This is a genomic window from Sphingomonas sp. CFBP 13603 (genome assembly GCF_014892665.1).
GTDB lineage: Bacteria > Pseudomonadota > Alphaproteobacteria > Sphingomonadales > Sphingomonadaceae > Sphingomonas.
The window spans coordinates 281915-394187 of the sequence record NZ_JADBIA010000001.1; the positions used below are offsets into that span (position 1 = coordinate 281915).

Sequence of the window (112273 nt, forward strand, 5' to 3'; positions counted from 1 at the left end):
TCCCGAGCATCTCGATCATTACGGCTCGTTCGATGCGGTGAAGGATGCCTTCGTCGAGTTCGTCGAGAACGTGCCCTTCTACGGCGCGGCGTTGCTGTGCCTCGACCATCCGGAGGTGCAGGGGATCCTGCCGCGGGTGCGTGATCGACGGGTCGTGACGTACGGTTTCTCGGCGCAGGCTGACGTGCGCGGGGTGGAGGTTACGCCGATCCCGGGCGGTAACCGCTTCGATTGCGTGGTGCGCGAGCGTGATGGCGCGACGCGGACGATCTCGGGAATCGAGATGCCGATGCCGGGGCGGCACAACGTGCAGAATGCGCTGGCGGCGATCGGCGTGGCGCTGGAGCTGGGGATCGCGGATGCGACGATCCAGCAGGGGTTCGCCAAGTTCGGGGGCGTGAAGCGGCGGTTTACCAAGGTCGGCGAAGTGGCTGGCGTCACGATCATCGACGATTACGGCCACCACCCGGTCGAAATCCGCGCCGTGCTGGCGGCGGCGCGCGAGGGCGTGAAGGGGCGCGTAATCGCGGTCGTCCAGCCGCATCGGTATTCGCGACTTGGCAATCTGATGGAGGATTTCCAGACTGCGTTCAACGACGCGGACCGGGTGCTGGTGACGCCGGTCTATGCTGCGGGCGAGGCGCCTGTGGAGGGCGTCGATGCGGCGGCTCTGGTCGAGGGGTTGAAGCGGCGTGGGCACCGGTTTGCGGGTGTGGTTGCTGACGCTGACGCGCTGGCGGTGGAGTTGGCGGCGACGATCGAGGCGGATGACATGGTCGTGTGCCTCGGCGCTGGCGACATTACGAAATGGGCGGCCGGGTTGGCGGATGCGATCGCCGCCGAGCGCGCGAAGGTGCTGGCGTGAGTGGCGCGTCGCAAATCCTCCCCGGTACGGGGAGGGGGACCATGCAGGGCATGGTGGAGGGGGGCGTCCACGAGCGTAACGCTTTGGGCGGGCCCCCCTCCACCACCTTCGGCGGTTCCCCTCCCCGTGCCGGGGAGGATCTGCGGGGTACTCTGACGGCTAATGGAAGTCTGGCGGACTTTATCTGGTTTCGTACCGGTGGCCCGGCGGAGTGGCTGGTGCGGCCTTCGGATGTCGATGATCTGGCCGGCTTGCTTAAAACGCTCGACCCATCAACTCCAGTGCTTCCCGTCGGCGTAGGCTCGAACCTGATCGTGCGCGATGGCGGCGTGCCGGGGGTCGTCGTGCGATTGCCTAAGGCGATGGCCAAGGTTTCGGTGCAGGACGGCCGCGCTCGTGCGGGCGCGGGGGCGATGGGGATTACCGTTGCCAGTGCCGCGCGGGATGCTGGTATTGCCGGGCTTGAGTTTCTGCGTGGGATTCCGGGTACTGTCGGCGGAGCGGTTCGGATGAACGCGGGGGCTTATGGTCGCGATGTCAGCGATATTCTCGTCGAGGCTACCGTGGTTACGCGAGAGGGTTCGGTCGAAGTCTGGTCCGCTGATAAACTTGGTTTCACCTATCGTCATTCGGACCTGCCCGCGGGAGCCGTCGTGGTCGAAGCCGTGTTCTCCGGGACGCCCGGCGAGCCGGCCGTGATCGGTGCGGAGATGGACCGGATCGCGGCCGAGCGCGAGGCTTCGCAGCCGCTGCGTTCGCGCACCGGGGGGTCGACATTCAAGAATCCCGAGGGGCACAAGGCTTGGGCGTTGATCGACGCGGCCGGGTGTCGGGGGCTGACTCGCGGTGATGCGCAGGTCAGCGAGAAGCATTGTAATTTCCTGCTGAACCTCGGGTCCGCGTCGAGCGCGGAGATCGAGGCGTTGGGTGAAGAGGTACGCGACAAGGTGAAAGCGCATTCGGGGGTGACGTTGGAATGGGAAATCCAGCGGGTTGGGATCGCGAAGTGAGCGCGCCGCTTCACATAGCGGTCCTGATGGGCGGCTGGTCGGCGGAGCGTGAGGTTTCGCTGATGTCGGGTAATGGCTGTGCGGATGCGCTGGAGTCGCTCGGGCACCGGGTTACGCGGATCGATATGGGGCGGGATGTTGCCGCCAAGCTCGCCGAGGCCGAGCCTGATCTCGTGTTCAATGCGCTGCATGGGACGCCTGGTGAGGATGGCTCGGTGCAGGGGCTGCTCGACCTGATGGGTCTGCGCTACACGCATTCCAGCCTCGCGACGTCGGTGATCGCGATCGACAAGGTGCTGACCAAGCTGTTGCTGGTCCCCGCGGGCGTGCCGATGCCGGGCGGGCGGATCGTCAAGTCGGCGGATCTGTTCGAGAGCGATCCGATGGCGCGGCCGTACGTGCTGAAGCCGGTCAACGAGGGTTCCTCGGTCGGCGTGGCGATCGTCACCGATAGCGGCAATTACGGCAATCCGATCGCGCGCGATAGCGTGGGCCCGTGGGGCGAGTTCGAGGAACTCCTTGCCGAGCCGTATATCCGTGGGCGCGAGCTGACGACCGCGGTGCTCGGCGGCAAGGCACTTGGCGTGACCGAGTTGAAGCCCAAGAGCGGCTGGTATGATTACGACGCGAAATACACCGATGGGATGACGGTGCACGTCTGCCCGGCGGAGATTCCCGACGAGATTACCGATGCTTGCAAGAGCCTCGCGCTCGAAGCGCATCGGTTGCTCGGCTGCAAGGGCGCGTCGCGGTCGGATTTCCGGTGGGACGACGAGCGCGGCGTCGACGGGCTTTTCCTTCTCGAGGTGAATACGCAGCCGGGGATGACGCCGCTGAGTCTCGTCCCCGAACAGGCGCGGCATATCGGCATGAGCTATGCCGAGCTGGTCCAGGCGATCGTCGACGAGGCGCTTCAGGACCATCCTTCTCCATGAGCCGCACGATCAAGCGCGGTCCGCCGCCCAAGCGGCCCGCCCCGCGCCGGAAGGTCGCGGTCAAGAAGGTTTCGGTGATGGACCGGCTGGTCGGGATGCTCCCGGTCAGCGAGGACACGCTCCGGAAAATCGCGACGTGGTCGATTCTCGGCGCGGGTGGTGCGGTGGCGATCGCGGCGGCGACGTGGGTCGGCATCCCCGGGATGATCGGCGCGGCGGTGGCCGAGGGTGCCGGGCGCGCGGGCTTCAAGGTCGAGCAGATCGAGGTGACGGGTCTCAAGCGGATGGACCGGATGTCGGTCTATGCGGTCGCGCTGGAGGACAAGCAGAACCAGACGTCGATGCTGTCGGTCGACCTGGAGGCGGTGCGGCAGAAGCTGCTGCGCTATGGCTGGATCGCGGACGCGCATGTCTCGCGGCGGCTGCCCAACACGATGCTCGTCGATATCGTCGAGCGCACGCCGGCTGCGGTGTGGCAGGACAATGGGCAGTTGACGCTGATCGACTCGTCGGGCGTGCTGCTGGAGCCGGTCCAGCCGGATGCGATCCCGAACCTGCCGCTGGTGATCGGGCCGGGCGCGGATCGGCAGGAGGCGTCGTACCAGACGCTGCTCGCCGCCGCGCCTGCGCTCAAGCCGCGCGTGAAGGCGGCGACCTGGGTCGGCAATCGGCGCTGGGACCTGACGTTCGAGAGCGGCGAGACGTTGGCGCTGCCGGAAGACGGTGCGCCGCGCGCGCTGGTGAAGTTCGCCGAACTGGATGGGGCGAGGCCGCTGCTGGGGCGCGGCTGGATCCGGTTCGACATGCGCGATCCGACCAAGCTGGTAGCGCGCAAACCGGGCGCGAGCCTGGCGCACAGCGTCGACGTGCCGGCACCTGCCAGCGCGGGGGCAAGCACTTCGGCAACGGGCGAAACTACGAATACTCCGTCGCAAACGGCGGGCGCGAACGTAACGGGCGGGGAGGGATGACATGGCAAAGGTGGCACCGGAAGGGCTGATCACGGCGCTCGATATCGGGTCGTCGAAGGTATCGGCGATGATCGCGCAGAAGGGGGACGGGGGCGAACTGATCGTGCTCGGCACCGGCCAGCGCGAGAGCCGTGGCGTTAAGCGCGGCTATATCGCCGACATGGCGACGACCGAGGCGGCGGTGCGCGAGGCGGTCGAGCAAGCCGAGCGGATCGCGGGCATCAACATCGAGAATGTCTGGGTCGGGTTCTCGGCCGGCGGACTCGTGTCCGACGTCGCCGAGGTCGAGTTCGAGCTGGGCGGCCACCGGGTCGAGCAGCAGGATATCGATGCTTTGCTCGCCGCCGGGCGCAACTCGATCGATCCGCAGGGCCGCATGGTGCTCCACGCGCAACCCGCTCTCTATACGCTCGACGGGCTGACGGGCGTGAAGACCCCGCTCGGTCTGCATGCCGACCGGCTCGGCGTGCATATCCATGTCGTCGCCGCGGACGGTTCGCCGGTGCGCAACCTCGATCTGTGCGTGCGGTCGGCGCATCTCGAAGTGAAGTCGATCATCGCCTCGCCGGTCGCGACGGGCTTGGCGTGCCTGAGCGACGAGGAGCGCGAGCTTGGCGTCGCGCTCGTCGAGATGGGGGCGGGGATCACCAACGTGTCGCTGTTCGCCGGCGGCATGCTGGTCGGGCTGACCTCGATCCCGATCGGCGCGCAGGACATTACCGACGACATCGCCAGCGCGTTCGGCACGCGGCGCCAGAATGCCGAGCGGATGAAGTGCTTCCACGGCTCGGCCAATGCGAGCCCTCGCGATAATCACGACATGATCCCGGTCATGCCGATCTCCGCGGAGGACGGCGCGGGCGAGGGGGCTCAGATCACCAAGGCGCAGCTGATCGGCGTGATCCGCCAGCGGCTCGAGCATCAGATGGGCGAAGTGCGCAACGCGCTCACCAAGCTGAAGTTCGAGGGGCCGGTCGGGCGTCAGGTCGTGCTGACCGGCGGTGGTGCCGAGCTGAAGGGCATCGCCGACTATGCGCAACAGGCGCTCGGGCGGTCGGTGCGGATCGGTCGACCGCGCGGGTTGACCGCATTGCCCGAAGCGCATGGCGGTCCGGCATTCGCAACGCTAGCGGGGTTGGCCTTCTACGCGGCGACCAACCCGATCGACCTTCGCGGGCTCGCGCCACAGCGGACGACGGTGCATCGGCCAAAGGGTATGGGCATGATGCGCAAGTTGATTCAGGCGGCACGCGCGAATTATTAAGAGTTTCGAGGGCGCTGGCGTTATTTCGGCTGGAACAGGCCGTGACGTTGGTGCACACAGATTAATCAGGGGCCCGGCCGTAGCGTATCTACCGGGTTGTGCGGAGAACGGCGATGAGCATCGAATTCCTTAGTCCCGAAGTGGACGATCTGGCCCCCCGCATCGCGGTGATCGGCGTCGGCGGCGCGGGCGGCAACGCGATCGCCAACATGATGCGGGCCGACGTCCAGGGCGTCGACTTCCTCGTGGCAAACACCGACGCGCAGGCGTTGAAGCAGTCGACCGCACCGCAGCGGATCCAGCTCGGCACCAAGATCACGCAGGGTCTCGGCGCGGGCTCGCGTCCCGAGATCGGTCGCGCCGCCGCCGAAGAGACGATCGACCAGCTCGCCAAGATGCTCGAAGGCGCGCACATGTGCTTCATCACCGCCGGCATGGGCGGCGGCACGGGTACGGGCGCGGCGCCGGTCATCGCCAAGGCGGCGCGTGACATGGGCATCCTGACGGTGGGCGTCGTGACCAAGCCGTTCGCGTTCGAGGGCAATCGTCGCGCAAAGTCGGCCGAAGGCGGCATCGACGAGCTGCAGAAGTATGTCGACACGCTGATCGTCATCCCGAACCAGAATCTGTTCCTCATCGCCAACGCGAACACGACCTTCAAGGAAGCGTTCACGATGGCGGACGAGGTGCTCCAGCAGGGCGTCCGCAGCATCACCGACCTGATGGTGATGCCGGGCCTCATCAACCTCGATTTCGCCGACGTCCGCTCGGTGATGCAGGAGATGGGCAAGGCGATGATGGGCACTGGCGAGGCTAGCGGCGACAACCGCGCGCTCGAGGCCGCGCAGAAGGCGATCTCGAACCCCCTGCTCGAAGGCGTCAGCATGCGCGGTGCGAAGGGCGTCATCATCTCGATCACCGGCGGCGACGACATGCGCCTGCTCGAGGTCGACGAGGCCGCGAATCACATCCGCGATCTGGTCGATCCCGATGCGAACATCATCTGGGGCTCGGCGTTCAACCAGGAGCTCGAGGGCAAGATCCGCGTCTCGGTCGTCGCGACCGGGATCGACGCCGATGCGCGTCCGCCGGAAGTTGCGCCCGAGCCGACCCGCTCGTTCAGCTTCGGATCGCGCAAGACCGACGAGAATACGTCGTTCCGTCCGAGCGAGCCTGCCGCTTCGTCGGTCGCGCCTGCTGCTTCGTCTGCTGACGAAGAGCCGCTCGACCTAAACGCGTCGTCGGAAGTCGAGCCGTCGGCATCGAAGTCGGATGACGAGCTGGTGCTCGGTGCCGAGACGATGGTGCCGCAGGCCGCGCCTGCGCCGGTTGCTCCTGCACCGCAGCCTGCTCCCGCGCCGCGCACGTATGGCGAAGAGCCTTACGGCCGCGGTCCGATCGCGCGTCCGGCTTCGGCATCGTCGGTGCCGCCGGCTCGCGCGCCGGCCGTTCCGGTGCCGACGCCGGCAGCGGACGAGGGTGGTGCACGTCGCCGCTGGCTCGCCCCGGGTGCCGAGGCTGCCCCTGAGGCGGTGCCGGCAGCACCGCGCGTGAAGCTCGGCGGTACGCTGTTCGAGCGCATGTCGAATGCGGCACGCGGCGCAGCGAAGGAAGACGGCGAGGCGGCTCCCCAGGATCCGCTCGACATCCCCCGTTTCCTGCATCGTCAGAACAACCAGTAAGCCGGGAACATCCCGACTTATCAATATCTTGCACGATCCAGCCCTGACCTCCCCTCTCCCATCGGGAGAGGGGGATACGCCAGAGGCGGCGACGAGTGAGGGCATGTCGAGCAGGGCTTTCGCGCTTGCGTACGCAAAACCCTGCATTCGTCGCCGCCCCAGCCCAGTTCGCCGCGCGCATGCGTGCGAGACATTGCCGGTTCGGTCGGGCTGGCGTCTAGACAGTTGAACCTCATGACCCGGTCCTCCCATCATCTCCTGACCGCCGCGCTGGCTCTCGTGCTCGCGGCCGTGCCAGCCGCCGCGTCTGCGCAAGCCGTCGTGCAGGCGATCCCCGGTACCACCGACGCGGACAAGCTCGGCGACGTGATGCGCCAGCTCGCGAGCAACCCGCGCAACATCGACGCGCTGATCAAGGCGGGCGATCTGTCGATGGGCCTCGGCGATCTTAGCGGTGCCGCGGCATTGTTTGCGCGCGCGGAAAAGGTGAACCCGCGCGATGGTCGGGCGAAGGCGGGGATGGCGTCGATCCTCGTCCGGTCCGAGCGTCCGGGCGAAGCGCTCCGCTATTATGCGCAGGCGGAGGGCCTCGGCCTCGACCCGCGCAACTTCGCCGCCGATCGCGGGCTCGCCTACGACCTGATCGGCCAGCAGGATCGGGCGCAGCGCGACTACCGCGTGGCACTTCGCGATGCGCCCGACGACGAGACGACGCGGCGCTATGCGCTGTCGCTCGGTATCTCGGGCAAGCCTGAGCTCGCGGTTCAGCAGCTCAATCCGCTTCTGCTCAAGAGCGATCGTGGCGCATGGCGATCCCGCGCCTTTATCCTCGCGATGAACGGCGATGTCGCCGGCGCGGAGAAGATCGCCACCACGATGATGCCCGCAGGCACCGCGCAAGGCTTGCAACCCTTCTTCCAGCGCCTGCCCAACCTGCCGGCAAGCGACCGCGCCTTCGCGGTGCATTTCGGCGAAGTCCACGCGACGCCGGCACGCCTCGCTGATGCGCGCATGGCCCCGCCACTGGGCGTGCTTGCTGCAGACCCGACCGCGCCGGTCATGATGGCAGCCGTCACACCACAGCCTGCGGTCACGGCAAAGACCGGCAAGAAGGACAAGCGCGATCGTCGCTCGAACCGCGACCGTGTCCAGATGGCCGCGGTGACGCGACCGTCCTCAACACCAGTACCCGTGACAACGTCGGCACCGGTCCCGCCGGTCGCCACTCCATCGCGTACGCTGACGACGGTCCCCGCGCCCAGCACCTACGCCGCCCCCGTCCAGCTCGCGGCGACGCCGATGCAGATGGTCCAGCCATTGCCGGCCCGCACGGTGCAGCCTGTTCCGCAGCCAAGCTATTCCGCGCCGACCGTGACGCTTCCGGGCGCGCGTACCAACCCGGCCGCGGAAACGAACTCCGTCGTCTCAGCGACCCTTCAGCCGAGCGCGTCGCCGGTTGCCCGTACGGTCCCGGCGCCGTCGCCAGCGGGAACTCTCCCCCCACGCGTGGCTACGCAGATGGCGGCGATCTCGGTAGGGCAAACACGCGCCGATCCGACCCGTACGGCGAATACGCTCGCAGCATCGGCAGCGGCGGCGCCGTCGGTTTCGCCCCTACCGACTCCGATACAGCAGGCGCCCGTTCAGCAGGTCGCCCCAACGCAGAGTGCCAGCGCCGAGACGCCGACACCTGGCTTCACCAGTTCGTCCATGCCCGCACCGGTAGCCGCGACCTTGCCACCACGGACTCACGCAGTCGCCGCTAGTGAGGACTCTATCCTCGCGCGGATCGTCGCGGGTCTGTCGATTCCCGCGTCCGAGCTCGACGTCGCGCCGATGCATCCCGCGCCGGTCGTGACGCCCGCTACCATTCCGGTCTCGGACGATTCCGAACGCGTGCTCGCCGAAGCAAAGGCCAAGACCGAGCGCGACGCTGCGGCGAAGGCGATCGCGGCGAAGACGCTGGCTGCGGACAAGCTCGCCGCCGACAAGAAGGCCGCGCTCGACAAGAAGGCCGCAGCGAAAAAAGCCATCGCCGACAAGAAGGCGCTCGCCGAGAAGAAGGCAGCCGCCGCCGAGAAGCTCGCCGCCGACAAGGCTGCGGCCGAGGAAAAGCGGATCGCGCGTGCCAATCCCGCGCGGACCTGGGTTCAGGTGTCGACCGGCGCGACCGAGGGCGACCTGCCCAAGGCGTGGAAGAAGGCGAAGGCCAAGGCACCGACCGTGTTCGGCGCTCGCGGCGGCTGGACCGCACCGTGGAAGGCGACCAACCGCGTGCTCGCCGGCCCGTTCAAGACCGATGCCGAGGCGCGGACTTTCGTCAATCAGCTTGCCAAGGAAGGCGTCTCGACGTTCACCTTCACCAGCGATCCGGGCGAGATCATCACGAAGTTGCCGGCCAAGTGAGTTACCGCGCGCCCTGGGCATCGGACCCGGCGCGCAGCAAAGGACGGCTTCACGAGGAACAGAACGGGTCCGTCCGTGGTCCACGCGATGCCTTCCAACGCGACCGCGACCGGATCATCCACTCGATCAGCTTCCGTCGCCTGCGCCACAAGACGCAGGTGTTCATGGCGCCAGACGGCGACCATTTCCGCGTTCGTCTGACGCACAGCCTGGAAGTCGCGCAGATCGGCCGGACGATCGCGCGGACGCTGGCGCTGAACGAGGACCTGACCGAGGCGCTTTGTCTCGCGCACGATATCGGTCATCCTCCGTTCGGCCATGCCGGCGAGGATGCGCTGAAGGCGGCGCTGAAGGCGCAGGTCGGGTTCGATCACAACGGCCACACGCTACGCACGCTGATGACGATCGAGCGGCCCTATCCGTTATGGAACGGGCTGAACCTGACATGGGAAACGCTCGAAGGTCTCGCCAAGCATAATGGACCGGTCCGGCATCCGGGATGGGCTCTGGCCGCGGCGGATGCCGAGTTCGGCCTCGCGCTGACCAGCTTTTCGTCGCTGGAGGCACAGGTCGCGGCGATCGCCGACGATATCGCCTACGACAATCACGACATCGACGATGGTCTTCGCGCCGGGCTGCTGACGCTCGACCAGATGCTCGCGGTGCCGCTGGTCGCGCGTGGCTGGGACGACGTGCGTCGGCGCTTTCCCGATATCGAGCCGAAGCGTCTGGTCGGCGAACTGGTTCGCACGCAGATCGGGACGATGGTCAACGACCTCATCGCCGAGACGCGCCAGCGAATCGCGGCGAGCGGCGTCACCAGCGTCGACGATGTCCGGGCCGCAGGGCAGTGTCTCGTCGGATTCTCTCCCGACATGCGCGAGGCGGAGCGCGACCTGAAGCGCTTCATGTACGCCAATCTTTATCACCACCCGCGCCAGCTTGCCGCGGCGGATGCGGCACACGGAATCGTCTCAGGCCTGTTCGCGGTCTATCGCGACGATCCGATGACCATGCCCGAGGAATGGCGCGACCGCCTGCCTGCGGACGATCCCGATCGCAGCCGGCATATCGCCGACTTCATCGCCGGCATGACCGACCGCTACGCCGTGTCGCGCTACCGCGAACTGGTCGGCCCGATAGACTTGCCTGAGGGGTTTTAGGTCGTGGCGTCCGGATGACGGACGTCGAGACTAACCCGAGACGAACGAAAAACGGCGGCCGGACCGAGGTCCGACCGCCGTTTTCGTTATCCTTGCAGTCGCAGTTTAGCGCGCGACGGCAGCGACCCCGCCTGCCGCACCGGTAGCTTCGGCGGTCTTGAACGCGACCGGGACGCCGGCCGACACGCCCGACACACGGTCGCCGCGAACGATCAGATGGAAAGCCTGGCCCGACGGATAGCGGCGACCGTCGATCACCTGACGACCACCCTGCTGGGTCGAGGTGTAGACGTAGGTGCTGCCCTCATGAACGAAGCTCTGCTTGCTCTCGGCGGCCATGCCGATGGTCGACGTGAGGGCGGCCGCTGCTGCTGCGATGATCTTGATGGTGTTGCGCATGATCGTGTCTCCCGCGTGTTGCGTTGAGCCGGATCAGGTCCTGTCCCAACTCTCGATACGAGAAATATTGCAGTGCAGCATAAACGGCAATTGCAAAGCAGACTGTCGCGATTGCAGCTTATGCAACGGCGGATCATCGGACGCCCGAGCAGGCGGATCAGCGCGATGCGGGATAAAAATTGAGCGTCGCGCTGCGATGGGCTAAAGCGCCCGCTTCCTTACGATACCGGAATTACCATGACGCTCTACGCCCGTTTCGCCGCGCATATCGATGCGGCGCTCGACACCCTGACCGAAGCGGGAACGCTGCCGGCTGGGCTCGACCGCAAGAACGTCACGGTCGAGCCGCCGCGCGACACCAGCCACGGCGATCTAGCGACCAACGCCGCGATGGTCCTAGCCAAGCCCGCCAAGACCAATCCTCGCGTGCTGGCCGATGCGCTGGTCGTCGAACTGTCGAAGCTCGAGGACGTCGCCTCGGCGAGCGTCGCGGGACCCGGCTTCATCAACATGAAGCTCACGGACGACGCCTGGCGCGCCGAACTGGCCGCGATCCCCGAGGCGGGCGCCGACTACGGCCGGTCGAAGCAGGGTGACGGGATCACGGTCAACATCGAGTATGTCTCGGCCAACCCTACCGGTCCAATGCACATGGGCCATTGCCGTGGCGCAGTGGTTGGCGACGCACTCGCCAGCCTGCTCGAATTTGCCGGTCACAAGGTGATCCGCGAGTATTACGTGAACGATGCCGGCGGTCAGGTCGACGTGCTCGCGCGCTCCGTCCACCTCCGCTACCGCGAGGCGCTCGGCGAGACCGTCGAGATCCCCGAGGGCCTGTATCCCGGCGACTATCTCGTCCCCGTCGGCCAGTCGCTCTCGAAGGAGTTCGGCGACCGCTATGTCGGCGCGCCCGAGAGCGAATGGCTCGCGATCTTCCGCACGCAGGCAGTCGCCGCGATGATGGTGATGATCCGCGCCGATCTGGCCTTGCTCGGGATCGAGCACGAGGTGTTCGCGTCGGAGGCAGAACTCCAGGCCGCAAAGAAGCCCGAGGCGGCCGAGGCGGAACTGCGTGCGCGCGATCTCGTCTATGACGGCGTGCTCGAAGCGCCGAAGGGCGAGACGCCTGACGATTGGGAGCCGGTCGAGCTGCCGCTGTTCCGCTCGTCCCAGTTCGGCGACGACCAGGATCGCCCGATCAAGAAGTCGAACGGGTCGTGGACCTATTTCGGCGCCGATCTCGCCTATCATTTCCAGAAGAGCCAGAGCGCCGATCAGCTGATCGACATCTGGGGTGCGGATCATGGCGGCACGGTCAAGCGGATCGTCGCGGCGGTGGCGGCGCTGACGGGCGGCAAGACGCGGTTCGACGTGAAGCTCGTCCAGATGGTCCGGCTCCTGCGCAACGGCGAACCGGTCAAGATGTCGAAGCGGTCGGGCAATTTCGTCACGCTGGCCGATGTCGTGCGCGAGGTCGGCAAGGACGTCGTGCGCTTCACGATGCTGACGCGGCGGTCGGATGCGCAGATGGATTTCGACTTCGCCAAGGTGGTCGAGGCGTCGAAGGACAACCCGGTTTTCTACGTCCAGTACGCGCACGCCCGCATCGCATCGCTGCATCGGCGTGCGGAAGAGGCGGGAATCACGCCTATTTCTGCGGATTTGTCCCGGCTTGATACGGACGAACTGGCGCTCGTACAGCTTGCGGCGCAGTTCCCCCGGCTCGTCGAGATCGCCTCGACCGCGCGCGAACCACACAGAATTGCGTTCTATCTCTACGACTTGGCGGCAGCGTTCCACGCGCTATGGAATGTCGGAAACGACCGTCCCGACCGTCGTTTCCTGGTGATCGAGGATCCACAGGCGACCGCGGCACGGCTTTTCTTGGCGTCCGCTATAGGGCAGATTATTCATAACGGCCTCGCCATCATGGGTGTCGAAGCGGTTTCGGAGATGAAGTGATGGCCGAAGATATGGATCTGCGCGAGGAAGACCGGCTCCCCTGGCTCGAAACCGTCGAGCCGGACGAGCAGGAAACCGTTGGCATCGGCCGCGTCATTGCGCTCGTCGTGCTCGGTCTCGCGGTGCTCGCGGCGATCATCTTCGGCATCTACAAGCTGCAACAGCGCGCGCCGACGGGCGACGGCCAGATGATCGCCGCACAGGAAGGCGACTACAAGGTCAAGCCCGACGACGCCGGCGGCCTGAAGGTCAAGGGCGAGGGCGATTCGGCGATCGCGACCAGTGCAGGCAAGTCGGGCAACGGCGCGATCGATCTTCGCGGCGTGCCGGAAGCGCCGGTCGACGGCAAACGTGCGGTCGCGGCCAAGGCTGATGACGCAGCGGGTCGCAACGCGGTCGCACAGGTTCCTGCATCGGGGGGGCGGCTGGTCGCCACGGCACCGCTGTCAGCGTCGAAGCCGAATGGTGCTGGCGCGGCTACTGGCGGTTCGTTGGTCCAGCTCGGTGCGTATCCGAGCGAAGCAGTCGCCAACGCGGCCTGGACGAACTTCTCGAAGCGGTTCGCGTATGTCGGTGCGCTCGGCAAGTCGGTCCAGCCGGTCGCGACGGGTGGCCGGACCCTGTATCGTCTGCGCGTGAACGCGGGCAGCGCGAACCAGGCGGCGGATATCTGTGGCCGGTTGCGGGTCGCGGGCGAGACTTGCTTCGTCGCCAGCTAAGAGCTGTGCCAATCGGCGGGAGCTTACTGTTTGCCGCAGACCCTGGCTGAACGCCGGTTGTCATAGATCTATTTGTGGCGCGCGGTTTCGGTGGCGTGATGACACCGCCAAGGTGCGACCGGCCTCGCGCACGGCGCTCTACTTGAGGTTGTGCGCGTCGCGCTACGGTCGCGCGACGCTATCGCACAGTCGATCGTCTTTGCCGGGCTTGGCGACCCGCTAGGGCATCACACCACGCGACGATGCTTTCCACCGTATTTGCGCCCGATATAATCGCCGATCTGTGCGACCTCGGTGGCTGCGGCGAGCGCGCCGTTCATCTGGCAAGGGAGCGGATCGCTATCGTGATTGGCGACCCGGGCCTGAACCTTGTCGCACAACTCCTCGATATCCGCGCGAGAGAGAACGTTCTTCTCTCGCAGCAGGCAGATGAGGCTTTGCAGGATGACGAGGTTTTTGTCCTCGGGGTCCGCTTCGAGCTTTAGGGGCGTTGCCATCATGCCTCTCCTTCAATGTTTTCAGTAGACTATGCCGATCTGGACCCGTTGCAAGCCCTAAAGCCAAAAACGGCGTACCGATTGCTCGAAACTGGAGGACTATCCTTCTGATCTTCAGGCGTTTCGAGCGTCAATCCCGTACCGCATAAGTTATCTGCCATTCCTTCCGGATGCTGTCGGTCCGGGTGAAGCCGGGGTGACGGAACGGGTTGGCGTGCTTATCTGTGTGCCATGTACAAACCAAAAGCCGGTCTTCCGACGCGCGAGCAGATCCTCGACTTCATCGCCACGTCCGACGTGCCCGCGGGCAAACGCGAGATCGCCAAGGGCTTCGGGCTCAGCGCGCAGGACAAGATCGGGCTGAAGGCTTTGCTCAAGGACATGGCCGATGAGGGCCTGATCGACAGCGCGCCCGGCCGCGCGTTCCACAAGATGGGCGGCATCCCGAAGGTGACGGTGCTGCGGATCGCCGATGTCGATGACGGCGGCAACGTCTGGGCGGTCCCGGAGCGCTGGGAGGCGGAAGGCGTGCCGCCGCCGCGTCTGCGCGTGCGCGAACGGAAACGCGGGGCGCTGGGCGTTGGCGAGCGGATCCTCGCGCGCACCGAGGAGGCCGGGAATGGCTGGATAGCGCATCCGATGAAGGTGCTCGCGCCGGCGTCCGAGCAGGTGCTCGGCGTGTTGCGCGAAGAGGCGGGGCGGCTCTGGCTGACGGGGGTCGACAAGCGCGAGCGGCGTGAGTTCGCGGTCGCGGACGCGGGCGGCGCGGCACCGGGCGACCTCGTGCTTGCGGAACTCGCGGGCAAGCCGCCCAAGATCGCGGCACGCGTCTCGTCGAAGTTGGGCGATCCCTTTGCGGCGCGCAGTTTCTCGCTGATCGCGATCCACAAGCTCGGCATTCCGGACGTGTTCTCGCAGGAGGCGCTCGACGAAGCGGAGCGGGTCTCGAAGCTGCCGCTTGGGGAGGGGCGTGAAGATCTGCGTGACCTGCCGATCGTCGCGATCGATCCCGAGGATGCGCGCGATCACGACGATGCGGTGTGGGCGGAAGCGGACGACGATCCTGCGAATGCTGGCGGCTGGAAGGCGATCGTCGCAATCGCGGACGTCAGTTTCTATGTGCGGCCGAAGTCCGAGGTCGATCGCGAGGCGCGGCGGCGCGGGAACTCGGTGTATTTCCCCGACCGGGTCGTGCCGATGCTGCCCGAAATTCTCTCGGCCGAGGTGTGCTCGCTGAAGGAAGGCGCGGACCGTGCAGCGCTCGCGTGCCATCTGCGGATCGGCAAGGATGGTTCGCTCAAGTCTTGGCGCTTTACGCGCGCGGTGGTGCGGATCGCGGCGAACCTCGCCTACGAAGAGGCGCAGGCGATCATCGACGCCTCCTCCCCTCCCGCCTTGCGGGAGGGGTCGGGGGAGGGCGGTGCCGCACTCGATCCGACTATGAGTCAGGAAGCCCCTCCCCCGACCCCTCCCGAAGACGGGAGGGGAGATATGTTGGGCGTGCTACAGCCGCTCTGGGCCTGCTGGCATGCGCTGGCCAAGGCGCGGGATGCGCGGGCGCCGCTCGATCTCGATTTGCCGGAGCGTCGCGTGGTGCTCGACGAGCAGGGGCGGATCATGTCGGTGTCGCCGCGCGAACGGCTCGATGCGCACCGGCTGATCGAGGACTACATGATCGCCGCCAATGTCGCCGCCGCCAAGGCGCTGGAGGCGAAGAAGGCGCCAGTCATGTACCGCATCCACGAGCCACCTAGCCGCGAGAAGCTGGCGGCGCTCAAGGAGTATCTCGAGACGTTCGACGTGCCGTTCGCGCTCGGGCAGGTCGTCCGTCCCGCCACGTTCAACCACATCATCGAGCGGATCGGCGATGCGGATTTCCGCCCTCAGGTCATGGAGCAAATCCTCCGCACGCAGACCCAGGCCTATTACGCGCCCGGCAATCACGGGCATTTCGGCCTCAGCCTCGGCAGTTACGCGCACTTCACCTCGCCGATCCGGCGCTATGCCGATCTGCTCGTCCATCGCTCGTTGGTCTCTGCCTACGGCCTTGGCGAGGGTGGGTTGCCGGCGGACGATGCGGCGAACATGGAGTCGGTCGGCGAGATCATCAGCCGGCTGGAGCGCCGCGCGATGGAGGCCGAGCGCGATACCACCGATCGCTACGTCGCGGCGTTCCTGTCCGAGCGCGTCGGCCAGGTGATGGACGTCCGGATCACCGGCGTGACGAATTTCGGCTTCTTCGCAACGGTCGAGGGGATCGGTGGCGACGGCCTGATGCCGGTGCGCGACCTGGGCGGCGAATATTTCCGCTTCGACGAGGGCGCGCGGACGCTGACCGGCGAGCATAGCGGTGACGTCTTCGCGCAGGGCCAGACGATGGAATTGCGGCTTGCGGAGGCAAACCCGGTGTCGGGTGCCCTCCGCTTCGAGATGCCCGAGGGGAAGGGCGCGGCCCAGCCTCCACGGGGTGGGCGCAAGCCGGTGCGCGAGATCAAGCGGCGTGGTCGTCCGGCCAACATTCGCCATCAGGGTAAGCGGCGTTAGGAATTGCACAAACCCCCCGCGTTATGCGAGATCGGTGCGGGGGGAAGAGTATGCGGGGACTTATTCTAGGCCGATCGCGCCGACGGATCGTCAAGGATTTTGTTGCGGCACGGGCCACGTCGGCTGATCGTGCGATCCCCTATGTCGCGAACGACGCGCGGATATTTCGCCAACTTCGAGTCTATGGCGCGATCGTCGACGACGGGGCTGGGCGTTATCATCTCGACGCCCGCAAACTAGGTGCATTTCGTGCTTCGGTGCGACTACGAGCAGCAGCGATCGTTGGCGTATCGGGCGTGGCTGCAAGCGTTGCGGCGGCGGCGACGGTCTTCGCGCTTGCCGAATAAGATCTCGCCGGAAAATCCGAGCCCATCGGGCATGCCGATGGCGTTGCGTCCGCATCGGATCCGTGGAGTGATCCCGGCGCTTTTTCTGGCGCGCCACGCGATCGGACCCGACGATGCGATCGCCTTCCTACCGCGTGATGCTCGGGAGCAGGCGGCGTTCGATCGACTGCGCGCCAACGGCATCGTCCGCGAAACCGCACCAGGCCGCTTTTATTTCGATCTCGACGCGCATCATGCTGCTGTCGAGCGACGCCGACGTCTCGCCGTGCCGATCGCCATCATCGTGTCGATGCTGATCGCCTGGATCGCCACGCGGTTCTTCCGGGGTTGATCACCCGACCGTGAAGGTAAGCCCCGCCTTCGCCACCAGCCGATCGCGCAGTTTCGCCCCCATTAGTGCCCCCGGTGTCCAGATCCCGCCATCGCCTTCGACGTCCTGGACGAGGCACAAGGCGGCCTCGGCGATCATCTTGCTGGTCGAGCCGTAGCCGGGGTCGCGGTCGCCGGTGACGACCGCGTCGATCCGCTCGCCGTCGGGCATGATGCCCGCGAACAGCAGGTCGTAATGCCCCGCATCGCGCTCCTCCTTCGACGGGCCCTCGCCGGGTTTCGGGCCCTTGTCGCCCGAGAACGGATTGAACTTGGCGATCGCCTCGGCCGCGACCTTGCCGATATCGCCGAGGCCGGCGACCATCATCTCGTCATAAACGAAGTCCGCGCCATAGGCCTCGCCGAGCAGGAAGTTCGTGCGGTGGACGTTCTTGGTGTTGATCGGCGCCATCACGAACGGCGCGACCCAGGCCGAGAGGGTCGTGTCGTATTCGGGGAGCAACCCGGTCGGCTGGTGCGGTCCGCTGAAGCCCGGCGTGAGCGCGAACGGGCTGGTCAGCAGCTTGACGATGCCGGGATCGCGCGCGACGGCGGCAAGCGTCGCCTTGAGGCTGGCCGCGGTGCCGCCCGAGAACGTGCCCTGCATTTTCCGCACGCGGCCTTTCACGCGGGGGGCGGGGGCGCCGTACTTGGCCTTTGCCGCCTCCTGCAGCGTCAGCACGCCCAGATCGAACGGGATGGAATCGAACCCGCAGGAGAACACGATCCGTGCGCCGGTCCGCGTCGCTTCGCCTTCATGCGCGTCGATCATGTGGCGCATCCAGGCGGGCTCGCCGCACAGGTCGACATAGCCGGTGCCGGTCCCGGCGCAGGCGGCGACGAGGTTGGAGCCGTACAGCTGGTACGGTCCGACCGTCGAGATAACTACGGTGGCGCGTTCGGCCAACGCGCGGAGGCTGGCGGGATCGTCGGAGTCGGCAGCGATCAGTGCGGTTTCTGCGGGGGCACCGATCAGGTCGCGGACCTCTTGCAGCTTCGTAAGCGAGCGCCCCGCCATCGCCCATCGAACCCCGGTGGGATAGGTCTGGACGAGATACTCCGCCACGAGCCGGCCGGTGAACCCGGTCGCGCCGTAGATGACGATGTCGAAGTCGCGCATATCCATCTCCTGTTTTGCCGAGTTTGCGCGCGCGGTCTTGGCATCGCAAGTGAAACGCCGTCGTCGGCGTGGCTCGCCAAGGCCGCGACGATCTGCGAGGATCGCCCGATGGCATCCGATCCCAAGACCGTCGCGTTCATCGTCGATCAGCTCGCTGCGGCGGGGGAGGTCTCCGCAAAGCCGATGTTCGGCGAATACGGCGTCTATTGCGATGGCAGGATGGTCGCGCTGATCTGCGACGACCAGCTGTTCGTGAAGCCGACCCCGGGTGGCCGCGCGTTCGCGGGGGCGATCGACGAGGCGCCGCCTTATCCGGGCGCGAAACCTTCCCTGCTGGTCGACGCGAATCGCGGGGACGATGCGGAGTGGCTGGCCGAACTCGTCCGCATCTCGACCGCGGAATTGCCGATGCCGAAACCGAAAAAGCCCAAGCCCAAGAAGGTCTAGGCTGCCTCGTTGAACTGCAGGCTGGCGAGCCGCGCGTAGAGCCCGCTGTTGGTCATCAGCGACGCGTGCGAGCCTTCCTCGACGATCTGACCATCGCTCATCACGATGATCCGCTCGGCCGCGCGTACGGTCGCTAGGCGGTGCGCGATGACCAGTGTGGTACGGTTCGCCATGAGCCGCTCTAGCGCTTCCTGCACGAGCCGCTCGCTTTCGGCATCGAGCGCACTGGTGGCCTCGTCGAGCAGCAGGATCGGCGCATCGCGGAGGAGCGCGCGGGCGATCGTAACGCGCTGGCGCTGGCCACCGGACAGCCGCGCGCCGCCTTCGCCGAGGAACGTGTCGAGGCCCTCGGGTAGTTTGCGCAGGAATTCGGCGGCGTTGGCGGCTTCGGCGGCGGCCCAGAGCTGGTCGTCGGTCGCGGACCAGTCGCCGTAGCGGAGGTTGTCGCGGGCCGAGGCGCCGAAGATGATCGTCTCCTGTGGGACCATCGCGATGCGGGCGCGGACTTCCGCGGGGTCGGCGTCGCGGAGGTCGATGCCGTCGAGCGTCACGCGCCCGGCGTCGGGGTCGTAGAAGCGCTGGACCAGCTGGAAGAGGGTCGTCTTGCCCGCGCCCGAGGGGCCGACGACGGCGACCGTCTCGCCCGGCTTCACATCGAGCGAGAAGCCGTTGAGCGCGGCGACGTCGCGGCGCGTCGGGTAGTGGAACTGCACGCCTTCGAACGCGAGCGCGCCGCGTGGCGGCTGGGGCAGGGCGACCGGGTTGGCGGGCGCGGCGATCTCGGGCTTTTCGCGGAGCAACTCGGACAGGCGTCCGGCCGCACCGGCGCCGCGCAACAGGTCGCCATAGACTTCGGTCAGCGCGCCGAACGCGCCTGCGACGATGCCTCCGGTCAGGACGAACGCGGCGATCGCGCCACCGCTGATGCGGCCCGCCGCGACGTCGATCGCGCCTTCCCATAGGACCAATGTGATCGACCCGAAGACGAGGCCGATGACGATTGCCGTCATCACCGCGCGGAGCATGATCCGGGCGCGAGCCGCAGCAAACGTCGCGCCGACCGCGTCCGCGAACCGCGCGGCCTCGCGGTCTTCCTGGCCGAATGCCTGCACGACCTTCATCGCGCCAAGCGTCTCGGTGGCGATCGAGCCGACGTCGGCGACGCGGTCCTGCGAGGTGCGCGAGTAATTGCGGACGCGCTTGCCGAGCAGCGCGATCGGCAGGATGATCAGCGGGATGCCGATCATCAGCATGCCGGCGAGCTTTGGCGAGATCGCGAAGAGGTAGATCAGCCCGCCGATGCCGGTGAAGGTGTTGCGCAGCGCGATCGACACAGTGCTACCGACGACCTGTTCGATCAGCGCAGTATCCGAGGTCAGGCGCGAGGCGATTTCGGACGGGCGGTTCTCCTCGAAGAAGCGGGGCGTCAGGCGGAGCAGGTGGCGCTGCACGTTGGTGCGGATGTCCGCGACGACGCGCTCGCCGAGCCACGACACGTAATAGAAGCGCACCGCGGTCGCGAGCGCAAGCACGACGACGATCATCAGCAAATAGTGGAACGAGTTGGCGACCGACCCGCCCGCGCCGGGGCCGAAGCCGCGGTCGATCACTCGCTTGAACCCGTAGGGAATGCCGATCGTCGCGGCCGAGGTCATCATCAGCGCGAGCCCCGCGAACGCGATCTGGCGGGGGTATTGGGAGGCGTGACGCCACACCATCGCGAGATCGCCGATCCGGCGGGACGTCTTCTCTTCGGGTATCGGCTTGGCCATGCGCGGTGCCTAGCAGTGGCGGGGGTGGCGCTCAACGAGAACCGGGCGTCGCAGAGAGCGGTGATCCGGTCGCGCGGGACGGAGCGGCGGTCGATCGCGCGTTGCACTGCGGCAAAATTGCGTTACCACCGTGCAAAGCCCGATGAGGCGAGAGGATACCGCATGCTCTACGATGCCTATGAATTCCAGCGTTCGATGATGGCCGGCGCCAGCAAGATGGCGAGCTTCGGCGCGGATATGCTCAACAATCCGGCAAACCCGTTTGCCTATTTGGGCGGCGGCACGGTGGTCGCATCGGCGCTCGAAGTGTTCGCACACGCGAATGCGACGCGGGGAAAACCTGCCTTTGGTCTCGACACGACGACGATCGACGGCCGCGAGGTCGCGGTGCGCGAGGAGATCGTGCTGCGGAAGGACTTCGGGCAGCTGAAGCGCTTCGTGCGCGAGGGCGTCGAGGGCGGTCCGAAGCTGCTGATCGTCGCGCCGATGTCGGGCCATTACGCGACCTTGCTGCGCGGGACGGTCGAGCGGATGCTGCCGTTTGCGGACGTCCACATCACCGACTGGCGCGACGCGCGCAGCGTGCCGCTCTCGGCGGGGCGGTTCGATCTCGACGATTACATCGATTATCTGATCGAATATCTGGAGACGATCGGCGCGAATGAGGGGCAGGGGGGCACGCACATGCTGGCCGTCTGCCAACCCTCGGTGCCGTGTTATGCGGCCGTCGCGCTGATGAGCGCGGACAAGAACCCGTGCCGTCCGAAAACGCTGACGATGATGGGTGGTCCCGTCGATACGCGCGAGGCACCGACCGCGGTCAACACGCTGGCGACCGAGCGGCCGCATGCATGGTTCGAGCAGAACGTCATCGCGACCGTGCCAGGCAATTATCCGGGTGCGGGGCGGAAGGTGTATCCCGGCTTCCTCCAGCTTGCCGGATTCATGTCGATGAATCTGGGCAACCACATGGTCTCGCATTGGGAGATGTATAAGCATCTCGTCCAGGGCGATGGCGAAAGCGCGTCGCAGAGCCAGGATTTCTACGAGGAATATCGCTCGGTCTGCGACATGACCGCGGAATTCTATCTCCAGACGATCGACGTCGTGTTCCAGAACCATGCGCTGCCGCGTGGGATCATGACGCATCGGGGTCGGCTGGTAGATCCGGCGGCGATCACCGATATCGGTCTGCTCGCGGTCGAGGGTGAGCGCGACGATATTTCGGGGTTGGGGCAGACCAAGGCAGCGCTGACGCTGGCAACCGCGCTACCCGACGAGAAGAAGCGCTACCTTATGGCGGAAGGTGCTGGCCATTACGGCATCTTCAACGGTACGCGCTGGCGAGAGAAGATCGCGCCGGTAGTGGAAGAGTTTATCACCGCGAACGGGTAAGAAAAATGGGCAGCCCAGTACGGGCTGCCCATAACTGGCTCAGGCGATCGAGTTGACCACCGCGTGGCTGCTCGACTCGTCCGAATGGATCGTGCCGCCGAATAGCATCTTGAGGCGGCCGCCGATCGAGATGTCGGTCTCCCAAAGCTCGGCGCTGTCGATGTCGAAGCGCAGTAGCGTGAGGTTGGGGTCTTCCTTGCCACCCGGAAACCAGGCCTCGACCTGGTTGTTCCAGAGCTTGTCGATCTGCGTGCGGTCGTTGGACGTCGAGACGTCGCCGGCCATGCACGCGAAGAAATCATGCCCCTTGCCGACGAACTGCGCCATCGCCGCGCCGCCCTTGGCGATACGGTTGTCGCGGCCGGCGAAGAAGAACAACGTGTTGGGCTGATCGTCGTCGATCTGCGCGGTCATCGGCTCGGAATGCTCACCGTCGTTGAGGCCGATCATCACGAACGGGCTGGCCTTCAGCTTCTCGATGAACTTCGCTGCGACTTCCTGCGGGGTATCCTTGTCGGCCATCGTCATTCTCCTATTGGCTTGGATTGCCACTGAGAACGGGCGGGGCGTGGGTTGGTTGCGCGCGGCCGGCCGAACGGCGCATGCGATGCTGCTTGGTGAATGCGTGCGCGACGCGCCATGGTGTCGGCGGCAGCAGTTCTGCTGTCGACCAGAAAGGATCGAGAATGTCTCTCACCGATCTGTGTCTGATACTAGGCGTGCTCTTCGCCTTTGCGACCTTGGTCGTGAAGATCATCGAAGTGGCACGTCGAGGATAAGCACACGGGCGGGGTTTGGCCTGCAAGCCAAGCCCCAAACGTATTAGAGCCCCGACCGCTGCAACGGTCGAGGCTCCCAGAAAGGCGAGAATGTCCTTCGCCGAACTCTAAATATCCCTTTGCCGGATACCTTGCAAGGTCACAGCACTTCGAACAGCCCGGCTGCGCCCATGCCGCCGCCGACGCACATCGTGACCACGACATACTTGGCACCGCGACGCTTGCCTTCGATCAGCGCATGGCCCGTCGCGCGGGCGCCGGTCATGCCGTAGGGGTGGCCGATCGAGATCGCGCCGCCGCTGACGTTGAGCAGTTCGTCGGGTATGCCGAGGTTGTCGCGGCAATAGAGCACCTGCACCGCGAACGCCTCGTTCAGTTCCCACAGGCCGATATCGTCCATCTTGAGGCCGAAGCGGTTGAGCAGCTTGGGGATCGCCACGACCGGGCCGATACCCATCTCGTCGGGCTCGGTGCCGCCGACTGCCATGCCGACATAGCGACCGAGCGGCTGGAGACCGCGCTGCGAGGCGATCTTCTCTTCCATCAGTACCGACGACGACGAGCCGTCCGACAGCTGTGATGCGTTCCCGGCGGTGATCGTGAAGTCGGGGCCCATGACGGGCTTCAGCGACTGGAGGCCTTCGAGCGTGGTGTCGGCGCGGTTGCCCTCGTCCTTGGTGATCGTCACGTCCTTGTACGTGACTTCCTTCGTCTCCTTGTTGACGATGGCCATGTTGGCGTCGACGGGGACGATTTCGGCATCGAAATAGCCGGCGGCCTGCGCGGCGGCGGTGCGCTGCTGCGACTGGAGTGCGTAGGCATCCATCGCGTCGCGACTGATGCCGTAGCGCTTGGCGACGACCTCGGCGGTCTGCAGCATCGGCATGTAGACGTCCTTGTGCATCGCGATCAGCTGGGGATCGGGGGCGACGCGCATCTGCGGGGTCTGGACGAGGCTGATGCTTTCGACGCCGCCGCCGATCGTGATGTCCATGTTGTCGGTGATGATCTGCTTGGCCGCGGTGGCGATCGCCATGAGGCCGGACGCGCACTGGCGGTCGACCGACATGCCCGAGACGGTGACCGGGAGCCCGGCGCGCAGCAACGACGTGCGGGCGATGTTGCCGGCTTGGTGGCCCTGCTGGAGCGCGCAGCCGAAGACGACGTCGTCGACTTCCGCGCCGTCGATGCCGGCACGCTCGACCGCGGCCTTGATCGAATGCGAGGCGAGCGTGGGGGCGGGGGTGTTGTTGAAGCCGCCGCGATAGGCGCGGCCGATGGGGGTGCGGGCGGTGGAGACGATGACGGCTGAGCGCATGGATTAAATCCTTCTAGATATTAAGCCGTCACCCCAGCGAAAGCTGGGGTCTTCCAGTTGGCGGGCGTCGTGGCTCGAACCGGGAGATACCAGCGTGCGCTGGTATGACGATTGTGGTTGCAGGGGTCTGGTTGCGGGTAATCAAACGAAGACCTGGCTGATCCATTCGGCGATCAGGGCGGGCTTTTCCTGGCCTTCGATCTCGACGGAAAACGCGTTGGTCTGCTGCCACTGGCCGGGACGCTTCTCGTCGAAAGAGAGCAGCTTGAAGCGACCACGCACCTTCGAGCCCGAGCGGACGGGCGTGAGGAAGCGGACCGAATTGCCGCCGTAATTGACGCCCATCTTCGCGCCCTCGATCGTGGGCGCGTCGGGCACTTTCGACGAAAGCAGCGGCATCAGCGACAGCGTCAGGAAGCCGTGCGCGATCGTGCCGCCGAACGGGGTCTGTGCCGCGCGGACCGGATCGATGTGGATGAACTGGTGGTCGCCGGTCGCGTCGGCGAACTTGTCTATCATCGCCTGCGTGACCTCGACCCAGTCGGAAACCGTCTCGGTGCCGATGCGCTGCTGCATCTGCGCGGTGGTGATCGTCGCCACGGCATTCCCCTCAAAGCTCATTTGGCGCTAAGCGCTGAAATGTCTCTAGGCGTACAGGCGAGCGGATCGCAAGCCTCACCCAACCGGAAGCTGGAAAATGTCGACTGCCGTAACGTCCCATGCCCGCGATATCATGGCGAAGCTGTACCGCGCGAGCGAACCCGATGTTCTAAAACCGTTGCTGGACCGCGCCGCGCTCGATTCGGATTCGCGCGAGCGGGTGATGGGGCATGCGCTCGGACTGCTCGCGGACCTGCGGGCGGCGCAGAGCAAGGGCTGGGTGAACCAGTTCCTCCAGGAATATCGGCTGAATTCGTCGGAAGGCGTCGCGCTGCTGTCGCTGGCAGAGGCATTCCTGCGCGTGCCCGATCCCGAGACCGCGGATCTGCTGATCGCGGACAAGCTGGGCGATGCCGACTGGCGCGCGCATGCGGGCAAGTCGAATTCGAAGCTGGTCAATTCGGCGACCTGGGGGCTGGTAGTCGGCCGCGTGCTGGTCGGCGAGGGATCGACCGGGCCGCTGCGGCGCCTGATCAGCCGCGCGGGCGAGCCGTTCGTGCGACAGGCGGTCGGCGCGGCGATGAAGATGATGGGCGAGATCTTCGTGATGGGTCGTACCATCGACGAGGCGATGAAGCGGATGCGCCGGCCGGAGAACAAGGGTTTCACGGCGAGCTTCGACATGCTTGGCGAGGCGGCGCGGACGCATGCCGATGCGCAGCGATACTTCCAGGCGTATGTCGGTGCGGTCGATGCGGTCGGGCGCGATCCGGCGGCGGGGCACTCGATCTCGGTCAAGCTGTCGGCGCTGCATCCGCGGTACGAAGTGGCGCGGTGGAGCGAGTGCGTGCCCGCGCTGACCGAGATGCTGGAGGCGCTGGCGGTGCAGGCAGCGTCGAAGGGCATTGCGCTAACCGTCGACGCGGAGGAATCCGAGCGGCTTGAGATGAGCCTCGACATCATCGGCACGGTCGCGCGGCTCCCGTCGCTGAAGGGCTGGGACGGGTTCGGCATGGCGGTGCAGGCCTATGGCAAGCGCGCGCGGCCGGTGATCGAATGGGCGAACGGGCTGGACCGCGTGATGAACGTGCGGCTGGTGAAGGGCGCGTATTGGGACAGCGAGATCAAGCGCACGCAGGTCGAGGGGCTGGCGGACTATCCGTTGTTCACGCGCAAGGCGGCGACCGACGTGTCGTATCTGGCCGTGGCGAAGGACATGCTGGCCGCGGAGAATATCCGGCCGGCGTTTGCGAGCCACAATGCGCTGACGGTCGCGACGATCATGGAATGGGCGGGCAACTCGCGCGACTTCGAGTTCCAGCGGCTGCACGGGATGGGCGACGGTCTGTACGAGCGGCTCGTGCAGGAAAACGGTTACCACTGCCGGGTGTATGCGCCGGTTGGCGGGCATCGGGACTTGCTGGCGTATCTGGTTCGGCGGTTGCTGGAGAATGGGGCGAATTCGAGCTTCGTGCATCAGTTGGCTGACGAGCGGCTGACCGAGGCTGAGATTCTGGCGGATCCTGTGGCGAAGATCGCTGCGGTGGGGGGGAAGCGGCATCCCAGCATCCCGTTGCCGGTGGATTTGTTCGGGGCTGGGGGGCACCGGAATTCTGCTGGGCTGGATTTGAGTGATGTGGGGACGCTGGAGGCGACTGTTGCTGCGGTGAACGCGCCGTTGGCCCAGACGCCGTTCCCCCGCGAAGGCGGGGGCCCAGACTCGGCGCGAAGCGCCGACCGCGCTGACGCGCGTGATTTGGAGGGGCTGGGCCCCCGCCTTCGCGGGGGAACGGTAGAAGATGCCATTACGCGTGCGCATGCGGCGTTCCCCGGTTGGTCGACCACGCCGGTCGACGAACGTGCGGCTTGCCTCGAACGGCTTGCCGACCTGCTCGAGACGCACCGCGACGAGCTGATGGCGATCTGCGTGCAGGAGGCGTTCAAGACGATTGGCGACGCGATCGGCGAGGTGCGCGAGGCGGCGGACTTCTGTCGTTATTATGCGCAGCAGGCGCGGCTGAACCTGCATCCGATCGAACTGCCCGGGCCGACCGGCGAGCGCAACACGCTGCATATCGAGGGGCGCGGTGTCTGGGCGACGATCGCGCCGTGGAATTTCCCGCTGGCGATCTTCCTCGGACAGACGGTGGCGGCGCTCGTCACCGGCAACACCGTGGTCGCCAAGCCTGCTCCGCAGACCCCGCGGATCGCGGCGCGTGCGGTCGAGCTTGCGCATGAGGCTGGCGTGCCGGTCGATGCGCTGGTGCTCGTGACCGGGGGGCCGGAGGTCGGCGCGGCGCTGACCGCGGACGTGCGGATCCAGGGTGTCGCGTTCACCGGATCGACCGCGACGTCGCGGAAGATCGCGCGGTCGCTGCTTGATGACGAGACGCGGCCGATCGTGCCGCTGATCGCGGAGACCGGCGGGATCAACGCGATGATCGTCGATTCCACCGCATTGCCCGAGCAGGTGGTGGCGGACGTGATCGCGTCGTCGTTCCGGTCTGCGGGACAGCGTTGCTCGGCGTTGCGCCTGCTGCTGGTGCAGGAAGATATCGCTGACGGCGTGATCGAGATGCTGTCGGGGGCGATGGAAACGCTGCGGATCGGGCGGTCGGGCGATCCCGCGACCGACGTCGGGCCGGTGATCGACCAGGCCGCGTATGACCGGCTGATGGCGTATCGCGAGAGCGTGAAGGCGAAGATCGTCAAGACGCTCGATGCGCCGGCGGATGGGCTGTTCGTGCCGCCGACTCTGGTTCGGATCGGGGCGATCGAGGATTTGAACCAGGAGTGGTTCGGGCCGATCCTGCATGTCGCGACGTGGGAGGCGGGGAAGTTGAGCGAGACGATCGCGCGGGTCAACGCGAAGGGGTATGGGCTGACGATGGGCCTGCACAGCCGTATCGCGCGGGCGGGCGAAGTGATCGAGGCCGAGGCTGCGGTGGGGAATTTGTATATCAACCGGTCGATGATCGGGGCGGTTGTGGGGTCTCAGCCTTTTGGGGGTGAGGGGCTTTCGGGGACCGGGCCTAAGGCTGGTGGGCCGCGGTATCTGTACCGGTTCTGTGCGGAGCGGGCGGTTTCTGTGGATACGACGAGTGCTGGGGGGAATGCGACGTTGTTGTCGTTGGATGAGGGTGGGATTTAGTTCCTGCTCATCGGAACTCAGCCTCCGAACGGCTCACCGAGTACCTTTCCGGCTTTATAGCGCCCCCCCGGCGGAGGCCGGGGTCCAGGTGGGGGACGTAGCTGATGAGTGTTGCGCTTAGTTACTGCGACCTCACCAACTGGGCCCCGGCCTTCGCCGGGGTGGTGCCGGGGTATGGCGGCGGGCTCGTCACGCCGAGCTTGGTCTGACAGCGCCAGCTTCGCGGTACGCTAGTTCAGAATTGTTTCCCCGCGAAGGCGGGGACCCAGACTGGGCTCCCGCCTTCGCGGGAGAACAAGGTAGGGTAGGGCTGCCCTACCGGCGCGTACATTCCGAAGCCGAAGGAAGGCGTCGAGCGGCCGGGTAGATAATCAGGCGGGCGATGCTTCCGCATCCGATCGTCTGCGCTCAGGGTACGGCATCACCACCGAGCCATCCGGTGCCGCCATCATGTTGACCTGCGTCGGGAAGGCGATCTCGATCTTCTCGTCGTTGAAGCGTTTGAGGATGGCGATCCCCACCGCGGTGCGGCCATCGTAGAAGCTCGCATAATCCGGCCCCTTGCTGTCGAACTGGACCTCGAAATCGAGGCTCGACGCGCCGAAGCCGGTGAAGCCGGCGCGGGTGAAGATCTTGTCGTTGGCTTCGACGATTTCCTTCAGCATCGCGGGGATGCGCGAGCAGACTTCGGGGGGTGTCGAATAGGTGACGCCGATGACGAACTTCGCGCGGCGATGGTTGCGCTGCGTGTTGTTGAGGATCTCCTTGTTGAGGAGGTTCTTGTTCGAGATCACGCGCTCCTCGCCGTCGATGCCGCGGATGCGCGTCGATTTGAGCCCGATTGCCTCGACGCTGCCCGAGGCGGTGTCGTAGCTGATCGAGTCGCCGCGGCGGAACGGGCGGTCGAAGATGATCGCGAGCGCGGCGAACAGGTCCGCGAAGATGCCCTGTGCCGCCAGCCCGATCGCGATGCCGCCGACGCCCAGTCCTGCGACCAGGCCGGTGACGTTGACGCCGAGATTGTCGAGTACCACCACCAGCGCGACCGCGAACACCACGAAGGTGACGAGCAGGCGGATCAGGCCCATCGCCGACAGCAGGGCTTCGCCTGAATAATGTTCGGACTGCGTGCGGTGCTCGATCGCGCCGAGGATGATCTCGCGGACCCAGACGGCGGCCTGGAACACCGCGGCGACGGTGAAGAGGAAGTTGATCGTCGTCGCGACCTCGCCGGGGGCGGCGGAATAGCCGGCGACCAGTTTGGCGGCGAGCATGACGATGAAGAAATTGCCGGTTCGGGCGATCGCCTTGCCGACGACGATGCCCCAGCCGTTGAGCGCGCGCGGACGTTCGCAGAGCTTGCTGCCGAACCGACGTGCGGTGTGGAGCGCGACGACGATCACCGCGCCGATCCCGAATGCGATCAGGATCTGGAGCCAGTATGCCTGGACCCAGGCGAAGCTGGCAGTGACGAAGCCCTGAGCCTGGTCGCCGACGTCGCCCGCGTCGAAGATCGGTTGCTTGGCGGCGGCAGTAGTATTGGTCATGGGAATACTCGTCAGGCCGCTTTGGCCAGTGTCGCAACAGCGGGCGTGCCGGCTTCGAGGAAGGTGATCAGGCCACATTCCTCGCGGCTCATGTAGCGCTTGGCGCGGGGGAGGCGGAGCGCCTTGCGGAAGGTCGATTGCCCGGTCTTCACGAGCGCGATCAGCGACGGGTGGACGTAGCTTTTTCGCGCGATCGCGTGGGTGTTGCCGAGGCGGGCGACGACGGGTTCGAGCATCGTCTTGAGGCTCAGGTCCCGCTCGGCGGACGCGAGTGCCTCGAACGCGGCGACGCTGGCGGCCCAGGTGCGGAAATTCTTGGCGGTGAAATCGGTGCCGGTGACGTCGCGGATGTAGCAGTTGACGTCGGTCGAGGTGACCGGGTGCGCGACGCCGGCATCGTCGAGCCAGGCGAACAGATGCTGTTCGTCGAGGTCCTGGCATTTCTTGACGAAGCTGCTGAGCGAGCGGTCGGTGATCTTGAGCGTCCGCATCTTGCCGGACTTGCCCTTGTACTGGAGTTTCAGCGTCGCGCCCTTCACTTCGCCGTGGCGCTTGCGCAACGTGGTGGCGCCGAAGCTCTCGTTCGCCTCGGCATAAGCCTCGTTGCCGATGCGGATATGGCCGCCGTCGAGCAGGCGGATGACCGCGGCGACCGCGCGTTCGCGGGTCAGCGAGCGTTTGCGGAGGTCGGCCTCGACCGCCTTGCGGATCTTGGGGAGCGCATGGCCGAAGTCGGCGCAACGTTCGTACTTGGCGGCTTCCTGTGCCTCGCGGAAGCCGAGGTGATAGCGGTATTGTTTGCGCCCCTTCTCGTCCCAGCCGACCGCCTGGATATGGCCGTTGGGCTTGGGGCAGAACCACGCGTCGCGGTAGGCGGGGGGCAGACCGACCGCGTTCAGCCGGTCGATCTCGTCGCGGTCGGTGATGCGCTCGCCCTTGGCATCCCAATAGCCCCAGCCGTTCCGCATCTTCTTGCGGGTGATGCCGGGCTTGGAGTCGTCGGAATACACGATCTTGGTAGGCAATGCGGTGGTCCCTTGGGGGCGTCTGATTCTGACTATCTCTGCAAATGTTCGGGAAGGCGCATCGTTCCGGAACGAGGCGGGCTGCGCTTGGTTGAGGGGGCACGGGATTTCACTGGAGACATGACATGGCCGATCTTTCCCAAGCTCGCGTATTGATGCTCGCTGCCGATGGTTTCGAGACCGTCGAACTGTTCGAACCACGCAAGGCGCTGGAGGCGGCGGGTGCGAAAGTGACGCTCGCCTCGATCAAGACCGACCCGATTCAGGGCATGAAGGGCGACATCAACAAGGCCGAGACGGCGACGCCCGACCTGACGCTCGACGAGGTCGATACCGACGACTACGACGCGCTGGTGCTGCCAGGCGGCGTCGCCAACCCGGACACGATGCGTCAGGAAGAGCGCGCGATCGAGATCATCACCGAGTTCATGGAGGACGGCAAGATCATCGCCGCGATCTGCCATGCGCCGTGGCTGCTCGCCGAGGCGGACGTGATCGACGGACGCCGCGTGACGAGCTTCCCGTCGATCCGGACGGACCTGGAGAATGCGGGCGCGGATGTGGTGGACGAGGAGGTCGTGGTCGATGGCAATCTGATCACGAGCCGCAAGCCGGACGATATCCCCGCGTTCAACAAGGCGATCATCGCCGCGCTCGAGGAAGAACTGGCCGACGAGCCGGTCGACTGACGCCTGATGCTCTCCTCTCGCTAGCGGGAGGGGAGCGCGCGGTGCATCGGGCGGAATGTCTGTTCGCCGCGTTTTCGGGCGAGATAGGTGTCGAGCCCGATCTGCGCGCCGATCAGCATGTAGACGAACGGCTGGAGCGCGATGCCGACGAACGCCGCCCCGAACAAATAGATGATCTGCGCGGTCTGGAGCGCGCCGGCGAGCGGCCCGGCCCAGGCGAATTCGCCGGCCGGGTCGGCATGGCGTCGGCGCAGAAGCTCCATCCGGAAGATGCCGATCACGTTGATCGACAGCCACAGCGCGAGCCCGAAATAACCCTGCTCGCCAAGCATCTCGAAATAGGCGCTGTGGAACGCGCGAGCCTTGTCGGTCTCGACGCGCGGGCCGGTGCCGGGACCTTCGGACTTGAGATCGAGGCGGATGTGATTGCCGCGATACGCCTCGAAGCCGCCGCCGAACGGGTGCGTCTTCGCGTATTCGATCGTCCACTGCCACACCGCCAGCCGGGTCGAGGCAGATTCGTCCGCGTCGTAAGTCTTGATCGTGTTCATCCGGTCGGTGAACGCCGAGGGCAGGAACGGGACCGCGGCCAGGCCGAGTGCCGTGACCGCGGCCAGATAGAGCGCCTTGCGCTTGACCGCGCGCACCGACAGCAGCGCGAGCAGGACGATGCAGACCAGGCCTGTCCGTGTCGACGTGCCGACCGGGATCAGCAGGCAGGCGAAGACGAGCGCGAGGCAGAAGCCCTTCACGCGCCAGTCGGGTTTGAAGATCGTGCCGTAGGTCGCGAACCAGACGATGATCGGGATGATCGCGACGGCGACCGCACTGATCGTGCTGCCCTCGTACAGCCCAGAATTATTGTCGACCATCAGGTTCAACTGACCGTAGCCGCCGCCGCCGCTGGCAACCGTCTTGATGCCGCCGACGATGATGATCGACGAGGCCGACAGGATCATGAACAGCAGCAGCGATTCGATCCGCAGCCGCGTGCGCAGCGTCAGCGGGAGGAAGGCGGCGAAGATCAGTGTCTTCCAGACCCAGTCCCATTTCTCCTTCGCCTCGACCGGGAAGTCGGCGCCGAGCGTGGTCGCCCAGCAATACAGCATCAGCAGCACGATCAGCACCTGCCGCGCGCCGACCCGCGTGTCGCGTTTGTCGTCCGCGAGCACCCATCCGCCCACCGCCAGTGCGACCGCGATCAGCGAGATCGGCACGGTGTTGAGCAGCAGATAGGTCAGCCGCTGCGGCGAGACGATGTCGATATAGACGTAGACGAGCACGAGCAGGAACGGCCGCTTGAACCCCATCACGAAGAACGCGATCAGGAACGCGATGAACGACAGATCACGCATCGCGGCGAGGCACCTTGCCGGTCGCGCGCGGCTTTTCGGGCGGATCGTGCGGGCTCGGCTCGCGATCGAGGTCCGGCCGTTTGAGCAGCAGGAACGCGGCGAGCATCATCAGCCCGTGGCTGAGGCCGAGCGCAAGGTTGTCGATCATGGGTGCGGCCTCCTTTCCCGAGCGGATATCACGTAATGTCCGTACCCATAGTCGGTTGACGCGCCGTTAAGCGATATGTGGCAGACGACCTCCACGATGCGCATCCTTCACATTCTCGATCACGGCCTGCCGCTGCAAAGTGGCTACACGTTCCGCACGCGGGCGATCCTCAAGGCGCAGGAGGGGCTGGGCTGGACCGTCGCGGCGGTGACCGGCCCGCGGCACGGGATCGCGCCAGCGTCGGTGGAGTCGGTCGACGGGCTGACCTTCCACCGCACCGACGCGGGCGTGAAGTCGGGACCGGTCGGCGAAGTCGTCGGGATCGCGGCGTTCGCCAAGCGGATCGAGGCGGCGGTCGATGCCTTCAAGCCCGACATCCTGCACGCGCATTCGCCGGTGATCGATGCGCTCGCCGCGCTGATCGTCGCGCGGAAACGCAAGCTGCCGTTGGTGTACGAGATCCGGGCGTTCTGGGAGGATGCGGCTGTCGGTAACGGTACGGGCACCGCGACGTCGCTGCGCTATCGGGCGACGCGCGCGCTGGAGACGTGGGCGGTGCGGCGGGCCGATGCGGTAGCGGTGATCTGCGAAGGCCTGCGCGGCGACCTGATCGCGCGCGGCATCGCGGCGGACAAGATCATGGTGTCGCCCAACGGCGTCGACCTCGACCTGTTCGGCAATGCACCGCCGCGTGACGATGCGCTGGGGGCCGAACTCGGGCTGGATGGTGCGGATGTCGTCGGGTTCATCGGCAGCTTCTACGATTACGAAGGACTCGACGACCTGATCGCGGCGATGCCTGCCTTGGTGGCATCGCGGCCCAAGGCGCGATTGTTGATGGTCGGCGGCGGGCCGATGGAGGCGGCGTTGCGCGCGCAGGCGGAGGCTTCGCCCGTGGCGAACGCGATCGCCTTCGTCGGCCGTGTGCCGCATCAGGAGGTCGAGCGCTATTACGGGCTGGTCGACATCCTCGCCTATCCACGTAAGCGCATGCGGCTGACCGATCTAGTCACGCCGCTGAAGCCGTTGGAGGCGATGGCGCAGGGGCGGCTGGTCGCGGCATCGGATGTCGGTGGGCACCGCGAACTGATCCGCGACGGCGAGACGGGGACGTTGTTTCCGCCGGACGATCCGGCGGCGATCGCGACCGCGCTGGCGGGCATGTTCGCGGACCGTTCGGGCTGGGACGAACGGCGCGCGCGCGGTCGTGCGTTCGTCGAGGAAGAGCGTAACTGGTCGTCAAACATTCGGCGCTATGATCCTCTTTATGGACGGCTGATCGCGGCCGCCGCACGGGAAAATTGATGGTCGCGCATATCCGCCAGAACCTGATCCGAGCGCTGCCCCTGTACGGCGCGGTGACGGGCGGCGTGCTCATGACCGTGATCGTCGCGTTGCTGCCGACCGAGACGCTCGAGAGCCTGGTGTGGACGACGGGCGTCGCTGCACTGGTGCCGGCCGCGTCGCCGCCGCTCGGGATGACGGCGCGGGTGTTGCTGGCGCTGGGTAGCGGGGTGCTGGTCGGCGCGTTGCTCTGGTCGTCGCTGTTCCTGCTGTTTGGGCCAGGCGGGATGCTTGCCAAGCGCACGCCGCGCGAAGACGGCATGCCGGTCATCCGCCGCGCCGACGCGCATCCTGACGCGCCGCCGCGCAAGCCGATGTCGGCGGCCGATCTCGGTACGCCGATGATGGAAGTCGGCGTTGGCGGCAGCGGCGGCGCGCGTGACGAACGGACGATTCCGGTCGATCTCGACCTGCCGCTTGCTGCGTTCGATCCGAAGGCGATCCTGCCGGTGCCGATGGAGCCGGTGCGGCCGGTCCCGCCGCTGGCGCAACCGATGCAACCGACGATGGTCGCCCCGGTGATCGAGGTCGCGCCGACGGCCGAACCGGAGACGTTCGTGACCGCGCCTGCGCCGCAACCGGTCGAGCCGCCGATCATGATGGAGTCGGCCGTAGCGGCGCCCGAGCCGATGCCGGAGGTCAGCGCGCCGACACCGATTGCCCGGCCACCGCGTGCGCCGGCCGAGCCGACCACGCCGCCGACGATCGAGACGTTGTTGCAGCGGCTGGAGCAGGGTGCGCTGCGGCGTGGGCGTATGGGTTCGCACTAGAACGGACACTGGCTAGCAGCCGACTGAGTCCCTCTCCCATCGGTAGAGGATCGCAGGATGCTTTGCCGTACCCGACCCCTCCGAAAGGGCTTCGCCTATTCGGAACGTCCTGATACCCATAGCTCGAAAACATCGAGGAGGGGTCAATGGCGAACGCCGAAACCACAGCTGGCGAGCCGGAGAAAGGTGCCACCCGCTATGCCTGGTACGTGCTGTCGGTGCTGTTTCTCGTCTATGTCCTGAATTTCGTCGACCGGCAGATCATCTCGATCCTGGCGGAGGACATCAAGCGCGACCTGGGGCTGAAGGACCAGGATCTCGGGTTCCTGTACGGCACCGCGTTCGGCGTGTTCTATTCGCTGTTCGGAATCCCGCTCGGGCGGCTGGCGGACAATTGGCATCGCGTCCGGCTTATGACAATCGGGCTGTCGCTCTGGTCGGTGATGACCGCGCTGTCGGGCTTTTCGAAGACCGGCGGGCATCTTGCCGCGGCGCGGATCGGCGTCGGGATCGGCGAGGCAACCGCTAGTCCTTCGGCCTATTCGATCATTTCCGATTATTTCCCGAAGCGGCTGCGCGCGACGGCGTTATCGATCTACTCCGCGGGGTTGTACGTCGGCGGCGGCTGTTCGTTGTTCATCGGCGGGCTGATCGTGCAGGGCTGGAACAAGGCCTATCCCGGCGGCGGACCGCTCGGGCTGGTCGGCTGGCAGGCGGCGTTCATGGCGGTCGGGGTGCCGGGGCTGTTGCTCGCCGTGTGGATCGCGATGCTGAAGGAGCCGATCCGCGGGCTGGTCGAGGGGCTGCCCGAGCCGGAGAAGCATCCGGCGCCGTTCCGTGCGTTCGGGGCCGAGCTGGTGACGATCGTGCCGCCGCTGACCTTGATCGGTGCGGCGATGGGTGGGGCGCGGGCGCTCGGGTATAATCTGGTTGCGCTTGCGGCGGTGGTCGCGGCGGTGTCGGGGCTGGTGGCGGCGGGCGAGCCCTGGCCGCAATGGGTGGCGATCGGGATCGGCGTGTATGCGGTGTTCTCGTGGGCGTCGGCGCTCAGGCGGCGCGATCCGCCGACGTTTGCGCTGATCGTCGGTACGCCGGCGTTCCTGTGCACGGTCGTCGCGTACGGGTTGAACGCGTTCCTGAGCTATGCCGCGAGTTTCTGGGCGGCGCCCTATGCGTTGCGCGAGCTTGGTGCGACGCCGGCGTCGGCGGGGTTCATGATCGGCAGCCTTGGCGCGACCGCGGGGTTTCTTGGGCTGACGATCGGTGGCGTGGTGTCGGATCGGTTGCGGCAAGGGAATCCGGCGGGGCGGTTGTGGGTGGTGATCTTTGGTGCGGTTGTGCCGGTGCCGTTCCTGATCCTGGCCTTCACCGCGTCGTCTCCGGTCGCGTTCTATACCGGGATATTCCTCGCGCAGTTGACCGCGTCGTGCGCGCTGGGGGCGGCGGCGGCGACCACGCAGGACATGGTCTTGCCGCGGATGCGGGGCACGGCGACGGCGACGTTCTTCATCGGCACGACGCTGATCGGGTTGGCGCTCGGGCCGTACATGGCGGGGCGGGTGTCGACGCTGACCGGGAGCCTGTCGATCGGGATGCTGTCGTTGCTGGTGGTGACGCCGATCACGCTGGCGTGCGCGGTTGCTGCGTACCGGCTGGCGCCGGGGGCCGAGGCTACGCGAGAGGCTAGGGCGCGGGCGGCGGGGGAGACGGTTTAACCGCTCCTGTTGACCCTAGCCCGGTCACCCTCTTCCGTTCGTGCTGCGCGAAGTCGAAGCACCTACGCTTGGGGCATGCCCCCGACTTCGCTCAGGGCGAACGGGGAGGGGGCAGGTCGGTGCGCGAAAACTGTGTTTCGATACGAGCCGTCGATACGCGCCTTCGGCGACTACTCGGTCTCTACTCAGCACGAACGGACGTTGCGCAGGCGAATGTGCCCCTCCTGAAAACTAGGAGGGGCCACGCACTCACCCCGCCTGGAACACACCGCAAGCGATCCGCCCGCCGCTGTTACCGGCCGGGTCGGTCATCATGTCGTCGGGACCCGCATGCACCACGAACGCGGAGCCGTCCGCGTCCATCAGGCCCGCCATCGTCGCGCCTGGGATCGTGATGCCGATCGTGCCGCGGCCATCGGTGCCGATGATCAGGTTGGGCAGGTCGCCTTCATGCGGACCCTGTGGGTTCATGCTGCCATGCTTCATGCCCGTTGGATTCCAGTGGCCGCCCGCGGTCGTGAAGTCGGGGGCGTCGCAGCGGCCGACCATGTGGATGTGCGCGCCGTGCGTGCCGGGGGGCATCGCCTTGGCGTCGAGCGTGAAGCGGAGGCCGCCCGCGACTTCGGTGGCGGTGGCGCGGCCGACGTCGGTGCCGGTCGCGGTCTGGAGCGTGGCGGTGGCGCGCTGGCCGCCTGCGACGGGTGCGCCGGTCTCCATGCCAGTCTTCTCGCAGGCGGTCAGCCCGATCGTCGCCGCGCCGAGCAGTACCAGTGTCGCAATCCGCATAGTATCTCTCCCTGTTGTCTCTTGGCGAACCCTTCGCCGTGGCTCAGGTTCCACCCCCGGTATCGAGCGGCCAGCGCGCGATGGGTTCGTACGTCGCGCCGTCGCGGCCGAGATGGCTCTGGTACAGCACGAGATGGGGTAGCGGGAAGGGTGCGCTCGACAGCGCGGCATGCGTCGCGAGCCAGTCTTCTATCGCGAACCCGACGCCCGCCGACCGTGCCAGCCGCGCGACGGTGATGTGCGGGAGATAGGCGCGGTGTTCGGGCGGGAGGCCGGCACGAACGCACGCCTGGTCGACCTTGCGGTGGAGCGCGGCGAGCGCCTCGTGCGGTGTCACGCCGGCCCATAGCGTATCGGTACGCCCGCGCTTCTCGAAGCGGCCGACTCCGGTGAGCGCGACGCTCGGGACCGGCGCGACGATCTGGCTCAAAGCGACCGCGACGTCCTCGGCGACCGGTCGTTCGACCTCGCCGATGAAGCGGAGCGTCACGTGCAGTTGCTCCTCGTCCTGCCAGCGTGCGATGGGCACGCTCTCCATTATGTCGAGCAAGCTCTGACGGATAGCGGGCGGCGGGCGGAGGGCGACGAAAAGGCGGATCATGGATTGCGGCAGGTTAACCGCGAACCACCATGCCGATGCAACCACTCTGCTTGAAAAGCGTCCTGTAAAAGACGATATTCACCGTAACCGGCACCATGCCGGACAAAGGAGCTGATTTCACCATGGCTAATTGGTCTGACCCCCGGCCCCGCGCCGCGCCGTTCGGAACGACGGCCACGGGCCAGCGTACCGAGGCCTATGACGCTGGTCTCCGGTTGTACATGCTGTCCGTGTATAACTACATGGGCTCGGCTGTCCTGCTGACGGGCATCGTCGCGATGCTGTTCGCATGGGGCGGCGCAGAGTCACCTGCCGCACAGGTGTTCATGAGCGGCGGCATCCTGAAGTACGTCATCATGTTCTCGCCGCTCGCGATCGTGTTCGGCATGAGCTATGGCCAGAACAAGATGTCGACGGCGACGATGCAGATGCTCTTCTGGGGCTTTGCTGTCCTGATGGGTCTGTCGATGTCGACGATCTTCCTGGTCTACAGCGGCACGTCGATCGCGGGTGCGTTCTTCGCTACCGCCGCCGGTTTCGCTGGTCTCAGCCTGTACGGCTACACCACCAAGCGCGACCTGTCGGCGTTCGGGACGTTCCTGATCATCGGTGTCGTCGGCCTGCTGGTCGCGAGCCTGATCAACATGTTCCTGCAGTCGGGCGTGATGCAGCTGGTCATCAGCGGTGTCGGCGTGCTGCTGTTCGCGGGCCTCACCGCCTATGACACGCAGCGTACCAAGAGCCTGTATGCGCAGGTCGCTGGCACGGACATGGTCGGCAAGGTCGTCATCATGTCGGCGCTGAGCCTGTACCTCGACTTCATCAACATGTTCATGTTCGTGCTGCGTCTGTTTGGTAGCAGCCGCAACTAACTCCCGCTAAGGGTGTGACGAACGCAGGGCTCGGCGGGACACCGCCGGGCCCTTTTCTTTTGGCCTCGGGACAGGAATGGGACGCGCAATGCGGCTCTCGATCGACGTGCGTCTGGATTACGGGATCACGGGGGATGCCGATGTGCTCCTCCAGATCGAGGCTGCGGCGATGGCCGACCAGACGATCGAGTCCGAATCCCTTACCCTGTGGTCCGACAGTCCGATCCGGGCGGTGCGCGGCGAGGACGGGATCGGCCAGCGTTGCTGGTCGCGCGGGCATGGCCGGTTCACCGCCGAATATAAGGCCATCGTCGCGGTGAAGCGCGAGCGCGTCCAGCTCGAGCTGTATCCGGCGACGCCGCCGCGGATGCTCGATGGCGAGCTGACGCCGTATCTGATGCCGAGCCGCTATTGTCCGTCGGACCGCTTCGAGGGCTTCGTCGCGCGCGAGTTCGGCGGGCTGGAAGGCGGTCCGCTGGCGGCGGCGCTCACCGAGTGGGTGTACCAGTCGCTCGACTATCGTTGTGGATCGAGCAGTGGCGAAACGACGGCGCTCGATACGTTCGCGTCGCGCTCGGGGGTGTGTCGGGACTATTCGCACCTGCTGGTATCGCTCGCGCGCGCGGGCGGGATCCCGGCACGGTGCGTGTCGGCCTATGCGCCGGGGGTCGACCCCCCCGACTTCCATGCGGTGGCGGAGCTGTGGCTCGCAGGCGACTGGCGGCTGATCGATGCGACCAAGATGGCGACGTGCAGCGATATCGCGCGGGTTTGCGTCGGGCGCGATGCGACCGATATCGCGTTCATGACGGTGTTCGGGCAGGCATATCTGTGGGAGCAGACGGTCAAGGTGACGCCGCTCGATTGAGCCGCTTCCCGGGGCCCTTCGCGGGGAAACAAAGCGCACTTCGACCGTTGGTCATCGCCAAGATTAAAAAGGGACGTCGCAATGACCGACATAGACAAGAGTGCGCTGGATAGCCTGTCCGTAGCGCCCGACGACAAGGATGCCGAGGGCAAGAGCTCGGGTCGCGATCCGCGCCAGGAAGCGGGTCAGGACAAGTCGATCGGCAAGCGCCTGCAGAAGAATCCCGACAGCGCCGACGCGCGTCTCGATAACGGGCTCGACGAGTCGATGGACGGCAGCGATCCGATTTCTGCGACGCAGCCGGGGTCTGGCACCGAGCCGGCAAAGTCGTCGGGTTATGACGAGGATGCCGAGCGGGCGCTGCGCGAAAATCAGGCGTAACTCTCGCATCTGCTCAACGAACGGGCGTCGGTCGGCAACGACCGGCGCCTTTTTGTTGCCCAAACGCCTCGCAAGACGATCAAATCGCTTAGTTTCGTTCGGTTCATCGCAGCCTTGTTGCAGCGCAACAGCTTTCATGGTCGCTTGGTGTTACGGGAAGATGACGCGCGATAGGGTCGTTGTTAACCATCCGAGCGCATAGTCTGCCGGTTCCTTGACGAGAGCGGGGTGACGACATGGCTTCCAGAATGAAACCGGCACAGGGGTCGATGACCCTCGCCGAGATGAAGGAATTCGCGGCTTTTCCGAGTTCGACGCAGCGGTATATCCGGCGTTCGCTCGACGTGGGCCTGGACCGCGAGGACGCGATGCAGCGCTGGTCGCGCGACGTGGTCGAGGCGGCAAGCATCCGGGCGCAGGCGCGGTTGTACAACAACCTTCCCGATCTGCGCGCGATGGTGCCGGACGACAGCGGGCTAGACGCGATCGAGCCGTTCCTCGCGCCGTTGATGACGCTGGTGGCGTTCGACCTGGGGCAGGGGCGGCTGACGAGTTTCTCGGCGTTGCGGTTCCTGTACGAGCGGTTGATCGGGGCGGAGGTTCGGCCTTGGCTGCCGTCTGCGTTCTGTGCCGCGGCCGCGTTGCCGCACCTGCATCCGGAACTGCGGCGCAAACTGCTTCAGTCGATCAGCGAGGCGGCTGCGACTGCGTCGGGCTGGTCGAACCGGCAGCCGGCGTTCTTTCCGTATTGGGTCGAGAAGGTGGACTCGGGGACGACCTTGGCAAGCTGAAATCTCGCGGGTAGCGAGGCGGACTATCAGGGCGTTATCCACCCCGGCGAAGGCCGGGGCCCAATTGGAGAGGTCGCAGTAACGATGCGCACCCCTTCGTTTAGCCAGGTCTCCCAATTGGACCCCGGCCTTCGCCGGGGGGTAACGAGGGGGATCGGATCACCGACACGCACGCCATCCAATCGACCCACGGTTTGCCTGGTCGAGATGCAGGTGGTCGGCGTGCGCGGCGTTGTAGTCGGGGGACAGCGTCGTCGCGAACAGCTGGCAGGCGCCGTCGCGGACGTCGCGCAGGAATGCGGCTTTGGGATCGTCTCCTTTCCAGTCTCGCGCTACGGTGATGCGGGTGCCATCGGTCAGGCGGAAGCCGGCGATGTCGACGGCATCCGCAGTCGAGTGTTCGCTCCAGTTGCTCGAGTGGCTGCCGGCGATGCGGCGGCAACTATAGCTGCCGAAATGATCGATCGTCGCGACGCGTGCGCCGAAGTGACGTTCGGCAACAGGCTGGACGATGTCCCATTCCCACATCGCGAGCGCCGCGGCCACCGGACAGGCGACGCCCAACCCGGCAGGTGCGAAGGCAATCTTTCGAGCGCCGCCGGTCAGGCGCACGCCGTCTGCATAGCCGCATTGCCCCTCGCCCTTGCGCGGTGGCAGGAGGGTGTAGCGGACGCCAGCGCGGTCGAGCAGTGCGCGGCATTGCGGGAAATCCTCGGTCAGCGCGGTGAGCTTGCTGCCCGTGAACAGACCGATCGGCTGGCCGAGATCGAGCGGCGCCCAAGGCACGTCCTGCGGCCGTCCACGCAGGCCCGCCCACAGCATCAGCGCCAACGTCGCGATGACGACCAGCGCCACCAGCCACCCGATCGTCCTTCGCACCGCGCGCATGTCAGCCGCGCACCGCGTCCGACATCGGCTCCGATGTTATCGGATAACCGAGGTCGTCGGGGATGCAGAGATGCTCGACGCCGTCGCGTATCTCGGTCCACGGCGTGACGGTGCGGATGGGATGCGCGAGGGCATTGGCGACCGCGGCGTCGAAATCGGTGAATTGCGCGAGGCGTTCGAGATTGCGGCGGGTCGGGAAGATGATCGTCGCGCGTCCGGCATCGGTCTCGGCGAGAACGTGCGCGGCGGTGGCCCAGAACAGACGGACGTTTTCGGTCTCGTCGACTCGCGCCGCAGGGGCCTCGGCGGGCAGGCGCGCGAGATAGAAGCGCGTGTCGAAGATGCGTGCATGGGCGTGTGCTGGTCGCCAGCGGGCGAAATACTCGAGCGTTTCGAGGTCGAGGGATGTGCCTGCGTCCGCCAATGCTTCACCGAACGCGGTTCCGGCGTGAAGGGCGGCGCGCAACTGCTCGAAGGCCTGGATGGAGGGCATCGGCGACAGGCCGATCGGCAGGCCGGCCTCCTCGATCGTTTCGCGGATCGCGGCGATGCGCGCGGCGGTTTCGTCGTCGGCGTGGCCGAGCAGAGCCGCCAGCGCGTGGTCGCCGGGATCGACGCGGCCGCCGGGGAATACCAGTGCGCCGCCCGCGAACGCCATCGCCTTGGCGCGCTCGACCATCAGCAGTTCCGGGGGGGCGGCCGGCGTGTCGCGGAAGATGACGAGCGTCGCGGCGGGGATGGCGGGGGGAAGCGCGTCGGTCATTGGCTTTGGTAACGCGCGAGGGCGGGATCGGGTAGCGTCGTGGGGGGGAGCGGGCATGCTCCTGCGTCCCAATTTTGCGAAGGCTGGTCTTGCGCAGGCATGGTCGCTGTGCCGACGGAATTGCTTACCCTCGGAAAGTTCATGATCGTATCGTGAGGTTTGCCGATATGGGTTTCCGCCGCCGCGGGAATGACGGTGGTGGTCAGTCTTCGAGCATCGCCGACAGGGCAGGCGACAAATACTCCTGCGCGGTGCCGTCGATCTCGGTGACGAGGCGGCCGGCGATGCCGTTGGCGTTTGCGAGCTCGATGCCCTCTAGCGGCCCCAGCACGGTGAGTGCGGTTGCCCAAGCGTCGGCGTCGAGCGCGGTCTGGTGGATGACGCTGGCGGAGACGACGGCGGTGTCGATCGGGCGTCCGGTGCGGGGATCTAGCGTGTGCGCGCCGCGGCGGTAGTCGCCGGAGGTCGCTACCGCTTGGCCGTGCAGCGCGATCCTGAGCGGGGGGAGTGTCAGGCCGGGCGGGCTTTCGAGGTCGACCCACCAGGGGGCGCCGTCGGGCCTGATCCCGCGACCGACGAGTTCGCCGCCGATCTCGACCAGTGCGTTCGGGATGCCGACATCGTGCAGCAGGTCGGCGACGGCGTCGACCGCGTGGCCCTTGGCGATCCCCGACAGGTCGAGCGCGATGCCGCCGGGTTGGCGGAGGTGTGCGCCGGTGGGGGCGAACGAGAGTCGGGACCAGCCCGATGTCGCGCGCGCCGTCTCGATTTCGGGTGTGCTCGGGGGGCAAGCGACGGGGACGGGGCCGAAACCCCAGGCATCGACGAGCCTGCCGATCGCCGGATCGAACGCGCCGCCGGTTATCTCGGCGATCGCCAGGCCGCGCGTCATGACATGTGCGAAGTCGCGTGGGAGCGTCGTCCAGGTGCCGCTCGGCGACCGGTTGAAGCGGGACAGGAGCGAGTTCGGTGCCCAGTGGCTCATCTCCGCGACGAGCTCAGCCAGCCGCGCGACGATCGCGGCGTGGATCGACGACGGATCGGTGCCGGCGGGCGCAGCGAAGCGCACGCTCCACGACGTCCCCATGGTCTCGCCGTGGAGATCGAGCACCACCGCCGACGGATCGCGCGCCCCGAACGCCGCGGCGTTGATCGTCAGAGGCAGCGCGATCCTCATGCCGCCAAACTCATGCCGCCAAACTCACACCCGGACGCCTCAGGGCGTGAGGACTTCGAGCGTCGTGACGTAGCTCATTCGCCGCTCGGTCGCGCGCGGGGTGGTTGCCTTGGCGTCGGTCAGCGTCGCGTTGAGCCAGTACATCCCGGCGGTCGGCCACGAGACGCTGAGCACGCCGTCCGCGCCGGTGGCCAGCTCGCGTGCGCCCTCGTCGTTGCGATAGCGCTTGCCGCCGGGGATCACCGTGACCTTCAACCCCGCCGCGAGCTTGCCGTCGACCAGGAAGCGGAACTTGGCGGTCTCGCCCGCGACCAGTTCGTCGGGGTGCGTGATCGGCGCGAACTCGAGGCCCTTGCCGGTCGTCTTGAAGACGGTGGTGGTCGGCGCGCCCGCGGTCACGAAGATCTCGTTGCGGCCCGATACCTCGGTGACCTTCACGTCGGTCGCGTTGGCGGGGATGTCGGCGACGGTCAGCGGGGCGGGCGCGTTCGGCTGGGGTGGACCGCGACGACCGCCGAGACGCTTTTCGACGCCATCGACCTTGAAGCTGCCCATGACGGCGGACATCTGCGTGCCGATCTTCCACGTGCCGGGCTTGTCGAGCTGGACGTCGAACACCGAGCGATAGCGGCCGGTCGCGCCGTTCTGCAATGCGCCTTCGCTGCCGTCGGGCTGCCAGACCTTCATGCCGTCGAGGCGGAGCGGCTGGTGATCGAAGAAGAACAGGTCGTTCGAGACCGCGGCGTCGACCGTCACCCAGCCATCGGTCCCTGAGAACACCGTGGCCGACGGCAACAGCCACATGCGGTGCGCAGACAGCGCGGCAGGGATCGACAACAGCGCGGCGGCGGCCATCAGGCGTGCAACAAAAGGCTTCATGATGCGATCCTTAGCGGGCGGAGATGGCGACGGCGCCGAGCTCGGTCTTGCCCGTGGTGCGGGCTCCGGCGGTAAGCGGTACGGACACGAGCTCGCGGCCGCCGGTTTCGCGCGCAGCCTCGACGTTCAGGACGTATTGGCCAGGCTTGACGTCGGCGGGCAGGGGAATGGTGTACTGGCCCGGCGCGCGCGTCGCGCCGCTGACGCCGTCGGCGGGCATCGTCATGCTGCGGCCACCCTTGCGCCACCACGCGCGCAGGTCCGCGAGCCATTTGGTACCGGGATCGTTGCCGCGCTTCTTGAGATCGTACCAGACCGCGAGCGTGCGCGGCGCGCCGCCGCCGACCGGCTCGAGCCAGACCGCGAGATAGGGCTTGTGATATTCCGCGACGCTCAGCCGCGGAATGGTGATCGTGACGGTGCCCGCGGGCGCGGCGCTGGCGGGCAACGACAGCGCAGGCGCGGCGATCGCCCCGCCAAACAACAGCAACGCGGTAGGACGCATGGCAGAACCCCTCAATGGACGAACAGGATGACAAGCAGGACGGGAATGGCGAGCCCGGCGGCGACGATCGGCCAGGTCGTCGGCCGATGGCGCGCGTGAAGCTGCAACAGGAGCAGTCCGGTCAGCGTGAACAGGATGCAGGCGCCGGCGAAGATGTCGATGAACCACGCCCAGGCTTCGCCGGCGTTGCGACCCTTGTGGAGGTCGTTCAGGTACGAGATCCAGCCGCGGTCGGTCGTCTCCGCGGTGATGCGTCCGGTCGCGCGCTCGATGCTGACCCAGGCGTCGCCACCCGGGCGTGGCAGCGCGACATAGGCGTCGGTGTCGGACCACTCGACAGACTTGCCGGCGGGATCGAGGCCGACCGTGGCCGCAACGCTTTTCGCGACGGGCGCGGGCAGAGGGGTGTCCGGCGTGTGCGGTGCGGTCAGCATGCGACGCAGCGAGGGGAGCAGCATGCCGCTTTTCTCGACGACCACCGGCTTGGCACCGATCGATGCCGCATGATTGAGTGTGATACCGGTGATCGCGAACAGCAGCATCGCGGTCAGCGACAGCGCCGCGCTGATCCAGTGCCAGTTGTGCAATTGCTTGAGCCACCAGCTCCGCCATTTGCGTTTGCGCTTGATGCCCGCCGCCGACGTTGCGGACGCTTGGGACGCGAGAGATTGGGGCGAGTTCACCGCCACCGCCTATCGGCTCGTGAAACGCAGATCAAGGCTATTGAGAATAGTTAGCAGAAAAGTAATGCGGTTGATCTTACGCTGCGAGCGCCGTCGGAATGCGCGGGGTTGCAGGCGGTGTCAGCAGCAGGACGGAGGGCGTCGCTGTGGGATCGAAGGCGCGGAGGTAGAAATGCCCCGTGCCGGCCAGCCCCAGCATCAGGCTCGGCGACTCGCTGGCGCCCGGCGTTCCCGATGGCCAGGGGCGGGCGGGTGTGGCGTAGGTATCGATACCGTGTCGGGCGATCTCGTCGACGAGCGTTCGCGCCTCGGAATCGCCGCTGGCCTGGGCCCAGCTCAGGAACAGCTCGGCATCACCCGCCGCGCCGTGGCAGAGCGAGTAGTTGCAGCTGGTGCGGGCGAGCTGGCCGATCACCGATCGCGCAGTGATCCGCAACGCGGACTGGATCGCTGGCCGCATGGTCGCGTCACTGGTCAGTTCGAAGGCGCGGATGCGGGCGAGGCCGATACCGACTGCGCCGTGGCACCATGCGGCGGGGGCGACACCGAGCGGCTTGCCCGCGTCGTGGCTGCGTAGATCGGGCCATTGATCGCTCGGGGTGTCGAACCAGCTATCCTCATAGGCGAACGCCGCACGGCCCGCGGCGGCGAACCGATCGTCGCCGGACACGGCGGCAAGTTCGAGCAAGGCCCAGCCGACGCCGCCGGCACCGTGCGACAACCCGGTCAAATTGGGGCGGCGTTGCGCACGGAAGTCGGCCACCAGATCGTCCGCCAAGCTTGAGAGATCGACCAGTTCGGCCATCTCGCCCATCGCGTTCCAGGACAGGCCGCGGTCGCTGGGTTCCGATGCGTCGAGCAGCCATTCCCCGGCGACGATCGCGGCGTCGGTCAGCGATGGCGCGGCGTGCGCGGCGCCCAGCGCGAGCAGCACGGGGATCGTCCCTGCGTTACCGGACATCACGTCGATCGCGACGCGACCCTCGGGGGACAGTGCGACGGCGTGGTGGACCGTCGCCAGACCTTGTGCGTGCAGATCCTCGCGATCGAGCGCGGCTCCGGCTTCCATCGCGGCGTAGCCGATCCCGAGAAAGCCCGTGTAGAACCCGCGGTGCAGGGCGTCGGGAATATCGGCGGCGCGGTCCAGCGCATGCGCGATCGCCCCGCTCGCGGTGCGCGCTGCGAGAGGATCGCCCGTCGCCCGGTGCAGGCGTGCGAGGAACAGTCCGATCCCCGCCGTACCGTCGTACAGGGTCGGGCCCATCGTGCCGCAGCCGAGCATCTGCGTGCCGGTGAAATCCTCGTGCACGGGACCAAACCAGTTGCACCGTGCGCCGTCCCACATCGCCTCGCGCGCGAGCTTGGTGCCGATATCGAACGCGGTTTCGAGATAGAGGGGGTTCATGGTCAATGCACCGCCTGCTGCGAGAGGACCGGAGGAACGTCGTACCGATCGTCCGAACCGGCGTTGAGCCACAAGGCGTCGGCGCGCAGGCCTGCCTCCGCGATCTTGCGAGCCAGCGTTTCGGCGAACACGGGAGCCCCGAACCTACTTTCGGTGCGCGAGGCGGCGAGCGCCTGCGCGACCAGTCGGCTGCGCGCCATGCCGAAGCTCTCGCGGTTGCCCGGATCCTCGGCAAAGCCCAGTCCCGGCGCCAATTGTCTCGCGAACAGCGGCACCGGCGCGTCCAAATACGCGGCGAAGGCGGGGTAGTTCGCGAGGAGGATCGTCGATACCGCGGGGAACAGGTGCTGGGCCACGTAGAGGACCGCATTGTCGCGGCGGACGTAATCGGCGCTGCGGACGACGATCTTGAGATCGAACGGTATGCGGTAGCGGTTGAGCAGCGTGGTCAATCCGGCGACCAGGTCGACCGCGCCGCCGATCCGCACGTTCCAGTAGAAGCGGACGATCGGCGCAAGATCGTTCACGTCGCGAAACGCTTCGCCGAACGCGTAGTAGAAGCCGGCCTGCGCGGTGGTCGAGCCGCCCGCGATCTGCACCGCCAGCGGACTTCCCCTGCGCATCGGCATCACACCGTCGACGGCGAGGAACTGGCCGGGCGCGAACCGGCGCGTGCGGCCATGGCGCATGGCGATCACGCTGCCGTTGGTGTCGCTGCCGCTGAAGATCCAGCCCTGCTCGGTGCGCGATCGGCTGGTATTGGCGCGTTCGAGTGCCACCGTCAGGTCGACCGGCTCTGGTGCGGTGGCGGCGGCATCGTCCTGCGGGAACACGCGGGCATAGGCGTGCTCGTACACCACGGGCATCAACGTGGTCGCCATCGCGTCTTCGGTCGCGGGGCCGCTCAGGCGCCCCACCGGACTGTCGTCGAGCAGGATCGCGCCGTCGTCGCCGATCCGCAGCGCCGCGACGAACGCGCCGAGATCGATCGCCGTGCCGGTCACGCCGCGATCGCCTGGTGGCGTGCATCTGGTGCGGGATCGACGATACCGAGCAATTCCTCCGCCACCCGGTCGGGATCGGCGAGAATGTTGAGTGCGGTCTGCGCGAGCAGGATCGCGGTGGGATCGGTCGCCTGGCTCCACGCGCTGCGTTCGAACGCGGTGACCATCATTCGCGCGGCCATCATGCCGATGCACCGCGTCAGGAAATCCGCGGCGTCGTCGCGATAGGCGGCGCTAGCAGTGATGTACGCGGTCCAGAATGCCGAGGTCGCGGGCTGGACGGTCGCGAGCGGTACGGCGGCGCCCGCGAACAACGCGGCGGGGTCCGTTCCGGCGGGCATCGAGCCGATCCAGAAGGCGAGGTAGGATTGGAGCATGCTGCCGACGTCCCAGGCTGCGTCGCCGATATCGGCCAGCTCCCAGTCGATGACGTACAAACGTCGGTCGGCCAGCGCGTCGCCCTTGGGCGCGAGCAGGCAATTCTCCCAGCGCATGTCTGTATGGATCAGCGTATCGCGCTTCCACCCGTCGCGCAGCGCGCCCAGCATCGTACTCGCGCCCGGCGCCGCGAGCAGGATGTCGACCAGCGCCGAGGCGGCCGGGCTCCGTCGCATGCCGCTCAGGTCCGCTTCGCCGTGAAGGCGCAGGATCCAGGGCGATTGTTGCGGAAACAGCGCGGCTTGCGGCGCGCCTTCGACGAAGCGGATCGCGTGATAGGTGGATAATGCCGTCCCCAGCCGTGCGGCGAGATCGACCGGACACGTCCCGAGCTTCTTGTGCACGGCGGTCAGCGTCTCGCTGTTCGGGATGAGATCGTTGATGAGTATGCCCTGCTCGGCATCGTAGAGTCGGAAGCGTGGCAGCAGATCGCGCAACGGGCGCAGGCGCTCGTCGCCGAACGCGCCGCGATAGACCTCCCGCTTCCCGCGCGATCGTCTCGCGCGTGCCGGGTTCGCTCTCGATCGCCTGCTTGATGAAATAGGCCGGGCCGTTCCGCTGCTTGAGCATCACGAACCGGTTGCGGCTGCGGCTCATGGCCAGGACCATGCCGCCATCGACGATCCCGGCGCGGTCGATCAGGGCCTTGCCGGTCAGATACCGTACGAGATTGCGGGTGACGATCGGGTCCATGCGGCCTGCCATATGCGAGGAAAAGCGCGAAGAACCGCCGACCCGAGAAGGGCCGGCGGCCTTCGACGGTCGATCAGAAGGTGCAGCCCGCCGACCACATCACGTGCTTGCAATCGAGTTCGACCTCGGCGACCTGCGGCTGGCCGGCAAAGGTGCAGCCCGCCGTCCACATGACGTGCTTGCACTCCGTAGCCGCCACGCTCTCCTCGGGAACGGCCAGCAGCGTGCAGGCCAAGGTCGTCAGGACATGTCCGCAATCCGCGACCGATTCGGCGGCCTGGAACGTGCACCCCGCAGTCCACAACACGTCCTTGCAGCCGGGCTCCGCATCGGCCGAACCGGTCTGCTCGGCACCGAGCGTACAGGCGAGCGTCGTCAGGACGTTGCCGCAGTCGACCGCGGCTGCCGGTTGCGCCGCGCCCAGCGTGCAGAGCGTCGTCGTCAGCAACTGTACGCATTCGACGGCATTCTGCTGCTGGCCGGCGAAGGTGCAGCCTGCGGTCCACATGACGTGCTTGCAGTCCGCGCTCTGTACACCGCCGCCGGCACCGGGCGGGATCGGCGCGCACCAGGTCGGCCGTGCGGTGACCAGCGTGACGCACATGGCATCGCTTGCCGCAGGAGCCTGAGCCTCCAGCGTACAGGCAAGCGTGGTGAGGACGTTGCCGCACTCCGCGCCGTAGCCGCCGGCAGCGCCCTTTTGCTGCGCGCCGAGCGTACAGGCGAGCGTGGTGAGCACGTTGCCACACTCGGCAGCCACAGCTTGGGGGCCACCGAAGGTGCAGCCCGCGGTCCACATCACGTCCTTGCATCCCGGGGCAAGAGCAGCGGCGGGGGCGCCGGCACCGAGACCCGCGACGACTGCGTCGACGCCGACCGTGCAGACGATCGTACCCGTCACGATCGCGCAACCGACATTGACTGGGCTCCCGCCGCCATGGCGTTGCTGAACGAGCCCCCCGAGATAGTTCTGAGCATAACCAGTCATAGCGCCTTCTCCTTGTTGCCGGATGATCCGGAGCGATCAGGCGATCATGCGGGCATCCGCCCCGAACACAGGTCGCCGCAGTCGGCGGCATGTGAAGGTGCGCCGAGTGATGAACCTCGAAATACTTTCGAGTATATGTGATCAGTAAAGGCTGGGACCGTGAAGCGGTTGGCGGCCGAATGCTATTCGATCATCGCCTGAGACAAGGAGCATGTCCCAACACCCCGCCCTCAACGCAGTAATGATCTTGTTCGGGATGTGCGACAACTAGGGATTGACCCAAAACGGACGGTCTCTGGTGGACTGTATCCATATCAGACGAAGCGCATGACTAGTCGATGCCGCCGCTTCGTCAGCGCGATGTGCACTCAGGTAAACGCGGCGACAAGTGGAGGCCGTCGATCGGCACAAGAGTTTGGCAATGTGAGAGGTGCAGCCCAGCGACGATCGGATCGGATCGATGCGGCTTGCTGGCTGGGAAGCTGGTGACCCCTACGAGAATCGAACTCGTGCTTACGCCGTGAGAGGGCGTCGTCCTAACCGCTAGACGAAGGGGCCGTTAGCAGATGCGGGCGTCTACGGAAGGCGGCGGCAGGCGTCAAGACGCTTGCCGCACTTTCCTGCGGCGCCCGCATATTTATCAGGCGGCGACCTTCTTGCGCTCGGCCATTTCCTCGTTGAGCATCTCGGCCAGCAGGAAGGCGAGCTCGAGGCTCTGGCTGGCGTTGAGGCGCGGGTCGCAGTGCGTGTGGTAGCGATCGGCGAGGCTCTGTTCGGTCACGTCGACCGCGCCGCCGGTGCACTCGGTGACGTTCTGCCCGGTCATCTCGGCATGGATGCCGCCGGCGTGCGTGCCTTCCGCGCGGTGGACCGCGAAGAACCCACGGACCTCGGCGAGGATGCGGTCGAACGGGCGCGTCTTGTAGCCGTTGGCAGCCTTGACGACGTTGCCGTGCATCGGGTCGCAGCTCCACACCACCGGATGACCCTCGCGTGTGACGGCACGGACCAGACGGGGCAGGTTCGCCTCGATCTTGTCGTAGCCATAGCGCGTGATCAGCGTCATCCGGCCGGGCACGCGGCCGGGGTTGAGCGTGTCTAGCATCCGCAAGAGCGCGTCGGGCTCGAGGCTCGGGCCGCACTTGATGCCGATCGGGTTGCCGATGCCGCGGAGGTATTCGACGTGGCTGGAGCCCTCGAACCGCGTGCGATCCCCGATCCAGAGGAAATGCGCGCTGGTGTCGTACCAGTCGCCGGTCAGCGAATCCTGCCGGGTCAGCGCCTGCTCGTACTGGAGCAGAAGCGCCTCGTGGCTGGTGTAGAAATGCGTCTGCGCGAGCTGCGGCACGGTCTCGGGATCGATCCCACAGGCGGCCATGAACTCGAGCGCTTCGCCGATCCGGTCCGCGGTCTCGGCGTATTTCTTCGACCAGGGGCTGCGACCCATGAAGTCGTGCGTCCAGCGGTGGACCTGGTGCAGGTTCGCATACCCACCCTGTGCGAAAGCGCGCAGAAGGTTGAGCGTCGCCGCCGACTGCGAATAGGCGCGGATCATCCGCTGAGGGTCGGGCGCGCGCGATTCCGCGGTGAAGGCGATATCGTTGACGTTGTCGCCGCGGTACGACGGCAGCTCGACGCCGCCGATCGTCTCGGTATCGGTCGAGCGCGGCTTGGCGAACTGACCTGCCATGCGGCCAAGCTTCACGACGGGGAGCTTCGATGCGAAGGTCAGGACGACCGCCATCTGGAGGATGACGCGGAACGTGTCGCGGATGTTGTTCGCGCTGTGCTCCGCGAAGGACTCGGCGCAGTCGCCGCCCTGGAGCAGGAACGCCTTGCCGGCTGCGACTTCGGCGAGCGACGCGGTCAGGTTGCGGGCTTCACCGGCGAAGACGAGCGGCGGAAAGGTCGCGAGCTGGTCGGTCGCGGCGGTCAGCGCTGCGGCGTCGGGATAAGTGGGGAGCTGCCGCGCTTCGTGACGTGTCCAGCTGTCGGGGGCCCAGTTCGCGGCCATATCATGTCGTCCGATTGGTGAATTGTGACGATGGCAATGCGCGAAAACGCCTTTTTGCGCAACGAAGTAAAGCTTGAAGGCGCTGCGATCAGTATTGGCAGGCCGGTCCGGTCATTTCCGTTCTAAAAAAATTATGGCGTCATCACTGTCCATTTGGCATGGGCAGCGGATGGACATGCCCATGCGTATCATCATCGCGTTTTCGATCATCGCCGGCGGAATGGTGATTGCCGTACCGGTCCTGATCATCACCGCGCGCCGTCGCCGCGCCGACAAGCTGCGCCGCCGCGGCATCAAGAGCTACAATCGCAGCTCGGGCGCTACCAACGGTCAATAGCCTGCGTCGAGGTCGGCGACGTTCTTCATCGGCGTCCCTGCGAGGAAGGCATCGAGGTTTTCGAGGAACAGCGCTGCCCCTCGCTTGAACATCGTCGTCTGGCTGCGGCCGGAGAGATGCATCGTGACGATGGCGTTGGGCGCCGACCATAGCGGATGCTCGGCAGGAAGCGGCTCCGGGTTGGTCGGATCGAGGACTGCGCCGGCGATACTGCCATCGGTCAGCGCGGCGATCAGCGCGTCGTCGTCGATCATGTCGCCTCTGGCGATATTGATGAGCCAAGCGGATGGCTTCATCGCTGCGAGTTCGTTGCGGCCGATCATCGCGTGGGTGGCGCCGGTCGAGGGCGCGGCGAGGATGACCCAGTCGAAATCGCCAAGACGGTCGCGCCACGCGTCGGGTGTGATCGTGCCCTCGCGGCCGGTGCGCGTGACCCCGGTGACGTCGACCCCGAACGCGGCCAGCCGGTCGCCGATCATGCGGCCGATCGTGCCGTAGCCGATGACGAGCGCCTTGGTGCCCGCCAGTTCGACCTTGCCCGGCGCATCCTTGAGCCATTCGTGGCGATCCTGCGCGCGCACGACGGTGTCGAAGCGCTTGGCGGCGACCAGCACGCCCATCACCGCATATTCGGCGACGGCAACGGCGTTGATACCGGCGCCGTTGGTCAGCGTGACGTCATTGTCGCGCAACGTCTCCAGCGGAAACGCATCAAGCCCGGCATAGATCGTCGAAACCCATTTGAGATTGGGCCCGGCCTTGCGGATCGCGTCTGCGACCAACTCGGTCGGCTGCATGTCGACCCACGCGATGTCCGCATCGGCGATCATCGCGTTGGCCTCCTCCGGCTTGGCGAACCAGACGGCTTCGAGGTCCGCAGGCAGATGCGGTTCGAGGAGAGGGCGGGCGGCGGCGGGGAGGACGGCTTTCATCCGAGGAACATCGTTCGGCCGCCCACCAAGTCAAGGCGTGCCAGTCGCCTCGACCGGGATCTTCCAGTCCCATCCGAGCGAATCGCCATCCATCACCTCGACGCCGGCGGCCGCCAGCTCGTCGCGGATCGTGTCGGATCGCTCGAAATCCTTCGCGACTCTTGCCTCGCGTCGGGCGGCAAGGTGTTCGGCGATGGTCGCTTCGTCGATCGTCGCCGATACCGGCCGGATGCGCAGGTCTTCCCGATGGATCGTCGCGAGATCGAGCCCGAGCACGGCGTCGAAATCCATGAGTGCCGCGATGCGGTCCGCCGGCGCGACGCGCTTGTCAGCCAGCAGTTCGTCGAGGATCGGGAGCGCGCGCGGCGTGCCCAGATCGTCCGAGATCGCCGCATCCAGCCGTTCGCGATAGGCGGAGGCGCTACCCGAGGGGCCGCCCGGCTGCCGCGCCCGCAGCGTCTCGACGGTCATCGCGAGCCGTTTCAAGCGCGTCTGTGCCGCCGCCAGATTCTCCCACGAGAATTCCAGCTCGCTACGGTACTGCGCCTGGAGGCACATCAGGCGGTAGGCGAGGGGGTGGAAGCCACGGTCGACCAGCGTCTGGAGCGTGGTGAACGCACCGCCCGATTTCGACATCTTGCCCGAGCGCTCGACCAGGAAATTATTGTGCATCCAGATGTTCGCACCGGTATCCGCGCAGTCGCAATGCGCCTGGTTCTGCGCGATCTCGTTGGGGTGGTGGATTTCGCGGTGATCGATCCCGCCGGTGTGGATGTCGAAATGCTCGCCCAGATACTGCTTGCTCATCACCGAGCATTCGAGATGCCAGCCCGGCGCGCCGCGGCCCCAGGGTGAATCCCATTCCATCTGGCGGTTGTCGCCGGGCGCGGACGTGCGCCAGATCGCGAAGTCTTGCGGGTGGCGCTTGCCCTCGACCGGATCGATACGGCTCTCGCCCGCATCGTCCTGCGAACGGGCGAGGCGGCCATAGTCGGGAACGGTCGAGGTGTCGAAGTACAGGCCGTCCGCAAGCTGGTAGCAATGCTTGTCGGCGATCGCCTTGCCGAACGCGATCATGCCTTCGATGTGATCGGTGGCGAGCGGGAATTTGCATGGTGGGCGGATGTTGAGGTCGTCGAGGTTGCGCTTGAAGGCGTCGGTATAGTGCTGGGCGATCGCCCAGATATCCTGGCCGCTGGCGCGCGCCGCGGCCTCCATCTTGTCATCGCCGACGTCGGCATCGGAGGTCAGGTGCCCGACATCGGTGATGTTGATGATGTGGGTGAGCGGATACCCCTTCCACGTTAGCACGCGACTCAGCGTATCGGTGAAGACGTACGCGCGCAGATTGCCGATATGCGCGTAATTGTAGACCGTCGGGCCGCAGGAATAGATGCCGACATCGGTCGGATCGATCGGCTTGAACGTCTCGATCTGTCGTGTGAGGCTGTTGTATAGCGTAAGGGGAGTGCGGGTCATGCGCCGCTCTTAGCGACGCGGGAGCGGTCTCGCAAAGATACTCCAGGTGTTCGCGACCTGCGGGCCCCTTGCGACCGGTCTGCGCGAGGCGTGGCGTCGCAACGTCAGCCTTGAAACGCATGCCCTCCCCTGATAGGGGGCCCAGTTCATGCGGCGCGGACCTATTCGCGACGGCAAAAATCTATTCGACCGGAGCTTAACGGGTTTATGCAGATCATCGTACGCGACAATAACGTCGACCAGGCCCTCCGCGCGCTCAAGAAGAAGCTGCAGCGCGAAGGCGTGTATCGCGAGATGAAGTTGCGCCGGCACTATGAGAAGCCGTCCGAGAAGCGTGCGCGCGAGCGTGCAGCAGCGATCCGTCGTTCGCGCAAGCTCGACCGCAAGCGCGCAGAGCGCGACGGCGCACGGTAAGATTTGGTCGGCCACGCCCGGCGGACGGGTAGGCCGATAGGTTCGGGGGTGTCGTGATCGGCACCCCTATTTGCTTTCCAACGGCACGCGCGGCGCTCCGGCGTGACCAGATGACCGGGGCTTGATCCGATGTCGACCGTCACCGCAGTGCCGCTGCAGCCTACGAAGCGCAGCTACCTCGTCTATCTCTGGGTGGGAATCGCGCTGGCGCTGATCGCCGCCGTCGCGCTGGCACGTCAGGGCGACGATCCCCTGGCGCGCAATGCGCGTGCAAAGGGTGTCGTCGTGACGGCGTCCGGTCTGCAGTACAAGGTGATCGCGCCCGGCAAGCCCGGCGCAGCGAAGCCTACCGATGCAGACGTGGCGCTGGTGAACTACGAGGGCAAGCTGCTCAACGGCACGACCTTCGACAAGTCGCAGCAGCCGACGCCGATGCCCGTGACCGGCGTCGTGCCTGGGTTCTCCGAGGCACTGAAGCTGATGCCGAAGGGTTCGAAGTATCGCTTCTGGATGAAGCCGTCGCTTGGCTATGGCGACAAGGCGACGGGGCCGATCCCGGCGAACTCGACCCTGGTGTTCGATGTCGAACTGCTTGACTTCCTGCCGCAGAGCGTCGTGCAGCAGATGCAGGCGCAGGCCCAGATGGGGCGCGGCGCGCCGGGTGGTATGCCGGGCGGCGCTCCGGGTCAGCCGCAGCCTTAATCGGGCGCGCGAGCGATACGGGGAGCTTGGTCGCTCGTATCGCTCAAGAGTTGAGACGTGCAAAACGCGCCCGCGGTCCGCTGCTGGCGCGTTTTTGCGTTTATGATATCTGGCAGGTCGATCCTTGGGGCGGGTCGGTGGCGCAGCCCTGTGGCGCGTAACGGTCTCGTCATGCTGCTGGCGGTCAGTGCGCGGCATCCCTGCAGGATGGCGATCAATCCGGACGGTCGTCCGAATGCCGGAGGGGAGTGTCTGTTCGATTGGTGGCTGGCGCTGTTGCCGTGCAGCATCGGAAGGCTGAGTCCTCCGCCGACAACGCCGCATTCGTGCCGGTGCTCGGCGAGTCGCAGAGGCTCGAACTTCCAGTGAACCTTGTGCGGCAGGCAAAAAAATAGCGGCCCGAAGACCGCTATTTCTCGAACTAAAGTCGTAAGACTTAGTTGCTGTCCGAATCGTCGTCGTTGTCAGCAACGATAACGATACCGGCGATAACTGCAGCTGCTGCGAGAACCGCAACGATGATGCCGCCGCCAGCGAGCTCGTTCTTGTCAGCCGAAACCGAACCCGAGCGAACCGACTTAGCAACCGACAGGCTGGCCGGTGCTGCCATGGCCGGAGCAACTGCCATCGTGGCTGCTGCTGCGGTCAGGAGATACTTCCCAAGACGCATAATAAACTCCCTTTGTGCTCGTCAGCTTGGCATTGGCATGAAACCACCACCAAGGCAACCGAGGTCTAGAAAACCGCGCAAAGTGTTCCGCGCTGTTGCCGCGGCGCAACACGCGCCGCTGCCCGTTCGTTATAGCGATCTGCAATCACGGGAGAAGTGGCAGTTTGCCGACTGTAAGATATTCCCGGCAGGCCGATTAGTGCGCTTCCGGCACGGAGGCGGTTTGCAGCGTCCAGGTCTCGGTCCCCTCGAGTCCGAGCGCCGTCAGCCGACCGGACGAATAGGCGCCGGTGTCGATACCGATCCGGTGGCTGCGTCGCTCGATCTCGTCGGTCATCGTGTGCCCGTGGACGACGATCTTCTCCAGCGCGGACCGGTGATCGAGGAACGGGTCGCGAATCCAGCGCAGGTCCGAGGTTCGTTGCAGGTCGAGTGGCGTATCGGGGCGAACGCCGGCGTGGACGAAGGCATAATCGCCGATCACGATCATGTCCTCGAACGCCCGCAGGAATTCCTGATGCTCGTCGGGTACGAGTTGCTCGATGCGCCGCGAGAACGCCTCGTAATCGAGCTGGTCGTATTCCGTGGCATCCATGCCGTAGCTCAGGATGGTTTCACGCCCGCCGATGCGACAGAACAGCCGGAGCGCCTTGGGTTCGCCGTCGAGCGCGCCGAGAAATATCTCTTCGTGATTGCCCAGCAGGAAGCGGACGTCGGACCGTGTCGCGTCGAGTCCCCGAAGGCGATCGATCACGGCGGCGGAGGCCGGCCCGCGGTCGACGATATCGCCCAGGAAGATGAGCGTCGTTTCCGCTGGCCCCCGGGCAATCTCATCGGCTTCGATCAGGCCGATCAACTGGTCGAGCAGGTCGGCGCAGCCATGGATATCGCCGACTGCATAAACGCGTCGACCCGTGGGAATAGTCGGGAGGTTCGCCTTGGCTACGCTACGAGACTTGAAAAGCTTTGAAATCATGCTGCTATCGATGGGGAGGGAAACATGTACGGGGCCTGATCGGAGGTCTGGTCGCATAAGGCGTAATGCAACCCGTCGCAACGCATCCCCCGATCACGTGTACGATGGGTCGCACTCGGGGCACGGCCATACGGCATGACGCGGCGGTCGGCGATGGCTAAGGGGTGGCTATGTCGATGCCCATGACCCTCCGCCTGTTGCCGTTCCTGATGCTCGCGGCGACGTCGCCTGCGGATGCCGTACCCGCGGACGACGCCCCCCAGCCGGCGTTCTTCGAGGCATTGCGCGCCGCCGATCTGCGGCTTGCGACGATCGCTTACCGCCTGACGACGGCGAACGCCGCGCTCTGCGATCAGCTCCAACCGCAGATCGGCATGCCGATCCACGCGCTCACGCAATATGCCCCGGCCGCGCGCAAGGCCGCCGCGACGACGTTCCGATTCGGCGCGACGATCGGCGTCGAGGCGGTCGTTGCCGGTGCGCCCGCGGATCGCGCCGGGGTTCGCGCGAACGATTCGATCGTGGAAATCGAGGGCAAGGCGCAGCCGGATTTGCCGAGTACGGACGCGCCGGAGAATGCGGGGGCAAGAGATGCGGCGGAAGCGGCGATCGCGAATGCTCCGGTTGCGCGGCCGGTGCGGATGACCTTGCTGCGGGATGGCCAGCGCGTTCCGGTCGCGATCCAGCCCGTCGCCGGATGTCGATCACGGTTCGAGATCCTGCTCGGCAGCGGGCTGGATGCCAGCGCGGACGGATTCGTCGTGCAGATCGGCGAGAAGTTCTTCGAAGGCTATAGCGATGCGGAGATCGCGGTGATCGTCTCGCACGAACTGTCGCACAACATCCTGCGGCACCGTGCGCGGCTCGACGCGGTGAAGATCAATCGCGGGATGCTGGCGGAGTTCGGGCGCAACGGCCGGCTGATTCGCGAGACCGAGGACCAGGCCGACCTGCTCGGCATCTACCTTCTCGCCAATGCCGGCTACGATCCGATGTCCGCGCCGAAATTCTGGCGCGAGAAGGGGGGCGACATCGACGGCGGGCTGTTCCGCAGCCGCACGCACGGATCGTCCAAGGCGCGTGCCGAGGCGCTCGAAGCCGCCGCGCGTGACATTGCGGCGACCCCGGCGCGGCCGATCATTCCGCCGGTACTCGCGACCCGGAACGTGCCGCTTCGCTGACGCCTAGAAGACGGGGCGGCGCTGATCGGGCCAGATGCCGCGTGTATCGAGCACCGTCTTGTCGGCGCGTTCCTCCAGCGGGATCGACTTGAAGACGTCGTGATCGACCAGCACGACCATGATCGGGCAAGTCTCGATCGCGGTGTCGACGTCGATCAGCGTCGCGCCGGTGCCGGCGAACGCCGTGGGCAGGGTCTTCGCATAGGGCTCGACGATCCGCACGCGGTCGCCGAAACGCTTGGCCACGGCGTGCGCGACCTTCAACGCCGGGCTTTCGCGGAAATCGTCGATGTTCGCCTTGAAGGCGAGACCGAGGCAGGCGACCGGGGCATCCGGCGTCGCCTCGACCAGGGCAGCGACCTGCGCGATAACGTGGTCGGTCTTGCCATCGTTCACTTCGCGCGCGGTGCGGATCAACGGGGTCTGATCGGGCGCGGCGTGGACCAGGAACCACGGATCGACCGCGATACAGTGGCCACCGACGCCGGGGCCGGGCTGCAGGATGTTGACGCGCGGATGACGGTTGGCGAGGCGGATCACCTCCCACACGTCGACCCCCATCGTGTCGGCGATCAAGGACAGTTCGTTGGCGAAGGCGATATTCACGTCGCGAAACGCGTTCTCGGTAAGCTTGGTCATCTCGGCAGCGCGCGCGGTGGTCGTGACGCAGGCCCCGCGGACGAAGCGTCGGTAGAAGGTCAGCGCTTTCCGCGCGCACCGCGGAGTGATCCCGCCGATCACGCGGTCGTTGTCGATCAGTTCGACGAGGATCCGACCGGGCAACACGCGCTCCGGGCAATAGGCGATGGCGATGTCCGCCTGCTCGCCCGCACGGCCGGGAACGCGGATATCGGGACGGAGTTTGGCCAGGACGTCGCGAACCTGTTCGGTGGTGCCGACCGGCGAGGTCGATTCGAGGATGATCGTGTCGCCGAGCTTGAGTACGGTTGCGATCGTCGACGCAGCTTGCAGGACATAGCCGATGTCGGGTGCGTGGTTCTCGTCGAACGGAGTGGGTACGGCGATCACGAACACGTCGGCGGGTTCGATCGTCGTCGAGGCGCGGAGCGTACCGCGCGCCACCACGCCGGAGACGAGACCGTCGAGGTCGACCTCCTCGATATGGACGCGGCCCGAATTGACCGTCTCGACGACCGAGTCGGTGACGTCGACGCCAAGCACGCGCGCGCCCGTCCGCGCGATGATCGCAGCGGTCGGCAGGCCGATATAGCCGAGGCCCATGACGACGACGGAGAGTTCGGTATCAGACAGCATGCTGGGCGAATCCCTTGGCGATGATTTCGGCGATCCTGGCGGCCGCATGGCCATCCCCGAACGGGTTGTGCGCACGCGCCATCGCCGCATAGGCGCTTCTGTCGTCGAGCAGCGTGAAGATTTCGGAAACGATGCGGTCTTCGTCGGTGCCGATAAGTTTCGCGGTGCCGGCGGCGATGCCTTCGGGACGTTCGGTCGTTTCGCGCATGACCAGCACTGGCTTGCCGAGTGCGGGTGCTTCCTCCTGCACGCCGCCCGAATCGGTCAGCACGATCTCCGCCATCCCGAGCGCGCGGACGAAGTGCGGGTAATCGAGCGGCTCGATCCGCGCGACGTTGGCGCGGTCGCCGAGAATATCGTCCATCACCGAGACGACGTTCGGATTGGGGTGGACCGGGAACACCACGGCGACGTCGTCGCGCTCTGCAATCCGACCGATCGCGCGCGCGATGGCGGCCATGCCGTCGCCGAAATTCTCGCGCCGGTGCGTCGTGACGAGGATGATACGCTTGCCCGCGAACCGCGCGACGATCTCGTCGAGCCCTGCAGCAAGCGCCGGATCGGTAGCTACGCGGTCGGCTGTCCAGTGGAGTGCGTCGATCACGGTATTGCCCGTGACGTGGAGCGTGTCCGCCGCGATCGTCTCGCGGCGCAGCGCGTCCGCCGCGGTTTCCGTGGGGGCAAAGTGCAGCGTGGCGATCGGCGCGACGATGCGGCGGTTCACTTCCTCCGGCCAGGGCTGGTAGATGTCGCCCGATCGAAGCCCCGCCTCGACATGCGCGACCGGCACCTTGCGATAATAGGCGGCGAGCGCACCGGTCATCGCGGTCGCGGTATCGCCTTGCACCATGACGAGATCCGGCCGTTCCGCGTCCATCACTTCGCCGAGCCCGACCAGCAGGCGCGCGGTAAGCCGGTCGAGCGTCTGGCCGGGCTCCATCAGGTCGAGATCGATGTCGGGCGCGAGATCCGCAATCGCGAGAACCTGGTCGAGCAATCCGCGATGCTGCGCCGTGACGCAGGTGCGCACAACAAGGCCGGGCATTTCGGCCAAGGCGCGAATGACGGGGAAGAGTTTAATCGCTTCGGGACGCGTGCCGAATATGACGAGGATCTTTGACATGGAACCTCTGTAGCCCAGCGCGTTTAAAGAGGCGCTAACCGGCTGCGACGTTTCGCTGATCGGGCAGCCCGATTTGCACGGACCCGTAACGACCGGTAAATGGTGCAGTGCAACCAAAGACCTCGAAGACAACACTGGGAGCTCCGAATGACCATAAAGCCACTGCGCAAGGCCGTCTTTCCGGTCGCTGGCCTCGGCACCCGCTTCCTGCCCGCCACCAAGGCGATGCCGAAAGAAATGCTGACCGTCGTCGACAAGCCGCTGATCCAATATGCTGTAGAGGAAGCGCTCGAGGCCGGGATCGAGCAGATCATCTTCGTAACAGGTCGCGGCAAGGGCGCGCTCGAGGATCATTTCGATATCTCGTACGAGCTCGAAGACACGATGCGTGCACGCGGCAAGTCGCTGGATGCGATCAGCCATATCCGCATGAAGCCCGGTTCGCCGGTGTATGTTCGTCAGCAGGAGCCATTGGGCCTCGGCCATGCGGTATGGTGCGCACGCGAGATCGTCGGCGACGAGCCGTTCGCGGTGCTGCTGCCGGACGAGCTGATGGTCGGCAAGCCCGGCTTCATGAAGCAGATGGTCGAGGCGTATAACCAGGTCGGCGGGAACGTGATCGGCGCGCTCGAAGTCGCCGATTCCGAGACCGACAAATACGGCATCATCTCGCCCGGCGCGATCGATGGCCGGCTGACCGAGGTGAAGGCGCTGGTCGAGAAGCCCAAGCAGGGCACGGCGCCGTCGAACCTGATGATCCCGGGCCGCTATATCCTCCAGCCCGACGTGATGCGGATCCTCGAGAACCAGGAAAAGGGTGCGGGCGGCGAGATCCAGCTGACCGACGCGATGGCGCAGCTGATCGGCAACCAGCCGTTCCACGGGTTCACGTTCGACGGCCAGCGCTATGATTGTGGCGACAAGGCCGGGTACATCCAGGCAAACCTCGCGATTGCGCTGTCGCGCGCCGATATCGGTCCGGCGGTCCGTGAGTTCGCGAAGGGCCTGTTGGCGGGCTGAAGCCGCCGTACTTCCAGAATTATGCCGCGCTTGCAGTACCGCAGGCGCGGCACCCTGGATCCTTTGGCAGGCGGATCGAGCGGAAGCGCAGCGCGAGCAGGTCCACCAGCAGCAATTTGCCGGCGGGGTCGTCGCCGAACGGCGCGATCGCGCGGAGGACTTCGAGCGCGGCGAGACTGCCGAGGACCCCGGTGACTGGCCCCAAGACGCCGTCCTCTGCGCAGCTGGTTTCGGCGCGTTCCGGGTCTTCGCCGACGAAACAGCGGTAACATGGCTTGTCCGCTTCCCAGCCGCGATACGTCGCGAGCTGCCCTTCGAACTGACCGACCGCCGCCGAGACGAGCGGGATTTTTGCGGCATATGCCGCGTCGGCGACGCAGAACCGCGTCGCGAAGTTGTCGCAGCCGTCGAGCACGACATCGGCGCCCGCGAGCAGGCTCGTCACGTTCGAAACGTCGATCCGAACGCGGTGCGTGTCGACCGCGACGTACGGGTTGATCCGCTGCACCGCAGCCGCCGCCGCCTCGACCTTGGCGATACCGGTATCCGCCGTGGTGAAGATCGTCTGGCGCTGCAGGTTCGACGGCTCGACCGAATCGTCGTCGATCAGGATCAGTCGGCCGACGCCTGCTGCGCCCAGATACTGGATCGCGGGCGAGCCGATCCCGCCTGCGCCGACGATCGCGACGGTCGCCGCCTTCAGCCGCGTCTGGCCGCTACCGCCGAATTCCTTGAGGACGATATGGCGCGCATACCGAGTGAGTTCGTCGTCGGAGAGGATCATGCGCCCCAGGCGAACGTCAGGCTGGTGCGGTACCAGGTGTCGGAGTCCGTATCGACCGCGTCGATCGAATCGCGGGCGCCGAGGATCACGCCGGCGGCATATTGCTCGACCGTCGGGCAGTCGATCGCGCGCGGCGTGACGCGGCGGACGCGACCATCGGGGGTCATCAACACGGCAAGATCGAGCGTCAGGCTCCAGCCCTGCATCGTCCTGATCGCCTTGACGCACCGCCCGGCCATCACTTCGCCGTGCACATAGGCGGAGGTGTTCGCGAGCGTGCTTGCCTGCTTGCGGATGCGCAGGACGGGCAGCGTGGTCCAGTCCTGCGGTGGCATTCCCGCCGTCGCCACGGTCGACGGCACGAGGATCGGCGGCGGCGCGATCGGCGCAACGGCCTGGGCCAGGAGGAGAAGTGCGGCGATCATCGGCCGGTCGATCCGAACCCGCCGATGCCGCGCGACGTCTCGTCCAGCGTGCCGACTTCGGCGAGCGTCGCGCGCAGGACGACCGCGGGAACGAGCTGCGCGATGCGGTCGCCCCGCGCGATCTCGAAGGGGTCCTGGCCGAGATTGGCGAGGATGACCTTCACCTCGCCGCGATAGTCGCTGTCGATCGTGCCCGGCGTGTTGAGGCAAGTGACGCCGTGCTTCAGCGCGAGGCCGGAGCGGGGGCGGACCTGGACCTCATGGCCGACGGGGATGGCAATCGCGAAGCCGGTCGCGACGGCGGCGCGTGCGCCGGGCGCGAGCGTCAGCGCTTCGGCGGAAACGACGTCCATCCCGGCGGCACCCTCGGTCGCATAGGCGGGCAACGGCAGGCCTTCGCCGTGCGGCAGGCGCTTCAGTTCGATACGGATCATGACACAGCTTCTAGCGCATCGGCAATGCGGTCCGCCAGTCGTGCGGCGACCGCGTCCTTGGGCAGGCGCTCCCAGCTCTCGACGCCGGCTTCGGTGACGAGGTGAACGCTGTTGTCCGCGCCGCCCATGACGTCGCCCGAGACGTCGTTGGCGACGATCCAGTCCGCGGTCTTGCGCACGCGCTTGGCGGCGGCGTGCTCGAGCACGCGCTCGGTCTCGGCGGCGAACCCGATCAGCAGGCGAGGACGGTGCGGGCTGCACGCCAGGGTCGCGAGAATGTCGGGGTTTTCCGCGAGCGTCAGCGTCGGCGTGGCATCGCCCTTCTTGATCTTCTGCAGGACGGATTCGACGTGCCAGTCCGCGACCGCGGCGACCATGACGGCGGCGTCGGCGGGCAGCGCGCGGTCGACTGCGTCGGACATCTCCCGCGCGGTCTCGACATCGATCCGATCGACGCCGTGCGGAGTCGGCAGCGTCACGGGGCCGGCGACCAGCGTCACGCGCGCGCCGAGCCGTGCCAGTGCCGCGGCGATCGCGAAGCCCTGTTTACCCGACGAGCGGTTGGCGATGTAGCGGACCGGGTCGATCGGCTCGTGCGTCGGGCCGGCGGTGACGAGGATGTGACGGCCCGTCAGGCGCTTTGGCAGGCCGGGGGCGAGCATCGCTTCGATCGCCGCGACGATCGCGGGCGGCTCGGGTAGGCGGCCGGGGCCGTATTCGCCGCACGCCATGATGCCTTCGTCGGGCGTCATCACCGTCACGCCGTCGGCACGAAGTTGCGCCACGTTGCGGACTGTCGCGGTATGGCCCCACATGCGGACGTTCATCGCCGGCGCGACCAGCACCGGTGTGTCGGTCGCGAGCAGCAGCGTCGTCGCGAGGTCGTTCGCGAGGCCTGCCGTCATCCGCGCCATCAGGTCGGCGGTGGCCGGCGCGACGACGATCAGGTCGGCCTCGCGGCTGAGCTGGATATGGCCCATCTCGGCCTCGTCCTTGAGGTCCCAGAGCGTCGTGTAGACCTTGTCCTCGCTGAGCGCGGCGAGCGTCATCGGCGTGACGAAATGATGCGCGGCCTCGGTCATCACGCACCGCACCGCGTACCCGCGCGTCTTCAGCAGGCGGATCAGTTCGGCGGCCTTGTAGGCGGCGATCCCGCCACCGACGATCAGGAGGATGCGTTTCATGCCGCTACCCTAACGGATAATGCGCTTCACGGTAATGCGCCGGGTATCGAGCGCCGCGGCGAACAGGTCGCGCAATCCGTCGAGCGCCAGCACCAGGCCGACCAGCAGCAAGGGGGAGACCAGCAACGCGCTCTGCGACGTGCCCGATCGGTCGAGCAGCGCGATCAGAAGCACCGCCAGCAGGATCGTGCCGAGGACACGCGGCGCGATGGCGTCACGCCATGTCGTCCATCCGAACAGCGCCAGACCGACGACCGGGCCGGCCACCCATAGCGGCGCATAATCGAGCATGGTGGCCGACGCGAACGCCGACACGACGCTGCCGGTACCGGCCGGAGCGTCTGTGCCCACCGCGATGTCGAGCGGCGTGACGATCGCAGCGACCGCATGGGCATGGAAGGCGAGCACGATCGCGAGCAACCCCAGCGCTGCGATCCAGCCTAGCGTCTCGTCGCGTCGGCGCTCGCGTATCGCAAACCCGGTCATCGTCACGATGTAGAGCACGGCGGCATCGCAGATCAGCGTCGCGGCGAGCCCGAACGCGACTGCGTCGATCCAGCGACCCGGTCGATGCACACCGAGCGACAAGGCTATCAGCAAGCCCGCCCAGGTCTCCGGTAAATTCGAGAGATCCGTTCGCAACAGGGGCGCTAGCCCGGCGAACAGCAGGACCGCGGCGAGCGTCCGTGCCGCGCGCGTCTTCAACGCGAGCGTTAGTCGCGCATACCAGGCCACCGCGACGGCCGCTGCAAGGCAATACAGCATCGTCGTGACGGCAAGGCCGGGCAACGAACCTGCCACGACGGCCAGCGTCGGCAAGGGGAACGCCGTGAACGGTTCGAGCGGATATTTCCCCGCGCGCAACGCATCGCCTGCGACAGCATAATAGCTGCCGCCGTGTCGTACGGCTTCGACGATCCCGGCATACAGGCTCGTGTCGGGCTGACCTAAGGGAGCCGAGACCGCCATCAGGGTGGCGAGCAGTACGAGGGAGACCAGCGCCAGCACAAGGCGTGCCGTGGGCTGCGACACCACCGCGAACCGGGATGGCAACGCAAGCCACCGCGGGGTCAGCGCGCGGCGCATCGCCCGACTTTCCCGCACTCGTCTCGTCGAAGCTCGACCCGGCGAATCACGTCAGAACGAACCAGGATCCCACGATCCCGGCGGCGGCGGCGAGTACGGCGACGAGGCCGTAGCGCCAGCCGCCGCCGATCCGGATCACTTCGATCTCGCGCAACGGCATCGTCGGCGGTGCGCCACCGGGGGCGGGGTAATGCGCCTCGATCCGACGGACCAACTCGGGGAGCCGGGTCAGCGTCTGGAAATCTGCGATCAGGCGGTCGGCGATCATCGCCTCGGGGCCGAGCTCGCCGCGGATCCAGTCGCGGACGAACGGCTCGGCGGCTTCCCACAGGTTGATGTCGGGGTTGAGGCTGGTCGCGACGCCCTCGACCATCACCATCGTCTTCTGCAGCAGCAGGAGATGCGGCTGCGTTACCATGTCGAAATCGCGCGTTATCGAGAACAGGCTGTCGAGCATCATGCCGATCGACATGTCCTTGACCGGCAGGCCGCGCATCGGCTCGCCGACGGCCCGCAGCGCGGTGGCGAATTCGGCGACGTCGTGGTGCGCGGGGACGTAGCCCGCCTCGAAATGGATCTCGGCGACGCGCTTATAATTGCCGGTGATGAGACCGTAGAGAATCTCGGCGAGCCAGACGCGTGCGCGCCGGTCGATCCGGCCCATGATGCCGAAGTCGATCGCGGCGATGCGATTGCCGGGCAGCGCGAACAGGTTTCCCTGGTGCATGTCGGCGTGGAAGAACCCGTCGGCGATCGCCTGGCGGAGGAACGCGCGGACCAATGTCTGTGCGAGCGCGGGAAGGTCGTAGCCGGCGCCGACGAGGGCGGGGCGGTCGGATAGCTTGATGCCGTCGATCCATTCGATCGTCATGACCTTGTTGGTCGAGCGCGCCCAGTCGATCGCGGGGATGACGAAATCGGGCTCGGCGGTCATGCCCTCCGCGAGTTCGGACGCGGAGGCGGCTTCGCGGCGGAAGTTGAGTTCTCGCAGGGTCCAGCGCTTGAACGTCTCGATCGTGAGGCGGGGGCGCAGGCGCATCGCTTCGGGGCTGAGCGCCTCGAGTTGTGCTGCGGCCCAGCTGTAGGTGTCGATCGCGCGCGCGAAATCGTCTCCTACGCCAGGGCGGAGGACTTTTACCGCGACCTGGCGGCCATCGGTGGTGACGGCACGGTGGACCTGCGCGATCGACGCGGCGCCGACCGGGATCGGTTCTATTCGCGAGAACAGCGTCTCCAGCGGCTTGCCGAAGCTCGCCAGCATCGCCGCCTCGATCGTCTCGTAGGGGACGGGGGAGAGCTGATCCTGCAACCTTAAAAGATCATGCGCGGCGTCCTCGCCGACGAGATCCGGCCGCGTGGCGAGCGTCTGCCCGAGCTTGATCGCCGCCGGCCCGATCGCCTGGAACGCATCCGCATAGCGCGGCACTGCCGGCACGCGCGCCCCGAACCGCGCGATCCGTGCGAGGCGGCGGACAGGGGCAGGCGTATTCGGGTCGCGCTCGATCCCGCGCAGTGCGCCGTGGCGAGCGAGGATGCGGCCCCATTTGAGGAGGCGCCAGACGTGGGTTGTGGACGCAGTCACTGGGCGAGGGCGTCTTGAGAAGGGTTTTGTTCACGCGAAGGCGCGAAGGCGCGGAGAGAAGGAAGAACTGGTTCGCGCAGAGGCGCAGAGGCGCAGAGGCGTGGCGCTACGCCGCGGATGCGGCTTTTCATAACCAACGTCAGGGCGTCATAGCGCTGATGCGCAAGAGCCGCCTTGGCGCCCTCGCGCCCACTTACTCTCCGCGCCTCTGCGCCTCTGCGCGAACAAATCTTCGCGCCTTCGCGCCTTCGCGTGATCACTAGATCTTCCACCCGCTGTGGATCGCGACGAGGCCACCCAACAAAGGTTCGACCTTCGTCTGCACGAAGCCCGCGTCCGCGATCATGCCCTTGAACTTGGGCATGTCGGGGAAGCGGCGGATCGATTCGATCAGGTAGCGGTAGCTGTCGGCATCCTGCGCCAGAAGCTGACCAAGCTTTGGGACCATCTTGTGCGAATAGGCGTCGTATACCTCTGCAAACCCGGGCCAAACGGTGGTCGAGAATTCGAGACAGTAGAAGCGTCCGCCACGCCGCAACACACGGTGCGCCTCGCGGAGAGCCTTCGGGATATCGGTCACGTTTCGGATGCCGAACGCGATAGTGTAGGCGTCGAAGAACTTGTCGGGGAAGGTCAGCGTTTCCGCATTGGCTTCGGTCCAGACGAGGCCGTCGATGCCGCGCTTCTGGGCGCGCTGCATGCCGACTTCGAGCATCTGCGGGTTGATATCGGCGACCGTGATCGAGGCACCCGACGGCTCCATGCGGAACGCGATGTCGCCGGTGCCGCCGGCCATATCGAGGATCTGCTCGCCTTCGCGCGGCTTTACGCGGCGGACGAAGCGGTCCTTCCACAGGCGGTGCATGCCGCCCGACATCGCATCGTTCATCAGGTCGTATTTGCCTGCGACGTTCGAGAAGACGCCGCCGACGCGGGCGGTCTTCTCGGTGGCGGGGATGTCTTCGTAGCCGAAGGAGACGGTATCGGGCGTGAGTGCGGGCGCGGGCGCGATCAAGTCGTTCATATCCTGCGCTCTAGCCGCGCCTTGTGGCGCGAGCAAACGCAACCTAGCTGCAAACCGTGCCAGAATTACCAGAAGTCGAAACCACCGTGCGCGGGCTGGAGCCCGTGCTGAAGGGCCAGCGCCTGACCTCGGTCGAGCCGCGCCGCGCCGACTTGCGCAAAGCGATCCCGGTCGACCTGCGCCAGCGGATGACCGGGGCGACCGTTACGCATCTGGGCCGCCGCGCCAAATACGGGCTGATCGATACCGATCGCGGCGATACGCTCGTCTTCCATCTCGGCATGTCGGGGCGCTGGCGAGTCGATCCGAGCGAATTGCTCGCGCATGATCATCTGCTGATCGGCACCGAGGCGGGGCGGACGGTCGCGCTCAACGATCCGCGGCGATTCGGCTTTCTCGATCTGTGGGCGAGCGATGACATCGCCAACTACCCGCCGTTCCTCAGCATGGGGCCGGAGCCGCTCGGACCCGACCTGACGGCGGCGTATCTGCTCGAGGCGCTCGAAGGGCGGGGGGCGTCGATCAAGGCGATGCTGCTCGACCAGCGAATCGTCGCGGGTCTCGGCAACATCTATGTCTGCGAGGCGCTGCACATGGCGAAGATCGCGCCGTCACGTGCGGCGGGGCGGATCTCGCTGTTTCGACTCGAGCGACTCGTCGAGGCGATTCGGACGGTGCTGACGGCAGCGATCCTGGCGGGCGGGTCTTCGCTCCGGGACTACGTCCGGCCGGACGGCGAACTCGGCTATTTCTCTAAGCAATGGCGCGTCTATGGGCGTGAAGGCGAGGCGTGCGAATGTGGCGCTACCGTGAAGCGGCGGACGGAGGGCGGGCGCTCGACGTTCTGGTGTCCGAAGTGCCAACGCGGTTGAGCCTATCAGTTGACGGGCCAGCACAAAGTGAGTAGGGCCGCGGCTTCGAGAGGGCGTAGGAGCAATCCGGCGCCCCTTTTTATTCATTCGAACATCCAGAGGGCTTCATGGCGAACACGCCGCAGGCGAAAAAGCGTATCCGTCGCAACGACCGTCGCGCGGAAGTGAACGGCAACCGCGTCGGCCGTATCCGTACCTTCATCAAGAAGGTCGAGGCCGCATTGGCGTCGGGCGACAAGGGCGCAGCGACCACCGCACTCGCAGCGGCACAGCCTGAGCTGCAGCGTGGCGTCGCCAAGGGCGTGCTGCACAAGAACACCGCGAGCCGCAAGTTCGCGCGTCTGACCAAGGCCGTGACCGGGCTCGCCTAAGCGAACCGTCATTGCCGAGTAGATTACCCGTCGGGAATTCCCGGCGGGTTTTTTGCGTCTGCGAATGGAACCGATCGGGAGTCTGCATAACCCCAGGATTCCCCGCGATTCGAGTATGCACAGATCAAGTCAGTCGATGACCAGATTCACAAAAAATGCGTAAAGACAGCCACTTATAAAAATATCGACGCATTTCCGGGGCTTGGTCAAGTCAAGCCGGTTTATTTCGAAAATGTGACGTGTCCGGGCCTTGCTCAACGCGCCGATCGCTTCATAACTGCCCCGACAGCGACGATGCTCACGACCGTGAATCACGGGGGCACGCATCGGCGCTTCATGAATAGGGCGAAGATGCCGGATGACCGTTGTGGGTCGTCGCGGGGGATCATTTTCTGTCGGAACTAAATCACCAGCGCGAGCGTCGCGCGGGGTCGGAGAAGTGTGCGCGTGGCGAACTGGCAAGGATCGATGGCGCACGTGACCGAGGCCGAAAAGGCCTGGGCCCGCGTTCGTGCGTCCTTGCGCGAGTCTGCCGGCGTGCGCCTGTTCGAGCAGTGGTTGAAGCCTATCGAGCTGATCCCGGGGGAAGATCGCGACACGATCCGCCTCGCGCTGCCGTCGGCGTTCATGACGAACTGGGTGCGCAATCATTACGCCGACCGGCTCGTGCTCGAATTCAAGCAGATCCTGCCGCACGTCCGCACCGTGCAGATCGAGACCCGAGCGCCGGGCCGCGCGCCGGTGGTGCTCGCGATCGAACCGGCCGCGCCCGTGCCCGCGACGCCCGCACCTGTCGCGAATCCCGTGCCGGCCGAGACCAGGTCGGTTGCGGAGCCTGCGCAGGTTTCGATGAAGTTCGGCGTCGATCCGTCGCTGAAGCCGGCGCCGGCGGTTCCCGTCGCTGCGCCGTTGGCGGTGGGCGTGCCGGCCGAACGGCCGCCGCTCGATCCGCGCTATACGTTTGCGCGATTCGTCGTCGATCCGTCCAACAAGGTGGCGTTCAACGCCGCCAAGGTGCTCGCCGAGCCGGGCCCGGTCCGGTTCAGCCCGTTGTTCCTCCACAGCGGCACGGGGCAGGGCAAGACCCATCTCATGCACGCGATCGGCCACGCGTTCCTCGAGCATAACCCGCACGCGATCGTGCTGTGCATGTCCGCCGAGCGGTTCATGTACGACTTCGTCGCGTCGATGCGCGCGCGCGATACGCATGCGTTCAAGCAGCGGCTGCGCGGGGCCGACCTGCTGCTGATCGACGACCTCCAGTTCATCGCCGGCAAGGACGCGACCCAGGAGGAATTCTTCCACACCGTCAACGAGATTATGGCGGCGGGCAAGCGGCTGGTGATCTCCGCCGATCGCTGCCCGCAGGCGCTCGAAGGCGTCGAGGCGCGGATCGTCAGCCGCATGTCGGTCGGTCTCGTTGCGGATATCAAGGCGCCCGACCTGGTGCTGCGCCGGACGATCCTCGACCGGAAGCTCGTGGACCTGCCCGACATGCGCGTGCCAACCGACGTGCTCGACCTGCTTGCGAGCCGCATCCATGCGAACATCCGCGAGCTCGAAGGCGCGCTGAACCGGGTGGTGGCGTATGCGCAGCTGACCGGTGACACGATCGACCTCGACTTCGCGGTTGCGACATTGGGCGAAGTTCTTCGTGGTGCGCAGAAGCGCGTGACGATCGACGAGATCCAGAAGCTCGTGTCGGCGCATTTCGAACTGAAGCCGCTTGATCTCATTTCCGCGCGGCGCGCCCGGGCTGTCGCGCGGCCAAGGCAGATCGCGATGTATCTGGCGAAGCGGTTGACGACGCGGTCGCTGCCGGAGATTGGGCGGAAGTTCGGTGGCCGCGATCACTCGACGGTGATCCATGCGGTGCGGAAGATCGAGGAACTGCGCGACTCGGACCGGGACATCGACGCTGCGGTGCGCGTGCTGATGCGCGAGCTCGAAGGCTAGGCTAGCCCGTACTTCCTTGTTCTCCCGCGAAGGCGGGAGCCCAGACTGGGCCCCCGCCTTCGCGGGGGAACACGCTGCATGCGGTATGCCAAGATGTAGCCGCATCGGCCGGCACACCAAAAACTCCCCCGTCATCCTGACGAAAGTCAGGATCCAGAGTTACGGACGGTTGCTTATTTGGCTCTGGATCCTGACTTTCGTCAGGATGACGGAATAGGGGTTAAACCTGCAACCCCATCGCATCCTGCGTCTGCTTCAGCACCGGTGCCGCCAGCGCGCGTGCCTTCTCAGCACCCGCCTGCAACACCGCCGTCACCGCGCTGCGGTCATCGAGCAACCGCACCATCTCGTCACGGATCGGCCCGAGCTTCGCCACCGCCAGATCCGCCAGCGCTGGCTTGAACGCGCCGAAGCCCTTGCCGCCGAACTCGCCGAGCACCGTTGGCACGTCGCTATCCGCCAACGCCGCGTAGATCGTCAGCAGGTTGCGCGCCTCGGCCCGGTCGCCCAGTTCGTCGACCGTCGCCGGCAAATTATCCGGATCGGTCTTCGCCTTGCGGAACTTGTCGGCGATCGTGTCGTCGCTGTCGATCAGCTTGACCACCGACTGCTCGGACGGGTTCGACTTCGACATCTTCGCCGACGCATCGCGCAAGCTCATGATCCGCGGCGCCGCCTTGCTGATCAGCGGGGCGGGGAGCGTGAACAGGTCCACCTTGTAATCACCGTTAAATTTGGTGGCGATGTCGCGCGCGAGTTCGAGATGCTGCTTCTGGTCCTCGCCGACCGGCACGTGAGTCGCGTTGTAGAGCAGCACGTCGGCGGCCATCAGTACCGGATAGTCGTACAGCCCGACGCTCGCGCCCTCGCGGTTCTTGCCCGCCTTGTCCTTGAACTGCGTCATGCGGTTGAGCCAACCGACGCGGGCGACGGTGTTGAGCAACCACGCCATCTCACTATGCGCCGGCACGCGCGCCTGGTTGAACAGGATCGATTTCGCCGGGTCGATCCCCGCCGCGATCATCGTCGCGGCGACCTCAATCGTGTGCGACGATAGCTCGGCAGGCGCGATCCATTCGGTCGGCGCGTGGAGATCGGCGATGAAGAACATCGACTCGCCACCCTGTGCGGCGACGTCGTCCTGCAGCGTCACCCACTGCTTCACCGCCCCCAGGTAATTGCCGAGATGGAGATTACCGGTGGGCTTGATGCCGGAGACGACGCGCATGTTGAAACCTATCTGGAACGACGCAGAAGCGTGGATATGTCGCCCAACCGGAACGCCCCGGTGAGCAATGTCGCGATCGCATAGACGACGCCGCCGGTCGCGACCAGCACCAGCATCGCCCCCCAGCGCTCGACGCTGGTGCCCGTCACGAACGGCTGGAACAGGCTATTCAGGAAATACATCACGACGCCCATGATGAGCGCGGCGACCAGCAGCCGCCACGTCCGGCGACGGAGCCGGGCATCGGGCGTGAAGTGCCCGCGGCGGACGAGCGTCCGGTACAGCATCGCGACGTTCACCGTGCTGGCGATCGCGGTGGCGAGCGGCGGTCCCATGTGACCGAGCGGCTTGATGAAGGCAAGGTTGAGGACGAGATTCACGACCATCGACATCGTCGCATAGCGCACCGGCGTGCGCGTGTCGGAGCGCGCGTAATAGCCCGGCGTCAGTACCTTCACGAGGATGTACGACGGCAACCCTATCGAGAACGCGGCCAAGGCCTGCGCGGTCAGCACGCTGTCCTCGAGCGCGAACTTGCCGTGCTGGAACAGTGCACCGACGATTGGCACCCCGCACACGATCAGCGCGACTGTTGCGGGGAGAGTCAGGAACAGCGCGAGTTCCATGCCGCGGTTCTGCGTGGTCATTGCCTCCGCATCCTCGCCGCGGCCGAGCTGGCGTGAGATCGTCGGAAGCAACACCGTGCCGAGCCCGATCCCGATCAGCCCGAGCGGGAGCTGGTTCAGTCTATCCGCAAAATAGATGTACGAGACCGAGCCGGCCGGCAGCAGTGCGGCAGCGAGCGCGGTCGAGACGACGAGGTTGATCTGCACCGCACCAGCGCCGGCCGCGGCGGGCCAAATCAGCGACATGAGCTTCTTCACGTCGGGATTAAGTTGCGGGCGCTTCAGGCGGAGCTTCACGCCCGATGCGCGACACGCCCAGATCAGCCACAGTAGCTGCAACGCGCCCGATACCGTGACCGCGATCGCCTGGTTGCGCGCGGTCAGCAACGGCTGGTGTTCGTGGAACAACAGCAGCGCCGCGATCAGCGTCGCGTTGAGCAGGATCGGCGCGGCCGCGTTGATCCAGAATTTGTGCAGCGAATTCAGGATGCCGCCGAGCAGTGACACCAGACTGATCAGCAGCAGATAGGGCAGGGTGATCCGCGAGAGGTGGACGACATAGTCGAACCGCTCCGCGCTCGCGCCGTTGAATCCGAAGGTCAGCAGCCACGTCATAGGCCACGCCGCGAGTTCGAAGATCGCGGTCATCAGGATCAGCGTCGGCAGAAGCACCGACAGCGCGTCCTCGGCGAACGCGATCCCGTCGGGCAGTCCGCGACCATCCTTGTCGCCAACCTTCCGATTGAACATCGGGATGAACGCGGCGGAGAACGCGCCCTCCGCGAAGAGCGCGCGGAACATATTGGGGAGGCGGAACGCGATCAGGAACGCGTCGGACGCGAACCCGGCGCCGACGAACCGCGCGAACAGCGAGTCGCGCACCAGCCCCAGGACGCGGCTGGCGAGCGTCAGCCCTCCGACCGATCCCAGCGCCTTGGTGAGGTTCATCTAAGCGCGCTCCGCCCCCGGTCGATCAGGCCTGGCCGAAATCGCCGACGTTGGGCTGGATGCCAGCCTGCTCGGACTGCTGGATATAGAGCTGCGAGAAGTCGATCGGCTCGAGCAACAGCGGCGGGAAGCCACCGTCACGCACGGCATCAGACAGCACGCGACGCGCGAACGGGAACAGCAGGCGCGGGGCCTCGCCCAGCAGGAACGGCTGGACATGCTCGGCCGGGATGTTGCGCAGCCCGAACAGGCCCGCGTACGAAAGGTCGACGATAAACGCGACCTGGCCATCGCTCTCGGCGCGGACGTCGATCTTGAGCACGACCTCATGCACTTCGTCGCCGACCTGCGCCGCGCCGATGTTAAACTGAACGTCGATCGCCGGGGGCGTCTGGTTCTGATAGACGGCGGGGGCGTTGGGGTTCTCGAACGACAGGTCCTTGACGTATTGCGAGATCAGCCCGGCAGCGGGGATCGTGTCTTCACCGTTCGCGAGAGCCTGGTCTGGCGTGGTGAAGCCGTTGTCCTGATCATCCATTCGTCGTGTCCTTAGAAGATAAGCGCGGAAATGGGACCGAAGCGGCACGCTTGCGCGTTCATATCGGTCAGGGCGCTGCGAGTAGCAGTGCCGACGGGGCGTTTCAACGGCCCCGGGTTTGAATAAACGCAGCTTTGGCCTATGTTAGCCCGAAGATCGGAGGCACGGTTGTTTTACGTAGTTCTTCTCGCGATGGTTGCAGGCTTCTTGGCGATGCGACTCTACAGCGTGCTCGGCAAGCGAACGGGGCATGAACAGCCCCTGCCGCGTGCAGCCGAGGACCGCCCCGCGATCGCCGCCGTTCCGCGAACGGTCGACGCCACCACGCCCGAGCCGCGCGAGATCGCGAGCCGCAACATCGAGCCGCGCGCCGAAGCCGGCCTGCGTTCGATCGTCGCCGCCGAATCCGGGTTCGACGTCAACCAGTTCCTCGAAGGTGCGCAGGCGGCCTACCGCATGGTCCTGGAGGCGTTCTGGAAGGGCGACGAGGAACAGCTCGGCTATCTTGCGGAAGACGACGTTCGTGCAGCGTTTGCCGAAGCGATCGCGGCGCGGGTTGCGGCTGGTGAGGTTCTGGACAACCGTCTCGTGTCGATCGAGCGCGCGGTCATTTCCGATGCGAGCGTGTCGGGTCGCGATGCACGGATCACCGTCAGGTTCGATGCAGACATTGCCGCGGTGACGCGCGATGGCGACGGCGTCGTGCTGGCCGGGTCATTGACCGACGCCGTCGAGACGCATGACGTCTGGACGTTCGCACGGACGCTGAAAAGCAGCGATCCGAACTGGAAGCTCGCCGACACCGACGAGGCGTGATCGTGCGATCCAAGGGGGCCGGGGCTAGCGCGCTGGCGCTGTCGATTTTGCTGAGCGCGTGCGTCGGCGGTGTCGCGCCACCGCGATCGGGGCCGGCGCCGGTCGACGATAACCGGGGATCCGATCGCGAACCCGCGCGTGAGCCGGTACGCGTTCATCCCTCGCGCGATACCGGCGCATCCCCGAACATCCGCGGCATTCAGATGCCGGCGCGAATCGTCGGTGCGGTGCCGGTCTTGCCGATTCCAGTCATCGCTCCCGTAACGCCGACTAATGCGGCAACCTCAGGCGTCGTTGCCGGCCCGGCGGTTGCCAGCTTGCCGATCGACGACGCTCAGGCGCAGTCCGCGCTGGCGGCCTTCGTGACGAGTTGCCCGTCGCTCGTTCGGCGTAACGACGCGTCGGGTCTCACCCGCGGCGCCGACTGGCAGCCGGCCTGTGCCGCCGCGGTTTCGGTGCCACGCGGCGGGGCACGCAATTTCTTCGCGCAATGGTTCGAGGCGGCGCAGGTCGGCGACGGCAAGGCGTTCGCGACGGGCTATTACGAGCCGGAGATTGCCGGTTCGCTAGAACGGCGCGACGGTTATGCGCCAATCTATGGTCGCCCGAACGACCTGATCGACGTCGATCTCGGTGCGTTCTCGACCGCACTGAAGGGCAAGAAGGTTCGCGGTCGCGTAGATCGCAGCAATCTGGTGCCTTATTACGATCGTACCGCGATCGAGCAGGGTGCGATATCGGGACGGGCGCCGATCCTCGCCTGGGCGCGCGACCCGATCGAGCTGTTCTTCCTCCAGATCCAGGGATCCGGACGGCTGCGACTGCCCGACGGCGAGATCCTGCGCGTTGGCTATGCCACCCAGAACGGGCGTGATTATACCGGCATCGGCGCGCTGATGAAGTCGCGCGGGCTGCTTCAGCCCGGACAGACCTCGATGCAGGGTATCGTCGCGTGGCTCCATGCGCACCCGGCCGAAGGGCAGGCGATCATGCGCGAGAACAAGAGCTTCGTGTTCTTCCGCGAACTCGAGGGCGCGCCGCTGGGGGCACTCGGCCTGCCGGTCACCGGTCAGGTCAGCGCGGCGGCGGACGTCAAGTTCGTGCCGCTCGGCGCGCCCGTGTTCCTGTCGCTCGATCGGCAGGACGCGAGTGGCTTGTGGATCGCGCAGGATACCGGCGGCGCGATCAAGGGCAGCAATCGTTTCGACACGTTCTGGGGCGCCGGCCCTGCGGCAGAGTCGACCGCAGGCGGAATGGCCGGGCGTGGCACCGCGTTCCTGTTGCTGCCGATCGGCACGGTTCAACGTCTGAACGGCCAGCGGGTCAACGGTCAGATAGATGGGGCGCAAGATGGCGGGCCGATCCCTCAACCCTGACCCCCTCACCCCCGAGGAGGCACAACTCTGGGCGCGCGTGATGGCGAGCGTCCGGCCGATGCGGGTGGTCGCGGTTCGTATCCCGGACCGGGCGCCGCCGCTACCGGCCCCGCCCAAGCCGCTGATCGGGCCAAACGGTAAGGTCATACCGCCTCCGCCCGCGCCGATGGGCAAGGTGAAGCCGTTGATCCGCACGGTCGTCACGCCCTTCGCCAGCCGGCCGAGCGCGAAACCGGCGGTGGTGTCGCGGCCGGTCGCCAAGCCGATTACGGCCAACACGCTCGACGGCGGTTGGGACAAGAGGCTGACGCGCGGCGTGGTCAGTCCCGACAGCTCGATCGATCTGCACGGGCATACGCTGGCATCCGCGCATGCGTTGCTCGATGTCGGGCTAGGGCGGGCGATCGCGCGAGGGGACCGTTTGTTGCTGTTGGTGACGGGCAAGCCGCCGCGGCCGGAAAGCGAACGCCCGCACGCGCGGGGCGCGATCCGGTCGGCAGTGGCGGACTGGCTGGCTGGCTCGCGGCATGCCGATTCGATCGCGGCGGTCCGTGGCGCGCATCCGAGGCACGGCGGGCAGGGTGCGCTGTACATCGTCCTCAGGCGCGGACGGGACTAGCAGGTTTTGATTTTTCCTCCTCCTCGGCGGAGGAGGAAAGAAGGCTCAGCCGAGTGCGCGCGCGATCACGTCTTCGTAGATATCCGTCAGCGTCAGCAGGTCAGCCACCGCGACCGCCTCATCGACCTTGTGCATCGTCGCATTGATCAGCCCGAACTCGACCACCGGGCAGAGTTTCGACAGGAAGCGCGCATCGGAGGTTCCCCCGGTCGTCGACAGTTCCGGGGCGACTCCGGTCGCGCCGACGATTGCGGCCGACAATAGCGTCGAGAACGCGCCCGGCTCGGTAAGAAACGCTTCGCCCGATACCTTGCCCGTCACCGCCACGCGCGGCGCATAACGCTCGGCGATCGCGCGGATGCGCTCGATCAGGTCCGTCCCGCGGTGCTGGTCGTTGAACCGGATGCTGAGGCGCGCCGTGGCCCTGGCGGGAATGACGTTGTGCGCGGGATTGCCGACAGCGATGTCGGTGACTTCGATGTTCGACGGCTGGAACCAGTCGGTCCCCTTGTCGAGTACCACGGTCTCGATCTCGGCAAGGATCGCGATCAGCCGCGGGATCGGGTTGTCGGCGAGATGCGGGTAGGCGACGTGCCCCTGCCGCCCTGGCACGTCGATCCAGATGTTGACCGAGCCGCGCCGTCCGATCTTCACCATGTCGCCGAGCCGCGCGGTCGAGGTGGGTTCGCCGACCACGCACAGGTCGGGAACGATCCCACGCGCGGCCATCCGCTCCATCAATGCGACGGTGCCGTAGGTTGCGGGGCCTTCTTCGTCGCCTGTGATGATGAGCGATAGCGTCCCGGCATCGCTGCGGCTTGCGGCCGCAACGAACGCGGCGACCGCGCCCTTCATGTCGACCGCGCCGCGTCCGTAGAGCAATCCGTCGCGGACCTCGCCGGACCAGGGCGAGCCGGTCCAGCCTTCGCCGGGGGGGACGACGTCGACATGGCCGGCAAACGCCAGATGTCGCGGTCCATTGCCGCGCGTGGCAAGCATATTCTCGACCGGGCCGTCCGGCGCCTCGCCGACGACGAACCGATCGACCGCAAAGCCGAGCGGGTCGAGCGCCGACTCCAGAATATCGAACACCGTACCGCGCGCGGGCGTGACGCTATCCGCGCGGAGTAACGCCTGGGTCAGCGCGACCGGATCGATCGGCGCGCTCATGCAGGCGTCGGCACCGGCTGCTCGAATTGTTCGAGGACCCATTCCTCTTCCTGCGCGGCGGCGATCCAGTCCTGCATGAACGGATGTTCGAACATCGCCTGCATATAGCCCGCCGCAAAACGCGCGATCGGCAGCTGGTACGTGACGATCCGCGTGACGAGCGGTGCGAACATGATGTCCGCCGCGCCGAACTGGCCGAACAGGAAATCACCGCCGCCACCAAAGCGTGCGCGCGCCTGGGCCCAGATTTCCATGACCCGCTGCAACTCGACGAGCACGTCGTCGTCGGGCGTGCGCGCCGGGAAGACCTGGCGCACGTTCATGCTGTGCTTGCGCCGCAGCGCGGCGAAGCTCGAATGCATTTCGGCCGCCATCGACCGTGCCATCGCGCGCGCCGCGTTGTCCTCGGGCCAGAAGCGCTCGCGGCCGACCTTGTCGGCGAGATAGTCGACGATCGCGAGGCTGTCCCACACCACTGCGTCGCCGTCCCACAGGATCGGCACTTTGCCCGACGACGGCGCGAACTCGTCACCCGAGCGGCGCTTTTCCCAATCGGCGTCGTACATCGGCACGACGACCTCTTCGAACGGCAGCCCCGACTGCTTGCACGCGAGCCAGCCGCGCAGCGACCAGGAGGAATAGGCCTTGTTGCCGATGATCAGTTTCATGCGCGCGGTGCTAGGCGAGGGGGCGACAAGAGGCAATCGTCCCGCTCGCTGATGGGGCTAGGGAGGAGCGTATCAGAACAGACCGGGGACCTCGCGCTGCGCCGTGCCGGGACGATCGGGCATCAGCAGGTCGCGTCGCGTGTCGGAGGTACGCAACGCGCGCGCGCTGGCGTCGCCCGTGATCGGCGTACAACTGCGCCCGGCGAGGAAGTTCAGCGCCTGTCGCGTCGAGGACTCGAGCGGATCGCCGAGCTGGTAGCCGATATCGTCCGACGCCTGGCACGACGCCTCGACCTTGGTCGCCAGCCCGTCATAGTAATCGCCCTGACGCGCGGCATTCTGCGTCGCCAGCGCGATCACGCGCAGACGATCGTCGCAGGATTCCCTGTCGAGTGCGATCTGACCGACCGGCTTGCCGTATGTGTTGGTGCCGATCAGCCCGGCGTTGGCGTGCAGGTACGGCGTGAACGCGTTGATGACGAGTTCGCTCGCGGATGCCGTCCCGCCCGTACCTATGAATGCAATCCGCGTCGGCGCGATCGATTCGGGCTGGGGTGCAAAGAACCGCGTCGTGTTGTTCGCGGCCTTTTCGGTGCGGAACGTGACGTAGTCGAACACCTCGGACGTCGACCGGGCACCGCCGAGCAGGTCGCCGAGATACTCGGCGGTCTCGATCAGGCCGCCGCCATTGTAGCGCAGATCGACGATGACCTGTGTGACGCCTTTTGCCCGGAAATCGGCAAACGCGGCCTTCAGCGGTGCATTGGCAGTCCGAATGAACGTCCGCAGGTTCAGATAGCCGACGCGGCGTCCGCCATCGTCGATGATCTTGGCGCCATAGCGACTCGAAACCGGCAACAGCGCGAAGTCGGTCTTGGCGACCGTGACGACGCGCGAGCCCGCCGCATCGTTGACGCGAAAGGCCCGCGACGTACCAGCCGTATCGGGGCCAAGCGCCGTGGACAATCCCGCGGTACCCTCTGCGGCGACAATCGCGCTGACGGTTCGCAAGCTGCTGGACGAGGTGCCGATCGCGATGATTTCCGTACCGCGGTCGATCCCGGCGGCGAGGCCGGGCGCACCTTCGAACGCCTCTGCGGCAAACAGCCGCTGGCCGGTCTGATCCAGCGCGAATCGCAGACCGAAGCCCGCGGTCGCACCCGAATTGTTATACGCGTTTTCTTCCTTGATCGACGTCAGATAGGTGAAATACCGATCCTTGCGCTGCGCCCGCGCAGTCGCCGTCAGCGCATCGATATAGTCGTCGACCGTGGTGTAGGCCGCCGGACTCAGTGCCGCGGGAAGCGTGTCCGGGAACAGATACCATTCGCGCAACTGCGCCGCGGCCCAATCCTGGCGCTCGCGAAGCGAGCATCCCGTGCTGGCGGTCGGGGTAGGGGTGACCGTCGTACCACCGCCGGTCGTGCTCGACCCGCTATCGCTACCGCCACACCCCGACAGTAGCGCCACCGCCGCCAGCATCGTCCCGAAACGCATCTGCATCGATCACTCTCCCCGTTCGGGGGAGGCTATGAAATTCGGACAGCGGTGTCAGCCGGAAACAACGGATCGGTCCGATGTCGATGGATTTCGCGGGGGTGCCGGATCGAGCGCGCGATGCTGCCCGATACCGGTTCGTTCAGCTGACCGCTTCGACCACCGCCGCGCGGAGTTCGGGAATGCCCATGCCGTATTCGCTCGACGTGACGAGGATGTCTGGATGTGCAGCCGGCCGCTTGCGCGCTTCCGCAGCGGTGCGTTCGGTGACCTCGACCAGCTCGGACGCCTTGATCTTGTCCGCCTTGGTCAGGACCATGCGATAGCTGACCGCGGCCTTGTCGAGCATCTCGAGGATCTCGCGGTCGACGTCCTTGATGCCGTGGCGCGAGTCGATCAGCACGAGCGCGCGCTTGAGCACGTCACGCCCGCGCAGGAAATCGTTGATCAGGAAGCGCCATTTCTTGACGACGTCCTTGGGCGCCTTGGCGAAGCCGTAGCCCGGCATGTCGACGAGGCGGAACGCAAGCGGGGCGCCGACGTCGAAGAAATTCAACTCCTGCGTGCGGCCCGGCGTGTTGGACGTGCGCGCCATCGAGTTGCGTCCGGTGAGTGCGTTCAACAGCGAGGACTTGCCGACGTTCGAGCGACCGGCGAACGCCACCTCCGGCACCAACGCGTCGGGCAGGAATTCGAGCGTGGGCGCCGACTTCAAGAAGCCGACATGCCCCGCGAACAGCTTTCGCGCGTGCTCGAGCATCTCGGGCGTGAACGGCGCGTCGGTCTGCTTTAGGTCGGGACCTAGATCCGAGCCGGGGTTAGGAACGTCGTTCACTTGGTCACCGGCACTTTCAGGCCCGGATGGCGGGCGTACAACAGCTTCTGCTGGATGATCGTCAGGCAGTTCGACGTGATCCAGTACACCTGGAGTCCGACCGCGAACGGCGCCATCACGAACATCAGCACCCATGGCAGCAGCTTGAAGACCTGCTTCTGCGTGTCGTCCATCGGCGTCGGGTTCAGCTTGAACTGGAAGTACATGCTGATGCCCAGGATGATCGGCACGATACCGATCGCGATCATGTGCGGCGGCGTGAACGGCAGCAGGCCGAACAGGTTGAGCGGCGTCAGCGGATCGGGCGCGGACAGATCCTTGATCCACGCGACGAACGGCTGGTGACGCATCTCGATCGTCAGCATCAGCACCTTGTACAGCGCGTACATGATCGGGATCTGGAGCAGCGTCGGGGCGCAACCGGCGAGCGGGTTGACGCCCTCGGTCTTGTACAGCGCCATCACTTCCTGCTGCATGCGGACCTTGTCGTCCTTATGCTTCTCCTGGATCGCCTTCATCTTCGGCTGGACGGCACGCATCGCGGCCATCGACTTGAACTGGCGCTGCGCGATCGGGAACAACAGGCCGCGGATCGTCACGGTCAGCAGGATGATCGCGACGCCGAAGTTGCCGACCATGCGGAACAGCCAGTCGAGATAATAGAAGATCGGCTTCTCGACGATCCGGAACCAGCCCCAGTCGATCGCGTAGTCGAGCTTCGCCACGCCCTGCTGATCGGTGTAGCGATCGAGCAGGCGTACTTCCTTGGCGCCCGCGAAGAAGCGCGAGACCTGCGTGATCGCCTGGCCGGGTGCGACCTGCTTGGGCTGGAGCGCGTAGTCGGCCTGGTACGCCTTGTTGGCGCCCGCGCGGAACTGGCCGTCGAATGCCTGGCCCTGGTCGGGGACGAGCGCGGTCAGCCAGTATTTGTCGGTGAAGCCGAGCCAGCCGCCGGTCGTCGTGAACTTCTGCGCGGCCTCGTCGATGTCCTTGTAGTTCGGACGGTAGTGCGCTCCGCCATTGTCGACCGACATCGGCCCGACATGGATCGTCATCGACGACGGATCCTTCGAGATGCCGACGCGGTTGACGAGGCCGTAGGTGGCGACGGGGACGGGCGCGGTGCCGGCGTTGAGGACGGTCTGGCGGACCGTGAACATGTAATCCTGGTCGACCGCGATCTGGATACGGAAGCGCTGGCCGGTGGCGTTGGTCGCGTCGAGCGTGACCGGCGTGGTCGGCGTCAGCGTGGTCGCGCCCGAGGGCGTCCAGACGGCGTCGGCGGCGGGCGGGGTCAGGCCCTGCGCGCGCCAGCCGAAGCTTGCGAAATACGCGTCGGGCGCACCGGCTGGCGATAGCAGGCGGATCGGCGGCGAGTTCTTCGCGACGGTCTCGTCATAGCCCTTGAGCACGAGATCGTCGATCCGCGCGCCCTTCAGGTTGATCGAACCCGACACGCGCGGTGTCTCGATGCGGATACGCGGGGTGCTGGCAATCACGGCGTTGCGATCGCCGATCGCGGCGGCGCCGTCCGCGGCAGGATCGGCAGCGGGGTTGGCGACGGCCTTGGTCTTGCCGCCCTCGATCCGCGTGACCGGCGGGTTCGCGGTCGGGAAGAACTTGCCCTGGATCAGCGGCCATCCGAACAGGATCAGCGCCGCGATCACCGCGAACAGCACGAAATTCTGCTTGTCGTCTTTCACAGGGCGGCGTCTTTCAGTTTCTTGTCGATATCTGGGACCGGATCGGGGCCGTACCCGCCCCACGGATGGCAACGAGCGATACGCTTCGCCGCCAACCAGCCCCCCTTGAGCGCGCCATAGCGCCCAACGGCCTCGATTGCATAGGCGGAACACGAAGGATCGTAGCGACAGCTCGACGGCAGGACGAGCGAGGGCCCGAGTTGCCAGCCGCGTGCTAGGAGGATGAGGAGGCGGGCTAGCATGTCAAAACCGACGTTCGCCCACGCTGCAAGATTGTTTCCCCGCGAAGACGGGGACCCAGACTGGGCTCCCGCCTTCGCGGGAGAACAAGGGGCGGGGGGCGATCATCCGTTCTGCACCGCGCCACCCAAACTTAGGTACCACCCCGACGCAGGCCGGGGCCCAGTTGGGGAACGTAGCTAACGAAGGGCGGTCCTGCATCACGACCGCTTTCCCACCTGGACCCCGGCCTTCGCCGGGGTGGTGGTGTTCGCGGGAGCGGCAACCTTACTTACCGGCGTCTCGGCAGCTTGCGGCGTAACCTTGCGAAACGCCTTGCCGAGTTCGGTTCGCAACAAAGCGTAATCCCGCTCGACTCCGCCGGTGCGCCCGATCAGCACATGATCAGCCCCAACAACGCCGCGCTCCGCCAACAGCTCACGCGCCAACGCCCGCAACCGCCGTTTCATGCGGTTCCGGACGACGGCGTTGCCGATCTTCTTGGTGACGGTGAAGCCGATTCGCATCGTTGCGTCACCGTCATCGCGGGGGCGCATGAGCAGGACGAATCCTGGCATCGGTGCGCGCTTCCCCGCATTCGCCGCGAGAAAATCGCGGCGTTTGTCTAGAATGGTTAGGCCGACAGCTTCTTGCGACCGCGTGCGCGGCGTGCGTGGATCACTGCCCGGCCGCCGACCGTCGCCATCCGTGCGCGGAAGCCGTGACGGCGTGCGCGTACCAGGTTGCTCGGCTGAAAGGTCCGCTTCATTGGTCATTCCCTAGGTCATCAAATAGAAAACGGCCGCCACGGGGACGGCCTTGATGGCTGGGCGCTTACGGAAAGGGCGGCGGTAAGTCAATTCGCACCCGTCGTAACGGTCGTGTTTTTGGCAGCCTTGGCGCGCTCATGCCGCCGCATCGCGCTCTGCCGCCGCATCATCCGATCGACGAAATGCCCGGTCCGTGGCCAACGCCGCTTCAGCCGCGCCCATTTGAGCCGCGCCCAGCGCGAATTGCGTAGGACGAGGACCATCCCACCCGCGAACAGGAAGATACCCGCAGGCCCCGGCAGCGGCGCGAGCAAGGGCGCACTCAGGATCAACACTATCCCGAGCACCAACTGGCCGAAGCGGAGAACGGGGGAGCGGACTGCTTTCACGGAAGGCATGTGGGTCCGGTGTATTAGGTTCACAAGACGGCGCGATCGGAGAGTTCCCGACCGCGCGTCCTTGCAGACATGGCAAATCGGGTATGAATAAGGCGTGACGTCATGTCGCGGGGGAGCGGGCATGGCGGCGATCGTAGCGACGGTGGCGTATCTCGGGCTCGAAGCACGCGCGGTCGAGGTGCAAGTCCAACTGATTCCAGGACTTCCCGCGTTCAACGTCGTCGGCCTTGCGGACAAGGCGGTCGGCGAAAGCCGTGAGCGGGTGCGTGGCGCGATCGCCGGGATGGGACTTTCGCTGCCGCCGAAACGCATCGCCGTGAACCTGTCGCCGGCCGATCTGCCGAAAGAAGGATCGCATTTCGATCTTCCCATCGCGCTCGCCTTGCTGGCGGCGATGGGGGTGGTCGATGCCGAAGCGCTGGCGGATTATGTGATCGTCGGCGAGCTTGGCCTCGATGCGCGGATCACCGCGTCGCCGGGTGTTCTGCTCGCGGCGCTGCATGCGTCGGAAGTGGGGAAGGGGCTCGTCTGTCCGGCGGCGCAAGGATCTGAAGCGGCATGGGCAGGCGAGATCGAGGTTATCGCCGCGCCTGATCTGCTTTCGTTGCTCAACCACTTCAAGGGCCACGGCCTGCTCAGCCCACCCAAGCCGGGCATCGCAGAGCACGCCGACCACGGTCCGGACCTGCGGCAGGTGAAGGGACAGGAGACCGCGAAGCGCGCGCTGGAGATCGCTGCTGCCGGATCGCATAATCTGCTGATGGTTGGGCCCCCTGGCTCGGGCAAGTCGCTGATGGCCTCGTGCCTCCCCGGGATCCTGCCACCGCTCGACCCAGCCGAAGCGCTCGAAGTGTCGATGGTCCAATCGGTGGCCGGCACGCTCTCCGGTGGACGCTTGACCCGCACGCGTCCGTTTCGTGCTCCACATCATTCTGCGTCTATGGCGGCACTCACCGGGGGCGGGCTGAAGGTGAAGCCGGGGGAGGTCAGCCTCGCGCATCTCGGCGTCCTGTTCCTCGACGAACTCCCGGAGTTCCAGCGCGCCGTCCTCGATTCGCTGCGCCAACCGCTGGAGACGGGCACGGTCAGCGTCGCGCGGGCCAACGCGCACGTAACGTTCCCTGCTCGCGTACAATTGATCGCAGCGATGAACCCGTGCCGATGCGGCCACCTCGGCGACGCGAGCCTGGCCTGCGCGAGAGCCCCGAAATGCGCCGCGGATTATCAGGCAAAGGTGTCGGGTCCGCTACTCGACCGAATCGACCTGCACATCGACGTCCAGGCGGTCAGCGCGGCCGACCTGATTCTCCCGCCGCCGACCGAAGGCTCGGCAGAGGTTTCCGCCCGCGTTTCCGCCGCCCGGGCGATCCAGACCGAGCGATACCGCGACCACCCGGTTCGCACGAATGCGGAGGCGGATGGCGCGCTGCTCGACGCCGTCGCCACGCCCGACGAACCCGGCCGCAAGCTGCTGGCCCAAGCCGCCGAAGCGATGCGCCTGACCGCGCGCGGCTACACCCGCATCCTCCGCGTCGCTCGCACCATCGCCGATCTGGCGGGCAGCGAGACGGTCGGCCGTATCCACATTGCCGAAGCGCTAAGCTACCGCCGCCAGCCGCCCCGCAATTAAAGGCACAACTAAACCTGCTTGCGGCGGACGAAAGCTTCGTCTAGCCAACCCGCCGCTGCCCCTGTGGCGAAATTGGTAGACGCGACCGACTCAAAATCGGTTGCCGCAAGGCATGCTGGTTCGATTCCGGCCAGGGGCACCATCTCTTCTCACCGATCGCGCGGCGACCTTCGGGACAAGCGGCACAGTGATCGTTTCCTTGCGAAAATTTCGCCGGTAAGGACGCGGGATGGCGAAGCGACCGGCCCGATATGTCTCATCGCGGCGGCGCAATCGATCCGGGCTGAGGCCATCGTCGGAGCATTGGCTTCTCCTGCTCGGCGCAGTCGTCGCGTTCGCGGCGATTTTCGGGTCGCTGACCGATCTGCCCTGGCCGACCGAAACCACCACAGATCACCGCAAGCCCCGGCTGACGATGGCGCAGGCGCGCGCGTCCAATGCGCTGGTCCCGATCGTTGCCGACAAACGCAAGCGCGCGGAGCCATTCCGGTTTCGCGGCGGTCCTGCGGCGCGCCTCCAGGCGACCGAATGCCTCGCCACCGTCGCGCTGTATGAGGCTGGCGCCGACCGTGACGGACAGCGCGCCGTCATCCAGGTCGTGTTGAACCGGGTCGGCGCGCGGGGCTTCCCCAAGACGGTCTGCGGGGTCGTCTACCAAGGTGCGAACCGCAAGACGGGATGCCAGTTCTCGTTCACCTGCGACGGCTCGCAGACACGGCGGCCCGAGCACGAGGGCTGGGAACAGGCGCGACACGCGGCACGGCGGGCGATGAACGGCTACGTCTATACGCCGGTCGGCCGCGCGACGCATTATCATACCGACTGGCTGGTGCCGTACTGGCGCAGTTCGCTCGTCAAGGTGGCGACCGTCGAGTCGCACATCTTCTATCAGCGCCGTTGAGCGCTTAGTCGATCCGGTACTGGATCGGCTTGAAGCTGCCGCCGTTGGATTGCAGCGCTGAGCAGGCAGTCATGCCGATGACGAGGTCCATGGCAGCGCGGAAGACGATGGTGTCGCCGGCCTTGCTCAGCGGCGGCTCAACGGTGAATGCGCCGGTCTCACCATTGATCGGCACGTTCATGAAGCAGTTAAACGCGACCGGGATATGGTCCGGCTCGATGTCCCACGGCGCGAGCGCCTCGGCGAGGTTTCCGAAGCAGCCGCGATGCGGATCGGTATCGCCATAGATGATCGCGAAGGTTTCCTTCGAACACGGCGTCAGCAAGAAATCATGCCGTCCGACATCGTCTGAAACGATCTCCAGCATCACGTTGCTGCGGTTCGAATAGAGCAGGTCGCCGGTCGTCAGGTACAGTCGGCTCGCATAATCGAGCGTCCTCCCCGAAGAGATCGCCTCGCGAACATCCGCGCGGTTATAGGCGAGCAAGTCCGATACCTGGCGGCCTTCCGGATCGATCACGGTCAGCGTCTGCCCCTTGTCGAGCGTGAACCCGGCTCCCGAACGCGGCGGGATCGTCTTGATTTCAGCCACGTGCTTCGCCTCGCTTGAAAGGACATTTCCAGGATTCGTCGACGACGCGTCCGCTATATTGTCGCGCTTCGCTCGATTCGCCGTGGCGCGCCAGCATCGGGTTCATCGAGCCGGCATATTCGAGGTCGCGCGCGAGGATCGACGAGCGCAACTTGTCGTAGCGCTGCTGGTCGCGCAGCACTTCGAACTGGTCGTGCAGATTAAACACCATCGCGGGCGATTCGAACTTTCGCGCCGGACGGCTTGCATTCGGGTGTAGGCCGACGACGAAGAATGCCTCGCCTGCAAAACTCAGTGAAAAATGCGGATCGTCGGGATCGCTGCTCACCGACGGGTCGGGGCGATAGCCGAGCCACTCGTCCTTGTCGCTAAGTGACTGAGCGCGGGCCCAAAGATGTGCCTCGAACTCTTCTTCGGACAGCAAAGCAGGGGCTTCGAACAATATGATGAGAGTGCGGAAGATCGCGCGATCCTCGCGGTATTTGCGGACGGTCTCGCCGAGTGCCGGAGAAATTCTCATGTCATCCCAAGCGGATCGCACGTCGCGGGCGACGAGAATGTCCATCTGTCCCTTGGCGAGCGCCGATTTTGCACCGACGCAGGGGAATTGCGGCGCCCGCACAGTCTCGATGAACTTGCGCGCGAGCGGGTGGTCGTTCTGGAAGATTGGCTGATACATGGTCGGGGAGGAACCCGCGAACCGCGGCAATGTTTCGCATCCGGCATAACCTTTGATATTGATCAGTACGAATCCCGATCTGTTCTTCTATCGCGCAGGGCGGTACGAGGCCGGATGATGAAGGGGCGTCGATGATCTCGGAAAAATTCCTCATGGGGCGTGGCCGCCATGAGCTGAGCAGCGAAGAAAAGCAGGTGCTGGAGGATGGCATCGAGTCCGTCCGGCATGTCGCTGCGCGCAAGCAGATCGTGCGTGCCGGCGACCTGATCGAGACGAGCACGCTGCTCGTCGAGGGGTTCGTCTGCCGCTACATGGACGACCGCGAAGGCCAGCGTCAGCTGGTCGCAGTGCACGTGCCGGGCGATTTCGTCGATCTCCATGCTTTTCCGATGAAGCGGCTCGATCACGACATCGCCACACTCGGGCCGGTCAAGATCGCGTGCTTCGAACATCGTACGTTGCAGTCGATCACCGAGCGCTATCCGCACCTGACGCAGAAACTGTGGTTCAGCACGCTGCTCGATGCGGCGATGCACCGCGAGTGGATCTTCCGACTGGGGCGGCTTGGCGCGGAAGGTCGGGTCGCGCATCTGTTCTGCGAACTGAATGCGCGGCTGGAGATGGTCGGGATGGCGGCGGAGGGACGCTATATGCTGCCGATGACTCAGCCCGATCTGGCCGAGGCGAGCGGGCTGACCGGGGTGCACGTCAACCGCGTGCTGCGAGCGCTGCGCGAGAAAAATCTGCTGACGTTCAAGGCTGGCGAAGTAAATATCCTGGATCGTAAAGCACTTGCAGCCGTTGCTGAGTTCGAACCACAATATCTGTACGGTTCCAGAGGCGACTGACTGCGATGGGCAGTACGCCGACGGGGCCGTGAACCGGGAGCGTAGCCATGTTGAAGCCCGAAACCATCGCGGGCGTAGCGTCGGCGGAGAATGGCGTAGTCACGCTCGATGGGCCCGACGGACTCGCCATCGCGATGACTCCAGAGGCCGCCGCGGAGACCGGCCGCAGACTGATCGCTGCTGCGGAGCGCGCGGCCACGCAGTCGACCGACGAACTGCCGCTGGAGTAGGCGGCGCGCCTGCTCGAAAGGAGCGGGCAGGGGCCAAATGACCCGCACGGGTTCCTCCGTCTGACTTTATCACTATGCTACCCGGTACATTGACCGGGAGATCCATGTGCAGTTTCTATACCTCGCCGCCAGCGCCGTTGCGTTGATGGCGTCTACGTCGATCGTCGCGCAGACTGGTGCGACGTCCACGACACCCGCCGCGAACCCCTTGCTAGCCGACTGGACCGGTCCGCTGGGCGGGGTGCCGCCGTGGGACAAGGTTCGCCCCGAGCTTTTTCCGCAGGCATTCGAGACGACGCTCGCCGAACGGACCGCGGAATACCGCAAGATCGCCGACAATCCGGCCAAGCCGACCTTCGCCAACACGATCGTGCCGATGCAGTTGGCCGGCAAGCGCTACGGTCAGGTGATGACGTTGTTCGGCGTGATGACCGGCAACATGAACACCCCGGCGTATCAGAAGCTCGACCGCGAATGGTCGCCCAAATTCTCCGCGGCATCGGATGCGATCACGTTCGACAAGCCGCTGTTCGCGCGCATCCAGGCGATCTACGCCGCGCGCAACTCGAGCGGGTTGAACGCGCAGCAGATCCGGCTCGTGACGCGGATCTACGACAGCTACGTGCGACAGGGCGCCAAGCTGACCGACGCGCAGAAGACGCAGCTTTCGCAGTATAACCAGCAGCTCGCGACCGCGTTCTCGACGTTCGGCGAGAAGCTGCTTGCCGACGAGAGCAAAGCGATCTCGGTCACCGACGAGGCACAACTCGCCGGGCTTCCCGACAGCGTGAAGGCGGTGGCCAAGGCGGCGGCGACCGAACGGAAACTGCCGGGCTTCGCGATCGTCAACACGCGGTCGGCGGTCGATCCGGTGCTGACCTACGCCACCGACCGCGCGCTGCGCGAGAAGGTGTGGCGCGCGTTCGTCAACCGCGGCGACAATGGCGATGCGAACGACACGAACGCGACGATCGCGCAGATCGTCAAGCTGCGCGCCGACCGCGCGCACCTGCTCGGGTTCAAGACGCATGCCGACTGGCGGATGCAGGATACGATGGCGAAGACGCCCGCCGCGGCGATGGACCTGATGATGCGCGTCTGGCCTGCCGCCAAGGCGCGCGTGGCCGAGGAAGTCGCGGACATGCAGAAGGTCGCCGGCACCTCGCTGACGATCGAGCCATGGGATTACCGCTTCTACCAGGAGAAGGTGCGCAAGGCCCGGTACGACCTCGATCAGGCGCAGCTGAAGCCGTATTTCGAGCTCGGCAACATCATCCAGGGTTCGCTGTACGCGGCGAACCGGCTGTACGGGCTGAACTTCAAGGAGATCACCGGCACCGTTCCCGTGTTCGAGCCCAACATGCGCGTGTGGAGCGTGACCGACAAGAACGGCAAGGACGTCGGGCTGTTCTACCGCGACGATTTCGCGCGGACCGGCAAGCGATCGGGCGCGTGGGCGAACACCTATCGTGGGCAACGTGGGCTTGCCCCGGCGCAGCTCGTGCTGTCGTCGAACAACAACAATTTCGCCAAGGGTGCGCCCGGCGAGCCCATCCTGATCAGCCTCGACGATGCGCAGACGCTGTTCCACGAGTTCGGGCATGCGATCCACGCGATGCTCCAGAACGTGTACTATCCGGGGCTTGCCGGCACGCCGCGCGACTTCGTCGAATATCCGAGCCAGGTGAACGAGCATTGGCTGCTGACCCGCGACGTGCTCGACAAATATGCGCGGCATTACCAGACCAAAGCGGCCATGCCGCAGGCGTTGCTCGACAAGATCGAGCAGTCGAGCAAGTTCAACGAGGGCTTCAAGACCGCGGAATATCTGTCGTCGGCGATCGTCGACATGAAGATCCATACCGTGCCCGATGGCGTGATCGACCCCGACAAGTTCGAGGCCGCGACGCTCGCGGAGATCGGCATGCCGAAGCAGCTGGTGATGCGTCACCGCGTGCCGCAGTTCCAGCATCTGTTCGCGTCGGACAGCTATTCGGCGGGCTATTACAGCTACCTCTGGTCCGAGACGATGGACGCCGACACCTTCGCGGCGTTCGAGGAGGCGGGCAGTGCGTGGGACAAGCCGACCGCGGACAGGTTCGCGAAGATCTTGTTGTCGACGGGTAACGAGACCGATCGCGCCGAGGCGTATCGTGCATTCCGGGGCCGCGATCCGGACGTGAACGCGCTGCTCAAGAAGCGCGGCTTTCCGACACAAGTTCCGCAGGGGACGAAGTAATGGCACCCGATCAGAAAACGCGCCTCAAGGCGATCATCGGTGGATCGACCGGTAATCTGGTCGAATGGTTCGACTGGTACGTCTATTCCGCCTTCACGCTGTATTTTGCGCCGCATTTCTTCCCGTCGACTGATCGCACCGCGCAGTTGCTGAGCACCGCGGCGGTCTTCGCGGTCGGCTTCCTGATGCGGCCGATTGGCGCCTGGATTATGGGGATTTATGCCGATCGCCATGGTCGCAAGGCCGGGCTGACGGTATCGGTCACGCTGATGTGTGCCGGCTCGCTGATCATCGCGTGCACGCCGGGGTATGAGACGATCGGCGTCTTCGCACCGACGATGCTGGTGATCGCACGGCTGATGCAGGGGCTGTCGGTCGGTGGCGAATACGGCGCGTCGGCGACGTACTTGACCGAGATGGCGGGCAAGAACCGCCGCGGTTTTTTCTCGTCGTTCCAGTACGTCACGCTGATCTCGGGCCAGCTGCTCGCGATCTGCGTGCTGCTGATCCTGCAATCGACGATGAGCGAGGCGGCGCTCGATTCCTGGGGCTGGCGCATTCCGTTCGCGATCGGTGCGGTGCTCGCCGTGGTCGTGTTCTACATTCGCCGCGGTCTCGCCGAGACGCAGAGCTTCGAGAATGCCAAGGCCGATGCGGGCGACGGCAAGCCCAAGTCGGGCTTCATCCAGCTGATCACCAAGCATCCGCGCGAGACGATCACGGTGATGCTGCTGACCGCGGGTGGTACGCTCGCCTTCTACGCCTACTCGATCTACATGCAAAAGTTCCTGGTCAACACCAGCGGGTTCAGCCGCGAAGTGGCAAGCCAGATCAACGCCGCAACGCTGTTCGTGTTCATGCTGTTGCAGCCGATCGCGGGCGGGCTTTCGGACAAGATCGGGCGGAAACCGCTGATGGTCGGGTTCGGCATCGCCGGCGTGCTGTTCACCTATCCGATCTTCGCTGCGCTGGAGACCGCGACCAACCCGATCTATGCCGGGTTGCTGGTGATGGCGGCGCTGGTGATCGTGACGGGCTACACGTCGATCAACGCGGTCGTGAAGGCGGAACTGTTCCCCGCACATATCCGCGCGCTGGGCGTCGCCTTGCCCTATGCTCTGGCGAATACGTTGTTCGGCGGGACCGCGGAGTTCGTCGCGCTGAAGTTCAAGGGCGCGGGCTTCGAACGCGGCTTCTACTGGTACGTGACGGCGATGATCGCGGTGTCGCTGGTCGTGTACCTGCGCATGAAGGACACGCGGACGAACAGCCAGATCGTCGAGGACTAGGCGTGCGCTGCTCCCTCTCCCCTCCGGGGAGAGGGCTGGGGTGAGGGGCTGTTCCAGGGGGGGCACTGCTTGGCTGCCCCTCACCCCGACCCTCTCCCCGGAGGGGAGAGGGAGCAGAACTAGCGCGGGAGCTCGATGATTGCGTCGAGGCCGCCAGCCGGACGGTTGACCAAGCGGATCTCGCCACCAGCTTCCCGCACGATCGCGCGGGCCAGCGCCAGGCCCAGGCCGATCCCTCCCGTCTCGCGATTGCGCGAGCTCTCTAGCCGGGTGAAGGCGTCGAACACGTCGCCCATCCGATCCTCCGGGATACCGGGCCCCTGATCCGCTACGACGATCGCCACGGTCTTCGCACCCGCTTCGACACGCACTTCCGCCGACACGCCGTATTTGATCGCATTCTCGATCAGATTGCGGACCGCGCGGCGGATCAGCGAGGGGCGCAGATGCATCCGCAGCCGCTCCGTCTCGACGAAGCTGACGTCGCTGCCGATATCGCGGAAATCCTCGACCACCGCATCGACCAGCGCCGCGAGGTCGACGTCGGTCAACGGTTCGCTTGGCCGCCCGAGCCGTGCCAGCGACAGGATGTCGTCGAGCGTGCGGTTCATTTCCGCCACCGTATCGATCATCCGTGCTCGGTCGGTATCGTCCTCGACGGACTCGATGCGAACCCGCAGAGCCGCCAGCGGCGTGCGCAGGTCATGGCCGATCGCGCCAAGCATCCGGTCCTTCTCGTCGAGCATCCCCGTCACGCGCAGCCGTAGTGCATTGAAGGCGGTGATCAGCGCGGCGACGTCGTCGGGGCCTTCGGCGGGCATCGGCGTGCCGGGCTCGCCGGGCCGGAAGCGTTCCGCCGCGAAGCGCAGGTTGCGCAACGGGCGCGACAGCCGCCGGACGATCCAGAGCACGGGCAGCAGCACGATGATGTAGAGGATCGCGGTCTGGGTCAGCAACGCGATCAGCAGGCGAGACCCCGGTTGCGGCCATGGCGCAGTGACCGTCAGCCAGCCGCGCCCCGGCTGTTCGACCGCGATCAACAGCGCGGTGCCATCACGATCGCCGCGGCGGTTGCCTGCACCGTGACGGTCGTCGTCGTCATAGTCGCGGTCCGACGGCGGACGCAGGCCGGTGTCGATCCGGCCGACCCGCACACCCTGTTCGGCGAGCTGGCGGCGCAGTTCGACGGCGACTTCGGGGTGACGTTCGTACGCGGCCTGCGGGATCGGATCCGCAGCGACGCGGCGTACCCTGCCGCGATCGGGGGTCAGCGGCCGTCCGGCATGCGCCTCCCGGTCGAGCGCGTCGGCGATCCGCGTCGCCACCGGACGTGTCGCTTGCGCGAGACGAAACTCCATGCGATCGCGCAGGATCAGCCCGAAGTTGATGACCTGCGCGACGAACAGCGCGAGCGCTATCAGCAGCGCCATCTGGCCGGCGAGGCTGCGCGGCCAGGGCTTGAACCGCGTCATACGGACCGGATCACAAGCGGGTGACTTCGGCCGCCAGCGTATAGCCGCCGCCCCAGACCGTCTTGATCAGCTCGGGCGTCTTCGCATCCGCCTCGATCTTGCGACGCAACCGGCTGATCTGGTTGTCGATCGCGCGGTCGAACGCGGCGGCCTCACGGCCTTGGGTCAGGTCGAGCAACTGGTCGCGGGTCAGGACCTGGCGCGGGCGCGTGACGAGCGCGAGCAGCAGGTTGTACTCCCCGGTCGACAGCGGCACCGACACGCCCTCGCGGTCGATCAGCGCACGCTCGCCCGATTTCAGCACCCAGCCGGCGAACCCGTAGGAGCTGCTCTCCGGCGCATGCTGGCGCGATCCGCCCGCAGTCGCGCGGCGCAAAATAACTTTCACGCGCGTCGCGAGTTCGCGCGGCGAGAACGGCTTCACGACGTAATCGTCCGCGCCCATTTCGAGACCGACGATCCGGTCGGTCTCCTCGGCGCGCGCGGTCAGCAGGATCACCGGCACGTCGCTGGTCGCGGCGATGTGGCGGCACAGCGACAGCCCGTCTTCGCCCGGCATCATGATATCGAGGATGACGAGATCGATCGCATACGCCGTCAGCCGCGTCCGCGCCGCCTCCGCATCGCCTGCTTGGGTGACGCGAAACCCCTGCTTGGTGAGGTACACGGCCAGCGGCTCGCGGATCGAGCGCTCGTCGTCGACGAGCAGCAGGTGCGGCATATCTCCCATCGTGGCAGTGTCTAGCATGGCGGCTGTCCAGGGGAAGCACCGACGCCCGATGCTTCCCTCTTCCAAAGTTATTGAGCAGGCACGGGCGGGGTCACGCCGTCGCGGCGTTCGCGCCGATCGACGTGGCGCATCTCGGCGGCGTTGGCGCGCTCGGTCGCGTCGATCGTGCCGTCGTGATCGGCATCCATCCGGTCGAACCGCTTGAGCGCGCGCGCCTCGTATTCCTCGCGAGTCACGCTGCCGTCGCCGTTCGGATCAATCCGGCGCCCCATGCCGTCATGCTTGCGACCGCCCGGCGGTGGGACGGGGACGTCGCGACCGCTGGCCACCACCCGGTCGTGCAGCGCCTCGCGATAGGCGCGCATCTCGCCGGCGGTGATCCGGCCGTCGTGGTCGGTATCCATCTGCGCGAAGCGGGCGTCGGCCTGCGCGATCGCTTCCGCGCGCGTGGCCACGCCGTCCTGGTTCGCATCCTGGCGCATCGGCGGTCGTGGAGTGGTAGGCGTTTGCGCGCTAGCGACGGACGTGATCGCGCTGGCGGCGAGCATCAGGGTGAGGACGGTCTTGCGCATGTCGGTCTCCAGCGGAGTGGGACGAATTCCCATCGAATGACCGTCGTTCTAAACCCCGGTTGTCGCAGGGTTTTGCCGCCCCTCCACCAATGTGTCGCAAGATATGTCAGGCGCGTGCTAGTCGGACTAGGCGAAGATCGCGACGCTCTGCATCTGTTCGGCGACCGGTGTGCCGTCCGCGTTCCAGATCGCCATCTGCTGGCTCGAACTGCCGTCACGCACGTAATCGGTGGTCGCGCGGAGCAGCCACCAGCCATCGCCCGTCACCGGCTGGGGCCCCAGGATATTGAGCAGCCAAGTCATCGAACTGAGCGGGGCAGGGCCACCCAGCAGTTTCAGCGCGGACGGCGGCAGGCAGTCCGCGGCCGCGACGAGCTCCACCATCGGATCGAGTCCGTCACGCTCGGCCAGCCGCACCCAGCGTAGCCATTCCGCCGGTCCGACACTCTCGTCGCGCCGATCGAGCAGGTCGAAGTTCCGTGAGAACGCCACCGCGCTGGTCCCGCGAAACGTCCGCGTATCGGGCCCAGGCATCGGAAAGTCGGGGGCGCTGCCGGTCTGGTGATCGACGCGCGACGCGACCGCGCCCATGAACACGAACGTCGCGCGCAGCCCAAGCCCGGCCTCGCTCTCGACATCCGCCTGGACGAACGCGGCGTTGCGCCCGCGCCGCAACCGGCTCGCGCGGATCACGATATCGCCCGACAGTGGCCCGATGAAGGATACCTGCGCGGATCGCAGCGGCGGCAGGTCGACGTCCGACTTCTGCGCGACATGCAGCGCGAGCGCGGCGGAGAAGCCGCCATAAGCGGTGCGGCCCTGCAACCAGTTGTCGGGTACCGTCCCGCGCCAGCCGCCGTCGATCGGCTCGAGCGCGTCGATCGCCTGTTTCAGACTGGTCATGCGGCGGCAGCTCCGAGCCTGTCGCGGAGTTCGCGCTTGAGCACCTTGCCGATCGCGCTGCGGGGTAGCTCGTCGGCGACATGGAGCGCGGAGAGGCGTTGCGTCTTGCCGAGCTGGCCGTTCACCCAGGCGAGGATCGCGGGGGCATCCTCGATTACGCCATCGCGCTGCACGTAGAAGCCTACCGGCGTCTCACCCCATGCCTCGGACGACACGCCGATCACCGCGCAATCCGCCACCGCCGGGTGCTGCGCCATTACCGCTTCCAGATCCGATGGATAGATGTTGAACCCGCCCGAGATGATCAGGTCCTTCTTCCGATCCATCAGCGTCAGGAAACCGTCCTCGTCGAACCGTCCGACGTCGCCGTGGCGGATGTAGCGGTTGCCGTCTTCGTCATGCCATTCGGCGTCGCGGGTGGCCTCGCTGCGGCCGTGATAGCCGTTCATCATCGCCGGGCTGCGGCCGACGACCTCGCCCATCTCGCCGCGCGCGACCTCGACGCCGTCATCGTCGATCAGGCGGATCTCGTGTCCCGGCATCGGCTGGCCGACGGTGTAGAGCTTGGTCGGGTTGGCGGTGGCGTTCAGCGCGCAACTCGCGCCGCCTTCGGTCATGCCGTAGAATTCGACGAGTATGCCAGGCCAACGCGCGACGACGTCGGCTTTCAACGCCGCAGAGAAGGGCGCGCTGGTGCTGGTCTTGAAACGGAACGTCGACAGGTCGAAGCTGTCGAAGTCGGGCAGCGCCATGATCCGCTGATACTGCACCGGGACCAGCATCGTATGCGTCGCGCGGTATCGCTGCGCGAGTTCGAGATAGGCGCGCGCATCGAACTTGCCCATCAGCACGACGGTGCCGCCCCAGCCGAGCGTCGGCAGGAAGCTGACCAGCGTCGTGTTCGAATAGAGCGGCGTGGCGATCATCGTGACCGCGGTGTCGAACCCCGCCGCCGTGTTGCGGGAGACATGCGCCCAGCGCATCGCGTGGCTCTGGACGATGCCCTTGGGCGTGCCGGTCGTGCCGGACGAGTAGATGATGTTGAACGGGTCTTCGGGTGCGATTGCGAACGGGGTTGGCTTGGTCTCTGGAGGAGTGAGCCACGCATCAAAAGATTGTTCTCCCGTGAAGGCGGGAGCGCAGCCTGGGCCCCCGCCTTCGCGGGAGAACAACACTATGCGAGCCGTTAGGAGCTGCCCTTCCAACGCCCGCGCATTCTCCGCATCGAGGAACACCAACGGCGCGCCGCTATCCGCAATCATCGCCGCGATCGCCGCCGGCGTCGCCGACGGCGCGATCGGCGTCGCGACGCACCCTGCGCGTACCGCACCAAGGAATACCGCCGCATAGTCGGTCGTCGGCGCGGCGACGATCGCCACCGCGCTCCCCGGCGCGACCCCGTCGCGCTGCAACGTCGCCGCCATCCGGTCCATCGTCGCGTCGAGCGTTCGATAGTCGATGCTGCCCTGCGAATCGGCCACCGCGATACGATCGCCGCGTTCCAGCGCGTGCGCACGGATCAAATCGGGGAGGGTGGCAAAGCCCGTGGCGAGCATGTCTGCAGCGGTCGTCATGCGACGCATCGCTAGGCGAACGCGTCCGGCAATGCCATACGGTATATTCGAAAACAGATGTCGAGGAGACGCTCTTGCTGTTCTACGATAGCGCACTGCCAGCGCCCAACCCGCGCCGCGTCCGCATCTTCCTGGCGGAAAAGCACATCCGCGTGCCGATGGCGCAGATCTCGATCCCGAAGGCCGAACACCGGTCGGACGCGTTCCTGTCGGTCAATTCGCTCGGCCAGACGCCGGCCCTGGCGTTCGACGATGGCCGCGTGCTGACCGAGAGCGTCGCGATCTGCCGGTATTTCGAAGTCCTCCATCCCGATCCCCCGCTGTTCGGCCACGGCGCGCACAATATCGCCGAGATCGACATGTGGACGCGGCGGATCGAACTGCGGCTGATGACGCCGTTGTCGATGGTGTGGCTGCACACGCATCCCTGGACCGCGCGGATCGTCCAGCCGCAATATACCGAGTTCGGCGAGAGCCAGCGTCCGCGCGTGCTGGCGGCGATGGCTGAGTTCGATCATGCGCTCGACGGCCGCGACTGGCTCGACGGCGAGCGCTACACGATGGCCGATATCGTCCTGCTGACCACGGTCGACTTCGCGCGGTTCGTCGGCGTGCACATGCCGGACGACCTCATGCACCTGGAGGCCTGGCACGCTCGCGCCTCCGCCCGTCCGAGTGCACAGGCATGAGCGCCAGCATCGAAGGCGCCGTCGCGATCGTCACCGGCGGTGGTACCGGGATCGGCGCGGCGGTCGTGCGGCGACTGGCAGCGCGCGGCGTCCGCTGCGTCATCAACTACGCGACCAGCCGCGACGACGCCGAGGCGCTCGCCGCCGAAGTGGGGCAGGGCGCGATCGCGGTGCAGGCCGACATCGTCGAGGACGCCGCCTGCCGCATGCTTGCCGGGGCCGCGACCGACGCGTTCAGGCGGATCGATTTCCTCGTCAACAACGCCGGCCGGACGAAATTCGCAGCCCATGAGGATCTCGATGCGCTCGACGCGGAGGACTTCGTCGACATCTACCGGCTCAATACGGTCGCGCCGTTCCAGATGGTTCGCGCGTGCGTACCCGCGTTGCGCGCAAGTCCGTTCGGGGCGATCGTCAACGTGGCCAGCGTCGCGGGCGTGTTCGGAATGGGCTCGTCGGTCGCCTACGCCGCCTCGAAAGGCGCGCTCGTGACGATGACCAAGAGCCTCGCGCGTGTCCTGGCGCCCGAGGTTCGCGTCAACGCGGTCGCACCGGGCTATGTCGCGACCGGCTGGTACGAGAAGCGCCTCGGCGACGAAGGGTTCGCCAAGCTGAACGCGAAGGTCGCGGCGTCCGTGCCGATGGGGTTCGCCACCGGACCCGACGATGTCGCGGGGCCGATCGAGATGCTGCTCGACCCGATGAGCCGGGCGATGACGGGCGAGGTGCTGTTGCTGGATGGCGGCGGGCATCTGGATGTTGCGCTCTCGCGGCGACCGGGGCGCGAAGAGTGAACCAGCAGTGATGGAGCCAAGCCACCATCGAGCAACATCGGATTGAACCCCGGCCTTCGCCGGGGGGTGCTGAGATGAGCAAGGAAGCATGCCTGGGCGGGATCAAGGGAGCGTGTAAACAGCGCTCCCCAAACCATCCCGCCGCGCCTCCTACCGCGTCGCCGCAGTCTGCCCGAACAGCATCTTCTTCGCCTCGTCGGTCATCGGCACGCTCGTATCGTGGATCGCCTTGCCCTTCTCATACGCGGAGATCGTCGCCGGCCGCGCCGCGATCGCCTCGAACCAGCGCTTCAAATTCGGGAAATCCTCGAGCCGCTGACCCTGCGCTTCATGCGGCACGATCCACGGATACGCCGCCATGTCCGCGATCGAATAGTCGCCTGCAATGAAGTCGCGCCCCTCGAGCCGGCGGTCGAGCACGCCGTACAGGCGGTTGGTTTCCTTCACGTACCGGTCGATCGCGTACGGAATCTTCTCGGGTGCATAGCGGTTGAAATGGTGGTTCTGCCCGAGCATCGGGCCAAGCCCGCCCATCTGCCACATCAGCCACTGGGTCACGTCGGTCCGGCCCCGCAAATCCTTGCCGCCGAACTTGCCCGTCTTTTCGGCGAGATACAGCAGGATCGCGCCCGATTCGAAGATCGCGATCGGCTCGCCGCCGTCGGTCGGTGCGTGATCGACGATCGCCGGCATCCGGTTGTTCGGCGCGATCTTGAGGAAGTCGGCGGCGAACTGCTCGCCGGTACCGATGTTGATCGGCTTGATCGTGTAGTCGAGCCCGGCTTCTTCGAGAAACAGCGTGATCTTGTGGCCGTTCGGCGTGGGCCAGTAAAACAGGTCGATCATCGGAATGCTCCAGCGATTGTGTCGCTCGGCAGATGGGGCAGGGGGGCGTCGTCGGCAAGCAAGCTGCGCCCCCCCCGGATTCGATCTCGGCGGATGCGGTAAGGAAAAGATGCTTTGCAACGCCGCGAATCTATGCGAGAGGGCCGCATACCCGGTATTCAGATTGCCCGGACGCTTACTCCACCGGCGATGCGGAGACGAGCCCGGCCACGACGTTGGAGAGGGGATAAGGCGGAAGAGCGACCCGAACGAGGACGCATCTTCCGCCGTCCTTCTCACGAAACACCGGTCGTATCGCCAAAATCGCAAGCCTCTGCTTCTCGGGTGTATTTCCGCTTGTCACAGCTACGCAGCGGGTCGCCGCAAGTCGGCACGAAATTCAGCTTTAGCTTGTCTGGTACGCCTGGTTTGCCCTAGCGTAAGGCCTGTTTCGACTTCGAGGTATTGCCGATGGCCGCAGCGTATCAGTCCCATCCCGAGATCGCCGACACGCTGGCGATGAAGCGACGGGGCCTGACGCTCGCGCTGCTCACCTTCACGTATTTCTTCAGTTACATGGACCGCCAGATCCTCGCGATCCTTCTCGAGCGGATCAAGGCGGACCTGGTGCTGACCGATACGCAGCTCGGTTTGCTCTCCGGATTGGTGTTCGCGATCTTTTACGCGACGCTCGGTATCCCGGTCGCGCGACTCGCGGATCGGACCAGCCGGCGCAATATCATCGCCGCCAGCCTGACGATCTGGAGCGCGATGACCGCGCTGTGCGGGCTCGCGCAGAACTTCACGCAGTTGATGCTGTTCCGGATCGGCGTCGGCATCGGCGAGGCGGGATCGAGCCCGCCCAGCCATTCGATCATCGCCGACCTCTATCCGCCCGAGAAACGCGCGAGTGCGATGGCGGTGTATTCGCTTGGCGTGGTGCTCGGCGCAGGATTCGGCACGCTGATCGGCGGCGTTGTCGCGCACTCGTACGGCTGGCGGATCGCGATGATGACCGTCGGGTTGCCGGGGATCGCGCTCGCCATTCTCGTCCGCCTGTTCATGGTCGAGCCGCGCCGCGGCCTGTCCGATGCCGCCCGCGCGGTGGCGACGCCGATGCCGAGCGTCGCGCAAGGGTTCGCGTCGATGTGGGCGAGTGCCCCCGCACGGCATCTGGTGGTCGGCGTCACGCTTACCTCGATGATCGGTTACGCGCTGACCGGCTGGGGTCCGAGCTACATTCAGCGCTCGCTGGGTATCTCGATGCTCGACATCTCACGCTACATCGCACTGCCGGGCGCGCTGTTCGGAGCGATCTCCGCGTTGGCCGGCGGCAAGATCGCGGACGTGCTCGCCAAGCGTCACGGGCTCCACGTCCAGGCCTGGGTCGTCCTCGTGATGAAGGGCCTATCGCTCCCGTTCGCGCTCGCCTTCTACCTGATCGACGCGCCAGCGATCGCGATCGGCAGCTATTTCGTCTCGCTGATCTTCGCCAATTCGTATCTCGGTCCGAGCTTCGCGCTGATCCAGCATCTCGCGCCGTTGCAGATCCGTGCGATGTGGGCGGCGATCACGCTGCTCGTGATCAACCTGGTCGGGCTAGGGCTCGGGCCGACGCTGGTCGGGTGGCTCAGCGATCTGCTCAAGCCCGGGTTCGGCGAGGATTCGCTGCGCTACGCGCTGATCATCATCGTGCTGATGACCCCCTGGGCGCTGTTCCACTATTGGCGCGCCGGGGTTCTGCTGAAGCGCGTGGAGGATGCGGCAGCGGCGCGTTAATTGCGCGGCTTATGCTCCAGCATCCAGGCCACTGCCGACTCGCGGTCATCGAACACCGCCATGCCGTCCCGCACCGAAGCGATCCGCTTCACCTGCAACCGCGCCAGCTTGCCCCCGGTATACAGCGCGACCTTTCGCGACTTCAGCGGTATCGACACCGCCACGCGTTGCAGCATCGCGATCACCTCCTGCGGCTGGATCGCGGATTTCGAGAAATTGCAGAGCAGGACGTGGCGCTTACCCGTCGCCATAACGCGCCGACCCTCGTGCTCGAGGTCGCGCAGGAAGTGCTCGACATGCTCGATCGTCCAGAAGCCCGACGCGTCGACCTCGATGATACCCGTCGCCAGATCCGTCGTGATGGTGTGCATGCAGCCTCCGTGAAGGCTCCGGACTGGCGACCAGCCGTTAACGCGGCGTAACCAACCCGATCCGGCTTCGAACGCAGGCCAGTCCGAGGCGATCGGTCAGCCCTGCGCCATCCGATCGTCGAACAGGCCGAACATCAGCGTCGAGGCATACATCGCGATCGCGCGTTCACGCGGCATCGTCGAGGCCCATTTGCGCATGTCGAACGCCGCGTTCTGGAGTGCCATCAACGCCTGCGCCGCGATCAGCGCATCGACCGCGCGGATCGAGCCTTCGCCGATGCCGTCCATCATCATGCCCGCATAGCGCCGCGCGATGCCGTTCGAGCGATCGACCATCGCGTTGCGTACCCCCACCGGCAGGCCGCTCAGCGCCGTGGTGCGGAGCAACGGCCCACGCTCGGCAAACTGCACGTCTAGCAGCGTCGCGACGGTGCTCGACAGCTTGTGCCAATAGCTCCCACCCTCGGCCTCGCCGCGGCTTTGCGCATCGGCGATCGTGTCGAAGCTGCGGCGATAGCACGCGATGACGAGATCGTCCTTCGCATCGAGATGGTGGTAGAAACTGCCCTTGGTGACGTTCAGCTCGGACGCGATCTTCTGCACCGATGCGCCGCGATAGCCGAGTTCGTTGATCAGGCGCGTCGCGGCGAGCAGGAACGCCTCGCGGCCCGGTTCCGCCTCGTCATGGCTGAGATCGAGCAGGGTGGGGGACCATTTGGCGTCCTTGCCGGCGATGCCGTGCGCGAACACGTCCATCAACCGTTCCTCGACACGGCCGTACTGGTCGGGCTCGTACCGCGTCAGCCAGATCGGCAGCCAGAACGTGTTCTCGAGCAGCACGTGTGCGCGTGCGCCGTTGAGATCGGTCTGCGCGCGCGACGAAGTCGGGCCCCACAACAGCCGCGTCCGACGGAACACCTCGCGCCAGCCCGCCATTAGCCGGCCGCGCATCGGCTCCTCGGTCGCGCGCAGATCGGAGAGGACCGCGAACGCCTTCTCCTCGCCGCGCTGGATCCGCCCGAGCCGATCCATGTTGAGCGCGAGATAGCGTCGCACGCGCTCCTCCGGCGTCGCTTCTTCCGCCGCGACGTCGAGCATCGCGATCAGCGATTCGAGCGTGTTCTCGAACGCCGCCGCCGCGAGGTCTTCCTTGCGCTTGAAATAATAGGTAACGCTCGTCGTGTTGAGCCCGACGCGCCGCGCCACGTCCGCGAACGTCATGCCCTTGGCACTCTGTTCGTTGATCGCTTCTGCCGCCGCGGCGAGGATCGCGTCACGCTTCGCACGGAAGCGCTTGGTGCCCTGTTCGCTCTCGTCGCTGGCCTCTTCCGGAACCTTCATCGAAACACCCTAACAGCTTCGATTTGAAGATACAGTGCTTTTTAGGCGCTTTCAGGGCGGACTTGAAAACATGCTTTCCGGTACCCTCCTCACGCTTTACCGAATGTGCGGTATGGTCTAACCCGCCTCCAAAGCGACGACGAACGGAGAGCCCGCATGGATTTCACGCTGAGCGAACGAGAGACGTATTTCCGGGATCGGGTCCGCGATTTTATCGACCAGAATATCCGCCCGCGACAGGCCGATTACGACACGCAAGCCCATGAAGGCGAGCGCTGGAAGGTCATTCCGGTGATCGAGGAGATGAAGGAGAAGGCCAAGGCTGCCGGGCTCTGGAATTTCTTCATGCCGCCGCATTCTGGCCAGACCCACGTCGACGATTCGTTCGAATTCGAGGGCACCCAGCTGACCAATCTCGAATATGCGTTATGCGCGGAAGAGATGGGCAAGGTCGGCTGGGCGAGCGAGTGCTTCAACTGCTCGGCGCCCGATACCGGCAACATGGAGGTGTTTCACCGCTATGGCACGCGCGAGCAGAAGGAGACGTGGCTCGGGCCGTTGATGCGCGGCGAGATTCGTTCGGCGTTCCTGATGACCGAGCCTGCGGTGGCGTCGTCGGACGCGACCAACATCGAGACGTCGATGGTGCGCGACGGCGATCACTACGTCATCAACGGCACGAAATGGTGGTCGAGCGGCGTCGGCGATCCGCGCTGCAAGATCGCGATCGTGATGGGCAAGACGTCGTTCGAGGGATCGCGGCACCAGCAGCAGAGCCAGATTCTCGTGCCGATGGATACGCCTGGTGTGACGATCAAGCGCATGCTGTCGGTCTATGGCTATGACCACGCGCCGCATGGGCATGGCGAAGTCGTGCTGGAGAATGTCCGCGTGCCGGTCGAGAACGTGCTGCTCGGCGAAGGGCGCGGGTTCGAGATCGCGCAGGGGCGGCTTGGGCCGGGCCGTATCCATCACTGCATGCGCACCATCGGTGTCGCCGAGACCGCGATCGAGGCGATGGCGCGACGCCTCCTCGACCGGGTCGCGTTCGGCAAGCGGATCGCCGACTTCTCGGTCTGGGAGGAACGCATCGCCACCGCGCGGATCGACATCGAGATGACGCGGCTGCTGTGCCTCAAGGCGGCGGACATGATGGACAAGGCGGGCAACAAGTCCGCGCAGATCGAGATCTCGATGATCAAGGTTGCCGCACCCAACATGGCGCTGCGGATCCTCGACGATGCGATCCAGGCGCATGGCGGCGGCGGCGTGTCGGGTGACTTCCGGTTGGCGCACGACTGGGCGGCGATGCGCACCCTGCGGTTCGCGGATGGTCCGGACGAGGTCCACAACCGATCGATCGCGCGCAACGAGTTCGGGAAATACGGCGATTTCCGCAAGGGTGGCGTGTCCAGCGGGGATGTCGGGGTGAGCCGGTAAACCTATTCAAGCCCGCCATACCTCGCCCGTCATCCCAGCGAAAGCTGGGATCTCCCCGTTCGTGTCGCGGCACTCGCCAATCGGGATACCCCAGCTTTCGCTGGGGTGACGGGTGAGGTGGAGTAACCGGGCGGATGCCGGGCCGGCGCAACGAACACAGAAATCAACGAAAGGCAGACATGAAAGCCGCAGTCCTTTTCGAAGCCAACACTCCGCTCAGCATCGAGGATGTGACCATCTCGAAGCCGACGGCACACGAGGTTATGATCCGCACGGTCGCGGTCGGCGTGTGCCGGTCCGACCTGCATTTCGTCGACGGCGCCTATCCGCATGCGATGCCGACCATTCCGGGGCACGAGGCGTGCGGCGTAGTCGAGGCGGTCGGTGACGAAGTGCGCGGCGTGAAGGTAGGCGACCACGTCGTGACCTGCCTCTCGGCGTTTTGCGGCCAATGCGAGTTCTGCGTCACCGGCCGGATGTCGCTGTGCATCGACGCCAGCGTTCGCCGTCCCAAGGGCGCGGCCCCCCGCCTCATGCTCGGCGACCGGCCGATCGCGCAGATGCTCAACCTGAGCGCCTATGCAGAGATGATGCTGGTCCACGAACACGCGTGCGTCGCGATCGACCGCGACATGCCGATGGACCGTGCGGCGTTGCTCGGTTGCGCAATTACCACCGGGGCGGGGGCGGTGTTCAACACTACCGATGTGACGCCGGGCGAGACGGTGTGCGTGGTCGGCTGTGGCGGCATCGGGTTGGCGGCGGTCAACGCGGCGAAGATCGCGGGCGCGGGCAAGATCATCGCGCTCGATCCTGTCCCCGAGAAGCGTGCGATGGCGGAGAAGCTCGGCGCGACGCACAGCATCGACGCGCTGTCTGATACCGCCGCGGACGAGGTCGTCGCGATTACCAAGGGCGGCGTGCATCACGCGATCGAGGCGGTCGGGCGCGCGCAATCGGCGGCGACCGCGGTCAAGGTCCTGCGTCGCGGCGGCACCGCGACGATCCTCGGGATGATGCCGCTCGGCGAGAAGGTCGGGCTGTCGGCGATGGACCTGCTGTCGGGCAAGCGCCTGCAGGGCGGCTTCATGGGCTCGAACCGCTTCCCGGTCGATATTCCCCGGCTGGTCGATTTCTACATGCGCGGGCTGCTCGATCTCGACACGATCATCGCCGACCGGATGCCGCTCGAGCGGATCAACGACGCGTTCGACGAACTCCGCCGCGGCGACACGACCCGTAGCGTGATCACCTTCTCGTGAACGACGCATCGACCAGCATGGTCGGCACGATCGCGGTCGGCGACAAGGACCGTCTCGACCTCGACACGCTTGGCGCGTGGATGACCGCCAACGTGCCCGGCTATGCCGGCCCGCAGACCTACGCGAAGTTCGCTGGCGGCCAGTCGAACCCGACCTATCGGCTCGACACGCCGGAGCGCGCGTACGTGCTGCGCCGCAAACCGTTCGGCTCCATCCTGCCAAGCGCGCACGCGGTCGACCGCGAATACCGCGTCATCGCCGGCCTCCACCCGACCGGCTTCCCCGTCCCGAAACCCTTTGGGCTGTGCGAAGACGCGGCGGTGATCGGCTCGGCGTTCTACGTTATGGAGATGGTCGAGGGCCGGACGATCTGGGACGGCGCGATGCCCGGCGCGACCCCGCCCGAGCGCACCGCGCATTACGAGGCGATGGTCGACACGCTCGCCGCACTTCACAACACCGATTACGCGGCGGCGGGGCTCGGGGAGTACGGCAAGCCCGGCAATTATTTCGAGCGCCAGGTCGGCCGCTGGACCAAGCAATATCGCGCCGCCGAGACCGAGCATATGGAGTCGGTCGAACGCCTGATCGAGTGGCTGCCGCGGACGCTGCCCGAGCAGACGCGCACCTCGATCGTCCACGGCGACTACCGCATCGACAACATGATCTTCGCGCCGTCGGAGCCGAAGGTCATCGCGGTGCTCGACTGGGAATTGTCGACGCTGGGCGATCCGCTGGCGGACTTCTCGTATCTGCTGATGAGCTGGGTGACCGAGCCCGAGGGGCGGTCCGGCGTGCTCGGCATGACCGGGCCGGAGACTGGCATTCCGACGATCGAACAGATTGTAGACCGCTATTGCGCCGCCACCGGCCGTGACGGCGTGCCTGACTTGAACTGGTATTTCGCCTACAACCTCTTCCGCCTGACCGGTATCGTCCAGGGCATCAAGAAGCGCATCATCGACGGCACTGCGTCGAGTGCGCAGGCGGAGAAGACGGTCGCCAAGATTCATGGGTTGGCGGATGCGGCCTGGGGGTTCGCGGTGAAGGCGGGGGCCTGATTCATCCCCCTCCCGCATGCGGGAGGGGCTAGGGGTGGGCTCGCGCTCACCATAACCGATACCGTTTGCGGAGGCCGGGCGCCCACCCCCGACCCCTCCCGCATGCGGGAGGGGAGAAGCAAGAATGTCGCAGTTCGACCTAACCGGGATGGTTGCCATCGTAACCGGCTCTTCGCGCGGGATCGGCTTGGCCTCCGCGCGCGAACTCGCCGAGCACGGCGCGAAAGTCGTCATCTCCAGCCGCAAGCAGGACGCATGTGACACCGTCGCGGCGGAACTCAACGCCAGGTATGGCGACGGCACCGCGATCGCGGTCGCCGCCAACATCTCCGACAAGGCCGGCCTCCAGCACCTCGTCGACCAGACCCGAGCCCAGTTCGGCCCCATCAACGTCCTCGTCTGCAACGCCGCCTCGAACCCTTATTACGGGCCCCAAGCAGGCATCGCCGACGACCAGTTCCGGAAGATCCTCGACAACAACATCGTCTCCAACCACTGGCTGATCCAGATGGTCGCACCCGAGATGCTGGAGCGTCGCAGCGGCAGCATAATCATCATCTCGTCGATCGGCGGACTGCGGGGCTCGCCGGTGATCGGCGCGTATTGCATCAGCAAGGCCGCCGACATGCAGCTCGCGCGCAACCTCGCGGTCGAGTTCGGTCCGTCCAACGTCCGCGTGAACTGCATCGCCCCCGGCCTGATCAAGACCGACTTCGCGCGCGCCTTGTGGGAAGACCCGCAGCGGATCGAGGCGGCGAACACCAGCGTGCCGCTCCGCCGGATCGGCGAGCCGGAAGAGATCGCGGGCGCGGTCGTCTTTCTGGCGTCGTCGGCAAGCAATTTCATGACCGGCCAGACGATGGTTATCGACGGCGGCGTTACGATCTAACCGAAGGACCATGCGATGCGCTTTACCGACAAATCGATCATCGTCACCGGCGCAGGCTCCGGCATAGGCCGTGCCGCCGCGCTCCTGTTCGCAAGCGAAGGGGGCAGGGTCGTCGTCGCCGACAAGACCGAGGGCGCGGACGAGACCGCACACCTGATCGCGCAGGCCGGCGGCACAGCGAAGGCTATCCGCATCGACGCCGGGCTCGAAGAGGACGTGATCCGCACGATCGCGCTCGCCTGCGACAGCTTCGGCGGCCTCGACGTGATGTTCGCCAATGCGGGGATCTCGGGCGGCATGGCGAACCTGTTCGACACCGACGTCGCGCTCATCACCGAGGTGTTGCGCGTCAACTTGATCGGCCCGTTCCTCGCGATCAAGCACGCCGCGCCGCGTATCGCCGAACGCGGGAAGGGGGCCATCGTCCTTACTGCCAGCGTCGCCGGCATCCGCTCAGGCGCCGGCTCGCCCGCCTATTCCGCGTCGAAGGCCGGCGTCATCAACCTCGCTGCCGTCTCGGCGCAACAACTCACCGGCTCGAACGTCCGCGTCAACGCGATCTGCCCCGGCCTGACCGAGACCGGCATGACCAAGCCCGTGTTCGATTACGCACGCGAGGCGAATAAGATGGACCGCGTCGGCCGCCTCAACCCGCTGCACCGCGGCGCGCAGCCCGAGGAACTCGCCAAGGTCGCGCTGTTCCTGGCCTCCGACGACGCCAGCTACGTCAACGGCCAGGCGATTGCGGTCGATGGCGGTCTCTCGTCGAGCCATCCCGTGACACGACAGGAATACGGCAAGACCGCCGCCTGATCCCGCTCGCGAAGACGCGGGGTACGCTTGCGTAACGACTTCGCGGGGAGCATTTGGAGCCTGCGGGCGTTGAGCGTCCGACCCCATAAAGGAGAACCCCCATGGCTTTCGAACTCCCACCGCTGCCCTACGCTTACGATGCGCTCGAGCCGGTGATCGACCAGGAAACGATGAAGTTTCATCATGACAAGCATCACGCGGCGTACACGGCGAAGCTGAACGAAGGCGTCGAGAAGGATTCCGCGCTGGCCGGCAAGTCTATCGAGGACATCCTCGGCATGATCTCGTCGCAGCCGCCGCTGGTGCGCAACAATGGCGGTGGTTTCTGGAACCACGACTTCTTCTGGAAGACGATGGCGGCCAAGAACGGCCAGGCACCGTCGGGCAAGCTCGCCGAGGCGATCGATCGCGACTTCGGCAGCCTCGACAAGCTGAAGGAAGAGTTCAACACCAAGGGTGCAGGGCAGTTCGGCTCGGGCTGGGCTTGGCTGATCGCGGACGACAGCGGCAAGCTGAAGGTGACGAGCACGCCGAACCAGGACAACCCGCTGATGGACGACGCGAAGGAGCCCGGCACGCCGTTGCTCGGTAACGACGTCTGGGAGCACGCCTATTACCTGACGTACAAGAACGATCGTCCGGGCTATCTGAAGGCCTGGTGGGACATCGTGAATTGGGACGTCGTCGGCGAGCGCTACGCGAAGGTCGCTGGCTGAACCCAATTCCCCTCCCGCTCGCGGGAGGGGCTAGGGGAGGGCGCGACGTACGTACCGGCGTCCGGTATGATCGGTCAGGCCCTCCCCCGACCCCTCCCGTGAACGGGAGGGGAGTAGATTACCCTTCGGGCGGCAGGTCGGTCACGGCTTTGTCGCCCGTTTGCAATCCGTGCTTCAGCAGCATGGGGATGTTGGCGAACGCGAAGAGCAGCGTCAGCGGGATCGCGCCCCACAGCTTGAAGCCGACCCAGAAATCCCAGGTCGTGTTGCGCCATACGGCCTCGTTCAGCACCGCCATGAACACGAAGAACACCGCCCAGTTACGCGTCAGCTTGCGCCAGCCATCCGCGGACAGGCCGGGGTAAGCGGTTGCGAGCAGCGACTGGAGCAGTGGGCGGCCAGTGACGAGCCCGAACGTCAGGATCGCAGCGAACATCGCGTAGATGATCGTTGGCTTCATCTGGATGAAGCGCTGGTCGTGGAAATAGATCGTCAGCCCGCCGAACACGACGATCAGCGCGCCTGAAAGCCACAGCATCGGCGAGATGTGGCCGGTCTTGACCTTCGACACGATCATCGCGGCGATCGTGGCGATGATGAACGCGGTGGTCGCGGCGACCACGCGGACGATCGGCAGGCCGGGGGTCAGGAAGTTCACCGCGAAGAATATCGCGAGCGGGCCGTAGTCGACCGCCATGCGGAGGCCGGGAGATAGGGGGGGCTTGGTCACTGGAATATCCACGAAATACGGTAAGATGCCGTTCGTCCTGAGCGTAGTCAAAGGACATTGCCACAAGCTGACCAGTCCTTCGACTTCGCTCAGGACGAACGGGGAGGCGGGGCAGGCGTTACTTCCGGACGCTCTCCACACCGGCGATGATCCGGCTCACTTCGTTGGCATCGAACGGGCGCAGATCCGTCATGCCCTCGCCGATGCCGATCGCGTGGATCGGCAGGCCGTATTTCTCTGCTGCCGCCACCAGCACGCCGCCGCGCGCGGTGCCGTCGAGCTTGGTCATCACGAGCCCGGTGACGCCCGCGACCTCCTTGAAGACCTCGATCTGCTGGAGTGCGTTCTGGCCGGTGGTGGCGTCGAGCACCAGTACGATGTCGTGCGGGCTCTCCGGGTTGATGCGACCCAGCACGCGGCGGATCTTGGCCAGTTCGTCCATCAGTTCGCGCTTGTTCTGCAAGCGGCCGGCGGTGTCGACGATCAGCACGTCGATGCCGGTCTCGGTCGCCTTCTTGACCGCATCCCACACCACGCCGGCCGCGTCGCCGCCCTCGGGGCCGGTCACGATCGGCACGCCGACGCGCTCGGCCCAGGTGCGGAGCTGGCCGATCGCGGCGGC

The 112273-nt window shown here is 66.1% G+C and carries 111 protein-coding genes and 2 tRNA genes (2 of these 113 cut by a window edge); 51 read left to right on the plus strand and 62 right to left on the minus strand.

Features of this window, described 5'->3' with window-relative positions:
• From murC to IFR23_RS01350, 8 genes are all read left to right on the plus strand, one after another.
• A protein-coding gene (murC, locus tag IFR23_RS01315; RefSeq protein ID WP_192974380.1) for a UDP-N-acetylmuramate--L-alanine ligase crosses the window boundary here: on the plus strand, nt 1-865 show its 3' portion. 554 nt of this gene lie to the left of the window's left edge; 865 of the gene's 1419 nt are visible here — the last part of the coding sequence; its start codon lies beyond the left edge, outside the window; it ends in the stop codon at nt 863-865.
• Nucleotides 866-915: 50 nt separating this feature from the next.
• Nucleotides 916-1875 carry a UDP-N-acetylmuramate dehydrogenase gene (murB, locus tag IFR23_RS01320; protein ID WP_192974618.1) on the plus strand — a complete coding sequence of 320 codons (960 nt, stop codon included), beginning with the start codon at nt 916-918 and terminating at the stop codon, nt 1873-1875.
• Entirely contained in the window at nt 1842-2810 is a 969-nt protein-coding gene (locus tag IFR23_RS01325; protein WP_197978230.1) for a D-alanine--D-alanine ligase, read from the plus strand. Before murB ends, IFR23_RS01325 begins: the two co-directional genes overlap by 34 nt.
• The gene (locus IFR23_RS01330) at nt 2807-3781 is read left to right on the plus strand and encodes a cell division protein FtsQ/DivIB (RefSeq protein ID WP_192974384.1); all 975 of its coding nucleotides are present in this window, start codon (nt 2807-2809) and stop codon (nt 3779-3781) included. The genes IFR23_RS01325 and IFR23_RS01330 overlap by 4 nt, the downstream gene beginning before the upstream one ends.
• A gap of 1 nt (nt 3782) precedes the next feature.
• Nucleotides 3783-5045, plus strand: a complete 1263-nt coding sequence (ftsA, locus tag IFR23_RS01335; RefSeq protein ID WP_056051322.1) for a cell division protein FtsA — start codon at nt 3783-3785, stop codon at nt 5043-5045.
• Nucleotides 5046-5158: 113 nt separating this feature from the next.
• The gene (gene ftsZ, locus IFR23_RS01340) at nt 5159-6727 is read left to right on the plus strand and encodes a cell division protein FtsZ (RefSeq protein ID WP_192974385.1); all 1569 of its coding nucleotides are present in this window, start codon (nt 5159-5161) and stop codon (nt 6725-6727) included.
• Between the two features lie 234 nt (nt 6728-6961).
• The gene (locus IFR23_RS20090) at nt 6962-9133 is read left to right on the plus strand and encodes a tetratricopeptide repeat protein (protein WP_192974387.1); all 2172 of its coding nucleotides are present in this window, start codon (nt 6962-6964) and stop codon (nt 9131-9133) included.
• Nucleotides 9130-10296 (plus strand): deoxyguanosinetriphosphate triphosphohydrolase, encoded by a 1167-nt coding sequence (locus tag IFR23_RS01350; protein WP_192974389.1) that lies wholly within the window; start codon nt 9130-9132, stop codon nt 10294-10296. The genes IFR23_RS20090 and IFR23_RS01350 overlap by 4 nt, the downstream gene beginning before the upstream one ends.
• Before the next feature lie 105 nt (nt 10297-10401).
• Here the strand turns inward: IFR23_RS01350 and IFR23_RS01355 are convergent, their stop codons facing one another.
• Nucleotides 10402-10695: a hypothetical protein gene (locus IFR23_RS01355; RefSeq protein ID WP_192145204.1), complete on the minus strand. Its 294-nt coding sequence runs from the start codon at nt 10693-10695 to the stop codon at nt 10402-10404.
• Nucleotides 10696-10932: 237 nt separating this feature from the next.
• On the opposite strand from IFR23_RS01355, the gene argS reads away from it, so the two are divergent.
• Nucleotides 10933-12657: an arginine--tRNA ligase gene (argS, locus tag IFR23_RS01360; RefSeq protein ID WP_192974391.1), complete on the plus strand. Its 1725-nt coding sequence runs from the start codon at nt 10933-10935 to the stop codon at nt 12655-12657.
• Nucleotides 12657-13376, plus strand: a complete 720-nt coding sequence (locus IFR23_RS01365) for an SPOR domain-containing protein (RefSeq protein WP_192974392.1) — start codon at nt 12657-12659, stop codon at nt 13374-13376. Before argS ends, IFR23_RS01365 begins: the two co-directional genes overlap by 1 nt.
• 227 nt (nt 13377-13603) lie before the next feature.
• Here IFR23_RS01365 and IFR23_RS01370 read toward each other — a convergent pair whose 3' ends face one another.
• Entirely contained in the window at nt 13604-13876 is a 273-nt protein-coding gene (locus IFR23_RS01370) for a hypothetical protein (protein ID WP_235529827.1), read from the minus strand.
• Between the two features lie 228 nt (nt 13877-14104).
• Here IFR23_RS01370 and IFR23_RS01375 point away from each other — a divergent pair, with 228 nt between their 5' ends.
• The 3 genes from IFR23_RS01375 (at nt 14105) to IFR23_RS01385 (ending at nt 17095) form a co-directional block, all read left to right on the plus strand.
• A complete protein-coding gene (locus IFR23_RS01375) occupies nt 14105-16417 on the plus strand; it encodes a ribonuclease R family protein (protein ID WP_192974394.1) in 2313 nt (770 codons plus the stop codon).
• Nucleotides 16418-16467: 50 nt separating this feature from the next.
• Nucleotides 16468-16764 carry a hypothetical protein gene (locus IFR23_RS01380; RefSeq protein ID WP_121884445.1) on the plus strand — a complete coding sequence of 99 codons (297 nt, stop codon included), beginning with the start codon at nt 16468-16470 and terminating at the stop codon, nt 16762-16764.
• Between the two features lie 67 nt (nt 16765-16831).
• Nucleotides 16832-17095: a hypothetical protein gene (locus IFR23_RS01385; protein ID WP_192974396.1), complete on the plus strand. Its 264-nt coding sequence runs from the start codon at nt 16832-16834 to the stop codon at nt 17093-17095.
• Here IFR23_RS01385 and IFR23_RS01390 read toward each other — a convergent pair whose 3' ends face one another.
• On the minus strand, nt 17096-18253 hold the full coding sequence (locus IFR23_RS01390; RefSeq protein WP_192974398.1) for a saccharopine dehydrogenase family protein: 1158 nt from the start codon (nt 18251-18253) through the stop codon (nt 17096-17098). It lies immediately after the preceding gene.
• 108 nt (nt 18254-18361) lie between these two features.
• On the opposite strand from IFR23_RS01390, the gene IFR23_RS01395 reads away from it, so the two are divergent.
• Nucleotides 18362-18700, plus strand: coding sequence for a TfoX/Sxy family protein (locus IFR23_RS01395; protein ID WP_192974400.1), 339 nt, complete (start codon nt 18362-18364; stop codon nt 18698-18700).
• On the opposite strand, the gene IFR23_RS01400 is transcribed toward IFR23_RS01395, so the two are convergent.
• Nucleotides 18697-20472 carry an ABC transporter transmembrane domain-containing protein gene (locus IFR23_RS01400; RefSeq protein ID WP_056060175.1) on the minus strand — a complete coding sequence of 592 codons (1776 nt, stop codon included), beginning with the start codon at nt 20470-20472 and terminating at the stop codon, nt 18697-18699. The genes IFR23_RS01395 and IFR23_RS01400 overlap by 4 nt on opposite strands.
• 162 nt (nt 20473-20634) lie before the next feature.
• On the opposite strand from IFR23_RS01400, the gene IFR23_RS01405 reads away from it, so the two are divergent.
• A complete protein-coding gene (locus IFR23_RS01405; protein WP_192974402.1) occupies nt 20635-21867 on the plus strand; it encodes a polyhydroxyalkanoate depolymerase in 1233 nt (410 codons plus the stop codon).
• A 39-nt stretch (nt 21868-21906) separates the two neighbouring features.
• Here the strand turns inward: IFR23_RS01405 and IFR23_RS01410 are convergent, their stop codons facing one another.
• The 3 genes from IFR23_RS01410 to IFR23_RS01420 form a co-directional block, all read right to left on the minus strand.
• Entirely contained in the window at nt 21907-22389 is a 483-nt protein-coding gene (locus IFR23_RS01410) for a pyridoxamine 5'-phosphate oxidase family protein (RefSeq protein WP_192145198.1), read from the minus strand.
• Between the two features lie 396 nt (nt 22390-22785).
• On the minus strand, nt 22786-23964 hold the full coding sequence (locus IFR23_RS01415) for an acetyl-CoA C-acyltransferase (RefSeq protein ID WP_192145197.1): 1179 nt from the start codon (nt 23962-23964) through the stop codon (nt 22786-22788).
• A gap of 141 nt (nt 23965-24105) precedes the next feature.
• Entirely contained in the window at nt 24106-24540 is a 435-nt protein-coding gene (locus tag IFR23_RS01420; protein WP_192974619.1) for a MaoC family dehydratase, read from the minus strand.
• 157 nt (nt 24541-24697) lie between these two features.
• On the opposite strand from IFR23_RS01420, the gene putA reads away from it, so the two are divergent.
• Nucleotides 24698-27715, plus strand: coding sequence for a bifunctional proline dehydrogenase/L-glutamate gamma-semialdehyde dehydrogenase PutA (gene putA, locus IFR23_RS01425; RefSeq protein WP_244655416.1), 3018 nt, complete (start codon nt 24698-24700; stop codon nt 27713-27715).
• Nucleotides 27716-28086: 371 nt separating this feature from the next.
• On the opposite strand, the gene IFR23_RS01430 is transcribed toward putA, so the two are convergent.
• Together IFR23_RS01430 and IFR23_RS01435 are read right to left on the minus strand one after the other, a co-directional pair.
• Nucleotides 28087-29262 carry a mechanosensitive ion channel family protein gene (locus tag IFR23_RS01430; RefSeq protein ID WP_192974406.1) on the minus strand — a complete coding sequence of 392 codons (1176 nt, stop codon included), beginning with the start codon at nt 29260-29262 and terminating at the stop codon, nt 28087-28089.
• Nucleotides 29263-29273: 11 nt separating this feature from the next.
• Nucleotides 29274-30230 (minus strand): DNA topoisomerase IB, encoded by a 957-nt coding sequence (locus IFR23_RS01435; RefSeq protein ID WP_192974620.1) that lies wholly within the window; start codon nt 30228-30230, stop codon nt 29274-29276.
• A gap of 182 nt (nt 30231-30412) precedes the next feature.
• Between IFR23_RS01435 and IFR23_RS01440 the strand changes: the two genes are divergently transcribed.
• Entirely contained in the window at nt 30413-30976 is a 564-nt protein-coding gene (locus IFR23_RS01440; protein WP_060526712.1) for a type 1 glutamine amidotransferase domain-containing protein, read from the plus strand.
• A gap of 20 nt (nt 30977-30996) precedes the next feature.
• Here the strand turns inward: IFR23_RS01440 and IFR23_RS01445 are convergent, their stop codons facing one another.
• Together IFR23_RS01445 and IFR23_RS01450 are read right to left on the minus strand one after the other, a co-directional pair.
• Nucleotides 30997-32331: a putative O-glycosylation ligase, exosortase A system-associated gene (locus tag IFR23_RS01445; RefSeq protein WP_192974408.1), complete on the minus strand. Its 1335-nt coding sequence runs from the start codon at nt 32329-32331 to the stop codon at nt 30997-30999.
• A complete protein-coding gene (locus tag IFR23_RS01450; protein WP_181321067.1) occupies nt 32324-32479 on the minus strand; it encodes a hypothetical protein in 156 nt (51 codons plus the stop codon). Before IFR23_RS01450 ends, IFR23_RS01445 begins: the two co-directional genes overlap by 8 nt.
• A 96-nt stretch (nt 32480-32575) precedes the next feature.
• Here IFR23_RS01450 and IFR23_RS01455 point away from each other — a divergent pair, with 96 nt between their 5' ends.
• The 3 genes from IFR23_RS01455 to IFR23_RS01465 all read left to right on the plus strand — a co-directional run bounded on the left by IFR23_RS01455 (nt 32576) and on the right by IFR23_RS01465 (nt 36308).
• Nucleotides 32576-33784, plus strand: coding sequence for a TIGR04063 family PEP-CTERM/XrtA system glycosyltransferase (locus IFR23_RS01455; RefSeq protein WP_192974409.1), 1209 nt, complete (start codon nt 32576-32578; stop codon nt 33782-33784).
• On the plus strand, nt 33784-34593 hold the full coding sequence (locus tag IFR23_RS01460) for a hypothetical protein (protein WP_192974410.1): 810 nt from the start codon (nt 33784-33786) through the stop codon (nt 34591-34593). Before IFR23_RS01455 ends, IFR23_RS01460 begins: the two co-directional genes overlap by 1 nt.
• Before the next feature lie 146 nt (nt 34594-34739).
• The gene (locus tag IFR23_RS01465) at nt 34740-36308 is read left to right on the plus strand and encodes a spinster family MFS transporter (protein ID WP_192974411.1); all 1569 of its coding nucleotides are present in this window, start codon (nt 34740-34742) and stop codon (nt 36306-36308) included.
• 249 nt (nt 36309-36557) lie between these two features.
• Here the strand turns inward: IFR23_RS01465 and IFR23_RS01470 are convergent, their stop codons facing one another.
• The gene (locus tag IFR23_RS01470; RefSeq protein ID WP_192974412.1) at nt 36558-37094 is read right to left on the minus strand and encodes a superoxide dismutase family protein; all 537 of its coding nucleotides are present in this window, start codon (nt 37092-37094) and stop codon (nt 36558-36560) included.
• Nucleotides 37095-37137: 43 nt separating this feature from the next.
• A complete protein-coding gene (gene thpR / locus IFR23_RS01475) occupies nt 37138-37695 on the minus strand; it encodes an RNA 2',3'-cyclic phosphodiesterase (protein ID WP_192974413.1) in 558 nt (185 codons plus the stop codon).
• Between the two features lie 122 nt (nt 37696-37817).
• On the opposite strand from thpR, the gene IFR23_RS01480 reads away from it, so the two are divergent.
• The 4 genes from IFR23_RS01480 to IFR23_RS01495 all read left to right on the plus strand — a co-directional run bounded on the left by IFR23_RS01480 (nt 37818) and on the right by IFR23_RS01495 (nt 40607).
• The gene (locus IFR23_RS01480; RefSeq protein ID WP_192974414.1) at nt 37818-38567 is read left to right on the plus strand and encodes a Bax inhibitor-1/YccA family protein; all 750 of its coding nucleotides are present in this window, start codon (nt 37818-37820) and stop codon (nt 38565-38567) included.
• Between the two features lie 88 nt (nt 38568-38655).
• On the plus strand, nt 38656-39435 hold the full coding sequence (locus tag IFR23_RS01485) for a transglutaminase-like domain-containing protein (RefSeq protein WP_192974415.1): 780 nt from the start codon (nt 38656-38658) through the stop codon (nt 39433-39435).
• Nucleotides 39436-39516: 81 nt separating this feature from the next.
• Nucleotides 39517-39816: a hypothetical protein gene (locus IFR23_RS01490; RefSeq protein ID WP_192974416.1), complete on the plus strand. Its 300-nt coding sequence runs from the start codon at nt 39517-39519 to the stop codon at nt 39814-39816.
• A 236-nt stretch (nt 39817-40052) separates the two neighbouring features.
• Nucleotides 40053-40607 (plus strand): hypothetical protein, encoded by a 555-nt coding sequence (locus tag IFR23_RS01495; RefSeq protein WP_056065323.1) that lies wholly within the window; start codon nt 40053-40055, stop codon nt 40605-40607.
• Nucleotides 40608-40766: 159 nt separating this feature from the next.
• Here the strand turns inward: IFR23_RS01495 and IFR23_RS01500 are convergent, their stop codons facing one another.
• From IFR23_RS01500 to IFR23_RS01555, 12 genes are all read right to left on the minus strand, one after another.
• Nucleotides 40767-41495: an extensin-like domain-containing protein gene (locus IFR23_RS01500; protein ID WP_192974417.1), complete on the minus strand. Its 729-nt coding sequence runs from the start codon at nt 41493-41495 to the stop codon at nt 40767-40769.
• Nucleotide 41496: 1 nt separating this feature from the next.
• On the minus strand, nt 41497-42258 hold the full coding sequence (locus tag IFR23_RS01505; protein WP_192974418.1) for an NUDIX hydrolase: 762 nt from the start codon (nt 42256-42258) through the stop codon (nt 41497-41499).
• Between the two features lie 202 nt (nt 42259-42460).
• The gene (locus tag IFR23_RS01510; RefSeq protein ID WP_244655383.1) at nt 42461-43435 is read right to left on the minus strand and encodes an FAD:protein FMN transferase; all 975 of its coding nucleotides are present in this window, start codon (nt 43433-43435) and stop codon (nt 42461-42463) included.
• 39 nt (nt 43436-43474) lie between these two features.
• Nucleotides 43475-44314 carry a DUF4198 domain-containing protein gene (locus IFR23_RS01515; protein WP_192974419.1) on the minus strand — a complete coding sequence of 280 codons (840 nt, stop codon included), beginning with the start codon at nt 44312-44314 and terminating at the stop codon, nt 43475-43477.
• Between the two features lie 10 nt (nt 44315-44324).
• Complete coding sequence (locus tag IFR23_RS01520; RefSeq protein ID WP_192974420.1) at nt 44325-44819, minus strand: DUF2271 domain-containing protein; 495 nt, start codon at nt 44817-44819, stop codon at nt 44325-44327.
• Between the two features lie 11 nt (nt 44820-44830).
• Nucleotides 44831-45502, minus strand: a complete 672-nt coding sequence (locus IFR23_RS01525; protein WP_342344841.1) for a PepSY-associated TM helix domain-containing protein — start codon at nt 45500-45502, stop codon at nt 44831-44833.
• Between the two features lie 76 nt (nt 45503-45578).
• The gene (locus IFR23_RS01530) at nt 45579-46907 is read right to left on the minus strand and encodes a lanthionine synthetase LanC family protein (protein ID WP_244655417.1); all 1329 of its coding nucleotides are present in this window, start codon (nt 46905-46907) and stop codon (nt 45579-45581) included.
• A gap of 2 nt (nt 46908-46909) precedes the next feature.
• On the minus strand, nt 46910-47911 hold the full coding sequence (locus tag IFR23_RS20495; protein WP_192974422.1) for a T3SS effector HopA1 family protein: 1002 nt from the start codon (nt 47909-47911) through the stop codon (nt 46910-46912).
• Nucleotides 47908-48786 carry a phosphotransferase family protein gene (locus IFR23_RS01540; RefSeq protein ID WP_192974423.1) on the minus strand — a complete coding sequence of 293 codons (879 nt, stop codon included), beginning with the start codon at nt 48784-48786 and terminating at the stop codon, nt 47908-47910. The genes IFR23_RS20495 and IFR23_RS01540 overlap by 4 nt, the downstream gene beginning before the upstream one ends.
• A 329-nt stretch (nt 48787-49115) precedes the next feature.
• On the minus strand, nt 49116-50030 hold the full coding sequence (locus IFR23_RS01545) for a hypothetical protein (RefSeq protein ID WP_192974424.1): 915 nt from the start codon (nt 50028-50030) through the stop codon (nt 49116-49118).
• Nucleotides 50031-50513: 483 nt separating this feature from the next.
• A tRNA-Glu gene (locus IFR23_RS01550) sits at nt 50514-50588 on the minus strand.
• Between the two features lie 82 nt (nt 50589-50670).
• The gene (locus tag IFR23_RS01555) at nt 50671-52044 is read right to left on the minus strand and encodes a class II 3-deoxy-7-phosphoheptulonate synthase (RefSeq protein WP_056486578.1); all 1374 of its coding nucleotides are present in this window, start codon (nt 52042-52044) and stop codon (nt 50671-50673) included.
• Nucleotides 52045-52225: 181 nt separating this feature from the next.
• On the opposite strand from IFR23_RS01555, the gene IFR23_RS01560 reads away from it, so the two are divergent.
• Nucleotides 52226-52381: a hypothetical protein gene (locus IFR23_RS01560; protein ID WP_192146641.1), complete on the plus strand. Its 156-nt coding sequence runs from the start codon at nt 52226-52228 to the stop codon at nt 52379-52381.
• Here the strand turns inward: IFR23_RS01560 and IFR23_RS01565 are convergent.
• Nucleotides 52375-53313, minus strand: coding sequence for a D-2-hydroxyacid dehydrogenase (locus tag IFR23_RS01565; protein ID WP_192974425.1), 939 nt, complete (start codon nt 53311-53313; stop codon nt 52375-52377). The genes IFR23_RS01560 and IFR23_RS01565 overlap by 7 nt on opposite strands.
• 30 nt (nt 53314-53343) lie before the next feature.
• A complete protein-coding gene (gene cysS, locus IFR23_RS01570; protein ID WP_192974426.1) occupies nt 53344-54792 on the minus strand; it encodes a cysteine--tRNA ligase in 1449 nt (482 codons plus the stop codon).
• Nucleotides 54793-54999: 207 nt separating this feature from the next.
• Here cysS and rpsU point away from each other — a divergent pair, with 207 nt between their 5' ends.
• Complete coding sequence (gene rpsU, locus IFR23_RS01575; protein ID WP_055878578.1) at nt 55000-55206, plus strand: 30S ribosomal protein S21; 207 nt, start codon at nt 55000-55002, stop codon at nt 55204-55206.
• A 129-nt stretch (nt 55207-55335) separates the two neighbouring features.
• Nucleotides 55336-55908, plus strand: a complete 573-nt coding sequence (locus tag IFR23_RS01580) for an FKBP-type peptidyl-prolyl cis-trans isomerase (RefSeq protein WP_192974427.1) — start codon at nt 55336-55338, stop codon at nt 55906-55908.
• Nucleotides 55909-56344: 436 nt separating this feature from the next.
• Here IFR23_RS01580 and IFR23_RS01585 read toward each other — a convergent pair whose 3' ends face one another.
• Together IFR23_RS01585 and IFR23_RS01590 are read right to left on the minus strand one after the other, a co-directional pair.
• Nucleotides 56345-56578: a hypothetical protein gene (locus IFR23_RS01585; protein WP_192145176.1), complete on the minus strand. Its 234-nt coding sequence runs from the start codon at nt 56576-56578 to the stop codon at nt 56345-56347.
• A 196-nt stretch (nt 56579-56774) separates the two neighbouring features.
• Nucleotides 56775-57554 carry a metallophosphoesterase family protein gene (locus IFR23_RS01590; protein ID WP_192974428.1) on the minus strand — a complete coding sequence of 260 codons (780 nt, stop codon included), beginning with the start codon at nt 57552-57554 and terminating at the stop codon, nt 56775-56777.
• A gap of 182 nt (nt 57555-57736) precedes the next feature.
• Here IFR23_RS01590 and IFR23_RS01595 point away from each other — a divergent pair, with 182 nt between their 5' ends.
• On the plus strand, nt 57737-58735 hold the full coding sequence (locus IFR23_RS01595; RefSeq protein WP_192974429.1) for a peptidase M48 family protein: 999 nt from the start codon (nt 57737-57739) through the stop codon (nt 58733-58735).
• Nucleotides 58736-58738: 3 nt separating this feature from the next.
• On the opposite strand, the gene wecC is transcribed toward IFR23_RS01595, so the two are convergent.
• Both wecC and wecB read right to left on the minus strand, forming a co-directional pair.
• Nucleotides 58739-60010, minus strand: a complete 1272-nt coding sequence (wecC, locus tag IFR23_RS01600; protein WP_192974430.1) for a UDP-N-acetyl-D-mannosamine dehydrogenase — start codon at nt 60008-60010, stop codon at nt 58739-58741.
• Entirely contained in the window at nt 60000-61133 is a 1134-nt protein-coding gene (gene wecB, locus IFR23_RS01605) for a non-hydrolyzing UDP-N-acetylglucosamine 2-epimerase (protein WP_192974431.1), read from the minus strand. The genes wecC and wecB overlap by 11 nt, the downstream gene beginning before the upstream one ends.
• 147 nt (nt 61134-61280) lie before the next feature.
• Here wecB and galU point away from each other — a divergent pair, with 147 nt between their 5' ends.
• Nucleotides 61281-62153, plus strand: a complete 873-nt coding sequence (galU, locus tag IFR23_RS01610) for a UTP--glucose-1-phosphate uridylyltransferase GalU (RefSeq protein ID WP_192145171.1) — start codon at nt 61281-61283, stop codon at nt 62151-62153.
• Nucleotides 62154-62172: 19 nt separating this feature from the next.
• Here the strand turns inward: galU and IFR23_RS01615 are convergent, their stop codons facing one another.
• The 7 genes from IFR23_RS01615 to IFR23_RS01645 form a co-directional block, all read right to left on the minus strand.
• Complete coding sequence (locus IFR23_RS01615; RefSeq protein WP_192974432.1) at nt 62173-62937, minus strand: HesA/MoeB/ThiF family protein; 765 nt, start codon at nt 62935-62937, stop codon at nt 62173-62175.
• On the minus strand, nt 62934-63362 hold the full coding sequence (locus tag IFR23_RS01620) for a hypothetical protein (RefSeq protein ID WP_192974433.1): 429 nt from the start codon (nt 63360-63362) through the stop codon (nt 62934-62936). The genes IFR23_RS01615 and IFR23_RS01620 overlap by 4 nt, the downstream gene beginning before the upstream one ends.
• Complete coding sequence (gene dut, locus IFR23_RS01625; protein WP_192974434.1) at nt 63359-63796, minus strand: dUTP diphosphatase; 438 nt, start codon at nt 63794-63796, stop codon at nt 63359-63361. Before dut ends, IFR23_RS01620 begins: the two co-directional genes overlap by 4 nt.
• Nucleotides 63793-64980 (minus strand): bifunctional phosphopantothenoylcysteine decarboxylase/phosphopantothenate--cysteine ligase CoaBC, encoded by a 1188-nt coding sequence (gene coaBC / locus IFR23_RS01630; RefSeq protein ID WP_192974435.1) that lies wholly within the window; start codon nt 64978-64980, stop codon nt 63793-63795. Before coaBC ends, dut begins: the two co-directional genes overlap by 4 nt.
• Nucleotides 64981-64989: 9 nt before the next feature.
• Nucleotides 64990-66066: a hypothetical protein gene (locus tag IFR23_RS01635; protein WP_192974436.1), complete on the minus strand. Its 1077-nt coding sequence runs from the start codon at nt 66064-66066 to the stop codon at nt 64990-64992.
• A 46-nt stretch (nt 66067-66112) separates the two neighbouring features.
• Nucleotides 66113-67648 (minus strand): 2-polyprenylphenol 6-hydroxylase, encoded by a 1536-nt coding sequence (ubiB, locus tag IFR23_RS01640; RefSeq protein ID WP_192974437.1) that lies wholly within the window; start codon nt 67646-67648, stop codon nt 66113-66115.
• Between the two features lie 259 nt (nt 67649-67907).
• Entirely contained in the window at nt 67908-68672 is a 765-nt protein-coding gene (locus tag IFR23_RS01645; protein WP_056051226.1) for a class I SAM-dependent methyltransferase, read from the minus strand.
• Nucleotides 68673-68728: 56 nt separating this feature from the next.
• Between IFR23_RS01645 and mutM the strand changes: the two genes are divergently transcribed.
• From mutM to dnaA, 3 genes are all read left to right on the plus strand, one after another.
• Complete coding sequence (gene mutM / locus IFR23_RS01650; protein ID WP_192974438.1) at nt 68729-69544, plus strand: bifunctional DNA-formamidopyrimidine glycosylase/DNA-(apurinic or apyrimidinic site) lyase; 816 nt, start codon at nt 68729-68731, stop codon at nt 69542-69544.
• A gap of 107 nt (nt 69545-69651) precedes the next feature.
• Nucleotides 69652-69915: a 30S ribosomal protein S20 gene (rpsT, locus tag IFR23_RS01655; RefSeq protein ID WP_031394736.1), complete on the plus strand. Its 264-nt coding sequence runs from the start codon at nt 69652-69654 to the stop codon at nt 69913-69915.
• 468 nt (nt 69916-70383) lie between these two features.
• Nucleotides 70384-71871 (plus strand): chromosomal replication initiator protein DnaA, encoded by a 1488-nt coding sequence (gene dnaA / locus IFR23_RS01660; protein WP_192974439.1) that lies wholly within the window; start codon nt 70384-70386, stop codon nt 71869-71871.
• A gap of 220 nt (nt 71872-72091) precedes the next feature.
• On the opposite strand, the gene trpS is transcribed toward dnaA, so the two are convergent.
• Genes trpS through secB form a run of 3 tightly spaced genes read right to left on the minus strand, consistent with a single transcriptional unit; the run spans nt 72092 to nt 75211 of the window.
• A complete protein-coding gene (gene trpS, locus IFR23_RS01665; protein WP_192974440.1) occupies nt 72092-73099 on the minus strand; it encodes a tryptophan--tRNA ligase in 1008 nt (335 codons plus the stop codon).
• An 8-nt stretch (nt 73100-73107) separates the two neighbouring features.
• On the minus strand, nt 73108-74673 hold the full coding sequence (murJ, locus tag IFR23_RS01670; RefSeq protein ID WP_107961755.1) for a murein biosynthesis integral membrane protein MurJ: 1566 nt from the start codon (nt 74671-74673) through the stop codon (nt 73108-73110).
• A 25-nt stretch (nt 74674-74698) separates the two neighbouring features.
• A complete protein-coding gene (gene secB / locus IFR23_RS01675; protein ID WP_107961756.1) occupies nt 74699-75211 on the minus strand; it encodes a protein-export chaperone SecB in 513 nt (170 codons plus the stop codon).
• 168 nt (nt 75212-75379) lie between these two features.
• On the opposite strand from secB, the gene IFR23_RS01680 reads away from it, so the two are divergent.
• From IFR23_RS01680 to IFR23_RS01690, 3 genes are all read left to right on the plus strand, one after another.
• On the plus strand, nt 75380-76027 hold the full coding sequence (locus IFR23_RS01680) for a Tim44/TimA family putative adaptor protein (RefSeq protein WP_192974441.1): 648 nt from the start codon (nt 75380-75382) through the stop codon (nt 76025-76027).
• A gap of 203 nt (nt 76028-76230) precedes the next feature.
• Complete coding sequence (gene mltA / locus IFR23_RS01685) at nt 76231-77403, plus strand: murein transglycosylase A (protein WP_192974623.1); 1173 nt, start codon at nt 76231-76233, stop codon at nt 77401-77403.
• The gene (locus IFR23_RS01690; RefSeq protein ID WP_192974442.1) at nt 77378-78022 is read left to right on the plus strand and encodes a Smr/MutS family protein; all 645 of its coding nucleotides are present in this window, start codon (nt 77378-77380) and stop codon (nt 78020-78022) included. The genes mltA and IFR23_RS01690 overlap by 26 nt, the downstream gene beginning before the upstream one ends.
• Nucleotides 78023-78067: 45 nt before the next feature.
• On the opposite strand, the gene dapE is transcribed toward IFR23_RS01690, so the two are convergent.
• From dapE to IFR23_RS01735, 9 genes are all read right to left on the minus strand, one after another.
• The gene (gene dapE, locus IFR23_RS01695) at nt 78068-79192 is read right to left on the minus strand and encodes a succinyl-diaminopimelate desuccinylase (protein WP_192974443.1); all 1125 of its coding nucleotides are present in this window, start codon (nt 79190-79192) and stop codon (nt 78068-78070) included.
• Nucleotides 79189-79860: a glutathione S-transferase gene (locus IFR23_RS01700; protein WP_192974444.1), complete on the minus strand. Its 672-nt coding sequence runs from the start codon at nt 79858-79860 to the stop codon at nt 79189-79191. The genes dapE and IFR23_RS01700 overlap by 4 nt, the downstream gene beginning before the upstream one ends.
• 72 nt (nt 79861-79932) lie before the next feature.
• Nucleotides 79933-81363: a S41 family peptidase gene (locus tag IFR23_RS01705; protein ID WP_244655384.1), complete on the minus strand. Its 1431-nt coding sequence runs from the start codon at nt 81361-81363 to the stop codon at nt 79933-79935.
• 136 nt (nt 81364-81499) lie between these two features.
• Nucleotides 81500-82117, minus strand: coding sequence for a ribosome biogenesis GTP-binding protein YihA/YsxC (gene yihA, locus IFR23_RS01710; protein ID WP_192974625.1), 618 nt, complete (start codon nt 82115-82117; stop codon nt 81500-81502).
• A gap of 71 nt (nt 82118-82188) precedes the next feature.
• On the minus strand, nt 82189-83895 hold the full coding sequence (yidC, locus tag IFR23_RS01715; protein WP_107961761.1) for a membrane protein insertase YidC: 1707 nt from the start codon (nt 83893-83895) through the stop codon (nt 82189-82191).
• Nucleotides 83892-84137, minus strand: a complete 246-nt coding sequence (yidD, locus tag IFR23_RS01720) for a membrane protein insertion efficiency factor YidD (RefSeq protein WP_056062193.1) — start codon at nt 84135-84137, stop codon at nt 83892-83894. The genes yidC and yidD overlap by 4 nt, the downstream gene beginning before the upstream one ends.
• A 198-nt stretch (nt 84138-84335) precedes the next feature.
• On the minus strand, nt 84336-84692 hold the full coding sequence (rnpA, locus tag IFR23_RS01725) for a ribonuclease P protein component (protein ID WP_244655385.1): 357 nt from the start codon (nt 84690-84692) through the stop codon (nt 84336-84338).
• Between the two features lie 56 nt (nt 84693-84748).
• A complete protein-coding gene (rpmH, locus tag IFR23_RS01730) occupies nt 84749-84883 on the minus strand; it encodes a 50S ribosomal protein L34 (RefSeq protein WP_031393806.1) in 135 nt (44 codons plus the stop codon).
• 87 nt (nt 84884-84970) lie between these two features.
• The gene (locus IFR23_RS01735; protein ID WP_342344842.1) at nt 84971-85273 is read right to left on the minus strand and encodes a hypothetical protein; all 303 of its coding nucleotides are present in this window, start codon (nt 85271-85273) and stop codon (nt 84971-84973) included.
• A 130-nt stretch (nt 85274-85403) separates the two neighbouring features.
• On the opposite strand from IFR23_RS01735, the gene IFR23_RS01740 reads away from it, so the two are divergent.
• The 3 genes from IFR23_RS01740 to IFR23_RS01750 all read left to right on the plus strand — a co-directional run bounded on the left by IFR23_RS01740 (nt 85404) and on the right by IFR23_RS01750 (nt 87813).
• The gene (locus IFR23_RS01740) at nt 85404-86912 is read left to right on the plus strand and encodes a YifB family Mg chelatase-like AAA ATPase (protein WP_192974446.1); all 1509 of its coding nucleotides are present in this window, start codon (nt 85404-85406) and stop codon (nt 86910-86912) included.
• Between the two features lie 57 nt (nt 86913-86969).
• Nucleotides 86970-87054, plus strand: a tRNA-Leu gene (locus IFR23_RS01745).
• A gap of 87 nt (nt 87055-87141) precedes the next feature.
• A complete protein-coding gene (locus IFR23_RS01750) occupies nt 87142-87813 on the plus strand; it encodes a cell wall hydrolase (RefSeq protein ID WP_192974447.1) in 672 nt (223 codons plus the stop codon).
• A gap of 4 nt (nt 87814-87817) precedes the next feature.
• Here IFR23_RS01750 and IFR23_RS01755 read toward each other — a convergent pair whose 3' ends face one another.
• Both IFR23_RS01755 and gntA read right to left on the minus strand, forming a co-directional pair.
• Entirely contained in the window at nt 87818-88405 is a 588-nt protein-coding gene (locus IFR23_RS01755) for a DUF1989 domain-containing protein (protein ID WP_192974448.1), read from the minus strand.
• Entirely contained in the window at nt 88398-89084 is a 687-nt protein-coding gene (gene gntA, locus IFR23_RS01760) for a guanitoxin biosynthesis heme-dependent pre-guanitoxin N-hydroxylase GntA (protein WP_107961766.1), read from the minus strand. Before gntA ends, IFR23_RS01755 begins: the two co-directional genes overlap by 8 nt.
• 131 nt (nt 89085-89215) lie before the next feature.
• Here gntA and IFR23_RS01765 point away from each other — a divergent pair, with 131 nt between their 5' ends.
• The 4 genes from IFR23_RS01765 (at nt 89216) to IFR23_RS01780 (ending at nt 93690) form a co-directional block, all read left to right on the plus strand.
• Nucleotides 89216-89932: a Crp/Fnr family transcriptional regulator gene (locus IFR23_RS01765; RefSeq protein ID WP_107952248.1), complete on the plus strand. Its 717-nt coding sequence runs from the start codon at nt 89216-89218 to the stop codon at nt 89930-89932.
• A gap of 47 nt (nt 89933-89979) precedes the next feature.
• A complete protein-coding gene (locus IFR23_RS01770; protein WP_192974449.1) occupies nt 89980-90162 on the plus strand; it encodes a hypothetical protein in 183 nt (60 codons plus the stop codon).
• A gap of 106 nt (nt 90163-90268) precedes the next feature.
• Complete coding sequence (locus tag IFR23_RS01775; protein WP_342344843.1) at nt 90269-92401, plus strand: M3 family metallopeptidase; 2133 nt, start codon at nt 90269-90271, stop codon at nt 92399-92401.
• On the plus strand, nt 92401-93690 hold the full coding sequence (locus IFR23_RS01780) for an MFS transporter (protein WP_107952251.1): 1290 nt from the start codon (nt 92401-92403) through the stop codon (nt 93688-93690). The genes IFR23_RS01775 and IFR23_RS01780 overlap by 1 nt, the downstream gene beginning before the upstream one ends.
• A gap of 119 nt (nt 93691-93809) precedes the next feature.
• Here IFR23_RS01780 and IFR23_RS01785 read toward each other — a convergent pair whose 3' ends face one another.
• The 5 genes from IFR23_RS01785 to IFR23_RS01805 all read right to left on the minus strand — a co-directional run bounded on the left by IFR23_RS01785 (nt 93810) and on the right by IFR23_RS01805 (nt 98941).
• Complete coding sequence (locus IFR23_RS01785; protein ID WP_244655386.1) at nt 93810-95162, minus strand: sensor histidine kinase; 1353 nt, start codon at nt 95160-95162, stop codon at nt 93810-93812.
• A 10-nt stretch (nt 95163-95172) separates the two neighbouring features.
• Nucleotides 95173-95892: a response regulator gene (locus IFR23_RS01790; protein ID WP_107952252.1), complete on the minus strand. Its 720-nt coding sequence runs from the start codon at nt 95890-95892 to the stop codon at nt 95173-95175.
• A gap of 68 nt (nt 95893-95960) precedes the next feature.
• A complete protein-coding gene (locus tag IFR23_RS01795; protein WP_192974450.1) occupies nt 95961-96464 on the minus strand; it encodes an EF-hand domain-containing protein in 504 nt (167 codons plus the stop codon).
• A 126-nt stretch (nt 96465-96590) separates the two neighbouring features.
• The gene (locus IFR23_RS01800; protein WP_192974451.1) at nt 96591-97367 is read right to left on the minus strand and encodes a thioesterase family protein; all 777 of its coding nucleotides are present in this window, start codon (nt 97365-97367) and stop codon (nt 96591-96593) included.
• Entirely contained in the window at nt 97364-98941 is a 1578-nt protein-coding gene (locus IFR23_RS01805; RefSeq protein ID WP_192974452.1) for a class I adenylate-forming enzyme family protein, read from the minus strand. Before IFR23_RS01805 ends, IFR23_RS01800 begins: the two co-directional genes overlap by 4 nt.
• A 74-nt stretch (nt 98942-99015) precedes the next feature.
• Here IFR23_RS01805 and IFR23_RS01810 point away from each other — a divergent pair, with 74 nt between their 5' ends.
• Both IFR23_RS01810 and IFR23_RS01815 read left to right on the plus strand, forming a co-directional pair.
• Entirely contained in the window at nt 99016-99630 is a 615-nt protein-coding gene (locus IFR23_RS01810; RefSeq protein WP_192974453.1) for a glutathione S-transferase family protein, read from the plus strand.
• Nucleotides 99627-100424, plus strand: coding sequence for an SDR family NAD(P)-dependent oxidoreductase (locus tag IFR23_RS01815; RefSeq protein WP_192974454.1), 798 nt, complete (start codon nt 99627-99629; stop codon nt 100422-100424). Before IFR23_RS01810 ends, IFR23_RS01815 begins: the two co-directional genes overlap by 4 nt.
• Before the next feature lie 150 nt (nt 100425-100574).
• Here IFR23_RS01815 and IFR23_RS01820 read toward each other — a convergent pair whose 3' ends face one another.
• Complete coding sequence (locus IFR23_RS01820; protein WP_192974455.1) at nt 100575-101270, minus strand: glutathione binding-like protein; 696 nt, start codon at nt 101268-101270, stop codon at nt 100575-100577.
• 450 nt (nt 101271-101720) lie between these two features.
• On the opposite strand from IFR23_RS01820, the gene IFR23_RS01825 reads away from it, so the two are divergent.
• Nucleotides 101721-103028: a spinster family MFS transporter gene (locus tag IFR23_RS01825; RefSeq protein ID WP_192974456.1), complete on the plus strand. Its 1308-nt coding sequence runs from the start codon at nt 101721-101723 to the stop codon at nt 103026-103028.
• Here the strand turns inward: IFR23_RS01825 and IFR23_RS01830 are convergent.
• Both IFR23_RS01830 and IFR23_RS01835 read right to left on the minus strand, forming a co-directional pair.
• On the minus strand, nt 103025-103399 hold the full coding sequence (locus tag IFR23_RS01830) for a hypothetical protein (protein ID WP_192974457.1): 375 nt from the start codon (nt 103397-103399) through the stop codon (nt 103025-103027). The two genes, IFR23_RS01825 and IFR23_RS01830, sit on opposite strands and share 4 nt — an antisense overlap.
• A 96-nt stretch (nt 103400-103495) precedes the next feature.
• Nucleotides 103496-104740, minus strand: a complete 1245-nt coding sequence (locus IFR23_RS01835; protein WP_192974458.1) for a TetR/AcrR family transcriptional regulator — start codon at nt 104738-104740, stop codon at nt 103496-103498.
• Nucleotides 104741-104896: 156 nt separating this feature from the next.
• Here IFR23_RS01835 and IFR23_RS01840 point away from each other — a divergent pair, with 156 nt between their 5' ends.
• From IFR23_RS01840 to IFR23_RS01865, 6 genes are all read left to right on the plus strand, one after another.
• The gene (locus IFR23_RS01840) at nt 104897-106180 is read left to right on the plus strand and encodes an acyl-CoA dehydrogenase family protein (protein WP_192974459.1); all 1284 of its coding nucleotides are present in this window, start codon (nt 104897-104899) and stop codon (nt 106178-106180) included.
• 179 nt (nt 106181-106359) lie between these two features.
• Nucleotides 106360-107442 carry a Zn-dependent alcohol dehydrogenase gene (locus IFR23_RS01845; protein ID WP_192974460.1) on the plus strand — a complete coding sequence of 361 codons (1083 nt, stop codon included), beginning with the start codon at nt 106360-106362 and terminating at the stop codon, nt 107440-107442.
• A 17-nt stretch (nt 107443-107459) separates the two neighbouring features.
• The gene (locus IFR23_RS01850; RefSeq protein ID WP_192974629.1) at nt 107460-108503 is read left to right on the plus strand and encodes a phosphotransferase family protein; all 1044 of its coding nucleotides are present in this window, start codon (nt 107460-107462) and stop codon (nt 108501-108503) included.
• A gap of 124 nt (nt 108504-108627) precedes the next feature.
• The gene (locus IFR23_RS01855) at nt 108628-109392 is read left to right on the plus strand and encodes an SDR family oxidoreductase (RefSeq protein WP_192974461.1); all 765 of its coding nucleotides are present in this window, start codon (nt 108628-108630) and stop codon (nt 109390-109392) included.
• Nucleotides 109393-109407: 15 nt separating this feature from the next.
• Nucleotides 109408-110205 carry an SDR family NAD(P)-dependent oxidoreductase gene (locus IFR23_RS01860; RefSeq protein WP_192974462.1) on the plus strand — a complete coding sequence of 266 codons (798 nt, stop codon included), beginning with the start codon at nt 109408-109410 and terminating at the stop codon, nt 110203-110205.
• A gap of 101 nt (nt 110206-110306) precedes the next feature.
• Entirely contained in the window at nt 110307-110921 is a 615-nt protein-coding gene (locus IFR23_RS01865) for a superoxide dismutase (RefSeq protein WP_192974463.1), read from the plus strand.
• 118 nt (nt 110922-111039) lie between these two features.
• Here IFR23_RS01865 and IFR23_RS01870 read toward each other — a convergent pair whose 3' ends face one another.
• Together IFR23_RS01870 and ftsY are read right to left on the minus strand one after the other, a co-directional pair.
• Nucleotides 111040-111651 carry a septation protein A gene (locus IFR23_RS01870; RefSeq protein ID WP_342344844.1) on the minus strand — a complete coding sequence of 204 codons (612 nt, stop codon included), beginning with the start codon at nt 111649-111651 and terminating at the stop codon, nt 111040-111042.
• Nucleotides 111652-111769: 118 nt separating this feature from the next.
• Nucleotides 111770-112273, minus strand: the 3' portion of a protein-coding gene (ftsY, locus tag IFR23_RS01875) for a signal recognition particle-docking protein FtsY (RefSeq protein ID WP_056051078.1). 432 nt of this gene lie beyond the right edge of the window; only the last 504 of its 936 coding nucleotides appear in the window; the start codon falls outside the window, past its right edge; the stop codon is at nt 111770-111772.

Coding starts and splice junctions, on each gene's coding strand:
- IFR23_RS01470 (WP_192974412.1), bottom strand. CDS start 37,094: ATGCGGATTGCGACACTGGTACTGCTCGGCGCGGCGACGATCGGGCTG.
- ftsA (WP_056051322.1), top strand. CDS start 3,783: ATGGCAAAGGTGGCACCGGAAGGGCTGATCACGGCGCTCGATATCGGG.
- IFR23_RS01415 (WP_192145197.1), bottom strand. CDS start 23,964: ATGCGCTCAGCCGTCATCGTCTCCACCGCCCGCACCCCCATCGGCCGC.
- IFR23_RS01355 (WP_192145204.1), bottom strand. CDS start 10,695: ATGCGCAACACCATCAAGATCATCGCAGCAGCAGCGGCCGCCCTCACG.
- thpR (WP_192974413.1), bottom strand. CDS start 37,695: ATGATCCGCCTTTTCGTCGCCCTCCGCCCGCCGCCCGCTATCCGTCAG.
- IFR23_RS01435 (WP_192974620.1), bottom strand. CDS start 30,230: ATGCGGAACGGCTGGGGCTATTGGGATGCCAAGGGCGAGCGCATCACC.
- IFR23_RS01405 (WP_192974402.1), top strand. CDS start 20,635: ATGCTCTACGATGCCTATGAATTCCAGCGTTCGATGATGGCCGGCGCC.
- IFR23_RS01770 (WP_192974449.1), top strand. CDS start 89,980: ATGTTGAAGCCCGAAACCATCGCGGGCGTAGCGTCGGCGGAGAATGGC.
- rpsT (WP_031394736.1), top strand. CDS start 69,652: ATGGCGAACACGCCGCAGGCGAAAAAGCGTATCCGTCGCAACGACCGT.
- IFR23_RS01330 (WP_192974384.1), top strand. CDS start 2,807: ATGAGCCGCACGATCAAGCGCGGTCCGCCGCCCAAGCGGCCCGCCCCG.
- IFR23_RS01860 (WP_192974462.1), top strand. CDS start 109,408: ATGCGCTTTACCGACAAATCGATCATCGTCACCGGCGCAGGCTCCGGC.
- IFR23_RS01615 (WP_192974432.1), bottom strand. CDS start 62,937: ATGATCCTCTCCGACGACGAACTCACTCGGTATGCGCGCCATATCGTC.
- IFR23_RS01820 (WP_192974455.1), bottom strand. CDS start 101,270: ATGATCGACCTGTTTTACTGGCCCACGCCGAACGGCCACAAGATCACG.
- IFR23_RS01505 (WP_192974418.1), bottom strand. CDS start 42,258: ATGACCGACGCGCTTCCCCCCGCCATCCCCGCCGCGACGCTCGTCATC.
- IFR23_RS01490 (WP_192974416.1), top strand. CDS start 39,517: ATGACCGACATAGACAAGAGTGCGCTGGATAGCCTGTCCGTAGCGCCC.
- yidD (WP_056062193.1), bottom strand. CDS start 84,137: ATGCTAGCCCGCCTCCTCATCCTCCTAGCACGCGGCTGGCAACTCGGG.
- murJ (WP_107961755.1), bottom strand. CDS start 74,673: ATGAACCTCACCAAGGCGCTGGGATCGGTCGGAGGGCTGACGCTCGCC.
- secB (WP_107961756.1), bottom strand. CDS start 75,211: ATGGATGATCAGGACAACGGCTTCACCACGCCAGACCAGGCTCTCGCG.
- IFR23_RS01835 (WP_192974458.1), bottom strand. CDS start 104,740: ATGAAGGTTCCGGAAGAGGCCAGCGACGAGAGCGAACAGGGCACCAAG.
- rpmH (WP_031393806.1), bottom strand. CDS start 84,883: ATGAAGCGGACCTTTCAGCCGAGCAACCTGGTACGCGCACGCCGTCAC.
- IFR23_RS01325 (WP_197978230.1), top strand. CDS start 1,842: ATGGGAAATCCAGCGGGTTGGGATCGCGAAGTGAGCGCGCCGCTTCAC.
- IFR23_RS01750 (WP_192974447.1), top strand. CDS start 87,142: ATGGCGAAGCGACCGGCCCGATATGTCTCATCGCGGCGGCGCAATCGA.
- IFR23_RS01565 (WP_192974425.1), bottom strand. CDS start 53,313: ATGAAAGCCGTCCTCCCCGCCGCCGCCCGCCCTCTCCTCGAACCGCAT.
- IFR23_RS01440 (WP_060526712.1), top strand. CDS start 30,413: ATGGCCGATCTTTCCCAAGCTCGCGTATTGATGCTCGCTGCCGATGGT.
- IFR23_RS01380 (WP_121884445.1), top strand. CDS start 16,468: ATGCGGGGACTTATTCTAGGCCGATCGCGCCGACGGATCGTCAAGGAT.
- IFR23_RS01800 (WP_192974451.1), bottom strand. CDS start 97,367: ATGACCAGTCTGAAACAGGCGATCGACGCGCTCGAGCCGATCGACGGC.
- IFR23_RS01485 (WP_192974415.1), top strand. CDS start 38,656: ATGCGGCTCTCGATCGACGTGCGTCTGGATTACGGGATCACGGGGGAT.
- IFR23_RS01400 (WP_056060175.1), bottom strand. CDS start 20,472: ATGGCCAAGCCGATACCCGAAGAGAAGACGTCCCGCCGGATCGGCGAT.
- IFR23_RS01705 (WP_244655384.1), bottom strand. CDS start 81,363: ATGCAGATGCGTTTCGGGACGATGCTGGCGGCGGTGGCGCTACTGTCG.
- IFR23_RS01375 (WP_192974394.1), top strand. CDS start 14,105: ATGTACAAACCAAAAGCCGGTCTTCCGACGCGCGAGCAGATCCTCGAC.
- IFR23_RS01460 (WP_192974410.1), top strand. CDS start 33,784: ATGGTCGCGCATATCCGCCAGAACCTGATCCGAGCGCTGCCCCTGTAC.
- IFR23_RS01825 (WP_192974456.1), top strand. CDS start 101,721: ATGGCCGCAGCGTATCAGTCCCATCCCGAGATCGCCGACACGCTGGCG.
- IFR23_RS01585 (WP_192145176.1), bottom strand. CDS start 56,578: ATGCGTCTTGGGAAGTATCTCCTGACCGCAGCAGCAGCCACGATGGCA.
- IFR23_RS01370 (WP_235529827.1), bottom strand. CDS start 13,876: ATGATGGCAACGCCCCTAAAGCTCGAAGCGGACCCCGAGGACAAAAAC.
- yihA (WP_192974625.1), bottom strand. CDS start 82,117: ATGCTCGAGCACGCGCGAAAGCTGTTCGCGGGGCATGTCGGCTTCTTG.
- IFR23_RS01830 (WP_192974457.1), bottom strand. CDS start 103,399: ATGCACACCATCACGACGGATCTGGCGACGGGTATCATCGAGGTCGAC.
- IFR23_RS01645 (WP_056051226.1), bottom strand. CDS start 68,672: ATGAACGACTTGATCGCGCCCGCGCCCGCACTCACGCCCGATACCGTC.
- IFR23_RS01620 (WP_192974433.1), bottom strand. CDS start 63,362: ATGATCGCCGCACTTCTCCTCCTGGCCCAGGCCGTTGCGCCGATCGCG.
- coaBC (WP_192974435.1), bottom strand. CDS start 64,980: ATGAAACGCATCCTCCTGATCGTCGGTGGCGGGATCGCCGCCTACAAG.
- trpS (WP_192974440.1), bottom strand. CDS start 73,099: ATGCGCGTCGTCTCCGGCATCAAGCCCACCGGTAATCTCCATCTCGGC.
- IFR23_RS01410 (WP_192145198.1), bottom strand. CDS start 22,389: ATGGCCGACAAGGATACCCCGCAGGAAGTCGCAGCGAAGTTCATCGAG.
- IFR23_RS01635 (WP_192974436.1), bottom strand. CDS start 66,066: ATGCGCCGCGCGCTGACCCCGCGGTGGCTTGCGTTGCCATCCCGGTTC.
- gntA (WP_107961766.1), bottom strand. CDS start 89,084: ATGTATCAGCCAATCTTCCAGAACGACCACCCGCTCGCGCGCAAGTTC.
- wecC (WP_192974430.1), bottom strand. CDS start 60,010: ATGCTGTCTGATACCGAACTCTCCGTCGTCGTCATGGGCCTCGGCTAT.
- IFR23_RS01840 (WP_192974459.1), top strand. CDS start 104,897: ATGGATTTCACGCTGAGCGAACGAGAGACGTATTTCCGGGATCGGGTC.
- IFR23_RS01430 (WP_192974406.1), bottom strand. CDS start 29,262: ATGACCAATACTACTGCCGCCGCCAAGCAACCGATCTTCGACGCGGGC.
- dapE (WP_192974443.1), bottom strand. CDS start 79,192: ATGAGCGCGCCGATCGATCCGGTCGCGCTGACCCAGGCGTTACTCCGC.
- IFR23_RS01390 (WP_192974398.1), bottom strand. CDS start 18,253: ATGCGCGACTTCGACATCGTCATCTACGGCGCGACCGGGTTCACCGGC.
- ftsZ (WP_192974385.1), top strand. CDS start 5,159: ATGAGCATCGAATTCCTTAGTCCCGAAGTGGACGATCTGGCCCCCCGC.
- IFR23_RS01530 (WP_244655417.1), bottom strand. CDS start 46,907: ATGAACCCCCTCTATCTCGAAACCGCGTTCGATATCGGCACCAAGCTC.
- IFR23_RS01780 (WP_107952251.1), top strand. CDS start 92,401: ATGGCACCCGATCAGAAAACGCGCCTCAAGGCGATCATCGGTGGATCG.
- IFR23_RS01450 (WP_181321067.1), bottom strand. CDS start 32,479: ATGATCGACAACCTTGCGCTCGGCCTCAGCCACGGGCTGATGATGCTC.
- IFR23_RS01690 (WP_192974442.1), top strand. CDS start 77,378: ATGGCGGGCCGATCCCTCAACCCTGACCCCCTCACCCCCGAGGAGGCA.
- IFR23_RS01850 (WP_192974629.1), top strand. CDS start 107,460: ATGGTCGGCACGATCGCGGTCGGCGACAAGGACCGTCTCGACCTCGAC.
- IFR23_RS20090 (WP_192974387.1), top strand. CDS start 6,962: ATGACCCGGTCCTCCCATCATCTCCTGACCGCCGCGCTGGCTCTCGTG.
- wecB (WP_192974431.1), bottom strand. CDS start 61,133: ATGTCAAAGATCCTCGTCATATTCGGCACGCGTCCCGAAGCGATTAAA.
- IFR23_RS01545 (WP_192974424.1), bottom strand. CDS start 50,030: ATGACTGGTTATGCTCAGAACTATCTCGGGGGGCTCGTTCAGCAACGC.
- IFR23_RS01795 (WP_192974450.1), bottom strand. CDS start 96,464: ATGCGCAAGACCGTCCTCACCCTGATGCTCGCCGCCAGCGCGATCACG.
- IFR23_RS01785 (WP_244655386.1), bottom strand. CDS start 95,162: ATGACGCGGTTCAAGCCCTGGCCGCGCAGCCTCGCCGGCCAGATGGCG.
- dut (WP_192974434.1), bottom strand. CDS start 63,796: ATGATCCGTATCGAACTGAAGCGCCTGCCGCACGGCGAAGGCCTGCCG.
- galU (WP_192145171.1), top strand. CDS start 61,281: ATGACCATAAAGCCACTGCGCAAGGCCGTCTTTCCGGTCGCTGGCCTC.
- IFR23_RS01395 (WP_192974400.1), top strand. CDS start 18,362: ATGGCATCCGATCCCAAGACCGTCGCGTTCATCGTCGATCAGCTCGCT.
- IFR23_RS01455 (WP_192974409.1), top strand. CDS start 32,576: ATGCGCATCCTTCACATTCTCGATCACGGCCTGCCGCTGCAAAGTGGC.
- IFR23_RS01805 (WP_192974452.1), bottom strand. CDS start 98,941: ATGACGACCGCTGCAGACATGCTCGCCACGGGCTTTGCCACCCTCCCC.
- IFR23_RS01815 (WP_192974454.1), top strand. CDS start 99,627: ATGAGCGCCAGCATCGAAGGCGCCGTCGCGATCGTCACCGGCGGTGGT.
- cysS (WP_192974426.1), bottom strand. CDS start 54,792: ATGACCCGCACTCCCCTTACGCTATACAACAGCCTCACACGACAGATC.
- IFR23_RS01515 (WP_192974419.1), bottom strand. CDS start 44,314: ATGAAGCCTTTTGTTGCACGCCTGATGGCCGCCGCCGCGCTGTTGTCG.
- IFR23_RS01865 (WP_192974463.1), top strand. CDS start 110,307: ATGGCTTTCGAACTCCCACCGCTGCCCTACGCTTACGATGCGCTCGAG.
- IFR23_RS01365 (WP_192974392.1), top strand. CDS start 12,657: ATGGCCGAAGATATGGATCTGCGCGAGGAAGACCGGCTCCCCTGGCTC.
- IFR23_RS01855 (WP_192974461.1), top strand. CDS start 108,628: ATGTCGCAGTTCGACCTAACCGGGATGGTTGCCATCGTAACCGGCTCT.
- rnpA (WP_244655385.1), bottom strand. CDS start 84,692: ATGCCAGGATTCGTCCTGCTCATGCGCCCCCGCGATGACGGTGACGCA.
- IFR23_RS01790 (WP_107952252.1), bottom strand. CDS start 95,892: ATGGGAGATATGCCGCACCTGCTGCTCGTCGACGACGAGCGCTCGATC.
- IFR23_RS01480 (WP_192974414.1), top strand. CDS start 37,818: ATGGCTAATTGGTCTGACCCCCGGCCCCGCGCCGCGCCGTTCGGAACG.
- IFR23_RS01465 (WP_192974411.1), top strand. CDS start 34,740: ATGGCGAACGCCGAAACCACAGCTGGCGAGCCGGAGAAAGGTGCCACC.
- murB (WP_192974618.1), top strand. CDS start 916: ATGGTGGAGGGGGGCGTCCACGAGCGTAACGCTTTGGGCGGGCCCCCC.
- IFR23_RS01420 (WP_192974619.1), bottom strand. CDS start 24,540: ATGCAGCAGCGCATCGGCACCGAGACGGTTTCCGACTGGGTCGAGGTC.
- rpsU (WP_055878578.1), top strand. CDS start 55,000: ATGCAGATCATCGTACGCGACAATAACGTCGACCAGGCCCTCCGCGCG.
- IFR23_RS01445 (WP_192974408.1), bottom strand. CDS start 32,331: ATGCGTGATCTGTCGTTCATCGCGTTCCTGATCGCGTTCTTCGTGATG.
- IFR23_RS01700 (WP_192974444.1), bottom strand. CDS start 79,860: ATGAAACTGATCATCGGCAACAAGGCCTATTCCTCCTGGTCGCTGCGC.
- IFR23_RS01500 (WP_192974417.1), bottom strand. CDS start 41,495: ATGCGCGCGGTGCGAAGGACGATCGGGTGGCTGGTGGCGCTGGTCGTC.
- mltA (WP_192974623.1), top strand. CDS start 76,231: ATGCCGGCGCGAATCGTCGGTGCGGTGCCGGTCTTGCCGATTCCAGTC.
- IFR23_RS01590 (WP_192974428.1), bottom strand. CDS start 57,554: ATGATTTCAAAGCTTTTCAAGTCTCGTAGCGTAGCCAAGGCGAACCTC.
- IFR23_RS01845 (WP_192974460.1), top strand. CDS start 106,360: ATGAAAGCCGCAGTCCTTTTCGAAGCCAACACTCCGCTCAGCATCGAG.
- IFR23_RS01555 (WP_056486578.1), bottom strand. CDS start 52,044: ATGGCCGCGAACTGGGCCCCCGACAGCTGGACACGTCACGAAGCGCGG.
- dnaA (WP_192974439.1), top strand. CDS start 70,384: ATGGCGCACGTGACCGAGGCCGAAAAGGCCTGGGCCCGCGTTCGTGCG.
- IFR23_RS01580 (WP_192974427.1), top strand. CDS start 55,336: ATGTCGACCGTCACCGCAGTGCCGCTGCAGCCTACGAAGCGCAGCTAC.
- IFR23_RS01510 (WP_244655383.1), bottom strand. CDS start 43,435: ATGAGGATCGCGCTGCCTCTGACGATCAACGCCGCGGCGTTCGGGGCG.
- IFR23_RS01560 (WP_192146641.1), top strand. CDS start 52,226: ATGCGTATCATCATCGCGTTTTCGATCATCGCCGGCGGAATGGTGATT.
- IFR23_RS01520 (WP_192974420.1), bottom strand. CDS start 44,819: ATGCGTCCTACCGCGTTGCTGTTGTTTGGCGGGGCGATCGCCGCGCCT.
- IFR23_RS01740 (WP_192974446.1), top strand. CDS start 85,404: ATGGCGGCGATCGTAGCGACGGTGGCGTATCTCGGGCTCGAAGCACGC.
- IFR23_RS01495 (WP_056065323.1), top strand. CDS start 40,053: ATGGCTTCCAGAATGAAACCGGCACAGGGGTCGATGACCCTCGCCGAG.
- IFR23_RS01765 (WP_107952248.1), top strand. CDS start 89,216: ATGATCTCGGAAAAATTCCTCATGGGGCGTGGCCGCCATGAGCTGAGC.
- IFR23_RS01595 (WP_192974429.1), top strand. CDS start 57,737: ATGACCCTCCGCCTGTTGCCGTTCCTGATGCTCGCGGCGACGTCGCCT.
- argS (WP_192974391.1), top strand. CDS start 10,933: ATGACGCTCTACGCCCGTTTCGCCGCGCATATCGATGCGGCGCTCGAC.
- putA (WP_244655416.1), top strand. CDS start 24,698: ATGGCGAAGCTGTACCGCGCGAGCGAACCCGATGTTCTAAAACCGTTG.